The organism is Vibrio sp. 10N.261.54.A5, from assembly GCF_041471145.1.
Taxonomy (GTDB): Bacteria; Pseudomonadota; Gammaproteobacteria; order Enterobacterales; family Vibrionaceae; genus Vibrio; species Vibrio crassostreae_C.
This window is the reverse complement of sequence record NZ_JBFRNU010000025.1, coordinates 57,672-142,138: the sequence shown is the minus strand read 5'-3', so window position 1 is coordinate 142,138 and position 84,467 is coordinate 57,672. Positions and strand designations below refer to the sequence as shown.

65 protein-coding genes are annotated in these 84,467 nt (G+C 44.1%); 30 read left to right on the top strand and 35 right to left on the bottom strand.

Going from position 1 to position 84,467, the window contains the following annotated elements:
- The first annotated feature begins 186 nt into the window (after nucleotides 1-186).
- Entirely contained in the window at nucleotides 187-1,152 is a 966-nt protein-coding gene (locus AB4329_RS08825) for a GlxA family transcriptional regulator (protein ID WP_120459721.1), read from the top strand.
- Nucleotides 1,153-1,648: 496 nt separating this feature from the next.
- Here AB4329_RS08825 and AB4329_RS08820 read toward each other — a convergent pair whose 3' ends face one another.
- From AB4329_RS08820 to AB4329_RS08805, 4 genes are all read right to left on the bottom strand, one after another.
- Nucleotides 1,649-2,590: a zinc-binding dehydrogenase gene (locus AB4329_RS08820; RefSeq protein ID WP_017062694.1), complete on the bottom strand. Its 942-nt coding sequence runs from the start codon at nucleotides 2,588-2,590 to the stop codon at nucleotides 1,649-1,651.
- A 66-nt stretch (nucleotides 2,591-2,656) separates the two neighbouring features.
- Nucleotides 2,657-3,745: an alkene reductase gene (locus tag AB4329_RS08815; protein WP_017071595.1), complete on the bottom strand. Its 1,089-nt coding sequence runs from the start codon at nucleotides 3,743-3,745 to the stop codon at nucleotides 2,657-2,659.
- Nucleotides 3,746-3,755: 10 nt separating this feature from the next.
- Nucleotides 3,756-4,853, bottom strand: a complete 1,098-nt coding sequence (locus tag AB4329_RS08810) for an alkene reductase (RefSeq protein WP_017071594.1) — start codon at nucleotides 4,851-4,853, stop codon at nucleotides 3,756-3,758.
- A gap of 115 nt (nucleotides 4,854-4,968) precedes the next feature.
- A complete protein-coding gene (locus AB4329_RS08805) occupies nucleotides 4,969-5,850 on the bottom strand; it encodes a LysR substrate-binding domain-containing protein (RefSeq protein ID WP_017062691.1) in 882 nt (293 codons plus the stop codon).
- Nucleotides 5,851-6,042: 192 nt separating this feature from the next.
- On the opposite strand from AB4329_RS08805, the gene AB4329_RS08800 reads away from it, so the two are divergent.
- The 3 genes from AB4329_RS08800 to AB4329_RS08790 all read left to right on the top strand — a co-directional run bounded on the left by AB4329_RS08800 (nucleotide 6,043) and on the right by AB4329_RS08790 (nucleotide 9,334).
- Nucleotides 6,043-7,209, top strand: coding sequence for an MFS transporter (locus AB4329_RS08800; protein ID WP_029235440.1), 1,167 nt, complete (start codon nucleotides 6,043-6,045; stop codon nucleotides 7,207-7,209).
- 131 nt (nucleotides 7,210-7,340) lie between these two features.
- On the top strand, nucleotides 7,341-8,033 hold the full coding sequence (locus AB4329_RS08795) for an SDR family oxidoreductase (protein ID WP_017068416.1): 693 nt from the start codon (nucleotides 7,341-7,343) through the stop codon (nucleotides 8,031-8,033).
- Nucleotides 8,034-8,356: 323 nt separating this feature from the next.
- Nucleotides 8,357-9,334, top strand: a complete 978-nt coding sequence (locus tag AB4329_RS08790; RefSeq protein ID WP_372138045.1) for an IS110 family transposase — start codon at nucleotides 8,357-8,359, stop codon at nucleotides 9,332-9,334.
- A gap of 234 nt (nucleotides 9,335-9,568) precedes the next feature.
- On the opposite strand, the gene AB4329_RS08785 is transcribed toward AB4329_RS08790, so the two are convergent.
- Nucleotides 9,569-10,762, bottom strand: coding sequence for an acetate/propionate family kinase (locus AB4329_RS08785; protein ID WP_372102941.1), 1,194 nt, complete (start codon nucleotides 10,760-10,762; stop codon nucleotides 9,569-9,571).
- Nucleotides 10,763-11,505: 743 nt separating this feature from the next.
- Nucleotides 11,506-13,575 (bottom strand): DEAD/DEAH box helicase, encoded by a 2,070-nt coding sequence (locus AB4329_RS08780; protein ID WP_080582207.1) that lies wholly within the window; start codon nucleotides 13,573-13,575, stop codon nucleotides 11,506-11,508.
- Between the two features lie 309 nt (nucleotides 13,576-13,884).
- On the opposite strand from AB4329_RS08780, the gene rnb reads away from it, so the two are divergent.
- The gene (gene rnb / locus AB4329_RS08775; RefSeq protein WP_372138043.1) at nucleotides 13,885-15,891 is read left to right on the top strand and encodes an exoribonuclease II; all 2,007 of its coding nucleotides are present in this window, start codon (nucleotides 13,885-13,887) and stop codon (nucleotides 15,889-15,891) included.
- A 188-nt stretch (nucleotides 15,892-16,079) separates the two neighbouring features.
- Nucleotides 16,080-16,910: an AraC family transcriptional regulator gene (locus AB4329_RS08770; protein WP_017064362.1), complete on the top strand. Its 831-nt coding sequence runs from the start codon at nucleotides 16,080-16,082 to the stop codon at nucleotides 16,908-16,910.
- Nucleotides 16,911-17,094: 184 nt separating this feature from the next.
- Here the strand turns inward: AB4329_RS08770 and AB4329_RS08765 are convergent, their stop codons facing one another.
- Nucleotides 17,095-17,457: a DUF3024 domain-containing protein gene (locus AB4329_RS08765; RefSeq protein WP_017059495.1), complete on the bottom strand. Its 363-nt coding sequence runs from the start codon at nucleotides 17,455-17,457 to the stop codon at nucleotides 17,095-17,097.
- A gap of 253 nt (nucleotides 17,458-17,710) precedes the next feature.
- Between AB4329_RS08765 and AB4329_RS08760 the strand changes: the two genes are divergently transcribed.
- Entirely contained in the window at nucleotides 17,711-18,526 is an 816-nt protein-coding gene (locus tag AB4329_RS08760) for a phosphate ABC transporter substrate-binding protein (protein WP_372138042.1), read from the top strand.
- A 76-nt stretch (nucleotides 18,527-18,602) separates the two neighbouring features.
- Here AB4329_RS08760 and AB4329_RS08755 read toward each other — a convergent pair whose 3' ends face one another.
- The 3 genes from AB4329_RS08755 to AB4329_RS08745 all read right to left on the bottom strand — a co-directional run bounded on the left by AB4329_RS08755 (nucleotide 18,603) and on the right by AB4329_RS08745 (nucleotide 23,924).
- Complete coding sequence (locus AB4329_RS08755) at nucleotides 18,603-19,289, bottom strand: MaoC family dehydratase (protein ID WP_372138040.1); 687 nt, start codon at nucleotides 19,287-19,289, stop codon at nucleotides 18,603-18,605.
- A 334-nt stretch (nucleotides 19,290-19,623) separates the two neighbouring features.
- Nucleotides 19,624-22,776 carry an efflux RND transporter permease subunit gene (locus tag AB4329_RS08750; protein ID WP_372138038.1) on the bottom strand — a complete coding sequence of 1,051 codons (3,153 nt, stop codon included), beginning with the start codon at nucleotides 22,774-22,776 and terminating at the stop codon, nucleotides 19,624-19,626.
- An 11-nt stretch (nucleotides 22,777-22,787) separates the two neighbouring features.
- Entirely contained in the window at nucleotides 22,788-23,924 is a 1,137-nt protein-coding gene (locus AB4329_RS08745; RefSeq protein WP_065584750.1) for an efflux RND transporter periplasmic adaptor subunit, read from the bottom strand.
- A gap of 259 nt (nucleotides 23,925-24,183) precedes the next feature.
- On the opposite strand from AB4329_RS08745, the gene AB4329_RS08740 reads away from it, so the two are divergent.
- Nucleotides 24,184-24,627, top strand: coding sequence for a dCMP deaminase family protein (locus AB4329_RS08740; protein ID WP_017059490.1), 444 nt, complete (start codon nucleotides 24,184-24,186; stop codon nucleotides 24,625-24,627).
- An 86-nt stretch (nucleotides 24,628-24,713) separates the two neighbouring features.
- Here AB4329_RS08740 and AB4329_RS08735 read toward each other — a convergent pair whose 3' ends face one another.
- From AB4329_RS08735 to pepT, 3 genes are all read right to left on the bottom strand, one after another.
- Nucleotides 24,714-25,556, bottom strand: coding sequence for a mechanosensitive ion channel family protein (locus AB4329_RS08735; RefSeq protein WP_372138036.1), 843 nt, complete (start codon nucleotides 25,554-25,556; stop codon nucleotides 24,714-24,716).
- 136 nt (nucleotides 25,557-25,692) lie between these two features.
- Complete coding sequence (locus tag AB4329_RS08730) at nucleotides 25,693-26,160, bottom strand: DM13 domain-containing protein (RefSeq protein ID WP_017064357.1); 468 nt, start codon at nucleotides 26,158-26,160, stop codon at nucleotides 25,693-25,695.
- 76 nt (nucleotides 26,161-26,236) lie between these two features.
- Nucleotides 26,237-27,469 carry a peptidase T gene (gene pepT, locus AB4329_RS08725; protein WP_017059487.1) on the bottom strand — a complete coding sequence of 411 codons (1,233 nt, stop codon included), beginning with the start codon at nucleotides 27,467-27,469 and terminating at the stop codon, nucleotides 26,237-26,239.
- Nucleotides 27,470-27,817: 348 nt separating this feature from the next.
- Here pepT and AB4329_RS08720 point away from each other — a divergent pair, with 348 nt between their 5' ends.
- The 3 genes from AB4329_RS08720 (at nucleotide 27,818) to AB4329_RS08710 (ending at nucleotide 30,299) form a co-directional block, all read left to right on the top strand.
- Nucleotides 27,818-27,964, top strand: a complete 147-nt coding sequence (locus tag AB4329_RS08720; protein ID WP_017059486.1) for a hypothetical protein — start codon at nucleotides 27,818-27,820, stop codon at nucleotides 27,962-27,964.
- 372 nt (nucleotides 27,965-28,336) lie between these two features.
- Entirely contained in the window at nucleotides 28,337-29,389 is a 1,053-nt protein-coding gene (locus tag AB4329_RS08715) for an aldo/keto reductase (protein ID WP_372138034.1), read from the top strand.
- A 175-nt stretch (nucleotides 29,390-29,564) separates the two neighbouring features.
- Nucleotides 29,565-30,299 (top strand): RNA methyltransferase, encoded by a 735-nt coding sequence (locus AB4329_RS08710; protein ID WP_102320729.1) that lies wholly within the window; start codon nucleotides 29,565-29,567, stop codon nucleotides 30,297-30,299.
- A gap of 96 nt (nucleotides 30,300-30,395) precedes the next feature.
- Here the strand turns inward: AB4329_RS08710 and fdxA are convergent, their stop codons facing one another.
- A complete protein-coding gene (gene fdxA / locus AB4329_RS08705) occupies nucleotides 30,396-30,719 on the bottom strand; it encodes a ferredoxin FdxA (RefSeq protein ID WP_017064356.1) in 324 nt (107 codons plus the stop codon).
- Between the two features lie 253 nt (nucleotides 30,720-30,972).
- Between fdxA and AB4329_RS08700 the strand changes: the two genes are divergently transcribed.
- Nucleotides 30,973-32,604, top strand: coding sequence for an NAD(P)/FAD-dependent oxidoreductase (locus tag AB4329_RS08700; protein WP_048606003.1), 1,632 nt, complete (start codon nucleotides 30,973-30,975; stop codon nucleotides 32,602-32,604).
- A 124-nt stretch (nucleotides 32,605-32,728) separates the two neighbouring features.
- On the opposite strand, the gene AB4329_RS08695 is transcribed toward AB4329_RS08700, so the two are convergent.
- Nucleotides 32,729-34,189 carry a hypothetical protein gene (locus tag AB4329_RS08695; RefSeq protein WP_017064354.1) on the bottom strand — a complete coding sequence of 487 codons (1,461 nt, stop codon included), beginning with the start codon at nucleotides 34,187-34,189 and terminating at the stop codon, nucleotides 32,729-32,731.
- A 197-nt stretch (nucleotides 34,190-34,386) separates the two neighbouring features.
- The gene (locus AB4329_RS08690; RefSeq protein WP_372138032.1) at nucleotides 34,387-36,042 is read right to left on the bottom strand and encodes an ABC transporter substrate-binding protein; all 1,656 of its coding nucleotides are present in this window, start codon (nucleotides 36,040-36,042) and stop codon (nucleotides 34,387-34,389) included.
- Nucleotides 36,043-36,442: 400 nt separating this feature from the next.
- Here AB4329_RS08690 and AB4329_RS08685 point away from each other — a divergent pair, with 400 nt between their 5' ends.
- The 3 genes from AB4329_RS08685 to AB4329_RS08675 all read left to right on the top strand — a co-directional run bounded on the left by AB4329_RS08685 (nucleotide 36,443) and on the right by AB4329_RS08675 (nucleotide 38,868).
- A complete protein-coding gene (locus tag AB4329_RS08685; protein WP_017064352.1) occupies nucleotides 36,443-37,639 on the top strand; it encodes a DEAD/DEAH box helicase in 1,197 nt (398 codons plus the stop codon).
- 133 nt (nucleotides 37,640-37,772) lie between these two features.
- A complete protein-coding gene (locus AB4329_RS08680) occupies nucleotides 37,773-38,174 on the top strand; it encodes a PPC domain-containing DNA-binding protein (protein WP_017059481.1) in 402 nt (133 codons plus the stop codon).
- A 70-nt stretch (nucleotides 38,175-38,244) separates the two neighbouring features.
- The gene (locus tag AB4329_RS08675; protein ID WP_017059480.1) at nucleotides 38,245-38,868 is read left to right on the top strand and encodes a PolC-type DNA polymerase III; all 624 of its coding nucleotides are present in this window, start codon (nucleotides 38,245-38,247) and stop codon (nucleotides 38,866-38,868) included.
- A gap of 72 nt (nucleotides 38,869-38,940) precedes the next feature.
- Here AB4329_RS08675 and AB4329_RS08670 read toward each other — a convergent pair whose 3' ends face one another.
- Nucleotides 38,941-39,777 carry a DUF6279 family lipoprotein gene (locus AB4329_RS08670; RefSeq protein WP_372138030.1) on the bottom strand — a complete coding sequence of 279 codons (837 nt, stop codon included), beginning with the start codon at nucleotides 39,775-39,777 and terminating at the stop codon, nucleotides 38,941-38,943.
- Between the two features lie 303 nt (nucleotides 39,778-40,080).
- Between AB4329_RS08670 and AB4329_RS08665 the strand changes: the two genes are divergently transcribed.
- Nucleotides 40,081-40,254, top strand: coding sequence for a hypothetical protein (locus tag AB4329_RS08665; protein ID WP_017064349.1), 174 nt, complete (start codon nucleotides 40,081-40,083; stop codon nucleotides 40,252-40,254).
- Nucleotides 40,255-40,394: 140 nt separating this feature from the next.
- On the opposite strand, the gene dbpA is transcribed toward AB4329_RS08665, so the two are convergent.
- The 9 genes from dbpA to AB4329_RS08620 form a co-directional block, all read right to left on the bottom strand.
- Nucleotides 40,395-41,774, bottom strand: coding sequence for an ATP-dependent RNA helicase DbpA (gene dbpA, locus AB4329_RS08660; protein WP_017064348.1), 1,380 nt, complete (start codon nucleotides 41,772-41,774; stop codon nucleotides 40,395-40,397).
- Nucleotides 41,775-41,922: 148 nt separating this feature from the next.
- A complete protein-coding gene (locus tag AB4329_RS08655) occupies nucleotides 41,923-42,831 on the bottom strand; it encodes an aldo/keto reductase family oxidoreductase (protein ID WP_017064347.1) in 909 nt (302 codons plus the stop codon).
- A gap of 217 nt (nucleotides 42,832-43,048) precedes the next feature.
- Nucleotides 43,049-43,636: a hypothetical protein gene (locus AB4329_RS08650; RefSeq protein ID WP_017071598.1), complete on the bottom strand. Its 588-nt coding sequence runs from the start codon at nucleotides 43,634-43,636 to the stop codon at nucleotides 43,049-43,051.
- Between the two features lie 210 nt (nucleotides 43,637-43,846).
- Nucleotides 43,847-44,791, bottom strand: a complete 945-nt coding sequence (locus AB4329_RS08645; protein ID WP_017059474.1) for a PstS family phosphate ABC transporter substrate-binding protein — start codon at nucleotides 44,789-44,791, stop codon at nucleotides 43,847-43,849.
- Nucleotides 44,791-45,429, bottom strand: coding sequence for an OmpA family protein (locus tag AB4329_RS08640; RefSeq protein WP_017059473.1), 639 nt, complete (start codon nucleotides 45,427-45,429; stop codon nucleotides 44,791-44,793). Before AB4329_RS08640 ends, AB4329_RS08645 begins: the two co-directional genes overlap by 1 nt.
- Entirely contained in the window at nucleotides 45,429-46,742 is a 1,314-nt protein-coding gene (locus AB4329_RS08635) for a TolC family outer membrane protein (RefSeq protein ID WP_017059472.1), read from the bottom strand. The genes AB4329_RS08640 and AB4329_RS08635 overlap by 1 nt, the downstream gene beginning before the upstream one ends.
- Nucleotides 46,743-46,776: 34 nt before the next feature.
- Nucleotides 46,777-48,102, bottom strand: a complete 1,326-nt coding sequence (locus AB4329_RS08630; protein WP_108185607.1) for an HlyD family type I secretion periplasmic adaptor subunit — start codon at nucleotides 48,100-48,102, stop codon at nucleotides 46,777-46,779.
- The gene (locus tag AB4329_RS08625) at nucleotides 48,095-50,254 is read right to left on the bottom strand and encodes a type I secretion system permease/ATPase (RefSeq protein WP_372138028.1); all 2,160 of its coding nucleotides are present in this window, start codon (nucleotides 50,252-50,254) and stop codon (nucleotides 48,095-48,097) included. Before AB4329_RS08625 ends, AB4329_RS08630 begins: the two co-directional genes overlap by 8 nt.
- A 33-nt stretch (nucleotides 50,255-50,287) precedes the next feature.
- Nucleotides 50,288-59,464 (bottom strand): RTX toxin, encoded by a 9,177-nt coding sequence (locus AB4329_RS08620; RefSeq protein ID WP_372138026.1) that lies wholly within the window; start codon nucleotides 59,462-59,464, stop codon nucleotides 50,288-50,290.
- Nucleotides 59,465-59,713: 249 nt separating this feature from the next.
- On the opposite strand from AB4329_RS08620, the gene AB4329_RS08615 reads away from it, so the two are divergent.
- Nucleotides 59,714-61,561: a M3 family metallopeptidase gene (locus AB4329_RS08615; RefSeq protein ID WP_372138024.1), complete on the top strand. Its 1,848-nt coding sequence runs from the start codon at nucleotides 59,714-59,716 to the stop codon at nucleotides 61,559-61,561.
- 158 nt (nucleotides 61,562-61,719) lie between these two features.
- Here the strand turns inward: AB4329_RS08615 and AB4329_RS08610 are convergent, their stop codons facing one another.
- Complete coding sequence (locus tag AB4329_RS08610; protein ID WP_102281779.1) at nucleotides 61,720-62,268, bottom strand: DUF1349 domain-containing protein; 549 nt, start codon at nucleotides 62,266-62,268, stop codon at nucleotides 61,720-61,722.
- 16 nt (nucleotides 62,269-62,284) lie between these two features.
- Nucleotides 62,285-63,313: a radical SAM protein gene (locus tag AB4329_RS08605; RefSeq protein ID WP_102281777.1), complete on the bottom strand. Its 1,029-nt coding sequence runs from the start codon at nucleotides 63,311-63,313 to the stop codon at nucleotides 62,285-62,287.
- Nucleotides 63,314-63,559: 246 nt separating this feature from the next.
- On the opposite strand from AB4329_RS08605, the gene AB4329_RS08600 reads away from it, so the two are divergent.
- Nucleotides 63,560-63,850 carry a putative quinol monooxygenase gene (locus AB4329_RS08600; RefSeq protein ID WP_102281775.1) on the top strand — a complete coding sequence of 97 codons (291 nt, stop codon included), beginning with the start codon at nucleotides 63,560-63,562 and terminating at the stop codon, nucleotides 63,848-63,850.
- A 77-nt stretch (nucleotides 63,851-63,927) separates the two neighbouring features.
- Nucleotides 63,928-64,668, top strand: coding sequence for a sulfite exporter TauE/SafE family protein (locus tag AB4329_RS08595; RefSeq protein WP_372138022.1), 741 nt, complete (start codon nucleotides 63,928-63,930; stop codon nucleotides 64,666-64,668).
- 14 nt (nucleotides 64,669-64,682) lie between these two features.
- Here AB4329_RS08595 and AB4329_RS08590 read toward each other — a convergent pair whose 3' ends face one another.
- Nucleotides 64,683-65,600 (bottom strand): LysR substrate-binding domain-containing protein, encoded by a 918-nt coding sequence (locus AB4329_RS08590; RefSeq protein ID WP_372123960.1) that lies wholly within the window; start codon nucleotides 65,598-65,600, stop codon nucleotides 64,683-64,685.
- A gap of 376 nt (nucleotides 65,601-65,976) precedes the next feature.
- Between AB4329_RS08590 and AB4329_RS08585 the strand changes: the two genes are divergently transcribed.
- Both AB4329_RS08585 and AB4329_RS08580 read left to right on the top strand, forming a co-directional pair.
- Complete coding sequence (locus AB4329_RS08585; RefSeq protein ID WP_136974669.1) at nucleotides 65,977-66,267, top strand: putative quinol monooxygenase; 291 nt, start codon at nucleotides 65,977-65,979, stop codon at nucleotides 66,265-66,267.
- A gap of 1 nt (nucleotide 66,268) precedes the next feature.
- Nucleotides 66,269-66,925 carry a nitroreductase family protein gene (locus tag AB4329_RS08580; protein ID WP_136974670.1) on the top strand — a complete coding sequence of 219 codons (657 nt, stop codon included), beginning with the start codon at nucleotides 66,269-66,271 and terminating at the stop codon, nucleotides 66,923-66,925.
- Between the two features lie 255 nt (nucleotides 66,926-67,180).
- Here AB4329_RS08580 and AB4329_RS08575 read toward each other — a convergent pair whose 3' ends face one another.
- Both AB4329_RS08575 and AB4329_RS08570 read right to left on the bottom strand, forming a co-directional pair.
- Nucleotides 67,181-68,014 carry a regulatory protein RecX gene (locus AB4329_RS08575; protein WP_017068390.1) on the bottom strand — a complete coding sequence of 278 codons (834 nt, stop codon included), beginning with the start codon at nucleotides 68,012-68,014 and terminating at the stop codon, nucleotides 67,181-67,183.
- A gap of 204 nt (nucleotides 68,015-68,218) precedes the next feature.
- Nucleotides 68,219-69,823, bottom strand: a complete 1,605-nt coding sequence (locus AB4329_RS08570) for a mechanosensitive ion channel family protein (RefSeq protein ID WP_017071612.1) — start codon at nucleotides 69,821-69,823, stop codon at nucleotides 68,219-68,221.
- A 251-nt stretch (nucleotides 69,824-70,074) separates the two neighbouring features.
- Here AB4329_RS08570 and AB4329_RS08565 point away from each other — a divergent pair, with 251 nt between their 5' ends.
- From AB4329_RS08565 to AB4329_RS08550, 4 genes are all read left to right on the top strand, one after another.
- Nucleotides 70,075-70,323: a hypothetical protein gene (locus AB4329_RS08565; RefSeq protein ID WP_017062732.1), complete on the top strand. Its 249-nt coding sequence runs from the start codon at nucleotides 70,075-70,077 to the stop codon at nucleotides 70,321-70,323.
- Between the two features lie 921 nt (nucleotides 70,324-71,244).
- On the top strand, nucleotides 71,245-73,308 hold the full coding sequence (locus AB4329_RS08560; protein ID WP_372138047.1) for a protein-disulfide reductase DsbD family protein: 2,064 nt from the start codon (nucleotides 71,245-71,247) through the stop codon (nucleotides 73,306-73,308).
- Between the two features lie 3 nt (nucleotides 73,309-73,311).
- Complete coding sequence (locus tag AB4329_RS08555; protein ID WP_151408427.1) at nucleotides 73,312-73,881, top strand: protein disulfide oxidoreductase; 570 nt, start codon at nucleotides 73,312-73,314, stop codon at nucleotides 73,879-73,881.
- Between the two features lie 127 nt (nucleotides 73,882-74,008).
- Nucleotides 74,009-74,728, top strand: a complete 720-nt coding sequence (locus tag AB4329_RS08550) for a DsbA family protein (protein WP_372138020.1) — start codon at nucleotides 74,009-74,011, stop codon at nucleotides 74,726-74,728.
- 314 nt (nucleotides 74,729-75,042) lie between these two features.
- Here AB4329_RS08550 and AB4329_RS08545 read toward each other — a convergent pair whose 3' ends face one another.
- Nucleotides 75,043-76,059, bottom strand: a complete 1,017-nt coding sequence (locus AB4329_RS08545) for a succinylglutamate desuccinylase/aspartoacylase family protein (protein WP_017071615.1) — start codon at nucleotides 76,057-76,059, stop codon at nucleotides 75,043-75,045.
- Between the two features lie 376 nt (nucleotides 76,060-76,435).
- Between AB4329_RS08545 and AB4329_RS08540 the strand changes: the two genes are divergently transcribed.
- The 3 genes from AB4329_RS08540 to AB4329_RS08530 all read left to right on the top strand — a co-directional run bounded on the left by AB4329_RS08540 (nucleotide 76,436) and on the right by AB4329_RS08530 (nucleotide 79,141).
- On the top strand, nucleotides 76,436-77,410 hold the full coding sequence (locus AB4329_RS08540) for a porin (protein ID WP_017064330.1): 975 nt from the start codon (nucleotides 76,436-76,438) through the stop codon (nucleotides 77,408-77,410).
- Between the two features lie 154 nt (nucleotides 77,411-77,564).
- Nucleotides 77,565-78,455, top strand: coding sequence for a DMT family transporter (locus AB4329_RS08535; RefSeq protein ID WP_372106926.1), 891 nt, complete (start codon nucleotides 77,565-77,567; stop codon nucleotides 78,453-78,455).
- Nucleotides 78,456-78,523: 68 nt separating this feature from the next.
- Nucleotides 78,524-79,141: a glutaredoxin domain-containing protein gene (locus AB4329_RS08530; protein ID WP_017062739.1), complete on the top strand. Its 618-nt coding sequence runs from the start codon at nucleotides 78,524-78,526 to the stop codon at nucleotides 79,139-79,141.
- Nucleotides 79,142-79,294: 153 nt separating this feature from the next.
- On the opposite strand, the gene AB4329_RS08525 is transcribed toward AB4329_RS08530, so the two are convergent.
- The 3 genes from AB4329_RS08525 to AB4329_RS08515 all read right to left on the bottom strand — a co-directional run bounded on the left by AB4329_RS08525 (nucleotide 79,295) and on the right by AB4329_RS08515 (nucleotide 81,370).
- Nucleotides 79,295-79,429, bottom strand: coding sequence for a hypothetical protein (locus tag AB4329_RS08525; protein ID WP_010431176.1), 135 nt, complete (start codon nucleotides 79,427-79,429; stop codon nucleotides 79,295-79,297).
- 284 nt (nucleotides 79,430-79,713) lie between these two features.
- Nucleotides 79,714-80,064, bottom strand: coding sequence for a hypothetical protein (locus AB4329_RS08520; protein WP_017057980.1), 351 nt, complete (start codon nucleotides 80,062-80,064; stop codon nucleotides 79,714-79,716).
- A gap of 100 nt (nucleotides 80,065-80,164) precedes the next feature.
- Entirely contained in the window at nucleotides 80,165-81,370 is a 1,206-nt protein-coding gene (locus AB4329_RS08515) for a multidrug effflux MFS transporter (protein WP_372138018.1), read from the bottom strand.
- A 108-nt stretch (nucleotides 81,371-81,478) separates the two neighbouring features.
- On the opposite strand from AB4329_RS08515, the gene AB4329_RS08510 reads away from it, so the two are divergent.
- Together AB4329_RS08510 and AB4329_RS08505 are read left to right on the top strand one after the other, a co-directional pair.
- The gene (locus tag AB4329_RS08510) at nucleotides 81,479-82,375 is read left to right on the top strand and encodes a LysR family transcriptional regulator (protein ID WP_017062741.1); all 897 of its coding nucleotides are present in this window, start codon (nucleotides 81,479-81,481) and stop codon (nucleotides 82,373-82,375) included.
- 142 nt (nucleotides 82,376-82,517) lie between these two features.
- A complete protein-coding gene (locus AB4329_RS08505) occupies nucleotides 82,518-84,362 on the top strand; it encodes a putative bifunctional diguanylate cyclase/phosphodiesterase (protein ID WP_372138016.1) in 1,845 nt (614 codons plus the stop codon).
- The last annotated feature ends 105 nt before the right edge of the window (nucleotides 84,363-84,467 follow it).

Here is an 84,467-nt window from a genome sequence, read left to right as displayed (position 1 = left end):
AGGATCAATAAGGATAAATTTTTCGCCAGATTCAATAATAAATGTTGCGCTACGTAGGTGGTGGATCTTCATAATGCCTCTCTAAACTCACTAACAAGCCATGTTCTCTATGAGATTTAGTATGCTTCTTTCTAGTTTCTTGTGATACTGTCTTGAAAGTCAACATTCGCGCAAATCGAGACACTTGTGAACAAATCAACCGAGCTAATTAAAATTACGATGGTAGCCTTTGAAGGCATCAGTGCTTTTCATCTCTCTGTGCCTTGTCTGGTGTTTCAAGATATCTTTTTCGGTCAGCCGGTTCGGTTTGACTTGAGGATCTGTTGCGAAAACAGCTTGCAGTTTGAAACAAGCTCTGGATTTGGTGTGGTGATCGATAGAGATTTGAGCGCTATTAAAGAGGCGGATATTGTGATTGTTCCAAGCTGGCCAAATGACCTGCCAGAGCCAAGTGAGCGACTTATAGAGGCGCTAATAGAGCATCATGGGAAAGGTAAGCTACTAGTAGGACTCTGCCTCGGGTCTTATGTACTTGCATGTGCTGGCGTTCTCGATGGAAAACGTGCCACAAGCCATTGGGCGTTTTCCGAACAATTTCAGCAGCAATTTCCTAAGGTGGATTTTGACCCAAACCCTCTATTTGTTGAACATGAGACTATCATTACCTCTGCTGGAGTAGCTGCTTCACTCGATTGTTGTCTACATATAGTGCGCCGTTTGTGTGGTAGTGAGCTTGCGAATGATCTCGCACGTAAGATGGTGACTGCGCCATCTCGTACTGGTGGACAGCAGCAATACATACCAGCACCAGTCAACATAAAACCTCTTACAGAGACAAGTATTAGCCTTGTGATTGAGCTGGTGGAGCAGAGCCTTAATCAGTGTCACTCACTAGATGAAGTCGCTGAGCGCTGTGCGATGAGTAAACGTACCTTCACACGCCAGTTTAAATCCACCTATGGCTGTACATTTGGTGAATGGCTGCAAAACCGACGTTTGGTGCTTAGCCAACGTCTATTAGAAACCACGAAACTATCGATACCTCAAGTTGCAGAGCAAGCGGGTTTTGGCTCTGACAGTGTATTCAGAAAGCACTTTAAATCGGCTTTTCATGTATCGCCGATTCAGTGGCGCACTACATTCAAGCAATAGTCTTAATTTCATTGAGGGCGATGGGGCTAGATCGTCGCATCTATTACTTTTTGTATCTGAAACCTTGCAAGTTCAATTCTAGGCGTTTTTGGGGCATCACAAGCCAGCCCTAACATCACTAGTTTGAAGCTACAAAATGATTTGCCGAAATCAATAGAATGAGTTTTGACTATCTCGCTATAAGGCCACTTAGCGATGGTCTATCCAACATATGAGCACAAAAAAAGCGAGCACTAAGCTCGCTTTTAACCATCTGTTTTTAAAGTAAATTACAGTAGTTCTACCGACTATTGAGCAATCACGAATTCTTCGTTGGTTAGATTGCTATTAGTATCGCATCTGCTAGTAAGAGTGTGGTCAAAATTATTTAGACCACAATTTTAAACGACGTTGCAAAGATGAGTCTTACTCAATATCAGCAATTAGAACAACTATCCAAGCAAAGTGTAGGAAGTAAGCGCTATGTGACTCCCAGCAAAAGGATAAATTGCGCAGTCTAACTCAATGTAATCACGGTTTTTCGTTTTGTGGTTTCACTGTGTTTCAACGCATCAAGCATCTGCTCGAATTTAAAAGTGACAGGAATACTAACTTCAACACTCCCATTTTCAATACGCTCAAGCAGCGCTTCACCATTTTGCATTAATGTATGCCAATCATCTTTATCACCAAAATTATGTAACGCTCCAAGGGCTATTTCGTGGTAAGAAATAGTGCGCGTAAATGGAGGGTCAATGGGTTTAGCAATACGATCTTGAATGCAGACAATATGTCCATTCGCTCTTAACAGCGGCACTAAATGGGCGGCATTTTCCCCACTCACCGCATCAAAAATGGCGAAGTATTTCATGTCGATTTGAGATTGCTCCCGATAAACTTGGCGAATACCTAAGCTTTTGGCTCGCTCTTCGCTCAGACTCGCGGAGACAACATCAACGATATAACCCGCTCTGACAAGGATCTGGGATAACAAATTATTCACCGCGCCAAAACCAACGACAAGCACTTCTCTTTGTTGGGTTAATGGAATTTTTTCAAATGCTTGCCACGCAGTTAGCATCGGACAAGGCAGTGCCGCGGCAAGTTCAAAAGATAGGCTCTCAGGTAGTGTCATCACTCGCTCAACGTTCAAAACAGTATATTTAGCGAAGCTACCATGGCGATTTAGTGAACCATGATATGCCACTCGACGGCCAATTAGACTGGGATCAACTTTAGAACCTACTTGTACGACGACGCCTGCACCATCAACACCTGGAACATGGCCATTCGGCCAATTTAAAGGATTGGCTTTAATAAATTTCCAATCCACAGGGTTAATACCAATCGCTTTGTTTTGTACTAAGATTTCGCTGTCATCTAAAGCTGCTCTTTCAGCCTTACCTAAAACAAGACTGTGTTTCTCAGTTTGATATTGCCAAATTCGATAGGGTTCCATATCACTTCCACTCGCTTAATGAAAAGGTAAGGCACCAAAGAGTTATCGTCCTTGGTACCTGGTGTATTAGGCTTGATAAGTTGGATAATCGACGTAGCCTTCGGCTCCGCCCCCATACAAGGTCAACCTAGCATCGGCATCAAACTCGGCCAATGGTAAATCATGAGCAAATCGGGCGACTAAATCAGGGTTCGTTACAAAAGGAGTACCAAAGGCAACGAAATCAGCATACTGCTTATCTAGCAACTGTTGGGCAGATTGCTTGGTCAACTTTCCTGCAACCATGATTGGATTAGAGTATATTCGGCGTACTTGCTGGCGAAACTCTTCAGGCACCTCTACATAGCGTGATATGTTTTCTGAAAAATGCACATACGCAAGGTTCATCAGTTGTAGTTTTTCCAGCAATGCTAACGTTAGCGGAACAATTTCAACATCATCCCCAGCAAAACCCTCTCCGATATGAGGAGACAGACGAACCGCAACTCTTTCCCCACCAATTTCGTCGGTAAGTGCTTGCAACGTATCAACCAAAAAGCGCATGCGATTCTCTTGGCTGCCACCATATTGATCACATCTTTGGTTGCTTTCTAAGCGTAAAAAGGTATCAAACAAGTAACCATGCGCAGCATGAATTTCCACGCCATCAAAACCAGCTTCAATGGCGTTTTTGCCCGCTTGTACAAAATCCGCAATCGTGCTCTTAATGTCTTGCAGCGTCATCTCCCGTGGCGTTTCAGTTTCAATCATCCCAAAGCCACCTTCAGCTAGTGGGCCAAATACTTGATCTGGGATTTTAATTGCTGATGGGGCTAACGGCTTAGTACCTGAAATATCAGAATGACTGCGTCGCCCCACATGCCAAAGTTGAGTAAATATTTTCCCGCCATCTTGATGCACAGCTTGGGTGGTTTTTTTCCAGCCTTCGATGTGCTCTGGGGTATAAATGCCCGGAGTCATCGAATAACCTCGTGCAGCCGCTGAGATCGGGGTGCCCTCTGATACAATGAGTCCAGCACTGGCACGCTGACGGTAGTAGGTTGCCATCATCTCGTTTGGTACATCACCAGGTTGAGACGTGCGTGAACGAGTCATCGGCGCCATCGCGATACGGTTTCTAGTCTCAAGTCCGTGACCTTTAAATACCTTAAACATACTTACCCCCTTAAGCTTTATACGTTGGATAATCAATCAGACCTTTCTCACCACCACCAAACAAGGTGTTTGGATCATGCTCTGCCAATGGGTAGCCGTGAAGTAGACGTTCAGGAAGATCGGGATTCGCCACAAAAGGTCGACCAAAGCCGATCATATCAGCCAGTCCGTCATCAATAGCTTGCTTTGCTTTTTCCGCATTATAACGACCTGCGTAGATCAGCACGCCTTGAAAAGCATTGCGCATTGCACGTTTGAATGAGACGGGTGTATCTGGTGCATCATCCCAATCGACTTCAGCAATATGTAGGTACACGATATGATGTTTATTGAGTAACGCTGCGGCAGCGGTATAAGTCTCAATAGGGTTAGCATCAACAGTACCATTTAAGGTTGTTAAAGGTGCCAAGCGCACACCAACGCGGTTAGCGCCAATGGCATCGACCATTGCAGTAACAACTTCATCAAGAAAACGAAGACGGTTTTCAAGACATCCACCGTACTCATCAGTGCGATCATTCGCCTCTGAATCAATAAATTGGTTAATTAAATAACCATTAGCGGCATGCAGTTCAATGCCATCAAAGCCTGCCTCAATGGCATTCAATGCGGCTTGACGGTAATCTTCGATCACTTGCTGAATATCGGCTTTTGTCATCGCTCTAGGCTGAACGACGTCAACAAAACCAGGTTCATCACTGCCATTATCAACGAATACTTTGACGTTTTCCGCTTTTAATGCGGAGGAAGAAATCGGTTGCTTACCACCGATGTTATCTGGGTGAGTGACTCTTCCCACATGCCAAAGCTGCGCGAAAATAGCGCCTTGTTTGGCATGCACAGCGTCTGTCACTTTACGCCAACCAGCAATCTGCTCAGGTGTGTAAATACCTGGGGTCCATGCATAGCCTTTTGCCGTCGCTGAAATTTGCGTACCTTCAGACACAATCAATCCTGCACTGGCACGCTGAGCGTAATAGGTTGCCATCATGTCATTTGCGACATCACCAGGCTGACTGGCTCTTGAACGCGTCATCGGTGGCATGACAATGCGGTTTTTGAGTGTGAGTCCACCCAATGTGAATGGTTTAAATAGTGATAGTGACATAGTTGAGCCCTCTTCATTTGATAGGGGCATACTAGCAAATGAGTCACCAATCATTTATAGCAATAAAGGCAAATAATATTTGTATAAATTGCAACAATCAGCTTGTTTAAGCGGGTTACAGGGTTAGCTTTGGCTTAATAAAATCAATAAAAGCGGAGATCCGCTTGGCCACAGAAGAAGTCTTATAATACACAGCGTTGACTTGTTCTCTTCGTGGATGACTGATTTTTTCGCTCTCCAACAGCGAGATTAAACGTCCTTCGGCAATATCTTTATTCACCATAAACCCTGATAGACATGCAATGCCATTTCCTGCCAACACAATTTGTCGAATGGTTTCGCCATTACTTGATGACATCAAAGCGTCTAGTTGGGTAAAACCTTTTAAAGGCCAGTCATTCAAAATTTTGGGGGCGACAAATCCAATGAGATTATGCTGAGCAAGATCGCTGCTTTTAGTGGGGAGCCCGCGTTTTGAGATATATTCTGGTGAAGCCACAATATACAAGGGGCTTCGACCCAGCGACCGAGCATGTAGCGTAGAATCGCTCAACGTACCAATCCGAATTGCTAAATCGGTTTTCTTTTCTAGTAAATCCACAATGCCTTCATTGGAGGTTATTTCTAGCTCAATATCGGGATAGGCTTGATTAAATGACTGCACCAATGGCACCAGTTGATGAAACACAAACGGACTAGCCGCGTCGACACGTAAACGGCCTTTGGGCAATTCCCCACGGGAAATAATATCTTCTTCCGCCTGCTGTAATTGCATTAATCCCACCCGCACAGAGTCAATGAACTGGCGTCCTTCATCGGTTAATTCAATACGTCTAGTGGTTCGGTTTAGAATAGTGACCCCAAGTTGACTCTCCACTTTACTGACCGCTCTGGATACTCGCGCGACTTGGATATCTAGGCTCTCTGCTGCCGCTGAAAAACCTCCGGTATCGACTACAGCTAGTAAAATGGCTAAATCATCAGATTTTGTTCGCATGCTATTTCCCTCAACTTTATCCAATCGCTCATCAGCTTTATTGCATTTATAACAAATATCATTTGTAAAAACCTCTGTTTTTCACAAAAAATCTTTAATGCAAAATGCCCCCCATCAATTAACAACGCGACGGCATAGCGACCAATACATCGGCTATTGCTGGTCATTTTCAAACAACAGAGAGTAAATATTATGCCTTTAGCACTTCTTGCATTGACGCTCAGCGCCTTTGCTATTGGAACAACGGAGTTTGTGATCGTGGGGCTACTCCCGACCATGGCCTCCGACCTAAATATATCACTGCCTTCAGCAGGCTTGCTGGTTAGCCTTTATGCACTTGGTGTTGCCATTGGCGCCCCGGTTTTAACGGCTTTAACAGGAAAGTGGAATCGTAAACACGTATTGATTACCGTCATGTCACTGTTTGTTGTCGGTAACTTAGTTGCATGGCAAGCACCTGGATATAACACCCTGATTATCGCTCGTATTTTGACAGGTTTAGCCCATGGTGTATTTTTCTCCATTGGTTCAACCATTGCTACCGGTCTGGTACCAAAAGAAAAAGCCGCCAGCGCCATTGCGATTATGTTCACTGGTTTAACCGTGGCGTTAGTCACAGGCGTGCCGCTTGGGACATACATAGGTCAAACCTTTGGCTGGCAATCAACCTTCTTAGTTGTTGCGCTATTAGGTTTAATCGCATTAATTGGTAGTGCTTTCTTAGTACCAAATAACTTAAAACAACCTGCTGCAGCTAAGCTTTCATCGCAGCTTAAGGTATTAACTCAACCTAGATTATTACTGGTTTATGCGATTACTGCACTGGGTTATGGCGGCACTTTTACAGCATTCACTTTCCTTGCTCCTATTTTGCAGCAAGAAACTGGCTTTAGTGCGAATGCAATTAGTTTAATTATGTTGGTTTATGGAGTCTCAGTTGCGATTGGTAATATTTGGGGCGGAAAAATGGCCGATAAAATGGGCCCAATAAAAGCCCTTAGCATTATTTTTACTGGTCTTGCAGCTGTGCTTATCGTGTTCAATTTTACCGCCGTTAACCCTATTGCCGCGGTAGCCACGATTTTAGTTTGGGGGGCATTTGCATTCGGTAATGTTCCAGGTTTACAAGTATATGTAGTGAAACTTGCTGAAAAATATACACCAGATGCAGTGGATGTTGCTTCCGGTTTAAACATTGCCGCCTTTAACGTTGGTATTGCACTTGGTTCATGGGGCGGAGGGATGGTTGTCGCTGAAGCAGGCTTAATGCATACACCTTGGGTAGGTGCAGTAGTTGTACTGATAGCGCTTGCTTTGACCCGCTTTAGTGGCCGTCTTGATAAGCGTGCAGAAAGTTAATGGTAAAAATGTATTAATGAAATAAACACGACTCTTACCCTTAGAGCTGGTCAATGCAGCAGCATTGGCCAGCTTTTCGCAACTTATATTGATTGGTATTAGACAAGATTGAAACTGATAAGAGGCACTCAATGAAAACCGTTTTTATTACTGGAGCTAATCGTGGCTTAGGATTAGAGCTTGCAAAGCAATATGCACAGCGTCATTACAAGGTCATCGCTTGCTGTCGCGATATTGATTCAGCGCATGAGTTAACCCTGTTAGCACAACAGTATTCAACCATTCGCCCTTATGCTCTAGATGTTAGTCATGAAACAGATATTCTCGCTTTAACTGAGGTGTTTAAAGAGCAACCTATTGATGTACTTATTCATAATGCTGGGGTGAGTGGTGAAGGATGTGACAACTTAGGCAATATGGATCAGCAAAGATGGCTAGAGGTGTTAAAGGTCAATACCATCGCACCCATGTTAATCACGCAGGCCTTGCTCAATAATATTCTAGCCGGCCAAGATAAAACCATAATCGGGATGACCTCAATACTGGCCAGTATTGATGATAACCGCTCAGGGGGACGATACAGCTATCGAGCATCAAAAGCGGCCCTCAACCAAATAATTAAATCTCTAGCCTGTGAATTATCCGAAGCGGGAGTGAAGACCATGGCAATTCATCCAGGTTGGGTAAAAACCGATATGGGTGGAAAGGAAGGCAAGGTAACAGTAAAAGAGAGTGTTACAGGCATGCTTAATGTTATCGACAATTTAAAACTTAAGCATTCAGGTTCATTTTTTGTCTACGATGGCACTCAATTGCCATGGTAAGCCTAGTAGTTACGTCTCATACAAACTCTAAGGGTAGGATATGCTTTTAACCTTTATAGTTTTAATCCTTTCTATTGTCGCTTTGCTCGGGTGGTATTTACACAAAGTCTCCCGTGACATTTCCCAAATTGACTGGGATTGGGATGACGATGAGATCCTATAAATTGATATTGCCTGCATCTATGGCTGGTCACATTACATATCCTAAGGAACGACTGCGATCTTACTCTGGAATGAGTAAATACTTTAACGTGATGTATGGAATCCACTCCCTCCTTAGCAATCTAGACTTAGGAGTGTGAGAAAAAACCGAGGGTTCCAATATGTTGACTAAAAATGTTATCGCTATCGACTTAGCAAAAAATGTTCTTCAAGCCTGCCATATCAGCATTCATGGTGAGCTAATGTCCAATAAACCTCTGAGTCGCCAGAAGATGAAAGAGTTCTTGGCAAAGGCTAAGCCTTCGATTGTCGCCATGGAAGGTTGTTGCGGTTGCCATTACTGGGGGCAATTAGCAGAAAAACTTGGGCATGAAGTCCGAATCATTAACCCTAAGAAGGTGAAAGGATACCTAGAAGGTCATAAAACGGATCATAATGATGCTCTCGCCATCGCTAACGCCGCTATACAAATTGGTATCAAGTACAGTCGTCCAAAGTCATTGGAACAACAAGCTATGCATTCTTTAGAAACTAGCCGTAGATTCTTATCTCGTAGTGTTGTTTCCCTAGCTCTTCACATTAGAGGGACAATTTTGGGCTACGGGATAGCAAACCCTAGAGGTGAAAAAGGCTTAAAAGCGTCGGTTCAAACCGTGCTTGATGGCGATACACCAATACCCTCCAATGTCGTATCCGTTCTGTCGATGCTTTGGGAGCAATATAAAGAACTTAAAGCAAAACTCATCGCATTCGAAAAAGAGAAAAATGCTTTAACCCGTCAGATAGAGCCGTGCCAACGATTAATGGGCATTGAAGGGGTTGGTGAACCAACTGCTGCGATGCTCTATACAACTCTTGGTGATGGAAAGCAGTTCAAGAATGGAAGACAAGCTTCAGCATTTGTTGGTCTTACACCTAAACAGCACAGTTCAGGAGGCAAAGTTTTTATGATTGGGATCGATAAATGCGGTGGTGTGAAGGAGCTACGCTCGCTTCTTTATCTTGGCGCAATGTCATACGTTGGGCGACTACCCGAAAAACCGAAGACTCAGAAGGACGCTTGGTTGAGGAGCATCATAGATCGTATCGGCTTCAAGAAGGCCTGCATCTTAACTTTTATTGCCAAAATCACTTTGTAAATACGTGGATTCCATATATGAAATGGGGCAAGCAATGATCGCGCTTAGAAAAGTCTGGGCATAAACAAGCCAACACTAACCTCACTAGTTTGGAGCTAAAAAGTGAATTGCAGCAGTCAATGTAGGGAGCGATGAGTGCTCGGCATTCGCGTGCTTTGCGATGGTCTATCCAACATATGAGCACAAAAAAAGCGAGCACTAAGCTCGCTTTTAACCATCTGTTTTTAAAGTAAATTACAGTAGTTCTACCGACTGTTGAGCAATCACGAATTCTTCGTTGGTTGGGATAACCATTGCTACTGCGTCTAACATTTCAGACTTAGCGATGATCCCTTCAGCACCAAAGCGAGCAGATTCGTTACCTGCTACATCTTCAACGAAACCTAGAATCTTAAGGTTGTTTAGGATTTCACGACGAATTGGTAGAGAGTTCTCACCGATACCACCAGTGAAGATGATGCCGTCTAAAGAATCTAGCGTTGCAAGGTAAGAAGCAATGTATTTTGATACGCGGTAAGTAAACACCTCAAACGCAAGCTTAGCGCCTTCATGGCCCTCTTCCATTGCTTCTAAGATGCCACGAGCATCGCTCGTAAGACCAGACACGCCAAGGAAGCCAGACTCCTTGTTTAGAGAGTTAAATACTTGCTCTTGTGACCAGCCTTTCTTAAGTAGGTATTCGATGATGCCTGGGTCTAGGTCACCACAACGTGTGCCCATCATTAGGCCTGAAAGTGGTGTGAAGCCCATAGAAGTATCAACACTGTTACCATCTTTAATAGCACATACAGATGCGCCGTTACCTAGGTGAACAGAGATGAAGCTCGATTTTTCGATTGGCTTGTTAACCATCTTCGCAGCTTCACGGCTAACGAAGTAGTGGCTAGTGCCGTGGAAACCGTAGCGACGTACGCCGAAGTCTGTGTATAGCTCTTTTGCGATTGCACCAGTGAATGCACGTTGAGGCATTGTTTGGTGGAAAGCAGTATCAAATACAGCGAACTGAGGTAGAGAAGGGAAAGCTTCAATTGCAGCACGGATACCGATAGCACCTGCTGGGTTATGAAGTGGAGCTAGGTCAGATAGGCTTTCAATTTCGTTCGTTACTTCTTCAGTAATGCGAACCGTTTGAGTGAACTTCTCACCGCCGTGTACGATACGGTGACCGATAGCCACGATATCAGCCGTGAAGCCTAGGTCTTCCATCAGGCCAACCAATTTGCCAATGGCAATTTTGTGGTGGTTATCTTCACCTTGAATGGCAATTTCAGTTTTCTCGCCTTGGAATTTCCAGCTCATACGAGCATCTTCAAGACCAAAACACTCCCCTAGGCCACTTAATACTGCTTCACCAGAAACAGAATCGATTACAGCAAATTTTAGGGATGAACTACCCGAGTTAATAACCAGAACAAACGAATTAGACATTGGATATGGATCCTGTTTCAGTACGAATTGGATGAAGTGTTTACTTCAATTTTAGTTAAGTCCATTATTCAATAATTTTTGAATCTTTCAACTTTTGTTTTGAAAAAATCACTAAATGAACACAATTAAGTTGATCTTGGTCATTAAATTATTTATTTCGAGAGCGGAATTAAAAAATAGTTGAATAAGAAAATTAATGAACAGGTGACGCAAACGAGTGCTCACGTTATTTTTAACTTGATTCAGTTAATTAAAGCGACTCGAACAAATGCAGGTGATCCGCTTGAAAAACAACCACCCTTCCCTTTCGTCTGCTTATCATTACCGATAACTTTTTGCTCGATTTCTCAATTGCTCAGTGTTTGCATCAAAAAGCTCACTGAAGTTGAGAATAGTGATCTGATCTTATTTTGATTGCCTTCGAGCACAACTCTACGAATAGATGCACTGTAACGACGCTTAGATAGCCTTCACTCTTTGTTTCAGCATCTTGTAGCACGTTCTTTTGGTATAGGCTTAGAACGCGATACAGCTAAGTTTTGGCACTAACATTCGTTCTAGGCGCGATGCTTAGTTTCATGGACGAAGCATAGTTACAGGAACGAAGCTTGATTAAAGTAAGTTAGCTACGAATATCGAGCCAACCAAAGCTTAAGTTCAAATAGCAGGCACAAAAAAGCCGAGCATTACGCTCGGCTTTTAAATTCAGTGTCTAGACCTAAAGCGTCTAAGCGACAGGTTGATTAACCTTCGTTGCGCTCTGGACGACGACCACGGTTACCACCGCCATTGCCGTTACCATGGCCACGTTCGCCACGGAAGTTACCACGGTGATCGCCACCACGGTTACGGTCGAAACGACGTTCGCCATCACGTCCGCCAGCAGAGTTACCATCGCGAGCACCATCACGGTTGCCACGGTATCCACCACGACCGCCTTCACGGTTACCACCTTCGCGGTTGCCGCCTTCACGGTTACCACGGTAGCCGCCACCATCACGACCGCCACGGTTGCCACCACGGTTGCCATCACGACCGCCGCCGCCACGACGAGGCTCACGGAAGTCATTGAAATCAACAACTACAGCGCCAGCTTCTTTTTGACGAATGCGAAGTTTGCTTAGCTTACCAGCAGTTTCAGAGTTCATTGCTTTTGGCAGTTGAACGTAAGTAGAACCTTGGTCTAGCTTGATAGCACCGATAGAACCTTTAGTTAGGCCAAGTTCGTTTGCTAGTGCGCCAACGATGTCTTTAACCTGAACGCCTTGCTCACGGCCAACTTGTAGTTGGTAAGTATCCCAATCTTGAGTATTGAAGTTGCGACCACCACCGTCACGGCCGTTGTCACGATCTTCACGACGCTCTTTGCGACGGTTCTTATCACGCTCAATAGCAGCGATCATTGGGTCTTCGCCAACGTAGAATAGTGGGCTCTTACCTTGCTGACGCTTAAGAAGCATTGCAGCTAGAGTAGCAGCATCAACTTCTAGAGACTCTTGAAGAGTAGAGATAAGACCTGCAAAGTTTTCTAGTGCTTTGCTTTCTTTCTCAGTTTCAAGTTCAGCGCCAAGCTTAGCAACACGTGCAGCAGCAACTTGGTCACGTAGAGGAAGTTGGATTTCTTCCATTTGAGACTTAGTTACACGCTCGATTGTGCGAAGCATGCGAATTTGGTTAGTGCGAACTAGTAGGATCGCTTTACCTTTACGTCCAGCACGGCCAGTACGACCAATACGGTGGATGTAAGATTCAACATCGAATGGGATGTCGTAGTTGAATACGTGAGTGATACGTGGAACATCAAGACCACGAGCTACAACGTCAGTTGCAACTAGGATGTCGATAACACCTTGTTTGATGTGATCAACAGTACGCTCACGTAGAGACTGAGGAATATCACCGTGCAGTGCAGCAGCTTTGAAGCCACGTGCAGATAGCCAATCAGCTAGACGCTCAGTGTCTTGACGAGTACGTACGAATACGATTGACGCGTCAGTTTCTTCGGTTTCTAGAAGACGAGACATTGCTTCGTCTTTTTCTACGCCTTTAACAACCCAGAAGTTCTGCGCTACTTTATCAACTGTGTGGTTAGTACCAGCAACGTCAACTTTAGCCGGGTTACGTAGGTAACGGTCAACAATAGTCTTAACCATTGGAGGCATAGTTGCAGAGAAAAGTACACGTTGTGCAGATTCTGGAGCTTGCTCTAGGATCCAAGTAACGTCATCTACGAAGCCCATTTTCAGCATTTCATCTGCTTCATCAAGAACAAATGTGTGTGCTTCATCTAGGTGTAGACGGTCACGAGTTAGTAAGTCTTTAACACGACCTGGAGTACCAACAACAATGTGAGCACCGCGGCTTAGAGCACGCATTTGGTCAACAATTGAAGCACCACCGTAGATTTCAATAACTTTAAGACCTTTGATATCACGGCCAAGGTTTTTGATTTCCGCAGCAACTTGAATCGCTAGCTCACGAGTAGGAGCCATGATGATTGCTTGTGGTTTGTGTTGGTTCAGGTTGATTTTGTTAAGTAAAGGCAGAGAGAATGCTGCTGTTTTACCAGTACCAGTCTGTGCTTTACCTAGTGCGTCACGGCCTTCAAGAAGAAGAGGAATAGCTGCTGCTTGGATTGGAGTCGGAGAAACGAAACCCATGCTATCAAGAGCTGAAAGAATGTTATCGTTTAGGGCTAATTCATTAAATTGAATTACAGATTCGGACATTGGGATCCCACTATATATAAGTAAACAAAAGGTCCCGGGAGCTCTATCAATTCCAATACTGATCCAATCAGATACTGATTCCATTCAGAGTTACGAAGCAGTAATAAAACACTTCAAGCCATTAGGGACGTCTAAGGGAGGCGGATTATTCCCTAAATGCATAAAAAAATCCAGAAAAAATTGAAATACATCACATATTTTTCGCTTTTACATCAATACTGGTTATCATATCGTCAAAACTTGATGAATATCTCGTCACAGCACCCATCTCCTAGCAAATTGACCTAGTTAAATAAGAGGGCAATTAATTAACGCTCACTTCGCCTTTAAGTAGTAATCAAGCCTCGCAATGATTATAGTGTGCTCAATTGTCCTCGATAGATAAAAGTCAAAATGTTTCAAGATAATCCTCTACTCGCTCAGCTCAAGCAGCAAATCCAAGAAACCCTCCCTAAAAAGGAAGGTACCATCAAAGCCACTGAAAAAGGTTTTGGTTTTCTCGAAGTTGATAGCAAAACAAGCTTCTTTATCCCGCCTCCGTACATGAAGAAATGTGTGCACGGTGACAAGGTGATTGCCATCATTCGCACAGAGAAAGAGCGCGAAGTAGCAGAGCCTGAGGAATTGGTTGAACAAGGTCTTACTCGCTTTATTGCACGAGTTAAGCTTTTCAAAGGCCGATTGAACGTTGTTCCTGATCACCCGCAGCTCAAAAAACTGCAACTTAAAGCGAAAGCAATGAAGGGTCTAAACCCTGAAACGCTTAAAGAAGGTGACTGGGTTGTTGCTCATATCGTTCAACACCCATTAAAAGGTGACAATGGTTTCTTGGCTCAGATCTCTGAGAAAATCACAGACGCTGACGACAAGATTGCACCTTGGTGGGTAACGCTGGCACAAAACGATCTACCAAACAGCGAGCCTGAAGGCATCGACAACTGGCTAATCAACGATGACGCCGATCTTGAACGTGTAGACATGACGCACGTCCCTTTTGTGACTATCGATGGCGAAAGCACAAAAGATATGGATGACGCGCTTTACGCGAAGAAGAAAGAGAACGGTGATTTTGAACTGACTATCGCAATTGCTGATCCAACGGCTTACATCTCTCCAGATGATGCGATGGATAAAGTGGCACGCGAGCGCGGTTTCACTATCTACCTTCCTGGTCGCAACATCCCAATGTTGCCTCGTGATCTTGCTGACAACCTATGTTCACTGATCGAGAACGAAGTTCGTCCTGCACTTTGCTGCACAGTAACGGTATCTAAAGGTGGCGTTATCGGTGATGACATTAACTTCTTCGCTGCAAACATCAAATCTCATGCTCGTCTTGCTTACGACAACGTATCAGACTGGCTAGAAACAGGTGCATCAGAGAAATGGCAACCATCAGAAGAGATTGCTGCAATTGTTTCTGATCTTCACCAATTTGCTCAAGCACGTTCAGCATGGCGCTCAGCAAACTCTGTTGTGTTCCCAGATCGCCCTGACTACCGCTTTGAACTGAGCGAAGATAACGATGTTGTCGCTATCCACGCTGACATGCGTCGTAGCGCAAACAAGCTGGTTGAAGAATCAATGATCAGCGCGAACATCTGTGCGGGCCGAGTACTAAAAGAGAGCTTCAACCAAGGTGTGTTTAACTGCCATTCTGGTTTCAAGGCTGAGAAAATCTCCGACGTTCTTGAACTGGTAAACCCGCAAGCGGAAACGCCGTTCACTGAAGAGCAAATCATTTCTCTAGAAGGTTTTGCTACTCTACGTCGTTGGTTAGGTTCTTTAGATAACAGCTACTACGACAACCGTATTCGTAAATTCCAAGCGTATAGCGAGATCAGCAATGAGCCTGCACCGCACTACGCGATGGGATTAGATATTTACGCAACTTGGACTTCTCCAATTCGTAAATATGGCGACATGATTAACCACCGTATGCTTAAAGCACACATCTTAGGTAAAGCGCCAATTCAAACACCAGATGAAACTATCGGTGATGAACTTGCCCTGCACCGCCGTCACCACGGCATGGCTGAGCGTAATGTTGGCGATTGGTTGTATGCTCGCACTCTAGCCAATGCTCCAGCAGAAGAAACTCGTTTCCAAGCTGAGATTTTCGATATTAACCGTGCAGGTATGCGTGTACGTTTACTTGAAAATGGTGCTGCTGCATTTATCCCTGGATCTCTCATTCTTAATAATAAAGAAAGAATAGAGTGCAACGGTGATATGGGTACTGTATCTATCGATAAAGAAATGGTATACAAACTGGGAGACGTTTTAGAAGTAGTTCTCTCTGAAGTTAATCAGGAAAACCGTAACTTAGTAGCAAAACCTACTCAAGTATTTGCGGACTTGCCTAGCGAGCCTGAAACGACAAACGAAACCGAAGCTTAAAGGCTTTAACAGCTACAGCTTTCAAGGTCAAAGCTATCAAGGTCAAAGCTATCAAGGTCAAAAGCTTCAAAGGTTCACTTCTAAAGGCGCTAATTATTAGCGCCTTTTTTGTAAATGTCTCATGCTTAAACAATACTTAAAAAAAACAATCAATAAGCAATCAATTTACAACGTCAAAGAAGCTCACTATGTCATCAATCACAGTTACTCAGTTCAGAAACTTCATTCCCAGGAGACGAGAACGTTATCCTGCTTCTAAAAACGGTATCTTTATAGTGTCGAAAGGCAGCATTTCTTTTGTGTTGCCCAATGGTACTCAAGCCTCGTTGCAAGCGGGAGATTTCACCCTTTACAATTCTGGTCAGATTAAAGACATCACGGTTAACACTGAAAATGGCGAATTCAGCGCAACCTGCTTAGATTTTGATTTGGCTATCTTTCAAAAGTTCATTAATCAGTTCAGCGATTTAGAGTCCGCTCGAATCCCAGACAAGTACATTAAGTTCAATCAAACGGATACTGAGCTCTGTCAGTTGAAAGATCTCATCATGTCACTGGCCAACTCTTCTTCTCAGAATGACTACGCACTCACTCAATTAGGCTTAAGTTTGCTGTCTTTGATGGTGGAACAGTACCCAGCTCTATTGGCTATTATTGCTCGAGCTTCAAGGTTAACCGTGACCCAAAGAGTCATTCATTACATCGAGCAAAACATTGAAAACAATATCTCTTTGGATACGCTCGCCAGTTACATGGGAATGTCACCGGCTACACTTAAACGTCGCTTATCGGCTGAAGATCTGTCGTTCTCAAACTTATTAAAGATAAAACGTATTGCTCATGCAGCCACTCAGCTAAGAACATCGGATAAGTCGATCACTCAAATCGCGTATGAGTCAGGCTTTAAAAGTGCCGCTCACTTCAGCACGGCCTTTAAAACGTATCACGGAAAAACACCAAAAGACTTCCGATCGCTAGTGGCACAAGCACAACTGCAGAGCGTAAAGCCGCAAGTTTAAAGAAACAAAGCGATAGATTGATGTGGACGTCTTAGTTGGGAACTGGTGTAAACCAAGTGGCTTCAATATTAAGCCACTTGGGTGTGGGATGAGATGATTTGGCTTTGGGATTCAGTGGTTGAGTTTTGATACTCATTGATTCAGCTTTGCGAGCAGGCCACCAGCAAACGTGAAAACAGAGTGACTATGACCAGAAGTACGATTTAGGGTCTTTTTCTATTTCCGCCAAAATAGCATCAAGATCCTTCGATTTAGGAAGGTACGGATACGGCCCCCAATTCACAGAGTCGGTTTCGACATCCCCTTCAAGCGGCACCATCACTAACCAACAAGACAGCGACTCATCAAAAGTCACGCAGACGATCTCGTTTGTATAATCACTGTGAGATGAGTCGAGTAGATAATGCGCCTGAGAAAACAGCACACCACCCTCACACTCTTCATATAGGGATTTGCCTAGCTCGACAGGTAAACTTCGATTTCGAGATGTACAGAGCCTCTCGGCCCCAATTAAAAGACGATTCAGCTCGATATGAATGACGGACATAACACCCCTTGTAACTTCATAGAAACTTCTAAGTAGTGAATTCCTCTACTTAGCTTAGGACTCAACAAACATTTTAGCGAACAAGCGTAATCAAAATACCTGCCCTGCTCCCAGAAACGAATCTTGCTTTCGGAAACCCAGAAAGCTACGACTCATCAAGCGAACAGCTATACATCGAGAGTATGGAATTTCACAAAAGTGTCATATAACCGACCTATCATATGCGACAAATGTTATTAACTAGGAGTTGTTTATGTTACGAGTCGCGCTTGCCTCTCTTTTATCCTTAGCCCTGTCTTCTCATGCTGCTTTAGCACAAGAAACCACTATTTCGGGCTCCACTTCAGTATCACGAGTGATGGATGTATTAGCTGAGGAGTACAACAAGACTCACCCTGATAACTATATTGCGGTTCAGGGCATTGGTTCTACAGCAGGTATTACCATGGTTAATAAAGGTGTCTCTGACATCGGTATGAGCTCGCGTTATTTAACCGACCGCGAACAAGACGAGAAGTTGAAGGTATTTCCAATTGCCTTTGACGGCCTAGCTGTAGTAACTAACCGCTCAAACGCTGTAAGCAACGTTACACGTGAGCAGCTGTTCGATATCTACAAAGGCAAAATTACGAACTGGAAAGCTGTGGGTGGCGCAGATCAGCCTATCGCAATTGTCACTCGCGAAGCGTCTTCTGGCTCACGCTATAGCTTCGAAAGCTTGCTTGGTTTAACGAAGATCATTAATGACCGTCTAGTGTCTGACATCAACCCAAATAACTTGGTTGTAAACAGCAACAGCATGGTTAAAACGATTGTTAACCATAACCCACACGCGATTGGTTTTATCTCTGTTGGTTCAATCGACCGTTCGATTAAAGCAATTACATTTGAAGGCGTAGAGCCAACATCTAAGAACATTGCTAACCACAGCTATGAATTGGCTCGCCCATTCTTGTTGCTGCACAAGACAGACTCAGTTTCTGACGAGAGCAAAGACTTCATCAAGTTCGTGAAGTCAAAGCAAGGGCAAGACCTTATCGAAGAGTACGGCTACACTCGCATTAAATAAGTGAGTGAGTTTTATCTTATGAAAAAAAAGAGAGAGCATTAAGCTCTCTCTTTTTTTTGGAATCTATATGGTTCGTTTAGAAGTGAAGTTGAATCACTGAAACGATCACAGCGCCAGGACGACGAATACCTTCGATTTCGACGCGAATTTCGCGTTCAATCTCTAGGCCTTTCTTAATTGGCGTTACTTTTGTTAGCGTACTTTTAGCACGAACATTACAGCCCGATTTAACAGGGTATGGGAAACGTACTTGGTTAAGACCAATGTTTACGACCATCTTCGCTGTTGGGAATTGAGACTTGTCAGGGTCAACACTGTCAGTCAATCGAGGAAGCAGAGATAAAGTTAAAAAACCATGTGCGATGGTTGTTTTGAACGGAGAGTCTGTTTCCGCTTTTTCAGGCTCAGTGTGAATCCACTGCATATCTTCAGTAACAAGGCCGAACTGGTTAATACGGTCTTGACTTACATTGATCCAGTCGCCAGTATGGATGACTTCACCGATCTGTTGATTAAGCTCATCAAACACAAGTTGTGCTTCTGGCTTAAGTACGATCGGCTGTTCCACCGGCATCTCTGGTGCATCTTCATTGACAGCAGGTTTGTGGTGATCACGAACCCACGCAAAGAAATGGCTATTTTGCGTACGATTAAGAAAGTCGCCCCAGTAATCTCTAAGAGCTGGAGACATCCATTGCATAAACTCTGAGTGTTGCGAAGACATGCTATCGCCTCGGTGTTTAAATAAATCAATGACTTTCATAAGAACCTCAATGCACAAAAAATTTCAATATAACTTCGTAATTTTGAAACACTTCACACTATTGTGCAAATGTTTTCGAGCATACAACCGTTAGCTGAACCTTGTTAAAATCATATTAAACATATACTTACCAATAAAACATCATTTTATTACAAAACCCAAATTAGAGTGTTAGCTCTATCACATGACAAACATTTGTTTATATAAAAGGCGTTTTTATTCATAAGTGGAATAAAAAAAGGCTTAGCGCAATGCTAAACCTTAGTTGTTACAAGGAATTAGTTTTCCGAGGGTTGGTCTTGTAAGAGACGAATCTTACAAGACACTCAATCCCCTATTCGTCATCAAGCGGAACCAGCTTGGTATTACCACCGTGTGCTTTCTCACGCTTACGTTGCACGAATGCGTAGAAGCCAGGGATTAGGAACGTACCCGCCAGTAACACACATAACAGGCCGCCGATCAGTGAAATACCCAAAGAGTTCTGACTCACGTGACCTGCGCCCGCAGCAAAGATAAGCGGGAAGATACCTAAGATGAACGACCAAGACGTCATGTTCACAGCACGGAAACGTAAAGTACCGCCCTTCACCGCCGCATCTTCAATCGGTGCGTCTTTCTCTTCACGCTCTACCTTTGCGAATTCCACAATCAAGATTGCGTTCTTCGCGGCCAAGGCTATCAAGAGAACCAAACCTATTTGTGCATAAAGGTTCAGCGGAGTGCCCGTTAGATTCAATGCCAAGAAGGAGCCTAAGGTTGCGACAGGTACCACGAGGATAATCGCAATCGGAATTGTCCAACTCTCGTATTGAGCCACCATAAACAGGTAGATGAAGATCAGAGCCAGTGCGAAAGCAAAGATCGCTTGGTTACCTGCTAGTACTTCTTGGTAAGCCATGCCTGTCCATTCGTACTGATACCCCTGAGGCAATACTTCTGCAGCTACGCGTTCCATTGCCGCAATCGCATCACCACTTGAGTAACCTTCTGCAGGTTGACCTTGAATCACGGCACTGCGGTACATGTTGTAACGCCATGCTACATCTGGTTCAAAGATCTGGTCGTAAGTCACCAATGTGCTTAACGGGATCATCTCGCCATTAGACGAACGAACGTGGAATCGTTGTAGGTCGTCCATGCTGCTACGGTGTTCACTGTCAGCTTGCATGGTTACGCGGAAGTTCTTACCAAACATGGTGAAGTCGTTCACGTACAACGAACCAAGGTTACCTTGTAGTGTTTGGAAAATTTCCGACAACGGAATACCTAATTGCTGCGCTTTCTCACGGTCAATATCGACATAGTAGTGAGGTACGTTCGCACGGAAAGTACTGAATGTGTGTGAAATCTCAGGCTGTTTGCTCGCCTCAGCTATCACGTCATTCATCACCATAGCAAGATCAGTACGGCTTCGGCCTAGCGTATCTTCAAGTACAAACTCGAAACCAGACGCGGCCCCCATGCCCGGAACTGCAGGAGGCCCCATCGCAAACACGACAGCTTGAGGAAGTTCAGTCGCAGCACGACCATTAATACGCTGTGAGATAGCCTGAGCAGAGTGTTGACCATCCAGTGCATTACGCATGTCCCAATCGTGAAGCTTGATGAACATTGACGCACCATTCGACGCAGAAGCGCCCGTCATGAATGCATAGCCGTTAACCAGTGTTACACCGTCAACGCCAGGCTCTTGTTCAACCATCTCTAACAACTGCTTCGTCACATCCTCGGTACGAGACAGTGAAGCCGCATCCGGAAGTTGAACGTTAACCAGTAAAATACCCTTATCTTCTTGAGGTACGAACGCCGTAGACGTGGTTTTCGCGAAGTAAGTTACCGCTGCTAGCGCCACAACGAAGAAGGTAAACAGCAGAACACCCTTTTTCACAAGGAAGCCTGCAATTTGACCGTATTTGTTGGTTACTGATTCAAGACCACGGTTAAACGCTTGGTACCAACGAGCCGTATTACCACCGCCCTGCTTAAGAACTAATGAACACAATGCAGGTGACAGTGTTAGAGCATTAATAGAAGAGATAACAACAGCGATACAGATAGTTAGAGCAAACTGACGATACATGATACCGGTAATACCTGGCAGCATAGCTACTGGAATGAATACCGCTAACAGTACCAACGTCGAAGTAACAATCGGACCCGTTACTTCCTTCATTGCGATAAGCGTTGCTTTACGCGGTGAGATCGTTGGGTCTTTGGCCATCGTGGTATCAACGTTTTCAATAACCAAGATCGCATCATCTACTACGATACCAATCGCCAATATCAAACCAAATAGAGTCACCGTGTTGATGGTAAAGCCTGTCATCTGCATGACCGCAAAAGTACCAATCAAAGATACAGGAATCGCAACCACCGGAATCAAAGTCGCACGCGCACTACCTAAGAACAGATACGTTACCGCGATAACCAGTAATATCGCTTCAATTAGCGTTTTTACTACGCCTTTGATCGACTCTGCAACGAAGAGTGTCGTGTCATAACTCGCCTCATAAGCAACGCCTTCAGGGAAATTTTTGCCTAAATTATCCAGCATCGCCATCACCGCTTTACCACTTTCCAGCGCGTTAGCGTCTGATTGAAGTGACAACGTTACGATTGAAGCGTCTTGACCACGGTATTTACCATTGCCATCGTAGAACTTTTTACCAAGCTCAACGCGTGAAACGTCTTTTAAATAAACCGTTGAACCATCTTGGTTTGCACGAAGTACAACATTTTCAAACTCATCAGCCGTTTCTAGTCGGCCTTTGGTTACCAAGTTGAACTGCACTTCTTGTGCGTTGTTGTAAGGTGCAGCACCAATACGACCAGCCGCTACCTGAACGTTCTGTTCAGCCAAGGCGCGATTCACATCAGAGGTGGTTATATTGAGGTTAGCCATTTTCTCAGGGTCTAACCAAACACGCATCGCGTATTCGCCACCACCCAATACGTTAACTTCACTGATACCCTTTACACGGGCCAATTGGTCTTTAATGTTCAAGTTCACGTAGTTGATCAAGAATTGATCGTCATACTCTCCGTTCGGCGAGTAGAAGTTCAATACCATCAGCAAGTCAGGAGAACGCTTCTTGACCGTTACACCCACCATTCTTACTTCTTGTGGAAGTTTCGATTCGATCTGAGCAACACGGTTCTGCACGTTGACCTGAGCCATATCAGCATCAGTACCGACATCAAAGGTCACGTTAAGGTTGTATGAACCATCGTTAGCACTTTTAGAGGACATGTAGATCATATCTTCTACGCCGTTAACCGACGTTTCTATGGGGTCGGCTATCGCCTGCTCCACCACTTCAGCACTTGCGCCCGTATAGAATGCAGACACACTGACCGACGGTGGGCTAATTTTTGGATATTCAGCCACCGGCAAGATAGCGAGAGAAATCGCACCCGCCAGCGTTAATATGATGGATATAACAAGGGCAAACTTAGGCCTTTGAATAAAGAAACGACTCAACATAAATAGCCCCCTTACTCAGCTTGTTCAGCAGAAGCTTGAATACGAACAGACATACCATTACGTACACGCTGTAGGCCTTGAGTGATGACTGCGTCATTCTTCTCCAGACCGGAATGAACAATCACACCACCTTCAACCTGACGACCCATTTCGATGTTTCTGCGCTCAGCAACGGGTTCGGCTTCTCCTTCAACTAATACCATCACGAAGTCGCCTTCGAGGTCGGTTTGCACTGCACGACGAGGAATAGTCACAACATCAATAGGTTGTTTTTCACGTAGATCAACGCGAACGTGTTGGCCTGGAAGTAGTTGCTGATTCGGGTTATCAGCAATCGCACGCATCGCGATCGTACCAGTATTAAGGTTGATACGGTTGCCCAAGAAGTCAAGCTGACCTAGATGTTCGAACGCTTCACCGTTCTCAAGCATGATCTGAACTTCAACACCTGCAGAGTCGCTGCTGCCATCGCCTTCGATGCGGTCCATACCCAGCTCAATACGCTCACGCTCACTGATGCTGAACGATGCATGGATTGGGTCTAGGCTAACCAAAGTTGTCAGAACACCTGAAGACGGTGAAACTAGGTCACCTTTACTTACTTTAGTGTCACTGATTCTTCCAGAGAAAGGCGCGATAATTTTGGTGTGAGAAAGTTGGACATTCGCGGCGTTTAACTGAGCTTGGCTTGCTTCTAACTGTGCTTGAGAACCTAATAGGTTTGCCGTTAATGCATCAAATTCAGATTGAGAAATACTGCCCTTAGGAAGTAGGTTCTTACCACGATTGAAATCAAGTTCGGCTTTTTTAAGGTTGGCATTCGCTTGAGCAACAGCCGCTTTCGCGCTTGCTACTTCTGCTTCAAATGATGAAGGCTCAATTGAGTAAAGCAATTGCCCCTTCTCGACCATTTGGCCTTCTTTGAAATGGCGGCTTTGCAGGTAGCCAGAAACTTGTGCAGTAATTGCCGTGTCTTCAACGGCTTCAATACGACCGATGTACGACTTACTTTGTTGGTGAGAAACGACGCTAACATCCTGTACAGCTACGAGAGGTAAAGGCGCTTGCTTGGCATTCTGAGCATCTTGCCCACATCCAGCAAGAATAAGAGAGCTTGCAAGAGCCGTAAGGATTAACTTTTTACGCATGGTTATACCGTCACTTATGAGAAATTGAACAGCATAAAAGTTACGTAACACAATTGCTTCAAATGTCCGAGGAATATCAATTATAACTGGCCAAAGTGTATCAATATGTTAATTGAAACCAAGTGCTTATAAAGTGATTACAAACACGCTACAATTCCTAAGTAAATCAATCTCTCAGCTTTTGTTCTCTATGGATATTGTCTAACATAATGTATTGTCAGACAGATAAGCATTCACATTTAATTGTTAAGGAATTCTCATGATTTCAAAATGGGCTAAACGTTTCTATCAAATGGCGGAATTGGTCGGTTCTTGGAGTAAAGATCCTTCAACTCAAGTCGGCGCCGTAATCACTAAGCACAACCGCATTGTTTCTGTTGGTTTTAATGGCTACCCACATGGCGTGTCTGATAGTGCGGATACTGATGACAGAGAGATGAAGTACCTCAAGACACTTCACGCTGAAGAAAATGCGATCTTATTCGCCAAGCGTGATTTGGACAGCTGTGAAATCTGGGTGACTCACTTCCCTTGCCCAAACTGCGCAGCGAAAATCATCCAAACCGGTATTTCTGCGGTTCACTGCCCAGAGCAAAGTGAAGATTTCCTTTCTCGCTGGGGTGACAAGATTAAAGTGAGCCAAGATATGTTTGAACAAGCAGGCGTAAAAGTCGATTGGTTGCCACTGGCTGACCTAGATTAAACGAACAGATAGTTAGAACAAAAAAGCCGAGAGTCGATATTATCGCTCTCGGCTTTCTTTTGTTTGGGGCTCAGCGGACTGCAGGATTAAGCACTGACAGGAAATGCTTCAGCGTATGCTTCCATGAAATCTTTACGAATCTCTTGCTCTAGATAAACCGCCTTCTCGGTTGGACAGAAAATCATAAAATGGACTTCTTGCTCACCTGTCGAACTGCTTGTGATATGGATGTGAGGCTCAGAACCCGGAAGGTCAACACCAGCGTGCTTTTCGATCACACCGTTGTAACGGCGAGCAACATCGATAAACTCTTCGCAATGCTCTTCAATTTTCACAATAAGACCCGGCACCATAGGGTATAGGTTTACAAAGTCTTTCACCGTCACAAAAAAGTTATGATAAACATAGCGCTTCATAAAGTTGAGGTTCTTTACCGGATAGGTGAAGAACATACTATTAGGCAGCGTGGCTGTCTTACCAGTGAAGTGATATTGCCCATGATACAAATCGATTTCTTGAATCACAGTCGCCATCAAATTGTGCTCAATCACCTCACCGCTTATTTTACCCACTTCGATCCAGTCGCCGATTCTAAATGAGCGAGAACTCGCACGCTGAATAGAACCGGTGAAACACAAAATGATCTCTTTTGAAGCCACTACTATCGCAACAGCAATGGCCGTGACAGATAGCGCAAACTCGCTGATTTCGGATTTCCACAACACAAATAACGTTACAACAATAATCGCGAATGTGCCGTTTTTGGTTCGTGACATCCAGTTACGTTGGTCTTCACTAAGGAAAGCAACATCACCTCTTATTTGAGATAAGGTGATTCGGCGAATGATTAATATAAGAGTGATAATCAACGCACTAAAAATAAACTTATGAGCGAGTAGAAAATCAATTACTTGCCACAACTTTTCCATTACTTATTCCTTAGCATTACAACAGTTAGCTTTACAACGGTTAGCTCTACAAGAAAGCCGCTAATATCTTTTCTATGAAAAAGCGCTCAACTCCTGAGCGCTCGTTTACAATCTGGTATTAGCCTAGCTAAGGCTATCATTTTATCTTGGCAGAAGTAATAAATTGACCAAAAGTTTCACACCAAATCACAACCGTATTAAATCGATTAAGATCAGTACCTTCGGGAAGCTCAACCATAAAGCGGTCGAATGTTTTCACATCTCCGACTCTCAATAACTCGTTCTTGCTGTCATTGAAAGCGTGCTCGGTTTCAATGAACTTAGGCGAGAGATAAACCTTGTAATCAGGTCCCGGCGCCAATTCACCTTCAAAAGCGATCGCACTTTCGGATACTGAGACGATGCCTTCTCCCCAGTGCAAGAAGTCACTGTCTTGTCGATCTTTAGTGAACTCGCCCGTGTAGATAGCCTGCTCACTGATCGCTTCAACAGAACTTGAGGAAGGAGAATCAGGCTCAATCAAGATAGGCAATGCGTAAACACCTAGCCCAAAACCAACAGCACCCACGGCTAAGTGGGTGCAAAGTAAAACTAACTTTTTCATCGCGTACTCCCTTATGCTTAAAGAGAGTATTATTGAATACTCTCAAAAATACAAAGAGATATAACGCTCTGATGTTCTATTTTTGGTAATGCGTTGCTGTACGTTGTGACAGTTCAACAATCACTTTTACCGCTTGCTCCATGCCTTGAATGGTAATGAACTCATGAATACCGTGGAAGTTGTAACCGCCAGTAAAGATATTCGGACATGGTAGCCCCATGAAAGATAAGCGAGCACCGTCTGTACCACCTCGGATTGGTTTAACCATTGGCTCGACATTGCACTCAATCATCGCCTGCTTGGCCAATTCAATAATATGTTGATGCGGTTCAACCATCTCTTTCATGTTGAAGTAGCTATCGGTTAGCACCAGCTCAACACGGCCTTTCTCAAGGCGCTCATTCAGCTCATCGACTTTCTGCTGCATGAATGCTTTACGCGCTTCTACACCCTCACGTTCAAAATCACGGATGATGTATCCCAGTTCAGAGCGAGCCACACCCATTTCCGCCGATTTCAGGTGGTAGAAGCCTTCATAACCTTCTGTGCACTCTGGTGTTTCTTGCGCAGGCATCATCAATTGGAATTGCGCTGCAATGTTCATCGAGTTCACCATTTTATCTTTTGCGGTGCCCGGGTGAACGTTCACGCCATGACAGATAACATCGGCGCTCGTGGCATTGAAGTTCTCAAATTCCAACTCCCCTACTGGGCCACCATCGATGGTGTACGCCCACTCGGCGCCAAATTTTTCAACGTCAAACAGGTTCGCACCGCGACCAATCTCTTCATCCGGCGTGAAACCAATGCAGATGTCGCCGTGTTTGATGTCTGGATTCGCTTTCAGGTAAGCAATTGCACTGATGATTTCAGCGATGCCCGCTTTGTTGTCGGCACCAAGCAGAGTTGTGCCGTCAGTCGTAATCAGGTCGTGACCATGTAAAGAATCAAGATCTGGATACTGGCTTGGGTTCAAACTCTCGCCACTTTCCCCTAATTCAATCGTTCCACCTCGGTAATCTTTAATCACTTGTGGTTTCACGTTGGCGCCTGATGCGTCAGGAGCGGTATCCATGTGCGCCACAAAGCCAATCGCAGGCACATCGTAATCGACATTCGACGGCAGTTTCGCCATCAAGTATCCATTGTCATCTAAAGACACATCAACTAAGTCTAATGCCACCAATTCTAACTTTAAGGCTTCAGCAAAGGTAATTTGACCCGGTGAACTTGGGCATTGCTGATTAGAAGGATCGGATTTGGTATCAAAAGTAACGTAATTCAGAAAACGTTCTACAAGCTTTTCCATAATTCATCTCACCATGGATTAAGTAATTGATTTACTGACTTAATTATTATGTCGATAAGTGATACATCGTTAAATAAATACGAGCACAGAGTCAGTAGCGAGGGTTTTCATCTTACGCCCCTGACCATGTATGTAATTGCTCTAAATCATTATTGTGCGAAATTAGATGCGCTTCCTATACTTGAAAACAGAGGGTTTCGTCAGTTCAACATTGCATACGGATGATAAGAGATCGCTTTGTACGCATTCTACGCCCTCCGCTCTCAGCCTAACAAAAGTACAAAGTGGATGATGATCACAATTTATCCTTGATGCAGAATCTGTCATACGTTACACGGAGACACAGTTATGACGATTAATAAATATTTCATTTTCTCTCCTCAAGCCTCTGAGGAAACGCTTCGACCAGTATTAACTGAGAAAGAAGTTCAAAGGCAGGAAGCTCTAAGACAGGCGCAGATCCAGGGTGGATTAGACACAAACGCGACCTCGTAACTCAATGAATACCTAGCACTATTAAGACCCCTATAAAAAAGCTCTACGCTCTATCCGGTAGAGCTTTTTTTATTTTTGATCTGTTCTCCTCTCCCCCACTCCCAAACAAGCTGAACATTAAACCTTCGCTCATTGCTTGTTGTTCTTCACTTCTCGATCACCAATTGGCTCATAGTTTCTCGCGAATGTATTTTCACGCATTGCACACACTAGCTTGCAGCGCTGAGAAATGACTCACTAAACTCCCCGATGCCATACCTTGTCGTGTCATTTTGTGCTAATAATTCATATTCGTTTTCATTCCTCACTCGCCCTCTTTTCAAAACTATAATGCGAGTACCAGAGAACCTAACCACAGGAACCCCGAATTCAATGGAATATTCAAAGCTAGGAAGTAGTCAAATTCCCGTTTCCCGTATCTGTCTTGGCAGCATGACTTGGGGGCTACAAAATACGCAGCAGCAAGCCGACCAACAGATCGAATACGCATTAAGCCAAGGTATTAACTTTATCGATACTGCAGAGATGTACGCGGTTCCACCTTCTCCAGATACCTACGGAAAAACAGAAGCGATCATTGGTAACTGGTTATCGCGTAACCCACAGCGTCGACAAGAGTTGATCATTGCGAGCAAAATTGCCGGGCCAGGGCTTCCTTGGGTTCGAGATGGCGGCCCGATAACGGGTGAAGCGGTGATCGCAGCCGTTGACGCATCATTAAAACGCCTACAAACAGACTATATCGACCTTTACCAACTTCATTGGCCAAATCGTACAACGCCTCACTTTGGTAAGCATTTCCCGAATCACATTCGATTCAGTGATATTGACCGAAAGCAGCATGAAGCTGAGATGTTGGAAATCCTACAAGCACTGGCAAGCTGCATTAAGGCGGGGAAAATTCGCCATGTCGGGCTTTCAGATGATTCTACTTGGGGCATTAACACATACCTCAAGCTGAGCGAGAAACACGATTTGCCACGTATGGTTTCGATTCAGAATGAATTTAGCTTGCTGCACGCAAAAGACTGGCCATATCTGATTGAGAACTGTGTGCATGAAGATGTCGCTTACCTGCCATGGTCACCTTTAGCTACAGGCATGTTGAGTGGAAAGTACATCGATGGCGCAAGACCGGAAGGCAGCCGTTGGACTTACATGCAACGTAAAGGCATTTTTCGTGATACTGAATCTGCCAATGAAGCGGTTAAAGGCTATGTTGAAGTGGCGAATGCTCACGGGTTCACTCCAAGCCAACTGGCATTGGCTTGGTGTAATCAAGTTGATGGGGTGACGTCCACTATCATTGGTGCAACGACCATGGAGCAGCTAAAAGAGAACGTAGCCGCTTTCAGTAAACCGTTATCAGAAGAGATCCTGACTGATATCAACACAGTCTTTAAGCGCTACCCTGCTCCGTATTAGGCTGTCAGTTCAGCTTAACTTAAGTAAGTAAATCCCATAAGAGCGCGCTATTTAGTGCGCTTTTCTTTTTTAAGTGGATCGCTTTTGCTTTTTATATGGATCGCATTGAGCTATCACGCTTTTGGTTCGCTAACCTTTGCTCTATAATGCGCGGGCTTATATCTAGGATAAAAACATGATTTCAAAAAACCAATTAAAACTCCTTCGTGCTTTGGGTCAAAAGAAACAACGTAAAGCCCACGGCCTGTTTCTAGTTCAAGGTGAAAAGAACGTTCTTGAGCTGTTCAATAGTGACTTAGTGGTGAAGAATGTCTTTGCTACCGCTGATTTCTTATCTGAAAATCATGCTTCACTGATTGAGTTTGATTGTGTTGAAGCCTCGCTGGATGATCTAACCAAAGCGAGCACTTTGGTCAGTAACAACGCAGCGATTGCGGTTGTTGAGATCCCAACGTTTGAACTACCAGAAGCAACAGGACTGATGATTGCGCTTGATGGCGTTTCAGACCCTGGCAACCTAGGTACGATTATTCGCGTAGCAGACTGGTACGGCATCAAGCATATCGTTGCGAGCAGCGATTGCGCAGACCCATACAACCCTAAAACGATCAGCGCGACTATGGGCAGCTTTGGCCGCGTACACGTAAGCCAAACAGACTTACCAGCTTACTTAGAGCAAGCGAACCTACCGGTTTACGGTGCTTTCTTAGAAGGCGAAAGTGTTCATAAGACTGAGTTTACTGCTAACGGCATTTTATTGATGGGCAGTGAGTCTCACGGCATCCGTGAACACGCGGCTAAATACGTGACTGATAAGATTACGATTCCAGCATTCGGTGGCGCAGAGTCTTTGAACGTTGCAATGGCGACAGGCATTATTCTCGACAACATGCGTCGTCAGCACTGCTAGACCTCTAAGCTAACTAGCCAATCGACAGTGTTCAGATATTAAAAAAGGCGTATTGATTAAATCAGTACGCCTTTTTATTTGAGTTCTTTTCAACAATTACTTTTCTAGCATTGCCAACTTATCACACACACCATTCCACTTTTCAGCGTCATCCATTGGTGCTTTTACTTCCGTTTGCACAGGCCAAATCTCAGCGAGCTCTGCGTTCACTTCGATGAAGATCTTTTGATCTTCTGGCAGTTCGTCTTCTTGGAAGATTGCTTGAGCATCACATTCAGGTACACACAAGCCACAATCAATACATTCGACTGGGTTGATTACCATGAAATTTGGGCCTTCATGGAACGCATCTGCGGGGCACACTGCCACACAGTCTGTGTATTTACATTGAATACAATTATCGCCTACGACAAATGCCATGATGCTCTGCTCTATAAGTTAGTCAAAATTGAAGAATGGGGATAATACTCATCCCAAAGCAAAATTCAACATCATACGGCTCTAATATCGTGTCTATTTGCTCCATGTTTCCAAATTAGTATGACAGATAAATCAATTTCTCGTAAAATGCGCGCCATTGTGAGCTTATCGCTTCTTTGAACATCAGCGTTTCCATCAAACTCTGTATTAAGAAACGATCTAGCTAAGACACCTATAAAAACGAGACATCGAAATGATACGTTTAACCGAAATTAAACTCCCACTAGACCATGAAGAGTCTGCTATTCAAGACGCTATTGAAGCGAAACTTGGTATTAACTCTGATCAGGTACTCTCTTTTAATATCTTTAAACGTGGCTACGATGCTCGTAAGAAATCAAAGATCTTACTTATCTACACGCTTGACGTTCTCGTTGAAAACGAAGCTGAGTTGTTAGAACAATTCATTAGCGACCCGCACGTAAAAGTGACTCCTGATATGGAGTACAAGTTTGTTGCTAAAGCGGTTGAGAACCAAACTGAGCGCCCTGTGGTTATCGGTTTTGGCCCATGTGGTCTATTCGCTGGCCTAGTGCTTGCTCAAATGGGTTTCAACCCAATCATCGTTGAGCGTGGTAAAGAAGTTCGTGAGCGTACGAAAGATACCTTTGGTTTCTGGCGTAAGCGTACGCTGAACACAGAATCAAACGTACAGTTTGGTGAAGGCGGCGCAGGTACTTTCTCTGACGGTAAGCTGTACAGCCAAGTTAAAGATCCAAAGCACTACGGCCGTAAAGTAATTGAAGAGTTCGTTGCTGCGGGTGCACCAGAAGAAATTCTATACGTAAGTAAGCCGCACATCGGTACCTTTAAACTGGTTACCATGATCGAAAAGATGCGCGCTTCTATCATTGAACTTGGTGGCGAAATCCGTTTCAGCACTCGTGTTGACGACGTTCATATGGAAGATGGTCAAATCACTGGCCTAACGCTTTCTAACGGTGAAGAGATCAAATCTCGTCACGTGGTATTGGCTGTTGGCCACAGTGCTCGTGACACGTTTGAAATGCTGTACGATCGTGGCGTTTACATGGAAGCGAAGCCTTTCTCTGTTGGTTTCCGTATCGAACACAAGCAATCGATGATCGATGAAGCTCGTTTCGGTAAGAACGCAGGCAACCCAATCCTAGGTGCTGCGGACTACAAACTCGTTCACCACTGTAAGAATGGCCGCACTGTATACAGCTTCTGTATGTGCCCAGGTGGTACTGTGGTTGCTGCAACGTCTGAAGAAGGCCGCGTAGTAACGAACGGCATGAGCCAATACTCTCGTGCAGAACGTAACGCAAACAGCGCGATCGTTGTAGGTATCGACCCAGAGCGTGATTACCCAGGTGACGCACTGGCTGGTATCCGTTTACAACGTGAACTAGAAAGCGGCGCTTATGTTCTTGGTGGTGAAAACTACGATGCACCAGCTCAAAAAATCGGTGACTTCTTGAAAGGTCGCGATCCAAGTGCAATCGGTGAAGTACAACCGTCATTCACGCCGGGTATCCACCTGACTGATATTTCAAAAGCGCTGCCTGATTTTGCTATCGAAGCGATTCGTGAAGCAATCCCAGCGTTCGAGAAGAAGATCAAAGGTTTCTCTACGCCAGACGGCCTACTTACCGGTGTTGAGACACGTACGTCTTCTCCTGTATGCATCAAACGTGGCAAAGACTTCCAAAGCATCAACCTTAAGGGCTTCTTCCCGGCTGGTGAAGGTGCAGGCTACGCAGGCGGTATCCTGTCTGCTGGTATCGACGGCATTAAGGCCGCAGAAGCGCTAGCACTATCAATGGTAGAGCAGAACCAAGCTGAGAAGATTGAGATCGCTTAAGCGCTTTCGATAAAGCAAAGCTAGATCGCGATCAACCAAAACTAAAAATCCAGTGCCTTGTCGACACTGGATTTTTTTATTGCATAAAGGTATCTAAAATTATTTAGTCACGACTTCGGCAGCGTTACTTACAAGTCTCTTTTGACCAATTCACACCATCATTTGAACACTCAAATAAACTTGTCCCATTCTGGTAATAATAACCTTTAGTCCAGTTCCCTTGAGAATATTTAGACGTTATCGTCTGAGTATAATCAAACGGTGTATTTTCAATGAACGCATACTTATGTCGGTTCCAGCTGTCAGAACCATATGAACTGTTGTCATTAAAATCTACCGATAGGTAGTTGAGTGCATCAAAGTCGCTGCGCGACACTCTATCCAATGAATCACCGAGATTAACCCACTCGGGATGTGGTGCGTTATTCTCAAAATTAAATTTCGCTTGTACTTGGGTAAACTGATCTTTGTAGTCACCGACAAGATCTGCCGACAAGGTTTGCATGAATCCAGCACCGACATTTTGACGTGAACAACTGTCCCAATCAGGTTGTTTAGACCAACCACGGTTCAACACACCAAAGGTCGCGAGTGAGTTAGGTAAAATCTGTTGCTTGATGGTCTCTTTCACCGAACATGAATATTCCGTTCCATCACTATCCAATGAGAACCAAGCTTCTTTGTCATATTCCAAACCATTTTTCTTTTGGCTATTACGCTCAATATGCTTATTTAACGCCAGTTCTGTCTGCAAGTCAGCTGAAACTTCATGTTCAATGACAATCAGCTTATCCGCAGTCATCACTGTTTTAACTTTATACCACTTATTAATTTCGTTCTTCTTGGAGTAATCCCAATGCTGCCAGTAATAGTCAACATAAGCTTGCTGGGCTGTCGGGTTCTCTTTTTGAATCTCTTTGGTCTCTTGATACGACTTTTTAATGGCAGGCATCATCTTCTGCGCTAAATCGTAGAGCTCAGTATTTTGATCTTTAACGAAATCACCATACAAGTCCTCTACTGCGATGTTGTATCGGTTCGCAATTCGGAAGTCATGCTCTTTCACATTTTGGATAATGCTATTTTGGGTGTTCACGGCTTGCTTCAAAGCAGAGCAACTGTTTAAACCACCTTTATACAAGTCGGCTTGGATCTGATTCCATAAAACAGTTGTCAGTGGCGTAGTCGACTTAATTTCTTGCTCAGAACTCACCGTCATGACTGGCGGAAAGATTAACTGATAAGGTTCAGTAATCGGTGTGTTTGGGCTGTCTGCATCAATAGCGCCTACTGGCACGTTCACTACGATTGGAGCGTAATCCATACAGTCTGAGTTAGAGCCCGTCAAAGATAGCTCATAGCTGCCCTCATCGTCCGTGACACTGCTAGGCTCACCTTCATCTAATACGCCATTATAATTGATATCTAGAAACGCGGTCGCCCCGGAAATATACCCGTCAATGGCGACACCTTGTAAGGTTCTCGTTTGAGGAGCAGGAGCACTTGTGTTGCTACCACCGCCTCCTCCGCCACAAGCCGTAAGGCCAACAGCTATAAGTGCGATAGAAATAAGCTTAAGTTTCATTCGATTAGATCCTAATGAAATACATTATAAATGGAATTGTCATTGGGGGGATGACCGGAAATGACTGTGATAGTCATAGCCAGCCATAATAGCGATTGGCATTAGAAAGAAACACGAAAGGGTGATAGCCGATTCGTGCATGTTTTCATTTTGAACAGAAACTAAAAGATAGGGAAATGGGGTTAAAAATGGACTAATTACTTCTCGTTCGAAGCTATCCAAAGCTTATAAAAATCACTATAACCGGTTTGGTTAATCTCTACCCCATGAACCTCAACACTATTAAAAACCTTCTCTTTGCCGTGAAATAACGGACAAAGTAACTTCTGTTGATAAAGCGAACCTTCAATCTCTTTCAAGTCGCTCATCGGGTCCTCGCCACTGACAGCAGCTCTAACTCTCTCGCAATGCGCCTTCATCTCCGAATTGTTGAAAATGAACCTAAGACCAGATGAAGCAAGTAGCCAATCGTAAAGACCATACTCTTTTGGCTGTTCGATAACTTCTTCAATAAATAACAAGTCTGCCGACTCACTCATGGAGCTAGGGTCACTGATATTGGTAAGCTCAACAACTTCAATAGCGACACCCGTTTTTACAATCGTTTGTTGCAGCCAGTCCGCCATATCTTGAAGTAAAGGAATCGTCATTCTAGGTCGTGTTAATACAACCGTGCCCGTCAAAATAGGAATGGGATTGCTGGATGTTAATTTACTCGGCGAGAAAGACAGATCATCCGTCACCATATCAGCATCAAACTCTTTACTGCTGGACTTGATAAACGATACCAACCTGTCGAGTTCTTCAGGGGTTATGCCCGAGTTTTCTCTACGATTAACCGCAAGATACGAAAGTGCATTGATTGTGGTTTCTTCTGCTACGCCAGATTGATTAAAACTCAGGGTGTGATCATTCAAACCTTCTATGTCGGTGAGCGTTATCTGTTCTAACAAGGCATTTTGAGCAAAGTAACCTCGGTGACGTTTAAGAACCAAGCACTCTTCGCTCCAATCGTCTAATGAGAAAGGTCCGGTTCCGATATAGGCACTGCGCCCGCTCGAAAAATAAGTACGCTTGCAGCGGTAAATAGACGAGTGTGGGCTAGTCAAAGCATAGAGAAACATTGGGTTTGCGTGTGTCAGCTCAATAGTCAGTTGTTTATCACCCACCACTTGAACATCACTGACCTGATCAAATAAAGACTGTACTGGCCCTTCGATATTTTTTAGCTGCAACAAACATTGAGCAACATCTTTGGCCGTTAAAGTTTCACCGTCATGGAATAACACATTCGGTCTCAACCAAAAATGCAGAAATCGCCCTTCCACCTTCCAATGGTGCGCGAGGCTCGCTTGGGGATTTCCCTCATGGTCTTGGACGAGTAACGTATTGTATAGACTTCTTAAGATGTGATGTTCTGCGGTTCGGTATGTTTTTGCTGGCTCAAGGTTATCGACCCACGGATATTGAGTGATCAGCAAATGGTCATGTTGTTGATTGAACAGACTATGTTTTTCAGTCGCTAGCGTCAGTGCCTTTATTGCAGCATCACCATAGCTTTCTAGAAGACGAGGAATAACGTTAAAGCACCCTTGTTCTAACTGAAGCGCTAACACTTGTTCTAATGCTTCGGGAAAGCTGACCAAAATTCTAAACTGGCTAAGCTTCCCTCTTCCTTTGGACGGAATCCAACAAATCCAGCGATATTCTGATAAGCATTTAAGAATGATCGAAGTGTTTCGACGAGAAGTCGATAGCGAGTGTTCTAGGTCATCGATCGTTAGGTGATACTCTTCACCTAGTTCATACTTTGCAATAAGCTGCTGAAGTCTACGTAAGTTAGCGTCGTTCAATGGATATCCGAATTAAGCGTCTAGAGGAACGAGAATAGCTGTAACCCAAATGGGAGGTCTATTTACTCATTCAAGTTGGAATATGCTGTATGAAACTGTTGATATAAATAATATCAAGATCCAACTTAATTTATAAACACCTCTTTTAGCAAACAAAATAATCACTGATCGTGCATATTCAGTGGCAAAAATAAGTGGGAGATTAATCCTCCACCGGATTTGCTATTTGCTCTACATTCCTGCCTTATCGTTGTGCTATTGAGCCAGTATTATCCAACTAAAGTGTCTATGTTACTAGCGGTACACAAGCAACATGGTAGAATGCCGCCATTAATCTTATCCTTGTATAAGATTGTTAAACCTTTCCATCGCTATTTAGCCAAATCATACCGAGAAACTTATGCCATTTTCCAAGCTTGGATTAAGCTCACCTATTGTTAAAGCCGTTGCAAAACAAGGCTATGAAAAGCCAACCTCTATTCAAGAAAAAGCAATTCCGATTGTTCTTTCTGGTAAGAACCTTATTGCTGCAGCACAAACAGGTACAGGTAAAACTGCGAGCTTTGTTCTCCCTATCTTAGAAATGCTAAGCAAAGGTGAAACGCAGCGTAAAAAACGTATCCGCGCAGTTATCCTGACACCAACGCGTGAGCTGGCAGTTCAGGTTGAACAGAACATCACTAAGTACGCGAAGTTCCTAAACCTAACATCACTAGCGATGTACGGTGGCGTGTCTTACCAACACCAGAAAGATCGTCTTATTGAAGGCGTGGATATTCTTGTGGCAACACCAGGTCGTTTGATCGACATGTACGGACAACGTGCCGTTCACTTTGATGAAGTGGAAGTACTGGTTCTAGATGAAGCTGACCGCATGCTAGACATGGGTTTCATTGAAGACATCAACAAGATCATCGCGCGTCTACCACAAGACATCCAAAACCTGCTGTTCTCGGCAACGCTTTCAACGCCAGTGCGTGCACTAGCGAAAAGTGCAATCAGTGAAGCGGAAGAGATTTCGATTGCCAAGACTGATGCGTCTAAAGCGAACATTGAGCAATGGTTGGTAACGGTAGATAAAGACCGTAAGTCAGCACTATTGAGCCACATGATTACCGAAGGTAACTGGGACCAAGCGCTTATCTTTATCGAAACCAAGCACGGCGCGGCTAAGTTGGTTGCTCAACTTGAGAAACGTGGTATTCAAGCGGAAGCTTTCCACAGTGGACGTAGCCAAGCGATTCGTGAAAAAATCTTGGCTGACTTTAAGAAAGGTCGCCTAAAATACTTAGTCGCGACGGGTGTTGCTGCTCGTGGTATCGATATCGACAACCTAAGCCGCGTAGTGAACTACGACATGCCATTCCCAGCAGATGATTATGTTCACCGTATTGGTCGTACAGGCCGTGCTGATGCATCTGGCGAAGCGATCTCTTTCCTATCAAAAGATAACTTCAAAAACCTGTGCATTATTGAAAAGCGTCTTGGTCACTTGATTGAACGTCGCGTTGTTGAAGGTTTCGAACCACGCAAAGAAGTACCCATTTCAGTATTGAACTTCGTTCCTAAGAAGAAAAGAGAACAGCAACAAGACTAAGTAATTTCAGCGACAGAAAATGCAAAGTTGCATTAACCAAAAGAAAAGTCGCGTTAGCCAAAATGAAAATAAAACGAAGCCCTATGTGGCTTCGTTTTGTTCTTTGAAATACATATAACGTTGAGGCAATAAGATGATCACTCCTATCGCAACGAGATTAACCCGCGGCCAAGACCTAAAGCTAGAGATCCAGAGGCTAGTGACAGCGCACAACATCTCGGCAGGCTCTATCGCTTCTTGTGTCGGATGTGTTTCTCAACTCAATATTCGCTTAGCTAATGCCAACAACACCAAGCTAGTTCAAGCTCCGTTCGAAATAGTCTCGGTGATGGCAACGCTAACCCCAAACCACCAGCATATTCATATCTCCGTTGCTGATGAGAATGGCAATGTAATTGGTGGGCATTTGCTTGAAGGGACGATTATCGCGACCACGGCTGAATTGATTGTTCACCGCTACGATACCTTGACCTTCAACAGAGAGCATGACGATTCGACGGGTTACACTGAACTTACTATCAGCAATAGCAAATAACTGATTTACCCATAGCAACACCAAACGCCCCATACAAAGCGATACTACCAAACAGCAATTAGGAAACACGATGGCTCCAAACTCCGCAGATTCCGTTATCGTTCTCGATTTCGAGACCACAGGCTTATCACCAAATATGGGCGACCGAGCGATTGAGATCGGTGCGGTTAAACTCGTTAACGGCGAAGTCGTCGACACCTTCCAGCAGCTCATGAACCCGGGATTTCGTGTGAGTGGATTCATTGAAGGTTATACCGGAATCAGTAACCGTATGTTAAGCACAGCGGCCAGTTGTAGTGAAGTGATGGATGAGTTTGCAGACTTCATTCAAGACAGCCAACTTGTCGCTCACAATGCCTCATTTGATAAGCGCTTTCTTGATGCGGAATTAGATAATATTGGTCGCGATTACAATGGACAGTTCGCTTGCTCAATGTTGATAGCTCGTCGTCTAATCCAAGACGCACCAACTCATAAGCTAGGCGACCTTGTGCGTTTCAAAAATATCGACAACGACGGTACTTTCCACAGAGCGTTAGCCGATTCAGAAATGACAGCAAGGTTGTGGTTATTAATGATCGATGAGCTGCAGAGTGACCACGGTATTCAACAGCCGAGCTTCCAATTGATGCAGAAAATATCGAAGACAGCCAAAGGTTCGATTCCAAAACTACTGATGAGCAACAGGGGTTAGGTTCCGAAATTCACCTTAAAGTGGGATGAAAGGCTAGCTCGACAATAACCGCTAGCCTTTAAAAGGGACGCTCTACTCTTGCAATGACTCCAACGTTCCTTTGAGGCTTTCTAACTCATTCATAAAATACGCCCACTGCTTGTTACTGCTGGTCGCGGCCATATCTACTAAAAACTTGGCTGATGTTTCCATATTTTGGTTAAGCTGCGGCTCAAGTTCAGCAGGATAATAAGCTTCATTGTTTAAAAGCAACTTCATAATAATTGGCTGAACAATATGCAGATCGCTCTTCTTTGCCATCAGCGTCGTTAGCTCTTCATAGATGTTGTTTTGATATTGTCGCCAACTGCTATTGGTATTTACCCACTCTTTAGACCAAGCCAAAATAATCTGTTTTTGTTCTTTCGATACTGAACCCAACCACCGTTCTGCACGCTCTTCTATTCTGCTTCGGTATCGCTCTCTCGAATCGTCATCGTTCAACGACAACCTTTCTTCATAATAGTCTTGCTGCTTTTCACGAAAGTTCTTTAAAAACTCCCTGTCTTGCTTAGGGCTAAGCTGCATACTCAAGGCGTAAATATCTGGAGCGAACTTATTGACGATTGAGCGAATATGCTCTTTCGTTTGTTCACTTTGGCCAACAATAAAAGCGGGATTCATATCCGACCGTTCTACGTTTTGAATCGCTTCTAATTGCGAAATATACAGAGGTAGCTGAGTTTCTTTATGCCATTTCTGTAATATATCTAATCGCTCTTCAAGCTCTGATTCTTGGCTATTTGAGAGGGAAACAAAATCTTCTATATAGCTAACGACAAACCAACCTATATTGTTATAGGCGAACTTGGTCCCGCACCCAGTAAATAGAAAACAGATCACTAAAACTAACCACCGGCACTTTCTCATTCTACCCTCTCACGACATTCAACAAAGCCACAAACCGATTAACTCATCCCTTTAAGGTTAGCCCAGTTTTTATAACGCTAATTCTAGCTCTTATAAAAGTAGTCTTAATAAACAGTGGTCGTAAAAACTTTGAGATAAATTGAGACCCAAACTTGCTAATCTAGCTATTTAGGCAAATGATTAAACTAAAAATAATTAATGGCAGTGATGTAACTTGATTTTATTACTCATTTGACGTGATACGAGCCCTATAAATGAGTTGGGTTGACGTATTTAAAATGATTGATATTTGGGAGGGAAGCTATGGCCGCTATTCCTGATCATCCAAGCGATTTAGAATATGAGCTTTGTTATTTTGACGATGGTTCAATAACCACAATCACGATATTGGTTCACAATCGACAAGAAGCGATGACTTGGTATCTTAGCGAAGGAAAGCATATCAACGATCTTTATTCGATAAGACCCGATGAATAATGCTTTGGTATAGAGGACTAGGTCGATAAACCTAAGATAAGAAACTTGAGTGGCATTTTGTGGAACACCCTTTACTGCAATGCCATTAATTAGCAATGTCGTTAATTAGACATATCGCAGCAAAGGGATTCAGTCTCGAATTACTTCAGGATTCGGGCGCGGAATTGACGACCCTTCATTTTACCTGATTCGATTTTGTTCAGTGCTTTTTTAGCCACAGATCTTTCTACCGCTACGTAAGCACGCATTGCAAACAGATTGATCTTACCTACTGATTTACCATCAATGCCGCCTTGGCCCGTCAGTGCGCCAAGAATATCACCAGCACGAAGCTTAGCTTTCTTACCGCCATCAATTTGGATGGTAACCATGTTTGAGTAGTACGGCTTAGCAATTGGTTTTGCTGGCAGTTCAGATGGCTCGATTGGCATGTCCATGTACTCATCAATTTGAGCAACACGGTACATCTCTTTTTCGCTAAAGAAGCTGATCGCTACGCCTTTGCTTCCTGCACGGCCAGTACGACCAATACGGTGTACGTGAACTTCAGGGTCGCGAGACAATTCAAAGTTGAACACAGCATCTAGGTTATCAACATCAAGACCGCGAGCCGCAACGTCTGTCGCCACTAGAATCGAGATGGTTTTGTTTGAGAACTGAACCAAAGCTTGGTCACGTTCACGCTGTTCCATGTCACCATGAAGTTCGATAACACTGAAACCGCGGTGGCTTAGCTCATCGTTTACGTTCTGCACTTCTTTCTTAGTGTTACAGAACACAACCGCAGACTCCGGTTGGTGATGCAACAACAGCAGCTCTAGAGCGTCATCACGAGCTTCAGAACCTTCTAACTTGTAGAAGTGTTGTTGGATGCTTGAGTGATCGTGTGTTGATTCAACCTTCACCATTTCTGGATTGCGCATAATGCGGTCTGCAACAGATTTGATCTGTTTAGGGAAAGTCGCACTGAATAGCAGAGTTTGGCGTTCTTTTGGCGCCGCTTCAATCACAGCATCCAAAGCGTCTTGGAAACCCATCTCTAGCATGCGATCCGCTTCATCTAACACAAGTGTGTTCAGCTCAGACAGGTCAATGCGGCCTTTCTCTAGGTGATCAAGAATACGACCAGGTGTGCCTACAAGAATGTGTGCGCCATGCTCTAGTGAACCAATCTGTGGGCCCATTGGCATACCGCCACATAGTGTCAGCACTTTAATGTTGTGAATACCACGAGCAAGAGTACGAATCTCTTTTGCTACTTGGTCTGCAAGCTCACGAGTCGGACATAACACTAAAGACTGAACACGGAAACGCTTAACGCGTAGGTTCTGCAGCACGCCTAAACCGAAAGCAGCTGTTTTACCTGAACCCGTTTTACCCTGACCGATAACGTCCTTGCCATTTAGGATAGTAGGAAGACTTAACGCTTGGATAGGCGTCATTTCAGTATAACCAAGAGAATCTAACGTGTTTAGAAGCTCTGGTTTAAGGGCGATTGAAGAGAATTTTGAAGTGCTCAATGGAAATATCCAACTGGTGAAAAACAGAGTGCATTATGAGTGTTTTTGAAAATTATTCCACCTTAATCACAGTTTTGGAGAAACATGTTAGGCGAACACAAAAAAGCCAGCTTACTTAGCTGGCTTTGACTTCTATACGAATTGCTTTCTATGGCACACCGTGACCTTTAGATGCCACCCATACGCGATACCACTGTTCGCGCGTCAGCTCGATTTTCAGTGCATCAACGGCCGTCTTCACACGCTCAATCTTACCAGAACCAATAATTGCAATTGGACTAGATGGTAAACGACGAACCCAAGCGTAAATCACTTGATCAATGCTGTCTGCACCGACTTCTTGACGAATCGCCTCTAGCTCATCACGAACGCGAACCGCTTGCGCTGAATCACCACTGAAGATGCTACCACCACCGAGACAAGACCACGCCATCGGGCGAATGCGGTTCATCTGCAGTTGATCTAGCGTGCCATCATGAGCCACTTCGAAGTTCAATGGGTTGATTTCAACTTGGTTGGTCACTAACGGCTTACCGAGTCGAGATTGAAGCAGTTCGAACTGACGCGGTGAAAAGTTAGAAACACCGAAGTGCTTAACTTTACCTACTTTGTGTAGCTCTGCGAACGCTTCTGCTACTTCATCGGCATCCATTAACACGTCAGGGCGGTGAATCAACAATACATCGATATCGTTAACACCTAAGTGCTCTAATGAGTTATTTACTGATTGGTAAATATGCTGCGCGCTGGTGTCATAGTGATTGATCTTACGATCTGGAGTGTGGTCACCACATAGGTTGATATCGCACTTGGTGACGATTTGAATATCATCACGAAGGCTTGGTTCAAGCGCTAACGCCTCACCAAACAACTTTTCACATTGGTAGTTACCGTAAATATCCGCGTGATCAACAGTTGTGATGCCAAGATCAATATGTTGCTTCAGGAAAGTCAGGCGTTGTTGCGGGGTCATGCCCCACTCTGCTGTACGCCAGTATCCTTGCACCAGCTCAGAAAGTTCTGGGCCTTGTGGCGCTATCGTTACTCTTGCAACCATGGGTTGTCTCCTTTATCAATACTGAACGTATCCTAAGCTCGTTTTACCGAAGGCTCAACGTATAACAAATGGCAAAGCTAAACGCTTATTAAAAATGTGAGAGCCGCAGAAAAACGAACACTTAAATGAATTATAACTTGCTGTCTGCCCGCGAGCCGTTCTCCTGAAAGGCTTGTTTAGCCTAATAAATAACGAAACTATCTATAAATTTGAGCAATTAAAAACGATTAAGTTCAACCGTTAAGTTGTCACCATCACTCTGTAACTGAATCCAAGGAGAAGTAGAGCTAGAAGAAGATAAGCTAGGCACATTCCACACACTCAGTTGCTCTGCTGAACCGTGAGGCGCGTTGATAAATTCGACCAGCTGTTTATCCACCTTATCGAAACCAACACCTTCATTTCGAGCTTGTTCGAGTTGAGCTGTAACATCGAATTCATCTTCACCAATACGAATTGAACTGAGAGCAAAGCCATCTTGGCGAAGGTATGCCTGAAGCTTTGTGTAACTTAGGTCCGAATATGGCAGGTTTAAGCGAACCGTTTCGACACTTGAGTCCCCCAACTCCAGTTCAACATACACATCCAGGTCGTAATATTGGGTTAAGTCACTGCACAACAAAGTACCTTCGATCTCACCACAATCCATCAACTCGATATCATTAATATAGTTTTGAGAATTCGGCAGACTTGGGCTGCTGTTAAATACTGTTCTTAGCCACCAGCTTTCGGTTGCTTGCGCTGAAAATGAAATAGCATTGAGGGACAGCATTAGAGGCAAGATTAGAACTTGAAAGATTTTCATCGACTGGGCTTATTTAGCGCTATATGAAGTGTCCATTATACGTGACCAAACGACAAACAACTGCTCGAGTCGCAAATTTTAGGCGAAAAAAAACGGGCATACATGCCCGCTAGATAATTTCATCACCGAATAACGTAATCCGTCACGTTGAGAACCATTACGAAAGAGAGAATATCACTCTCCCACAACGGTTACAACATGACATACCCATTACTTGTAGCCACCTTCAATAGCAGGCTCTTCAAGCGACAATCTGACTTTGTTACGTTGAATAGCTTCTGGCGGCAAGCTGATGAAGCCGTATTGGTTCAAAACGACTTGATGATCTTGTGACAAGGTAAGCCCAACAAAGAACTCCTCTTGTTCCGTAAAGCCTTTGCGATGCGCTGGAATATTCAAGTACATGTAATAAACCGTTGCTAACGGGTAACGACCAGAGAGGATCGTTTCTTTGTTTAGGTCGTAGTTCACACCTAGGTTATCAACCACGCTCAACCATTTCACATCAGAGATCTGATCTGAGTAAACGGTGTAACCAATGGCGGCATCTTCGTCTTCAATCTTATTAATCAGATCAGGTAAATCCGCTAAGAACTGAGTATGGGCATATTCTCCTTCTGTTCCACATTCGACCCAACTTGAAAAGGTAGTATGGCCTTTCAGGTTGTGATCAATGGCAAAGGGCAACATATGAGTATCTAGGCTTTCACCGTTACGAATATCACTACTTGCTGACCATTTTGGATGTTTAGGATCGTTAGAACAACCAAACACATCAATTAATTCCGCGACGGTGATTGATGTCGCAGGGTTATTTTCATTGGCTAGAATCGCAATCACGTCAGCGGTAAACATCAGCTCTGTTGGCCTATAACCGTAACGCATATCAAACCTTGCCATCTCTTTGTCAGTCCACTTTTTGGAAGTGATACCAACACGCGAGCGCTGCATGATCATCTGTTCTGGGACGCTGTCACTCAACAAGATTTCTAAGTCGATCTCTTGGCTCTTAAGCAGATCTTCTACAAGCCCCTGCATATTCGGCTCAATCGCGACCAAACCAATGTCACTGGCATCATTCGCAAATGTCGATACAGAGAACAACGCAGGTACAGCAGCAAGCAGCAAGCCCGATTTATTAGCTAGACATTTCATTACTGGCCTCCTACTGGATCAATCGACGTTTTAGACTCAACATCGCTATTACTATCGAGCTGCATTTCTGAAGTGAAGATGTTCCAAGATGGGTTCACTTCCATGCTTTCTGTTTTAATCACCGCGATCGTTCTACGCTTACGCTTGTGAAGATGCTGAGTTAAGCTGGTTATCTGAGTAAACTCTTGTTCAAAGATTCGCTCACCATTGATGCCTCTATCAATCAATGCGTCTCGAATCACGCCCGTTCTTTTCTTGGCCAATGCTTTGTTATACACGTTTGTACCTTCAGCACTGGTATCTCCGACCAAGGTAACCGAAGCATCAGGCTGCTCTCCTAGTAAACGCACCAACTCATTTAATACAGCGGTATGATCAGGTTTAAGGTCATACTTATCAAAATCAAATGCCACACTTAATACTTCAACGTCTTCGACAATTTTCCAATTGGCACACCCTTTAATGTCTACCGTTACACCTTCTGGCGTATCGGCACATAGATCTCGCTGGTTAATCACACCATCTCGGTCATTATCCGCTAAGTCATCAATTTGGTGGCGTGTCATTGTCGTATCAGGCGTTTCTGCACATCCCATTAGCAAGATAGAGCTAAGTAGCGCTAGTTTAAAATATCTCATTACTTATTCTCCCCTTGCCACTCTTCTGGATGTTCAATCCTCAACGCATACGTCAACATACCCATCGCATTTAACACTCGATAAGCCGCTAACGTTTGATCATATTCAGTGCTGATGAAGTTTCTTCGAGCCAAAAACACTTCTACTTTTGCATCCAGTACATCAAGAAGGCTTCGTCTGCCAACATTGAATTGCTGGATATAGCCAAGCTCTGCAATTTTCGCTGCATCAACATTCTGTTGAAGTAAGGATTTTTGCTGCTCAAGCATTTTGTAAGCGTTCCAAGCCAGTTGTGTACCTTCTCGAACCTCACGCTCTGTTCGTAATCGGATCGCCCTTGCCTCTTCCACTCGCCAAGCTGACGATTCAACCCTGGAGTCGGTAGAGAAGCCATTAAACAGGTCATAATCCATCGTCAACATGATACGTGCATCTTCATCGACACCGCCTGGCGGGTTAGATACGTTGTCATTCTTATTGGCATGAAGCTCAAGTTTTAGTTCTGGGTAGTAATCCCCTTTCTCGCGGCGCATCTCTTTACGAGCCGCGTCGATATCAAGCAAAGAGGCTTTGATTTCAGGGTGATTCTCGACAGCTTGTTCAAGTGCGACCTGTGCTGAGCTTGGTAATAGAGCGTAATCAAACCGGGGGTAAACCAAGTTCACCGCAGGTTTGCCAACCAAGCGTAGATACTGAGTTTGCAAATCAAACAGGTTGTTCTGAGCGGCGATAAGTGAAGACTGCGCGGTCGCGACACGGGCGGAGATTTGAGCCAGATCCGAGTTGCTACTCAAGCCTTTGCTCTTTTTATCTTGGATATCTTGATAGATCTCTTGGTGCTCTTTTACATTACGCTTAGACAATTCAAGTAGCGTCTCTGCTTTTAGGATATCGAGGTAATTTCTCACCACATCTAACGATACGTTTTCAGCTCGCGAAATCAGAGTTAGACGCTCAGCTTCTGCTTCGAACGTCAGTCGATCGACATTCGATGTGGTTTTAAAACCATCAAATAGTAACTGGGATACTTTAACGCCAATTTCCGTTCTCGTTAGGCCTCGATCATCGGTATCAAGTTTGCTACCACTGTTGTAGCGCGTTTCTTCATAACCTGCTGCCGCGTACAAGTTCACTTGCGGCATATACAAACCACTCGCCGCGTCTCCGTCTCTGACCACCGATTGGTATCGGGAGTATTGCGCCAATATCTCTGGGCTATAGTCGATGGCAAAGGCCACGGACTCTTCTAATGAAGCTGCTTGAGACAGCCCACTCATTAGCAAGCAAGAAGAGAGTAAGAATTTTGAATGCATTACACTTCCTTTTATATTTATGCTTTAACCCACTTCATCGTTCACGAAGTGAGTTTTCCTTAGCTCGTAAAATAGGTTTTAACCAATAACTCAATACTGTTTTCTCTCCGGTTAATATATCGACCGCGACTTGCATCCCTGGGATAATGCTAAAGGCAGAGTTTTGTTGTTGGTCTTCGTTTAACTGAATATGGGCGCGATAATAGGCGTTGCCGTCTTCCGTTTGTAAGGCGTCGGCACTGACATAAATCACCTCGCCTTTAAGTCCGCCATAAATGACAAAATCATAGGCCGTGAATTTGACTGTTGCACCCAATCCCGTATGAACAAATGCGATATCTTGCGGAGAGATTCTCGCTTCAACAATCAAATCACTGTTTGATGGGATGATCTCAATGATTGGCTCGCCGGGACGAACTACACCACCAATGGTACGCACAAAGATCTCTTTGACTGTGCCATCAACGGGCGCAACAATTTCGGTACGCTTGAGTTGGTCGGCAATCGCCTGCTGGCTTTCGTTCAGCTGCGCTATCTTGCTCGCCACTTCATTCAACTGGCCTTGCACTTTGGTACGAAAATCTAAAGCGATACTTCGATGATCCGCTATCGACTCTGAGTAGGCAGCTATCTGCTTCTGCGCTGCTACTTTTGAGCTAGCAATATCACCTTTGAGTTTGACTACATCACGGTTGAGTTTAAGTAGCTCAACTTCCGCAACAGCACCGCTCGCTACCACGTCTTTCAGCATGTTGCGCTCACGAATCACAATCTCGAGGCTGCTTTCAAGAGTCTGGATATTATTAAACGTATCGACACGAGCTTGGTCTTGTTGCTCGATACGAAGTGCCGCCTCTTCCAGTTCAGACTTCAACTGTCCTAAACGTTCTCGGTAGTTCGCCTTGGCATTCATTAACGCAGGGTGGCTTGATACATCAACCGCAATATCTTGAGGCACCAAGACCACTCGCTCATACCACTCTTTCGCATCGTTATTTAAAACGACCGTCGACAGCTCAGCCTTTAATCTTAATTGCTGAGCAAGCAAGGTATCCGCTTGTTGAGCCGACTCTAAAAACGCCGCCTTAAAACGTGTGTCTTCTAACTTAGCTAGAGGTTGCCCCTTCACTACAGATTGGCCTTGTCGCACCATGATCTCTTGAACCAGTCCACCTTCTAAGCTCTGAATGGTTTGCACCGAAAGACTTGGAACGACTTTACCTTCACCGATAACCACTTCTTCTAATGTTGCCCACGTAGCCCAACCGATAATTGATACAATGAGTAGAGCACTCAACCAAATCAGCTTTCGAGAGCGGAATGCTAAGTGGTTGTTGGTCCATTGAATATCATTACTCATGACGACCTCCCTTCACCACAGATACCGTCTTAAACCGGCTCGTACCTTTAGGTACACTTTTCTTCTGTAAAGAGAGAATTTCTTTAGGTTCACCTTCTGCCACGATTTGACCTTTATCCAATACAATCACTCGATCACACATCATCAAGAATGAAGACTTATGGGAGCTGATTAGCATTGAAGTTTCTCTCGGCATACTTTGCAGCGCATTGAAGAATTGAATCTCAGCTTGACTATCTAATGCACTGGTTGGCTCATCCATAATCAACAACTTTGGACAACGATACAGAGCTCTCGCGATGGCAACGGCTTGACGCTGACCACCAGAAAGTAACCGACCACCCTCACCGACAGGTGTTTCAAGGCCATTGCTTAGGCGCCCCATGTAACCATTCAAACCCGACTGTTGAAGAGCTTGTCTTAGCTTTTCTTCATCAACGTTGGTCGCACCAAGCGTAACGTTGTCGTAAACACTGCCAAAAATAAGATTAGTGGTTTGCCCTACCCAACCCATGCCACTACGCAGAACGCTGGTTGGCCATAATTGCCCATCGATTTCTTGATAGAAAGCTTGTCCTGTTGTTGGCAAATACTGGCGCGCAACAATCGATAGTAGAGTTGTTTTACCCGCGCCTGCCGCACCGACAAGACCAACTCGCTCACCCGGTTTGATCTCTAGGGAAATCTCCTTTAATGCAGGGCTTTGATTCTCTGGATAAGTAAACGTCACTTCATCTAACCTAACCCCACCATCAAAGTCTCCTTTGTCGATAACTTGGTGTTTGGACTCTTCCTGAGGTAGCTCCATAATCTGATTCAGCCCTTCAACGGCCGAACGTGTTTGCTGGAACCTCAGCAATAGAAGAGAAAGCTGGTTCACCGAACTTGCAGCGCGCCCACTCAACATCACAACGGCTATCAAACCACCCATACTCAGCAAGCCTTCAGAGATCTGATACACGCCGAAGATGATCAGAGTGATGGTAACGATCTGCTGACTGGACTGAATAGAGTGCGTCACGATATTGGAGTAATGACGAGATTGAGTCTGCCATTGAGAGAGCGACGAAATCGTCTGTTCCCAACGCTTCTGGGTAATACCCTCAGCATTGTTTTGCTTGATATCCGGAAGGGTTGTTAAGCAATCAAACAGCTGGGCTTGTCTTTGTGTCGAGAGACGTGCGGTTTCATCGAATGTTTTCTCGACCTTGCCTTTCATCGCGATGCTCAGCACAATCAAAACAAGCATGATCGCGACAGGTATGAACATCATTGCGCCACCGAGCCAGCCGATAAGCAGTAGGAATAACAAAGTGAATGGCAGATCGACTAAAGTGACTAACGAGATAGAAGTGAAGAAATCTTTCACGCTATCGAAGTCTTGAAGCTGTCTGGCAAATGCGCCTACCGATTGAGGTCGATTTTCGAGCTTCATACCAAGGACTTTCGAGAACAGCTGAGAAGACAACTTGTTATCAATATAGCGCCCAGCCATATCAGTCACAGAGCTTCGTGAGCTTCTCAATACCCAATCAAAAATAACAACGATACCAACGCCTGCTGCTAATACCCAAAGCGTGTTAAACGCTTGGTTTGGCACAACACGGTCGTACACATTCATGGTAAATAACGGAACCACTAGCGCAAGCACGTTGATCAAGAACGAAGCGATAAACAGATCGCGATACCAAGGCTTCACTTCTTTGACCACCCGCCACAACCAACGGGTGTTGGATTTACTGTCATTGCGCTCATGTGCCTGAACACGGGCGTCATCAAGCGCTTGAGCACCCACTTGCCAAACAAATGCATCCACTTTAATGACTAAGTCTTTAAGGAGAATTTGTTGGCTTAAGTTGGATTCACAATTCAATACTTGAAAGTCGCCAACGGAGCTTTGGGTTACGACAAGAGGAGACCCTGTCGCGGACTCAACAGCAACAACAGGGAACTGACATTGATTCAATAATTCTTTTTTAACGTGGCTCAGCGTTAACCCCGATTTCTCAATGGCTCTTGGGAAAAGGGATTCATTGAGCCTTCCTTCATTTAAAGGTAGGCCAGACACTATTTTGGAAGGATGGCTGCGAACATTAAAATGCTCACATAACCATTCAACACAAGCTAGCCAGCTGTCTTTTTGTTCTACCAATCTAAACTTCCTTTTATAGACTGTACATCCAACTTACAGCGTTAAATTATTGTCTTCTATCATTTTTTGTAAAATTTGTGCTTCTAATGCACTGCTACTGTCACCTTGATACAGATCGTCGTACGTGACATCGGCTATTAAGATGTTTTGTTGAACGTCTTCGTCGCCATTAGGTTTAATAGAAATGGTCACACCTTCACCAGATTCTTCTAAATCTAGATATTGTGTTGCCCCTAGCCCTGTATTAAGCCCTAGGCTTCCCAAAATACCCGAGAGGTCAATTGCATCAGTGTCTGGAGACGCATCAAAATCTTGAATCACATCGTAGCTTGGTGCTTCTGCACTCCCTAAGCCTGAAGATGCGAACACAAAATTGTCAGAGCCTGTACCGCCAATCAACAGATCGTTATCATCTGTCGCGGTAATCGTAGAATCCCCTTCAGCGACAAACTCAATCGATACGGTTTGGGGTAACCCGACCGCTTGGTTATTGCCTATCTCTGCAGACGGCTCTATCGTTAGGTCAAATTGATCACCACTGTTGTAGCCCCCGGTAATCGCTAGGTTAGGCACATCTGCCAAGTCCACCACATATTGACCATAGACCATAGAGCCGTGTGAGAACGTCAAACCTGCGGGAATATCATGAATTGTAATGAAGCCCACTTCTGAATCAGCAGGGTTTACAAGAGAAAGGTCTAAACCAAGAGGAATCGTGCCACTTGCTTCTGCCACGATCGAAGAATATTCAACGCTCAATAACGGTGCATCAGGCTCTGGTGTGATAATAAGCGTCATGTCTTGCGAGCTCGGGTCACCCGTGTCGACCACTAACTCACCGAGTACCGTATTTTGATCAACCGTTCGGCCGGTAATCGTAATATCGAGGTTACCAAACGCATCGCCTGCAAAGAATTCGAGCTCATCAACAGAACTTGCTTTAACGAGGATCGTCGCCTGTATGATGCCACCAACACTGGTGAAAGAACTGGTTTCTGATCCAATTCGAATTCGGTCTAACCCAACTAACCCTGATGGGTCCGAAGTTCCATTCACTGTTACCGTAATTGCTAAAAACTCATCACTGTTAGTTTCAAAGCTATTGGCATCAAGAGGAATCACGATGCCATCATCTTCACTTCCAGTGAGCTGTTCAGGTAAATCGAAGAACTCAACTTTGTCACCTATAGGGTTAACACCTACAGTAAATTCAGATTGTGTATAACGGATATCCGTCGTACCAATTTCTTGAGTAATCGCCTCTAGAGACAGATTAATGTCACCACTAAAGTCTCTTGGTGGCAGAATGACTAGATTAGATAACTGACTTGGATCTAACTGCCACTCATAGGTAGGGTTTCCATCGAAGGTACCGCCATCAGCACCATTGTTTGGAACCAACTCATAGTTGTCTCCGATTTTAATCGCGACAACTGCGCCTTCAGGAACTCCCTTCAACGAAAGCGACATGTTTTCAGAACCATCTTGGTCAATGAGCTCTGCGCTAAGTGATGACAACGAAATGTAATTATCTTCATCTCCGACTATATCCTCTGTTATCAAGTTCGCCGCATCAGCGACTGGCTCAACAGTAATAGTCACGACCGTCGTTTTATCTTGCGTATCCGTTTCTGTCACGCAATCCGCTTCATCGGTAATATTTGCTGTCACAGTGAGGGTAATTTCACCACTGTAATGCTCAGGTGGCGTAACTAACACATCACTCAAACGGCTAGGGTCTGTGACCGTCCAAGTCCCATCGCCATTATCAACTAACAACCCGGTGTCAGTTGGAGTTTCAGACAAGGTCGCTCCATTCGAAATGCTCACCGTTAGAGAGTTAACGGTTTCTTTACCGGTAGCGCTATTGCCTTCACCAGTGATTAATTGTCCATCTTCAACGCTATCACCAAGAACCAGTTCAAGGTTAAGGTCTGTCGCGATGTCTTCTTGAATGGTTGTGGAGTCGGCTTCAACCGTAATGTCATCGACCACAGGCAGAACTTGGATACTAATGGTTTGGGCCGTCGTCACCGTATCACCGCTACATGGTGAGGTCTCAATTGTCTCTATGGTGAAATCAATACACCCTGCAAAATCTTCATCCAAGCCCGTTAACGTTAGTTTCGAAAGTCCATCTGCAGTGATTGAATAACCGACGATCTCACCAGAAGCATCGTATTCAGCAATCACACCATCACCGGAGATCTCAACGCCTTCAGGAAGTGAATCGGCAGGAATATAGAAAGAGATTTCATTGTCTGGATCACTGCCAACATCGGTGTTTAGCAAGCCAGTGAGATCAATATCTTCCCCTTCAGGTGTTTTAATTTCGCCATCGGGTTGAATCGGGCTTGGTGGGCCAACAGGGTCACAAGAACCGCCACCGCCGTCATGACCAGTAATTTGCAGCGGGAAAGTCGCATCAATATATCTCGCATCATCACCATCAATCACACGAGCACGAACCACAATATCCAGTACCGGAGTATCACTTGGGCTGGAAATCGTCGCATTATCTAAAATGTACGCTGCGAGCTCTTGGAAAGAGTCACTCGTTAGCCCATCCGCCGATATGATCCAATTCCCAGAGCTATCTTGCGCAGCACCATTAGGGTGCTCAACAATCAACGAATAGCCGTCGGGAATCTCGATCAAAATATAATCTAGGTACTCTGACCCATCGATATCCGCGTCGACGAACGTCACGGCGTTAGAGATATCAACAGGCGAGCCATCTGTACTCTGTAACAGCTCTGTAGAGCCTTCTAATCGAGTATCTAGCTCGACACGAGCATCGACAGTCACGCTAATGGATCCGGTAATATCTTTAATATCCGTTGCACCAGTTGGAGAGGTATCCGTGACTTCATAGGTGATAGGAATTGAGAATGTTCCGCTTAAATCTTCTGTCGCTGTAACAGAAAGCCTGCCGCTGCTTAGAAGATCCGAAAGCGTTGGCGTTGTTGAGTCCAGTAGAGTATCCAAATCTAAGCCTGAAGCTGGGACCTGAATAACACTCCCATCAAAATAAAGAGTGAGATCTGCAGGTAGGCTATCAATGACATATCCCGTCAAGGATTCGCTGCCATCAATGTCCTGATTCACTGAAGGTTCAAGGTTCAGCCCGATTTGACTGTCTTCGATGCCTTGAGTACTGACCACTTGACCGTCTTCTTGATCAACGACCGGCGCTAGCTCTACTTTAAGTGTCATAGGAAACTCGCCCGAATCACCATCGGGCTCAGTTGAGATAGCAATAACGGTGAGTTCTAATTCACCACTAAAATCAAGAACTGGCTTGAGATACAGATCATCCAGTTGAGCGTTAGAGACTTGGAATACGGGCCCCGTCACATCATCAACATACGCAATCGTCAGCGATACTGGTTCACCCAACGCATCCACCAGCAAAGTGCCTTCAGGAATGTTAGTAAGCAGTATGTTGATCTCTTCTGAAACATCGTCATCCGTCGTTTGTATGAGGAAGTCGAGCTGTATTAACCCATCTTCATTCAAGACCGATTGGTTGCTGATGACTTTACTGTCACTGTCGTATTGCCAATGACCATTACCACCGTCTACCGCGATAGGTTCATCCACAACACCTTTCAAAAAGATATTGATGGTTTTTGTATCACTTGACGCTTGCCCATTGATAGGAATAAGTGAATCGATCGTCGACTCAGTCGCTATTGCTGTTACGTCTATTGACAGATCTTCAGTAAAGGAACTGATGTCTTCTTTAGGCTGAATATAAGCAACACCATTGGCGATAGCTTCGGCAGTGACTGAATAGGAATTATTGCCTATCTTTGCGGTACCATCACCTTCAACAGACCAGCCATCTTGAACTTGGATAATATAACTTAACGATTCAGAACCATCGGTGTCCGCCAAAGCGCCTTCAATAACGTCTTTGAGGTAAATAGCTTCATCCTCTAGTCCCTTGTAGTCTTTAACAGACACATGAGGAGTATCAGCATCAGGTGAAATATCGACAGTAACGGTATGTACAATACTTGCCGTTTTATCATCTGGGTCAGCGAATGAATTGCCAGACTCTGTTGCAACCGCAGTAATCTCAAACTCAAAGCGACCCGCTAGGTTGTCGTCAGCCCTGATTTCCATTTTATCAATCTGAGCCTGTGTGTAAGATTTCCCTTCTTTGACTGCGTTGCCATTTAACGTCAAATTCAAGCCGTCAGGAATCCCACTAATCTGGTAGCTCAATGTTTCTGACGTATCTTGATCCACCAGCTGAGCTGTTATGTCCAAACTGACTGGGTCTGAGTCATCTTCTACTGAATGATAGGAGAATACGGAAGCCGACCAATCCGGTGCATCAGCCACCGGTAAAACAGACACTGCAACATCAGCCGTCAGTTCTTTAGGATCCGTATCAGTGCTAATGATTGCGTTGATCGCTAGGATAACCGTTGAGGTGGTATTGGATTCATGAAGCGCGGGACGATAAGTCAACTGTCCATTAGGCCCAGTGAACTGACTATCAATCGCTGCCAATTGACTTCCAGACAAGGTGACCTTGCCGTCTACAACTTGAAGCAACACCCCATCAAGGTACAAGCTACCACCGTTTAGCGATGCTTCTGAGAACTCGATAGCAGTAACGGTTTCGCTTTGGTCGACATCGCCGGTTGCCACACTTACAACGATAATCGCGTCATTGTCTTCTGTGGTTTCAGAATCTTCATAACGAATAAAACCTTCGTTATCATCCAGAATAAGCTCAGCAGTACTGGTAACTTTATCACCGTCCGCATCTCGCACCAGATAATCGATGTCATCGACGATCTTAGGATCTGCAGGGTTTGTTGATACATTGGGATTTGTAGTCAGCTGGTAGCTACCATCTGAAGAAAGCGTAAACTGACCGTAAGTAGACCCACCATCATAATCATTAATTAGATTAATCGTGATAGGAGTGCCTGCGTTATCAAAGGTATAGGTAGTACCGCGATAGTCAAAACTTACAATGGTTGCGCCATCGGCACCTGCGAATTTTTCTGTTAGAAATTGTCCATTAAGGTCATCACCCTCAACCATTTCAATTGCCCCTGAACGCGCAACTGGGACAGCATCTGTTACGTTGACAGAATAAATTGCCGGATCAGAGCTATCGCCGTCCGCATCGTTGACCACCAGTTCAAAATTGAGGGCTAGATTATTCTCTCCATCAGCATTGGCGTGATCGAGAGGTGCATAAAGGTCGAACTCTGTTGTCCCATCAGTATTAAAACGAATCCTAAATATATTGTTTCCATCAGAATCTTGACCGTAATACCAACCATCAGAATCGACAGCTTGCAGTGAAATGTCTTTCCCTGCACTCGAATATGAAAGTGCATCAAACGCAGCGGTGTCGACCGTCACAGAGACAACATCATCGGAACCTTCGATTATTCCTAACGAAGGGCTAGAATCTTCAACACCAACCTGTTCGCTGTCTCCAAGCAGACCGTCTTCATCAACAGAAATGCTTCCGATAACAGTAATTTTAGGGTTTGCACCATCGTAAATCTTAATATCAGATTCTTGTGTATCTCGTGAACCGTCTGAATCGATGGTGACGATTGAGGCTGGAATCGACAGCTCTGTGTCCTTCACACCGGTTCCGTGGTCTATTGACTGGTACAAATCAATCTCAACCGTGACATTCGTGGAACCATTGGCTTCTAAGCTAAAATCTTCAGGAAGTCTCACTTGGAAAACAGCATCGCCATTCGACAATACCGCATCAAACGTTCCATCCCCATTATCTCGCCAAGACAATGCTTCACCATTACGTGTCACCGCCTCACCGTCACTATCAAGAACGGCTTGGCCAGTTGTCACATCTAACCCCAAGAACACGAGTGGATCGTTGCCCGCACTCACGGCTAAGCTTGCACTCGCTGTTGTTCCAACACCAGACGGGGTTGTATCAGCAACAGGGTTTTCACTCAACTCGACCATGCCAGAGCCAATCGTAGGCTCCCCACCATCCGTAATCGAGACGTTCAAGGTTAATTGAGTTTCATCGTTGTCATCATCTTTTGCTGTGATGACAAAAGGAATTTGGTCGGTTCCATTCGTTTGGTCGAGGCCCTTGAATAGTTCAAAGGTGTAAGTGACATCAGTATCGGTCTCACCTGACAGAGAGGTAAAGCTCAAGGTGAACGCTTTATTTTCAGCACTTTCAGAGCCAACATAACCAGTAAGTTCATTTCCGTCTGCAGAGACCACATAGATGATCTGTACACCCCCACTAAACAACTGCGGCTGATCTCCAACATCAAAAAATACAGACTCAACAAAGTCACTTCCGACGTTGAGATTGAAAGTGCCAGTATCTGAAACACTGCCGTGAATAAGATCTGATTCGTCCACAGCAGCATTGCTAGTTGAAGTTAATATTGGGTCGGCTCCATCTTGGATGATCCAGTCGAATTGCCCTTGTTTTAAAGAAGTGCCATCTAAATCCGTTCCATCAATAATAAGTGGCAGGGTGATGGAGTCGTTGCTGAACAGGTGGTTGATAGACTGTTCTAACACTAATGTGACATCTGCTAGAACATCGATACCACTAGCGACTGCACTCAACGTTAGCGTGAATATCGTTTCACCATTTGCTTGTGCGGTAATCGTTTTACCATCATTCGCTAACGTGTAGGTTAGAGGAAAGTTCTCATCTCCGGTCGTCAAGCCCAAGGCGTCTAACTGCACCAGAGTATTAGCATTAAATACAATAGAAGCGGGATCTGGATTATCTGATCCAGCGGAAACGGTAAACTGGCCGACTACAGTTTGAATTCCATCAGACACATCACCTTCAGAGCTGGTCGTTGTCCCATCAACAACTAGCCCTGCATCACCATCAAAAATATCAATGACCGCAGTGCCGTTTCCGAAATCATTACTGATGTCGCCAGCAACATAGTTGAAGGTGATGTTCTGATCAACTGTGTGGTCCAAATTCCTGTTGGCGACGAACGTCCAGTGGCCATTCGCAAATACGGTCAAGGTGCCTTCGCTAGTAGCAAATGAAACCGGAGAGCCACCAACAATCGTCTTGGTCGTACCATCAACTTCAACACTTTTTATCGTAAGTTGAGTATCCAAATCGATGTCGTTATTCAACACGTTCCCTGACGCAATCTCACCCTCGATCATTTGATAAGACTCATCAAAAACCAGAGGTTCAGAATCTTTGATGACAATAGGTAAACGTCCTATCACTAACTCCGTTGTACCATCAGCATCGGTTTGCAAACCTTCGATGAGCAGAGCCGTCAGAATTGAATCTAACCCAGCTTCCTGATCAATCGCCTTATAAAAATTGATATTTACGTTGCTGCCGGAAATTGACGCATCGAATACTTTTTGCCCATCGCTTCGTGTGCCAATTAGGCTTTGTTTATCAGCCGATACAGCAACGGTTATCGATAGGGTTTGAGAAGTTAGTGACTCTGCGATGCTTTGATCATCGCTAAAAGAGAAGTCCGCATAATCGATGCGAATATCAGAGGTCTGAGTTTGATTTCCAAAAATCCCGACAACAGTTTCTGAGAACACAACCGACTCGGGCAGTATAATGCTTGGCATATCATCGATAGCTTGATTGCCTACCGTATTGAAAACTTTGGCATCAACCGTCCATTCTGACGCCAAGTTTAGGGACGAGACATCTATATTTTCAACAACCCAATTACCTGATGCATCAACAACACCCTCAAACACAAGAGTCTGAGAGCCATCATTAACTTCAATATAAACAGGAAGACCTTCGGCAACATTGGTTGTGCCTTGCATGGTTGTAAGTTGGCCGCCACGAAATGCCAAAATACTAAAACCGTCTAGCGTATCAATGTCTATAACAGGCGAAACAGTATCAATAACAATTTGCCCTGCGCTATTTATTGCAGAAGCAGGGTTACCGGCAACGTCAACAGTGTCAGCCTCAATTTGAATGCCACCATCGGAAAAGCTGGTTAGATCCACGCCTTCAACTGACCAAGCACCATCAATCACAGTTGCCGTCAGAACAATGACATTCGTTGTGCTGTCAGAAATACGAATATTGACCGTTTGGCCATCTTCTACGTTCTGTACCGTACCAAAGAATTTAGCCGACTGAATTTCGAAGCTATTGAGGACACCGTCGCCACCATCATCAACCGCAGCGGTGATGTCCGCTAGCGTATCTTTCACGATCGTGTCGGTCGCTGTTGTAGGGTTTCCAGCAATATCGATAGTATTGGCAACAACGGTTAGCTCACCTTCTGCAAAGCTTGAGTAGTCTTGAAGAGTCAGAGTCCAAGTTCCGCCGGATACTTCCGTTGTGTATTCTTGTATCGTTCCTTGGCTATCGGTAATTGAAATGTTGATGGTTTGCCCATCTTCTACATTGGCAATCGTACCAACTAGCACCCCATTCGATATTTCAAATTGATTGTAAAACTCATCACCAAAGCCATCGAAGTCAACCTCAATGTTGGCTAATGTGTCTTTGATTGTGGAATCGTTAGCTGCAATGCTATTGCCAAAATCATCAGCAATGACAGCATCGACTTGAAGATCCCCCTCCTCCAATGAAGAGAGGTCGACGCCATTGACGACATACGTTTCATCGCTTGTGATGGCTGTGGTGGTTACTGTGTTTCCGTTAACATCAGTGATGGTCAGAACAACGGTACGCCCGTCTCGAACATCCACTGCCGTGCCCGTAATCGTGACACTTGGTACTTCAAACTGATTTTCGTAACCGTCTCCACCATCCAAAATATCAACGGTTAATAGTGCACTAGGTAACAGAATATCAAGGTTACCCTCATTCGAGGTTGTATCTTCGTCGGCATATTCTGCAGGACGCGTATCAAAACCCGCCTCAGCGAGCGTTTCATCTAAGGTGGAACGAACATAAACAATAAAAGAGGCGCTGGAACTAGGTTGGTCATTTACTGAGTTAGGCTGTTGAGGTGCGCTTTCAATGTTGTTGACGAGTTCGGTGACCACCTTTTCCAACTGTTGTTCAACTGCGGCGATTTGTGGTTCGGTTAGGGGCTGAGCCTCTTGTAAATTCTGAGGTTCAATGCTGACGACTTGCACGCCTTCAACTTTTGGCTGCGTAGCAGGTAATTGAAGCCAAGTCCCATCAGGGAATACTTGCCACACAACACCACCAACTTCGATATATAAAATAGGATCCATCCTAAACCTCTTCCTTACAAAAACGCTGACCTTGAGAACATCAATTTACTCAATAAAAAGCCGGAGAAATCAGCACACTCTCTTTAGTTAATACTAGCAAACAACAAACCATTAACAGTTAATTATCACTAATACGCTGTAAAGTAAACCGATAGGCTGTGACTGCATTCAGTTATATCTATCGTCACAAAATACATTCAATGAATGTGTCATAATGTTGAAATTACTGGTTAAATTTCAAGGAATGTCATGACTGCAACGAACTATCTCAACCAATTGAATCAAAAGTATCTTGCGACTCATAAAGCGAAAGAAGACTTCTTTTGGGATACATATATGGGTATCAGTGACGACCACGATGGTTCGACACTCGCACAGACTCAGTGGACGGAATTTCTAAGCTCTGCCGAACAGATTACTGCTATCGAAACGCAACTCGCTGCTATCGATAAAATTCAAGATCCTCTCGAAAAAGAGAGTACGCTGACAGGCTTGAATGGTTGGTTGGCGACCTTTAGATCTCACGCTATTGAGTCTGAGCAGTCACAGAAGCTTAAATCCGATCTCATAAAGTTTGAGGCTGAACTGTTTGAGAAAAAACAGAATCATGTAATGACTTACGTAAATGAAACAGGTGATGAAACAGAAGGATCGCTGCCCGTTTTAGGTTCAGCCGTTAGAAGTAATGGTAATGAACAAGTTAGGCTTTCTGCACATCAAGCATTATTAGATTTAGAGCAATGGCTGCTGGCTAACGGCTTTATTGAGCTGATCAAAAAACGTAACCAATTTGCTCAATCACTGGGGTTTAAAACCTTCTTTGATTACTCGGTGGTAAAAACCGAACAGATGACGACAGAACAACTGTTTACGATTCTGGATGACTTCGAAGCACGCACGCGTGATAGCCATCAGCAAAGCCTAGCCAATTTGGCAGAGCAGAAAGGCGAGAATGCACTTCAAGCCCATAACTTTACCTACTCTTTTGCAGGTGACGTTATGAATGATCTTGACCCGTATGTTCCGTTCTCAAAATCATTAAGACGCTGGATAGAGTCTTTTGGTCGCCTCAACATTGAATACTCTCAAGCGACATTGAAACTCGATTTACTTGATCGCAAAGGAAAATACCCTAATGGCTTCTGCCATGGCCCTATCCCTTCTTTCTATGACCAAGATGCTTGGGTTGCGGCCCAAGTTAATTTCACTAGCAACGCTAAGCCCGATCAAATAGGCAGTGGCTATGATGGGATTAACACACTATTTCACGAAGGTGGTCACGCGGCGCATTTTGCTAATGTAAAAATGAACGCCCCTTGTTTCTCTCAAGAGTTTGCGCCGACTTCGATGGCTTATGCTGAAACACAATCCATGTTCTGCGACAGCTTGTTAAATGACGCTGACTGGCTAAAACAGTACGCTCTAAATGCGGACGGGCAACCTGTGCCAGATGATCTAATTAAAGCCATCATCGACAATAAACAGCCCTTCCGAGCTTACCAAGAACGCAGCATTCTTGTGGTTCCATATTTCGAGCGAGCCCTGTACGAATTAGCTGATGAAGACCTCACGCCTGAAAAAATCACGGCACTTGCTCGTAGCAGTGAAAAGGCAATTCTTGGATTGTCTTGCAGCCCTCGTCCACTGATGGCGATCCCTCACTTATTGTCTGATGAAGCATCTTGCTCATACCAAGGTTATCTATTGGCTCATATGGCGGTGTATCAAACACGAGCTTATTTCACCGACAAGTTTGGTTACTTAACAGATAACCCAGAGATCGGGCCTTTGTTGGCGAAACACTATTGGCATAAAGGCAATAGCGTGAACCATAACGGTACAATCGAAAGCCTGACTGGGGAAGGTTTTAATGCCAAATATCTCGCTGACGAGTGTAACTTATCGCCAGAGGAGGCTTGGGCGATTGAGGAGCAAAAAATCAAACAGCTGTCGACAAGAGAACGTGCACCAGTCGCGGATTTGAATGCGAAGGTATCGATCGTTGATGGAGCAACTGAATTAGCGAATAATGCAAAGTCGAATGACCAAATGTGTGATGATTTTGAGCACTTTATTATTGAGCAATACGGTCGATAGATTGAGTTTTAATGCTAATGAAAAAGGCAAAAATGAGTAGTGACATAACTCATTTTTGTCCCATTGTGTGTTTCGATCCCACTAAGCGCTACCGACTAACATGACTTTTTCAAAAATAAAACTAATACAAAAAGTCAATTGCTATATACCAGATTGGCTCAACTCATTAGTTGAAATTCACTAAACTTAGCAAAATTAGGTGTGTTTGAACTACCACTAAAGGTATAAAGCATAAGTCCTTTTGCTTGGCCGTTTAATGTCTTCGCAGAGCCAATGACTTGCCAAGAGCGTTTTTGATTACATTCCAAGAACGCAGTGATAGTACCATCATTTTTTTCTATCTTAACTGAGGCTGTCGTGCCTTCAAATGTGCTAAGTTGTTTGATCTCTGGTTGACCATTTTGCTCTACAACAAACACAATGGAAGGCTCGCCCATGAACATTTCTTTACTAATTTTGATGTAGTTATCGTTGTCCCAGTAAATGCCTAGGCCAGCTTGTTCAAATGGCAAGGTTGGCTCTAAGGTGATGGTTACTTCTGCGCTATAATTGGGTTGAGATACTGGGTAGATGAAAATGTTATCCACGTCACTTGAACCCGCGCCAAAAATATTGCCCTCTTGCACTTGCATCGACAACAGCCCGTTATCAAATGACCAATGGCTTGGGTTCTCATTTTGAATGTACCAGTCGTTTAAATTCTTCATTTCGGACTCCTTGGGTTTAGATCATGCGTTGGCGAAGGCTATAAAAAATATCTTCAAGGTCGCCAAGTTTTTGCTGCTCTATGCGCTTTAGCTGTTGCTGCACCGTGTCATACATGAGCTTATTGTTCATGTCATTCAGTGTCGCATAGTGGTGGGTACGACGACCTAAAATAAAGTTATTTTGATCGTTTTCGTTCATCAACATGAAGTGATCAATGGTACGTAAAAACGCCTCTTTATCATGCGGAAATTGTCCATTGAGTTCCGTCAGCAAATTTATCCCATGATAATTACCGTAATTGCTTTTGATGCCATCTAATTGGCTGATCAATTGAAATTGTTCTTCCAACATCTCACGCTCTGAAAGTGGCGTAAACTGGCCGTTTTGAACCATATCATCCAACTCAGTACCAGGTTTTACCGCTAGCGATAATATTCGGATCTCCTCAGGATCAATCTGGTTTAATAGCTGGGCAGTCTGTGCGATATGGTGCTCGGACAACGCCTTCCCACCTAAGCCAAGAATGATGAATGTCATCATTTTCATACCCGCCTGTTTCGCGTACTCGGCTGATTTCAAAATTGACTTAGGGGTGATCCCTTTTTTCATCAACTTGAGTACCTCAAGCGAGCCCGACTCCATACCGCAATACAGCATGTTTAACCCTGCATCGCAGATAGCCCTCATCTCGGCTGGAGACTTTTTAGTCATGGTTTGAGCTCTGCCATATGAGCTAATTTGTGTGAGCTCCGGGAACGCCTCTTTTAGTGTATTGAGCACATCCAGTAAATCATCCGTTTCCATTGCAAAGGAATCACCATCTTGCAAAAAACAGCTCTCAAACTGTCGGTTTTTATAGAAGGCTCGTGCCGCCCAGATATCACGTTTGATCTCTTCGACAGGACGAATAGAGAACTCCATCCCTTCAAACAGAGTACAGAACTTACATTTATTCCACGGGCAGCCTTGTGTTGTCCGTATCAGCAAACTGTCTGCTTCAGAGGGTGGGCGTATTGGACCTTGTTGAAATTGTATCTGTGTCATGGCTTATCTATCCATCAATGAAATCAATAAGCGCATGCTACGTAATTTAAAGCACAGTAAAAACTGGGGCTAGTTTGATTTATTATCAAATTAAAATAGACAATCCATTATCAATCTATTTTTGATAATAAATCAAATGGGAGGTTGTTTATGGATGTGAATGCGTGTCGTACTATACATCCAACCCAACAAGGCAGCGAAGGCATCGTTTGATAAGCTGCATAACGTTATGATGAGGAATACCCTATGAGCAAGTTAACTATCGTTGCAAACATCGTTGCTAATGAAGACAAAATTGAACTAGTAAAAGCAGAACTGCTAAAACTAATCGACATCACACGCGCTGAAGAAGGCTGCATTAACTACGACCTTCACCAAGATAACGAGAACCCAGCACACTTCATGTTCTACGAGAACTGGACTTCACGTGAACTTTGGCAGACACACATGGCAAACACGCACCTAGCCGAGTACATGGCAGCAACAGAAGGCTCAGTGGCAAGCTTCACGCTAAACGAAATGACGCAAATCGCATAAATAGTTTTTGATTCTGTAGTGTTTGGAAGGAAGGTCATCATGACCTTCTTTTTTTGCCTGTCGATGTAGTGAAAATAATGATTATTGATATCTGGTTCTATCTAGCTGCGATACCTGCTGTGTTCTTTTATGGGATGGGAAAAGGTGGTGTTGGAGGGATTTTGGGTATGCTCTCGGTGCCATTAATGGCAATGAGTGTTTCGCCTGTCCAAGCCGCTGCTATTCTATTGCCACTTTTATGTGGAATGGATCTAATGGCGCTGTTTTATCATCGTAAAAATTGCAATTATGCCGAACTCAAAGTCATGATGCCTTTTGCTGTGTTAGGGGTTATGCCCGCTTCTTACTTCATGGGCAGCCTTCCGACACACATTGTTGAACTAATGATTGGTGGATTGGCGCTGACTTTTCTGGGGCAAAAGTTATTGTTGAAGCAATCAGGTTCACCTAACCGAATCAAAGGCTATGCATTAAACCTATTATCAGGTTTTTCGAGTACGATAGCTCATGCTGGGGGGCCGCCAGCAAGCATGTATTTGCTACCCAAGAAACTGCCTAAAGAGCAACTTATCGGCACCAGCGTTGTGTTTTTCGCTGGGCTTAATTTTGTTAAGATAGTCCCATACAGTTATATGGGACAGCTTGATACACAAAACTTGATGACCTCACTCGTACTTGTACCTATTGCATTTCTGGGGGTGAGAACCGGTGTTTGGTTGGTTAACATCATCACTCAAGAGCTGATTTACAAAATCAGCTATAGCGTATTATTCATTACGGCTATAAAAATGTTGTACTCTGGAGTCACCACGCTATAAGTCATCGGCAGTATCTATAGCACTCCTTTTTCTGCTAATTGCTCAAGTATCACGTTAGTTTTCTCTCTAAAGAAATCTCTTAACAGCCGAACCGTTGGTGTGATGGACTGACGGCTCGGGCAAACCAACCAGAGTTCAGTCGGCGTTGGTTTGTACTCTTTCATAATACTCACCACTCGACCTGCTAAAAGGTCATCAGACATATCAAGGCACGATTTGATTGCCACCCCTTTACCAGCAACACACCAACGCCTCACCAGATCGCCATCATTCGAAGCTCTATTGCCTTTCAGTTTTACCTTATGAGTCGTATCCTCATGACTGAATAACCACTCATTTTGCAACACATCATGCAATTGATAAAACAACGCATTGTGCTCAAGTAGATCGTTCGGCTGAGTGGGTGCTTGATTTTCCGCTAAATAGCTAGGGCTTGCACACAGCACTCTCGGTACATCACAGATTTTAAAGCCATACATATTGGCATCGGTTGGTGAGCCATAGCGCAGAGCCATGTCGACAGAATCACGGTAGAAATCAATATTGCTATCGCTAATACTTGAACGCAGTGAGACATTCGGGTACTGCAATAAAAACTCATCTAACCAAGGAGTAATAAGGTTACGTCCCAAATCAGACGATAGCGCGATACGAATTTCACCATCAATAATGCCCAAGTCTTCATGCATATTCATTTTGGCCCGCTCAAGCATCTTTAGCGCTTCTTCACACTGAGGTAAATAACGCTCACCAGCAGAGGACAATCGCAAGTGACGGGTTGTACGGACAAAAAGCTCCGCGCCCAGTGATGCCTCAACGCGCTTTACCGCTGCACTGGCTGTGGCGGTACGCATATCTAAATTGGTTGCCGCTGCGGTGATGCTGCGAAACTCCGCAACTTTCAAAATAACCTGTAAATCTTCTAAGAGCATGATGAGACCTTCATTCGAAAAAGGGGCAGCAGTAAATGCTACGTTGCTGCTATTTATAAAGCAGTCTTAACAACAGAACAATACATATTCAATTTATTTTTGATAATAATTCAAATTAAAGCCTGTTTTTAATTTTTAATAACTCGCCTACCATAATCTCATTCGAACGACCCCGACTAAACACAAGACCTAGCGCATACGTTTATGATTATCAATTTATTTTAGATAATGTTTAAAAAATAATTAGATAATCCATGACGATTCATTGACTACACTGATTGGTGTTGCCAGTGCTTACGGCAAGCTACAGAAATAAGGTGTTGTTTTTTTAGGGTTATTATTGTTGTTAACAAGTAGAGAGATAAAGGAATTAAACATGACTAAATTGACTATTGTTGCAAATATTGTTGCGAACGAAGATAAAGTTGAACTGGTTAAAGCAGAGCTATTAAAGTTGATTGATATCACGCGTGCTGAAGAAGGCTGCATTAACTACGACCTTCATCAAGATAACGAAAACCCAGCACATTTTATGTTCTACGAGAACTGGCAATCTCGCGAACTGTGGCAAGCACATATGGGTAATACACATTTAGCTGAATACATGGCTGCAACAGAAGAAGCGGTAGCAAGCTTTACCTTGAACGAAATGACACAGGTCGCATGATATGACGCACCAAATAATTAAAGATCTGGAGCAACGTTATACTGCTAAACGATACGATGCGACTAAGCGTATTCCACAAGAAGACTTAAGTGTGATTTATCAGGCTATTCGTCTATCAGCGTCTTCAATTAACTCTCAACCATGGAAGTTCATAATAATTGAAAGCAATGAAGCCAAAGAACGAATGAACAAAACTTTCAAGAACAAACACCAGTTTAATCAGCCACACATTAATGCAGCATCACATATTATTTTATTTGCTCACAATACTCGCTATACGCGTGCAGACTATGAAAAAGTTGTCGATAAAAGCATTAAAGACGGTAGATTAGATCCTGCAAATCGTGAACAAGCATTTGGTGGGTTTGCATTTGCCGAGTTAAACACGAGTGAATCAGGTGATACAACTGCATGGACAAAAGCCCAAACCTACCTTGCATTAGGTAATACTCTACATACTTTGGCACGATTAAATATCGATTCCACAACGATGGAAGGTGTTGATTCAGATCTAATTGGTGAAGAGTTTGAAGAGGAACTTGGTGGCTATCAATGCGACGTTGCTTTGGCGATGGGCTATCATCATAAAGATGAAGATTACAATGCAAATTTACCAAAGTCGCGCTTAGACCTTGATACTGTTTTGACGGTTTTGTGAACCTAATGACCTATCCTGAAATGGACTGACACTTGTCAATTTTAACGCTTGATGTCGTTTATCGAGCGTTATTTGAAGAAGTATGTGGTCTAAGTTTATTGTTGTGGGTAGGTGAATTGAGCCATTACATTAGCGACTTTGCAATACCCTAAATAATCCGTTAAACGCTAATTTACCAATCTATATAGCTCACTTATGTCCAATAGTTACTTAGGACAAACCAACATACTACAATAGGAAATTTTTCCGGCTTAGTTATTCGTTATCTTCACTCAATGCAAATTTGATCTCGTCAGAAGAGAACCCCTTTCGACTTAGCATCGCGTAAGCCTTAGAGCGTTCTTTATGATCGTTTAGGTCATAAGACTTCTTCTGCAACTGTTCTAAACACGAAGAATAGAAATCTAGCTGCTCTTCATTAATCAATCGGTCGATGAGCGATGACAGTTCACTTGTGTCGATTTGTCGTTGTCTAAGTTCTTGCTGAATGGCAGTCAGTCCCTTGCCTTTACGAGCGTACTTGAGCACCTCTTTTTCCAAGTCGGCTTTCTCGGCCTTAATTTGAATGTTACTTTTCAGTTGATGCGCTTGTGGGTGCTGGTCAATCGCTACCTTAACTTGTTGATAGCTAAAGCCACGCTTTTGCAGTGTCGCAACCAGCTTTTCACGGCTCATGGTAAAGCTTGAATAGTAGTGGTTGATTCGGTCTATCAAGATGGTTTGTTCATCAATAGACTTTTCGAACGACACTTTATGGATTGCATCAGAAATCACTGAATCGGTCAGCCCCTTCTTCTTCAGTTTTTCGACAATGTATCGAGAACCGAATTCACCAGAGAAAGCTTGTTCCACGAATTGTTCTGCAAACACTTGGTCAGACTTGAGATACCCGAAGCCTTTCAATGTCCCTAGAGTTTCATCGATCCATTCTTGATTGTCGGTTTTCACTTTGAGCTTCGCCACTAACTCGCTTTCCGTCATGTCTCTCTGAGTTAAATGCCACATCGCAGAGTTCATAACACTTTCAATTCGCGTCGCTTTTCTTACCGTTGTATTTCTAGTATTCGTTTTTTGCTGTGAATCGTCCATTCGATTTCAACTTTCCAGATTAAGCCTACCCCATCATAACGTAATTCTAAGGTGGTTGAGTGACATAAAAGAATGAAGCTCAACATAAGCGGCAGCCAATAAAAATGGACGCTTGTTCAGCGTCCATTTGATATCACATTAAGAATGATGGCTCTAAGCCATGCTTAGCTTTTTCGTAATAGCTTTTCATACTAGATCTTTCGTTTAGTTCTCTTCGTGATTGTAAATATGTACATCTCGTTGAGGGAATGGAATCGTGATGCCTTCTTCATCGAAGCGTTTCTTCACGGTTTCCGTTACATCCCAGTACACATCCCAATAGTCATCAGTCTTAACCCAAGGTCGTACTACGAAATCAACAGAAGACGTATTCAAGGTATGAAGCTTGATCATATGCTCTGGTTTTTTCAACACTAGAGGGTGTGCAAGAATGATGTCGTTCAATACCGCTTTCGCTTTATCGATATCATCTGAATAACCAATACCGAAAACCATATCAACACGTCTTACACGTTCTGCCGTGATGTTGTTGATCACGTCACCCCAAATCTTGTTGTTTGGGATCACCAAGCGTTGGTTATCAATGGTTTGAACAGTCGTCGATACTAAGCTCATGTCTTTTACCGTGCCTTGCACGCCTGCCACTTTAACCATGTCACCGACGTCATAAGGACGGTAGATCAAGATCATCAAACCCGATGCAAAGTTAGATAGCGTATCTTGCAATGCGAAACCGATGATGACACCAGCAACACCGAAACCAGTAAGAAGAGGTGCTAGCTCTATCCCTATTTGAGACAGTGCAATAAGCAAACCGATAAACACGACTGCTTTAGATGCGATGGATACAAAGAAGTCCTGCATCAATACACTGAAGTCCATTTTAGAGTGCGAAACACTCTTACGAACGGTTTTGCGAGCCACGTTAGCAATAAGGCGAGTTACATACAAAATACCGAGAAACAGAGCAAGTTTAACGATAAAAGAAGGGGTATTTTCAAAAGCCCATGAACTGAACGAACGAAGCCAACCATCCAACAGCTCCAGTGCAACATCAACATCCAACACATCGGCGTTAATGTCACCTGTCGTCGCTAGCAAAACACGTTTGTACGAAGTCACATCCACGCCAAACGGTTCCATTAGCGTGATGGTTTCTTCTAAGCTCGCGACCATAACGCTAGTGCGCTCGCTGAAACGTTCAAGCTCCTTTTTAATCGTCGCTTTCTCTTCTTCATTCACAAAAGACAAACGCGCTTCTAGATCTTGCCGCTGTGTGTCTGTGTAAAGAATGGCATTTGTCAGGTATTTAGAACGAGCAATTAACGCCGTTTTAAGTTCACCTTCAGGAACAGCAACATCAACACCACGCTCTTTCGACCAATTTAAGGTCTTAGCAAGCTGCTGATAATAGACATCCATCATTCCGATTCGTTTTTGAATACGCAATTCAAGGCGTTTTTTAGCGTCACCTTCAGCTGAACGGTTTTCTTTACTCATTGAAACGATTTTAGTTTCATTCAACGACAGCAATTTTTGTAGCAGTTCGACCTGCTGAGCAAGAGTGACATCCAGCCCCTCTTTTTTATCTGACGATAGCTGTGAAAAAATCTCTTCGCGTAGGCCCTGATTCTTACGCCTTAAGATATCTTCAAGAAAGGGCTTCTCAGCATCATGCGCCGTTTCTAATGTTGCTAGATCGAGCATTAACTGATCTTGTACTTCTGCGATTTTCTCAACGCTCTGCGCATAACTTCCAAATGCGACAAACGCCAACATTAACAATAGACAACGCCAAACCTTCATCATATTAATTCCTATCACTGTCTAAATTGACCCTATAAATAGTAGTAAAAAGAATATGGATAACAAGTATTTAAACGTATGTTATGTTAAAAGTTCGCAAATTATCAGCCTGCTTCTAATATTTGAGAGTTCCAATCCCCTCTTATGACCTGTAGAGTACGCATCCAACAAAGAACAACAGCCAATATCTTCATTCGAGCACAGCACTAAAGCGCCCTAAATACGATGTTGGCTCACAGCAAGAGAGCATAAAAATGAACAACGAACTTGATATTATTGAGTCTCTAGAAGAACTAGAGCAATTCCTAATTTCAGTGGAAGCTGGCGGTTTAGGCCTTGAAGGCGTTGAAGGTGTAGGCATGGCAACCAATAATTCAGATGGTCGTCACTTCGTTGCTGTATTCAATAGCAGCCATAAAGTTCTGCTTGCTCGCTGGATCACCAAAGAGGTGTTTGATAACGGTAAAGACTTGGTACGTAACGGCCCTCGCCGCACTCACTAAGCCTTTCCAATAGCACCAATGATTAAAGCCCAACACGTTCACTGACGATCTGTTGGGCTTTTTTGTATCGCATGTCCCGTCCTGATAGTTAATAAACCACTCAATACAGAATAATTAGCGATAACTTTCAGTTGTTGTGAACTTTAGCTACAGCTCAATGTCGTATTCGCGTGAATTGGTGTTTATGCGTCTTTTATCGTGTATCTGCCGTTTCCCGCATTTATACATAGTTTCACTTTAACCATTTTATGACTTGTGGCACGAAGAGAACTTATCTAAGCTAACCACAATTCAATGAGCTTGCTTTAACGACTAACAGATTTGATTACTGACTAATTTGCTGAACACATCGCTACTTTTCTTATCCACACAGAACCGCCGACAAAAGCATTCGCTTTGGGCGCTCTTCCTTACCGGACTGGTTATCGTAACTTGTCTGGCGAGCACTCTGGCCGTCAAGAAAGTATCGTTATCTGCATCCGCTAATGGCCAATCAGTCCTAGTTGGCACACAAACTCATACAGAAACCAGTAATCCCCAAACCAACATCGCTTCTTCAGAAAAAATGGCTGCTCTATACGCCAGCGTTTTCGGCTTAGAAGCCTCAAAAATGTTAACGTCCCCCAATTCAAATTCATGCAGCCTAAGTTCGAAAATGCTGACCTTTGCCGCCCCAAAAACCGGCTGGCTGATCCCATTCGTACTTATTATTGCTGTTGCGTTTAACTTACCTCCTCACATCTCGAGATTATCTAGAGACAATCATCGCTCTACTCGACCGACAAAACACCGATTGCATCTAAAGCACTGTATATTTAGAGAGTAAATAACCGGGCTACTACACCCTTTTATTTATTTTTTGGAGATACATTTGTGTACAACACACTACTAACTAAGTTTGTCGATTCATTGGCATTCTCTATGCGTACATGCGCGAAAACCTTAGTCACTGCCCTTTTGGTTATGACGTCATTTACCGCCTTGGCACAGACAACGGGCTGGCTTAGTGTGCCTGAGCATCCGCCTGTTAAAATGCGAATGATGTCGACGGGTGAACAGTCGGATGACGGCTCTAAGATCCAAACCGTGCTCGATGTCGTGCTCGACGGCGACTGGAAAACCTATTGGCGCAGCCCAGGCGAAGGTGGCATTCCGCCAAGCTGGGACTGGTCTGGTTCAACAAACATTGAGTCAGTAGAGTGGCACTGGCCGATACCTAAATACTACGAGCAGCTTGACGTCATGACGTTAGGCTACAAAAAACATGTCAGCTTTCCTGTCACTTTATCCCTGAAAGACAACACGAAGCCTGCGATATTCAGGGCATCGTTTACCTTTCCGTCGTGTACCAATATCTGTGTGTTAACCGATTACGATATCGAACTGCCGATTGACCCACAAACTTTAGCGCTCGATGAAGAAGCGATGTTCTTGTTCAACCAAGGCATGAGCCAATCTCCACGAGAAGCTAATCGCACTTCAGTCAATGGTCTATTTTGGGACAAGAGCAAGCAGCAACTGGTTACTCAGCTGACAAGTAAAAATGGCTGGGATAAGCCGATGGTGTTGATTGACGGGCAAGAAGTGATTGATGACTTCTTCTCTCAACCAAGCGTCCACATCACAGACAATACAATGACGGCCGTATTTGATGTGAGCAACTGGATAGGTGAAGTCGACTTAACGGACCGTAACGTGAGTGTCACCGTTTCAGACACTAATTTCGCCGAAGAGATGACGGCCAAAGTTGGCTCAGAACCGATCGCTTACCAAACAAGCAACAACGGCTTTTTGGCGATGATAGGCTTCGCTTTAATTGGTGGTTTGATCCTCAACATCATGCCATGTGTGTTGCCAGTCTTAGGAATGAAATTAAACAGCATCATTCAAAACCAAGGTGCATCTAATCGTCATATTCGACTCTCATTCTTAGCTTCTGCTTCAGGTGTCATTACATCATTTGCGCTGTTAGCCCTAGGTATGACCGCTCTAAAAATGGGTGGTAATGCGATTGGTTGGGGAATCCAGTTCCAAAATGTTTGGTTCATCGGGTTCATGCTGATCATCACTTTGCTGTTCTCGATTAATCTACTTGGATTATTTGAATTCAGACTACCATCAGGTTTAAACACTTGGATGGCAACCAAAGGCGATGACTCACATTCAGGCCACTTTATTCAAGGCATGTTTGCGACGCTGTTGGCAACGCCGTGTAGTGCTCCGTTCTTAGGAACCGCAGTTGCTTATGCACTTGGGGCAAGCTACCAAGAGTTGTGGGCTATCTTTATCGCACTCGGCATCGGTATGAGTGCACCTTGGTTGATTTTCGCGCTGTTCCCGAGTCTTACAAAACTGCTTCCAAAACCTGGGGCATGGATGTTCAGAGTTAAGCTGGTATTTGGCTTAATGATGTTCATTACCAGTCTATGGTTAGCAAGCCTAATGAGCCCATTTATTGGTAAATTCCCGACGATCCTGTTGTCACTGTTTATCGTGATTACAGTATTGATTTGGATTGGCCGTAAGTTGGGCCGCAAGGTACTTATTCCTATCGTCGCAACCACAACCTTGGTGTTTGGTGCTGCATTGATCGTCGGTAGTGTCACCGCTGATAACTGGGCGACACCGATTGTTGACGATCTCGATTGGCAAAAGCTAGATGCAAAACAAATCCCTCAATTGGTTGAGCAAGGCAAAACGGTATTTGTCGATGTGACCGCTGAGTGGTGTATTACCTGTAAGGCCAACAAGATCGGCGTCATTCTCCAAGACCCTGTCTACAGCCACCTGCAGCAAGAAGACATTGTTTTGATGAAAGGCGATTGGACAACACCAAGTGAAAGTGTCACTCAATACCTACAAAGTAATGGTCGATTTGGTGTGCCATTTAATATCGTCTACGGCCCAAGCTATAGAAGCGGTATTCCACTGCCTGTCATTCTCGACAGTGACACTGTCGTTCAAGCCATCGACGCTGCGAGATAATGGATGAAGACTCCCAACAATGAAGAGAAATCTAGCACGACTGAAGACAGCGCTGTAAAGGGTGAAACCAAAAAGCCAAGTCGTCTTAAGAAGTGGGGAAAGGAACTGGTTTCAATGATATTGATCGTTGGCGTGGTTTCATTTGCGATGGACTTTTATCACAGCAGAAGCATGCCTCAGGGCGACGCGATTCCAATTGTGGGTCAATCGCTCCAAGGCGAAGATATTGATGTTATCGAGCTAAGCAAAAATGGTAAGCCAGTCATTGTCTATTTTTGGGCGACTTGGTGTGGTGCCTGCAAATTTGTAAGCCCAACCGTCAATAGCTTCAGTGATTCCCATCAGGTGGTTTCGGTCGCTCTATCGTCTGGTCCAGACGAGCGTGTTCAGCGCTACTTAGAGGCGAAAGAGTATGACTTCCCTGTGATCAATGATCTTTCTGGATCAATCAGCAGAAGTTGGGGCGTTAGTGTCACTCCAAGCATCGTCATCATCAAAGATGGAAAAATTAGCAGTATCGCAACAGGCATTACTTCCCCGATAGGGCTTTGGTTGAGAACCTACTTTGCCTAACTCGCTTACAAAGAAAAACAGAGCAAAGCAAGGTGAACAACTCGATTTAGCCCGTTTAACGAACAGGATTTCCGTGAGCGCGACCCAATGAGCGCTCACGATTATCAAGAATTAGAGAATAAATAGCATGAAAAAGCATCTGATTAGTACACTGATTTTAGGCTCACTAATGAGCACCACTGCCTTCGCTGAGTTAAGCACAGAACAAACCCAGCAACTTGAAGAGATTAACCAATTTCTGAAAGAGAACCCTTCTACGATCTCTGGTTTGCATACCAGTTTAGAGCAGTACGTAGCAGGTCAAGAGCAAACGAAAAAAGCCCAAGCGGAAAGCCATGATTGGTTATACAACAATGACGCCCACCCAATCACGGGCAATCCGGATGGCAAATCGGTCATCATTAACTTTACCGACTATAACTGCCCTTACTGTAAGCGCTTGGAAAAAGGCTTGGTTCAATTAGCCTCTGAAAACAGCGACATTAAAGTGATCAACGTGTACTTATCGTTTAAGCAGCAACAGGTTTCGGGGCTAGACACCAACGCGGCGCTATACGCGATGAAAGTATGGAAAGATAACCCAGAAGCATTCCCTGAAGTTGATAGATTGCTGATGGCGAAAAGCGGTATTCACTCGAAAAGCTCACTAGAAGCCGTTGCCAAGAAGACGGGAACAGAGGCGGAACTAAAAACAACTCAAGAACAAAACCAGGTTCTAACCACTAACCATCAAACGTTCGGTGCACTCGGCTTAACGGGCACTCCAACCATGATGATGAACGGAAATGTTTTACCAGGATATGTGCCTTACGACCGATTAAAAGAGGTCGTGGATGACGCTTTTTAATCGAGTGTAGATAGAGATAAAGATTCAAAAGAGAAGTAATAAAAAGCCGACTCGCGTAACTCGCAGTCGGGTTTTTGATGAGTTTAAGATTATGTTTTCAATATTATTTTTGAAATAGAAAAGCAGTCGAAGTGTCACTATCTTGCAATGGATTCTTAATCTAGCCTCGCTACTCTAAAAGCAGTTCTCTCGATGAGTCCAAGACGTGCTTACTCTAGACAACTGTCCTTTGACCGAGCCTAGCTCGGTCTTTTTTTACGTGTTTTAGATAACAACACAGTGCATTAACACGGAAACGTCAAACCGACTGAGCCTTAACTTAGCAAACGACAAACAAGCGCACCCGGCTCCCTTAACGCATCCACGTTATAGCTAAGGACACGTCCGGCAGACGGCGCGTGATAACGGCGACACTCATTACCAAAAGCGTCATATTGAATAGCCAACAGATCATCTTGTTCTACGCTCTGCAGAAGCTCAACCTGCGGCAATACGAAACCACCAATATCAGCGCGGATAGAAACCACATCATTACCCTCTATCCAATCCATACTCGGCAGCTGCATTTTCTCGGGATGATTTATTTCAACCTCGAACATTTCATAATAAGACAGCATGTTAAAAACACCGTCTACCGCTCGTTGAATCATGTCAGGCTGAGTAAATTTCCCCATCCCAACTTCCACCGTGATGCTAGGAATTCCACTTCGATTCCAAACCGTTTCCAAAATACCTGGGTCACCAGGGTCATTCAGAACACAATCGGGCTGCATCAGCCTCGCCATCTCCAAACATTGTTCTATGCGGTAATCAGCAAACACATAAAGTGGATAAACTGCGCCACGAGTTTGAGTGTGGAGGTCAACGGCGAAGGTGGCATTATGCTTAAGCAAACGCTCCCACAAAGACGCAACAAAGCGCTCCGCAGCCAAGCCATTCGCGTCACCCGGAAAGAGTCGATTAAGATTAGCAGGGCAAGAACCCGGATCCGAAGAGATGAAATCACGGCTATGGTTCAGCAAGCCAGACAGATTCACAGTAGGTACAATCGTTACCGTGCCTTTGAGCGTTTTACCGACTAAGTCCCTGATAATTTGCTGTGCAGCCAACACTCCATTTAGCTCATCACCGTGAATACCGGCGGTGATCATCAAACTAGGACCTTCTTGACTGCCTTTGAAAACAGAAACCGGCATGTTCTTAGGTTGCCCTAGCCCATCACTGGTGACTTGAAACCAAAACTGGTGCTCTCCAACGGGTAGGTCTTCAACATTCAAGGAGCCAATAACCTGCCTACCTTGTAAAACATCGCCTAAGTACTCTGTTTTCATCCAACGTCTCCATATTGTTGAGCAGAATCTATTCTCTTCTAAGTTTTTGCATCATAGAGGATATCCTTACCAGTACAAGCAGTTAATCAGATTAACAAGCTCTCAGTGCAGCCAAAATTCACCACCATCGACATACGTGATTGCAAGGTAAAACTTGCCAATGTGACCTTTGAAATACACGCAACTTGTATAGCTATTCATAGAACACTCAGTCGCATGAAATAAAAATGCAATAAAATCAACACTTAAAAAAGTTCCCCATTCACGAAAATGTAATTTTATAGAAATGAAAGCTTAATTTAGCTGCTCTAAATTAGCTTCATATCGAAACGGAGAGCACATTGCTCACGGATTTTAAAATACAAGGTAAGTGATTATGAAAAAGGCAGTTCTAGCTTCTGCAGTGGTAGCAGCACTAGTTTCAGGTTCTTCTCTAGCAGCAACAGTTTACAGCTCTGATGGTACAGAACTTAAAATTGGCGGTCGTGCGGAGGCTCGTTTCAACGTATCTGACAACAACGAAAGCGCATCTGACAGTTCTTTCAAAGACAAGTCACGAGCTCGTGTGAATATTTCAGGTAAATCTGAACTTTCTGACGGTTTATATGGATTCGGTAAGTATGAAGCAGAGTTCACTAGCGCATCAACAACAGAGTTCGAAGACGGAAGTGGCAATACTGTAAAAATTGAAAATGAATCTCTTACCAATCGCTACTACTACGCAGGTTTAGGAACCAAATTCGGTGAGTTCTCATACGGTAAGCAAGATTCTTCACAGGTAATGCTGACTGACATTACAGATACAATGGCAACATTTGGTGCAGATGCTGCTGATGCCGTTGATGGCAACAAAGATAAGCGTGAGAATAACTTCCTTTACTCTGGCGAGTTTGACGCGTTGACGGTACAAGCTAACTACATCGCTGCAAATGAAAAAGATGCAGATAGTTTTGGCCTTGCTGCTATGTATAACCTAGGCGCTTTTGACCTTGGTGCGGGTTATGTTTCTCAAAAGAATGGTAACTTCGATGACGATCAAATCAACCTTGTAGCTCAATTTTCTATGGATGCGTTTACGGTTGGTGGTCTATACACAATGGCTTCAGTTGCAGATAAAGATTACACAGGCTACGAGCTTTCAGCTATCTTCAAAGCAACTAAACAGCTATCACTAATTGGCGTATACAACTACGGCGAGTTCGATAAAGCGGCTGACGAAGAAGCAAATAACTTTGCTATTGAAGCGGTGTACAAGTTTAACGGCCACATTCGCACATATGCTGGTTACAAGTTTGAACAGCGAGACAATAAAGATGACCAACTACAAGCGGGCATCCGTTACGACTTCTAATCTAAATCGACTTTAGATACAGACTAAAAGGTTGGGCAATAGCTCAACCTTTTTTCATATTCAAATATTCTGACTGACTTCATCAATGCTTTTTCTGGTTAAGTGGTGCTAAATCCGTATCATAGGTGTACCACATCAAATAATTAGAAGCATCATGTCACAACACCATCCGATCCAAGGCGCTAGCTGGATGCTAACCGCAGGCCTAGCCTTTGCCGTTATTAACAGCCTAACTCAAATTGCTAGCATTCATTTCGGACTTACTTCTACCACCGTTGCCGTCATTCAATACGCCATCGCGTTGTTCGCTATTCTTCCTTATCTGAAAACGCTGGGCATTCGTCGCGCACTAAAAACCGACAACCTCAAATTGCACGTATTCCGTGTCTTCTTGTCTGTTATTGGTATTCAACTTTGGATATGGGCACTGGCTTACCCAGTACCAATTTGGCAAGGCATTGCCCTTCTCATGACATCGCCATTGTTTGCAACCATTGGTTCAGGGCTTTTCTTAAAAGAGAAAGTTGGGGCTGCTCGCTGGGGCGCGACCTTAGCAGGCTTCGTGGGTGCGATGGTGATTCTAGAGCCGTGGGCTGAAGATTTTAACTGGGCAACGTTATTACCAGTCGGTGCCGCTTTCTTCTGGGCATGCTACTCACTGATGGTGAAAAAACTCTCTTCGCAAGACAGTCCTTCAACCATGGTGGTCTATCTTCTACTATTAATCACACCATTTAACATCCTGCTTGCTGGGCCAGATTGGCAAACGCCAAGCGGCGGTACAATCTGGGCTATATTGATTGTTATCGGTGTTATGACGGCACTCGCTCAATGGGCGATAGTAAAAGCCTACTCGGTCGCTGATGCTTCGTTTGTGCAACCTTTTGACCACGCCAAATTACCGCTAAATGTTTTAGCAGGTTGGATTGTATTTAGTTGGGTTCCACCGGGTCGTTTATGGCTAGGGGCTGCTATTATTATTGCGTCAGTTGCATTTATAACGCACTGGGAAACTAAAAAACCTTCAAAAGTGAAGAAAGTTTAAGGTTGGTGAAATAAATAGTTCGACAGTCCGTTCTATATGGATAAGAGAATTCAAACGAGGCCGTAACCATGAAGAAACCAGTCAAGATTACACTATACCGTTGGGCAGGCAGCTGGGGTCCATTTAAAGTTAACATCCCATGTGGAGAATGTACCCTTACCAAAGACATTCTGAAGGATACTTTTGAGAATGAGTTGGCCGATGTCGATGTCGAACTGGAAGTGAAAGATTGGTTGTCTCACTGGTGGGAGCCGCTAAAACTAGGCTCTTGGCATGCTCCAATCCTTGTTGTTGAAGGCAAGGTTGTCAGCCAAGGTGAAGCGCTTAATCGCGGTGTGTTAATCCAATCCGTGATCAAAGAGTGGACCAAACGAGACAGCTTAAAAGGCAACATCGTTTATGGTAAGGCGACCTGCCCATTCTGTGTTAAAGCAAAGAAAATGTTGGATGAAGCGGGTGTTGAATACCAATACCACGATGTCGTAAAAGATAGCGCCGCTTTGTACCGTATGATTCCAGAGGTAAAAGCACACATTGGTGAGAAAACACCGGTCACCGTCCCGCAGATCTGGCTTGATGGTAAGTACATCGGTGGTGCCGATAACTTAGAAGCGTGGATGAAAGAGAATGGCTTAGATAGCATCCCTAATAATGTGGTCGACTTATCCAATCAATCTGCTGGCTGAGTTCATTAAAAGCCATTAGTCAGAAGCTTAATTGGTATTTTTTGTGTCCATCCACAACAAAACAAAGCGATAACTTTCACCAATCGCTAAAACGAAAAAGGCCTTAAACTTCATCGAGTTTAAGGCCTTTTAAAATTCCGTTTTTGAAAATGCTTATTTAGCCATTTTCTTCATCATTCGCTTAAAGAACGATGGTTTCTTTGGCTTTGAAGTGCCGTACAATGCTTCGTGCATCATGTTTTTTGCTGCCATTTGACCAAGGTATGCGTGGCCTAGTTCGTAATTCATGCTTATCTCCGCACATAATCAACTTTCTTTAGCGCGGATTTTACACTTAAAACGCCCAAAAACAAGATCTAAATCACACTTTAATGCAATATTAAGCATCCATTTGCAATTAGCCTAATTTTGTCTCTGTGCTAATCAGCATTGTTTTGTATATCAATGAGTTAACCTAAATTCTGGTTTGAGCTTAATGCTCCATTCCTAATAACAACCCAAGACATTGATTTAGACACTGATAAAAAAAGCAGCTCAATAGAGCTGCTTTCTAAAATGCTTTACTGAGAAACCTAGCTGCGCTTTGGCTGTCTGTAAGTTTTACCGGCAATTTGGTATGTGTCTTTTTGCTTCAATTCAAACATCGTTTCAAAGAACCAAGCTGCAAATTTGATTAAGTCATCGCCTTCATTCATAACATGTTCGATGTACTCTTGCTCTTCGCCTTGTTCATTTTCTTGAAGCGTCACGTGGTAAATACGCTTTTCGCCTTCCACTTCAGCAAGTGCAAATTGACCAGTCAGTGATGCAGCAGCCTCAGCGACTTCTGTATCCTCATTGGATTTCAATAGCTCAAGCGCTTGAGGCAGGCCATCTAGTGCGCAGATAGCTTTTACCAGTACTTCAAATTCATTTTGCTGCATTTTGTTTTTACCTATTCAATGGACCGAAGCATTGTAGAAAACCATCAGCACAAATACAACGTATTAACGATGGTGCGTTAAACGATAGTGAATTTGGCATTTAGCTATATTCCACTTCAACAGTATCGCCTTTCTTGTTCATTTTGGTTGAAGACCAAAGCACTCCGCCCATGGCTGCACCAATAATGAGGTAGAACACGCCTAATTGAAGATGAGTCGTGACCCAACTCTCTACTAGATACCCACCCAATAAACCCGCTAAACACATCTGAATAGAGCCCGACAATGCCGATACTGCGCCCGCTTGCTTCTTATGAGGTTCTAATAACATGCTGATTGATAATGGGAACGAAATGCCTTGTGCTATCGCCAACCAAGTAAACGCCCAAACCAAGTTAAAGATGGATAACTCATGAGTAAGAAGCCAAGTTCCCGAAGCCAAAATAATCAAAATCGCAAGGCTCATCAATTGCGGAGTGCTAAACCTACGATTGAGCAAGTTCAAAGCCACGCTACCGATCAGTAAGCCTGCCGAAGGGACAATCATCAATGAACCATACTCAGCGGCGGTCAGCCCCAATTGCTCTTGCATTAAGAATGGGAATAAAGATAACGATACCAAACTCGCCATATAACTCACCCAGTTATAACTGGCGCTGCTTATCACTTGGCGATTCGTTAACAAGCGTCCGTAGTTCTTTACCACTTGGCTGATTTCAAAACGGCTCTTCCCATATGGCAGAGTTTCATGCAACACGAAGTAACCCAGTGTGAATGTCGCCAGTAAATACAATAGAACGAAAAGGAACACCGCCTGCCAACCAAGGTGGAATGAAATCCAGCCACCAAATACAGGCGCGATGATCGGCATAATCGACGCGGTGATCGAGATATAAGACAACGCTTTGGTAAGCTGTGAACCATCATAGCTGTCACGAAGCACACTTCGCCCAAGAACCGAGGCACTGCCCGCCCCTAAACCTTGCAGCAAGCGACCAACTTCTAGCGCCGTCATATTGTCAGAAAACACAACACAAACGACTGTACCAATCAAATAAACACCCTGACCTAACAAGAAGATAGGTCTTCTTCCCACCGCATCGGACATCGGTCCGTAAAATAGCTGAGACAAGCCAAAACCCACCAGAAACAGCGTGACGAGCAGCTGTACATCTACTTGAGTAGCACTTAAGTCAGAAGCAATTAACGGCAATGCTGGCAAGTAGATGCTCACACCCACCTGCCCCGTAGCAATAATCATCATTGCTAAGAGTAACGGCGTTTTTTTAAAGGTCGATTGGCTCAAAAAATTCCCTATTCGTTTGATATTTGTTCATTAGATGAGTTTACATTCAAAACCAATAATTGATAATTAGCTAAATTGGAATTTTATTAAGTCCTAACAGGAAATAATATGGATTGGATTCTTAACGTAAAAAGCTATGTCAGAGTAGTGGAAGAAGGTAGCTTCAATGGTGCTGCTCGAAAACTTAACACCACCAGCTCGGCGATCAGCAAAAGAGTGAACTGGCTAGAAGAGCGCATAGGCACCCAACTGTTAAAGCGCACCACGCGATCAATTAGCCAAACCGAAGCAGGTGCGCTCTTTTACCTGCGAGCCAAGGATCAGCTCGACAATTGGCAGTCCATTATTGATGAGACTCGCTCGGTTAACCAAACCCCAGCAGGCCTATTAAAGATTGGCGCTACGATTGCGGTTGGCTCTAAGTTTCTGGTGCAATACATGGACGACTTCTTAGAAAAATACCCAGACATTAAGGTGCAGCTGATCACGACCACGCCAGGCCAATTACCTGAACTGGGCTTAGATCTGGTGATCAGTCGTGAACTGGAACAGCTCAACTCCTTAAGCTTCAAGAAAACACCGCTGTTTGAACACAAAGCCAGCTTCTATGCAGCGCCAAGCTATTTAGCTAAACATGGTTACCCCGCCAACGAGCAGGACTTAGAACAACACAACTCTTTGATTTGGGGAGAGCGCCCTACCCGAGAAGTCACACTCACCAAAGGGCAACGCATCACCCTCAATGGTAACTTTGCGACCACCAATCCAGAGGCTTTGTTTCATGCTGCGAAGCGAGGAATGGGCGTACTGTTAACCATCAAAGCGATGATCAAAGAGGATCTAAAGCAAGGGACATTAGTTCCAGTATTGCCAAATATTACCGCCGACGAAGTGATGGTTTACGCGTACTACCCTAAGCTTGATTACTCGCACACGCGAACCAAGCTCTTTTTGGACCATCTGAAAGACAGGCTAGACAAAGAGCGTAGCACGCAAGCTCTGTGAAATAAGTCACATTTTAATTTGAAAAGTTATACAACACGGCCAATAATAAACTTGACGCATATAGATTATACAAGTTCGCACATATACAAGATAATACGTATACCGCTTACACAATGAATCTGGTTAACTAGGAGTGGTGGCTATGACTCAACATACGCACAATAGCATGATAGACACAGAGCGCATTGGCCGTTTGCTGAAATTGGAAGGTATCGACCTTTTAGAGTCAGCTGTGCTTACTTTACATCAGACCTTTGATACTCAATACACTAGCATCATTGAGAAGAAGTACTTCCCTGACCAAACCGTTCCTTTGGTGATCGCCCATTCTGATCATGTATTACATGACAAAATCAATGCGCGCCATGGTCACATCTACCAACAAGCCGTCAATCAAAGACACCCAGATTGCTCATTTGCTCAGTACATCGTCCAGTCATTGCCAACATCGGCATTTAGGCAGGAAATCACCTCACAAAACTCCATCGCGATCCCGACTCAAACTCAAAGTGGCGAAGTGATGGGCGTGCTGTTTTCAACGTTCACCTCGCCTCTTAGCCCTGATCAGCAACAAGACGTGGTAAAGCACCATCAATTGTTCGCCGACATCATCATCCACACCTTGCGTGAAATGTGGTTTAACGATCGTTCCGAACAACTTGTAAATCAGCTTAGTTATGAGGTGTCACACGACAGCCTAACCGGGTTACTCAACCGAAGCTGTTTATCAGATACCTTAGAGTCGATTACTCAACAGAGCGTCACTCCGTTTACACTGGCTTTACTCGATATCAATAGCTTCAAAGCCATTAATGATATGCACGGTAATTATATTGGCGACAAGGTGCTGCAGTTTGTCGCAGAAATATTGCGCCGAACTTTACCTGAAAGCAACCTGACTTTCCGGACTGCTGGCAACGAGTTCGCCTTCATCACCTACCATTCTGATCCGATAGCCGTGTGCGAACAAATACTGGCCAAAATTAAGCAGGGCTACAGTAGCGTTGATATCAAGATAGATTTCGACGTCAGCATCGGTATTGCCAGTTCGGATGGAGACAACAAAGACGTTGAGCAAATCATCTTCAATACCAGCTTGGCGCTTAAAGAGTGTAAACACAGCCAAGATACTCATATTCAATGTTATGACACTCACTTAAGAGTTCGTTACCAAAGAAAAACCGAGCTAGTCGCAGCGCTACGAAGTGAGCTGGAAAACCCAATTTCACAAAGCTATATCCCCGACAGCAATGGAATGTACGTAGTGGTACAGCCGATTGTGGGTCAAGGTGAAACGCAATGGGAATATTTCGAGGTACTGACTCGCTGGAAAACCGCCAGACATGGAGACATCTCACCCGTAGAGTTTATTCAAGTGGCAGAAGAGTCAGGGCTGATTGTCGAATTAGGTGAACGCATTATTGAATTGGTGTGCCGCGCTAAAACCACACTAGAGCAAGGCTTGGGCTACAAGGTTAAACTTGGAATCAACTGCTCTGCGCACGAGCTTACTGATTCGAAACGTTATATATCCTACCTGACTCGAACCATTGAACAGCACCATTTTAAGGCGAATGAGTTTGTTATCGAGTTAACCGAAACCGTTCTGTTATCGCCAACACAAGAGACAAAATCCGCGCTTAACTTTCTGAGAGGACAAGGCTTCACGATTGCACTCGACGACTTTGGTACAGGCTACTCCAGTTTGAACTACATCCACAGCTACCCTATCGATTGCATTAAAATTGATGCGACCTTTATTCGAGACTTGTTAACTAGTTCGACCTCAGAGAGCGTAGTATGGCTGATTGTTCAACTGGCCCATAGACTCGATGTATCTTTGGTTGCGGAAGGTGTTGAGAAGCGTGAGCAATTAGAAAAGCTGCACGCGATGGGATGTGACAAGATCCAAGGTTACCTCTACTCACCTCCAATGCGACCTGAAGCTATCGTTAGCTATGTCGCGCACTCAGAGCCTTTAGTTTGAACCCTTACCGAACCTTCTATTGAGAACTAAAAAGCCGCAAGAGCATCACTTAACACTGACTGTGCTTTGTGATGCTCTTGCGGCTTTAAAACAGTTTAATGGCTA

Coding starts and splice junctions, on each gene's coding strand:
- AB4329_RS08820 (WP_017062694.1), bottom strand. CDS start 2,590: ATGGAACCCTATCGAATTTGGCAATATCAAACTGAGAAACACAGTCTT.
- AB4329_RS08815 (WP_017071595.1), bottom strand. CDS start 3,745: ATGTTTAAGGTATTTAAAGGTCACGGACTTGAGACTAGAAACCGTATC.
- AB4329_RS08810 (WP_017071594.1), bottom strand. CDS start 4,853: ATGTCACTATCACTATTTAAACCATTCACATTGGGTGGACTCACACTC.
- AB4329_RS08805 (WP_017062691.1), bottom strand. CDS start 5,850: ATGCGAACAAAATCTGATGATTTAGCCATTTTACTAGCTGTAGTCGAT.
- AB4329_RS08800 (WP_029235440.1), top strand. CDS start 6,043: ATGCCTTTAGCACTTCTTGCATTGACGCTCAGCGCCTTTGCTATTGGA.
- AB4329_RS08795 (WP_017068416.1), top strand. CDS start 7,341: ATGAAAACCGTTTTTATTACTGGAGCTAATCGTGGCTTAGGATTAGAG.
- AB4329_RS08790 (WP_372138045.1), top strand. CDS start 8,357: ATGTTGACTAAAAATGTTATCGCTATCGACTTAGCAAAAAATGTTCTT.
- AB4329_RS08785 (WP_372102941.1), bottom strand. CDS start 10,762: ATGTCTAATTCGTTTGTTCTGGTTATTAACTCGGGTAGTTCATCCCTA.
- AB4329_RS08780 (WP_080582207.1), bottom strand. CDS start 13,575: ATGGAATCAGTATCTGATTGGATCAGTATTGGAATTGATAGAGCTCCC.
- rnb (WP_372138043.1), top strand. CDS start 13,885: ATGTTTCAAGATAATCCTCTACTCGCTCAGCTCAAGCAGCAAATCCAA.
- AB4329_RS08770 (WP_017064362.1), top strand. CDS start 16,080: ATGTCATCAATCACAGTTACTCAGTTCAGAAACTTCATTCCCAGGAGA.
- AB4329_RS08765 (WP_017059495.1), bottom strand. CDS start 17,457: ATGTCCGTCATTCATATCGAGCTGAATCGTCTTTTAATTGGGGCCGAG.
- AB4329_RS08760 (WP_372138042.1), top strand. CDS start 17,711: ATGTTACGAGTCGCGCTTGCCTCTCTTTTATCCTTAGCCCTGTCTTCT.
- AB4329_RS08755 (WP_372138040.1), bottom strand. CDS start 19,289: ATGAAAGTCATTGATTTATTTAAACACCGAGGCGATAGCATGTCTTCG.
- AB4329_RS08750 (WP_372138038.1), bottom strand. CDS start 22,776: ATGTTGAGTCGTTTCTTTATTCAAAGGCCTAAGTTTGCCCTTGTTATA.
- AB4329_RS08745 (WP_065584750.1), bottom strand. CDS start 23,924: ATGCGTAAAAAGTTAATCCTTACGGCTCTTGCAAGCTCTCTTATTCTT.
- AB4329_RS08740 (WP_017059490.1), top strand. CDS start 24,184: ATGATTTCAAAATGGGCTAAACGTTTCTATCAAATGGCGGAATTGGTC.
- AB4329_RS08735 (WP_372138036.1), bottom strand. CDS start 25,556: ATGGAAAAGTTGTGGCAAGTAATTGATTTTCTACTCGCTCATAAGTTT.
- AB4329_RS08730 (WP_017064357.1), bottom strand. CDS start 26,160: ATGAAAAAGTTAGTTTTACTTTGCACCCACTTAGCCGTGGGTGCTGTT.
- pepT (WP_017059487.1), bottom strand. CDS start 27,469: ATGGAAAAGCTTGTAGAACGTTTTCTGAATTACGTTACTTTTGATACC.
- AB4329_RS08720 (WP_017059486.1), top strand. CDS start 27,818: ATGACGATTAATAAATATTTCATTTTCTCTCCTCAAGCCTCTGAGGAA.
- AB4329_RS08715 (WP_372138034.1), top strand. CDS start 28,337: ATGGAATATTCAAAGCTAGGAAGTAGTCAAATTCCCGTTTCCCGTATC.
- AB4329_RS08710 (WP_102320729.1), top strand. CDS start 29,565: ATGATTTCAAAAAACCAATTAAAACTCCTTCGTGCTTTGGGTCAAAAG.
- fdxA (WP_017064356.1), bottom strand. CDS start 30,719: ATGGCATTTGTCGTAGGCGATAATTGTATTCAATGTAAATACACAGAC.
- AB4329_RS08700 (WP_048606003.1), top strand. CDS start 30,973: ATGATACGTTTAACCGAAATTAAACTCCCACTAGACCATGAAGAGTCT.
- AB4329_RS08695 (WP_017064354.1), bottom strand. CDS start 34,189: ATGAAACTTAAGCTTATTTCTATCGCACTTATAGCTGTTGGCCTTACG.
- AB4329_RS08685 (WP_017064352.1), top strand. CDS start 36,443: ATGCCATTTTCCAAGCTTGGATTAAGCTCACCTATTGTTAAAGCCGTT.
- AB4329_RS08680 (WP_017059481.1), top strand. CDS start 37,773: ATGATCACTCCTATCGCAACGAGATTAACCCGCGGCCAAGACCTAAAG.
- AB4329_RS08675 (WP_017059480.1), top strand. CDS start 38,245: ATGGCTCCAAACTCCGCAGATTCCGTTATCGTTCTCGATTTCGAGACC.
- AB4329_RS08670 (WP_372138030.1), bottom strand. CDS start 39,777: ATGAGAAAGTGCCGGTGGTTAGTTTTAGTGATCTGTTTTCTATTTACT.
- AB4329_RS08665 (WP_017064349.1), top strand. CDS start 40,081: ATGGCCGCTATTCCTGATCATCCAAGCGATTTAGAATATGAGCTTTGT.
- AB4329_RS08655 (WP_017064347.1), bottom strand. CDS start 42,831: ATGGTTGCAAGAGTAACGATAGCGCCACAAGGCCCAGAACTTTCTGAG.
- AB4329_RS08650 (WP_017071598.1), bottom strand. CDS start 43,636: ATGAAAATCTTTCAAGTTCTAATCTTGCCTCTAATGCTGTCCCTCAAT.
- AB4329_RS08645 (WP_017059474.1), bottom strand. CDS start 44,791: ATGAAATGTCTAGCTAATAAATCGGGCTTGCTGCTTGCTGCTGTACCT.
- AB4329_RS08640 (WP_017059473.1), bottom strand. CDS start 45,429: ATGAGATATTTTAAACTAGCGCTACTTAGCTCTATCTTGCTAATGGGA.
- AB4329_RS08635 (WP_017059472.1), bottom strand. CDS start 46,742: ATGCATTCAAAATTCTTACTCTCTTCTTGCTTGCTAATGAGTGGGCTG.
- AB4329_RS08630 (WP_108185607.1), bottom strand. CDS start 48,102: ATGAGTAATGATATTCAATGGACCAACAACCACTTAGCATTCCGCTCT.
- AB4329_RS08620 (WP_372138026.1), bottom strand. CDS start 59,464: ATGGATCCTATTTTATATATCGAAGTTGGTGGTGTTGTGTGGCAAGTA.
- AB4329_RS08615 (WP_372138024.1), top strand. CDS start 59,714: ATGACTGCAACGAACTATCTCAACCAATTGAATCAAAAGTATCTTGCG.
- AB4329_RS08610 (WP_102281779.1), bottom strand. CDS start 62,268: ATGAAGAATTTAAACGACTGGTACATTCAAAATGAGAACCCAAGCCAT.
- AB4329_RS08605 (WP_102281777.1), bottom strand. CDS start 63,313: ATGACACAGATACAATTTCAACAAGGTCCAATACGCCCACCCTCTGAA.
- AB4329_RS08600 (WP_102281775.1), top strand. CDS start 63,560: ATGAGCAAGTTAACTATCGTTGCAAACATCGTTGCTAATGAAGACAAA.
- AB4329_RS08595 (WP_372138022.1), top strand. CDS start 63,928: ATGATTATTGATATCTGGTTCTATCTAGCTGCGATACCTGCTGTGTTC.
- AB4329_RS08590 (WP_372123960.1), bottom strand. CDS start 65,600: ATGCTCTTAGAAGATTTACAGGTTATTTTGAAAGTTGCGGAGTTTCGC.
- AB4329_RS08585 (WP_136974669.1), top strand. CDS start 65,977: ATGACTAAATTGACTATTGTTGCAAATATTGTTGCGAACGAAGATAAA.
- AB4329_RS08580 (WP_136974670.1), top strand. CDS start 66,269: ATGACGCACCAAATAATTAAAGATCTGGAGCAACGTTATACTGCTAAA.
- AB4329_RS08575 (WP_017068390.1), bottom strand. CDS start 68,014: ATGGACGATTCACAGCAAAAAACGAATACTAGAAATACAACGGTAAGA.
- AB4329_RS08570 (WP_017071612.1), bottom strand. CDS start 69,823: ATGATGAAGGTTTGGCGTTGTCTATTGTTAATGTTGGCGTTTGTCGCA.
- AB4329_RS08565 (WP_017062732.1), top strand. CDS start 70,075: ATGAACAACGAACTTGATATTATTGAGTCTCTAGAAGAACTAGAGCAA.
- AB4329_RS08560 (WP_372138047.1), top strand. CDS start 71,245: ATGCGTACATGCGCGAAAACCTTAGTCACTGCCCTTTTGGTTATGACG.
- AB4329_RS08555 (WP_151408427.1), top strand. CDS start 73,312: ATGAAGACTCCCAACAATGAAGAGAAATCTAGCACGACTGAAGACAGC.
- AB4329_RS08550 (WP_372138020.1), top strand. CDS start 74,009: ATGAAAAAGCATCTGATTAGTACACTGATTTTAGGCTCACTAATGAGC.
- AB4329_RS08545 (WP_017071615.1), bottom strand. CDS start 76,059: ATGAAAACAGAGTACTTAGGCGATGTTTTACAAGGTAGGCAGGTTATT.
- AB4329_RS08540 (WP_017064330.1), top strand. CDS start 76,436: ATGAAAAAGGCAGTTCTAGCTTCTGCAGTGGTAGCAGCACTAGTTTCA.
- AB4329_RS08535 (WP_372106926.1), top strand. CDS start 77,565: ATGTCACAACACCATCCGATCCAAGGCGCTAGCTGGATGCTAACCGCA.
- AB4329_RS08530 (WP_017062739.1), top strand. CDS start 78,524: ATGAAGAAACCAGTCAAGATTACACTATACCGTTGGGCAGGCAGCTGG.
- AB4329_RS08525 (WP_010431176.1), bottom strand. CDS start 79,429: ATGAATTACGAACTAGGCCACGCATACCTTGGTCAAATGGCAGCAAAA.
- AB4329_RS08520 (WP_017057980.1), bottom strand. CDS start 80,064: ATGCAGCAAAATGAATTTGAAGTACTGGTAAAAGCTATCTGCGCACTA.
- AB4329_RS08510 (WP_017062741.1), top strand. CDS start 81,479: ATGGATTGGATTCTTAACGTAAAAAGCTATGTCAGAGTAGTGGAAGAA.
- AB4329_RS08505 (WP_372138016.1), top strand. CDS start 82,518: ATGACTCAACATACGCACAATAGCATGATAGACACAGAGCGCATTGGC.